Raw genomic sequence first — 115343 nt, forward strand, 5'->3', positions numbered from 1 at the left:
GCCCGGCAGCGTCCTACTCTCACAGGGGGACAGCCCCCAACTACCATCGGCGCTGAGAAGCTTAACTTCCGTGTTCGGTATGGGAACGGGTGTGACCTTCTCGCTATCGCCACCAGACTATTTTTTCAAAGACAAGTATTATTATACCGTCTTTTTATGATTTTTCAAGAGGAAATTTTAAATTTTCGTTCCCTCAAAACTAGATAATGAATGAAGAAGAATTGCCGAGTTTCACCAATAACTTGGTTAAGTCCTCGATCGATTAGTATCAGTCAGCTCCACATGTCGCCACGCTTCCACCTCTGACCTATCAACCTGATCATCTTTCAGGGATCTTACTAGCTTGACGCTATGGGAAATCTCATCTCGAGGGGGGCTTCATGCTTAGATGCTTTCAGCACTTATCCCTTCCGCACATAGCTACCCAGCGATGCCTTTGGCAAGACAACTGGTACACCAGCGGTGCGTCCATCCCGGTCCTCTCGTACTAAGGACAGCTCCTCTCAAATTTCCTGCGCCCACGACGGATAGGGACCGAACTGTCTCACGACGTTCTGAACCCAGCTCGCGTACCGCTTTAATGGGCGAACAGCCCAACCCTTGGGACCGACTACAGCCCCAGGATGCGATGAGCCGACATCGAGGTGCCAAACCTCCCCGTCGATGTGGACTCTTGGGGGAGATAAGCCTGTTATCCCCGGGGTAGCTTTTATCCGTTGAGCGATGGCCCTTCCATGCGGAACCACCGGATCACTAAGCCCGACTTTCGTCCCTGCTCGACTTGTAGGTCTCGCAGTCAAGCTCCCTTGTGCCTTTACACTCTGCGAATGATTTCCAACCATTCTGAGGGAACCTTTGGGCGCCTCCGTTACTTTTTAGGAGGCGACCGCCCCAGTCAAACTGCCCACCTGACACTGTCTCCCGCCCCGATAAGGGGCGCGGGTTAGAATTTCAATACAGCCAGGGTAGTATCCCACCGACGCCTCCACCGAAGCTGGCGCTCCGGTTTCTACGGCTCCTACCTATCCTGTACAAGCTGTACCAAAATTCAATATCAGGCTACAGTAAAGCTCCACGGGGTCTTTCCGTCCTGTCGCGGGTAACCTGCATCTTCACAGGTACTATAATTTCACCGAGTCTCTCGTTGAGACAGTGCCCAGATCGTTACGCCTTTCGTGCGGGTCGGAACTTACCCGACAAGGAATTTCGCTACCTTAGGACCGTTATAGTTACGGCCGCCGTTTACTGGGGCTTCGATTCAAAGCTTCGCTTGCGCTAACCTCTCCTCTTAACCTTCCAGCACCGGGCAGGCGTCAGCCCCTATACTTCGCCTTGCGGCTTCGCAGAGACCTGTGTTTTTGCTAAACAGTCGCCTGGGCCTATTCACTGCGGCTCATCAGGGCTATTCACCCTAATGAGCACCCCTTCTCCCGAAGTTACGGGGTCATTTTGCCGAGTTCCTTAACGAGAGTTCTCTCGCTCACCTTAGGATTCTCTCCTCGCCTACCTGTGTCGGTTTGCGGTACGGGCACCTTTTCCCTCGCTAGAGGCTTTTCTTGGCAGTGTGGAATCAGGAACTTCGGTACTAAATTTCCCTCGCCGTCACAGCTCAGCCTGTGTGGTAACGGGATTTGCCTCGTTACCAGCCTAACTGCTTGGACGCGCATATCCAACAGCGCGCTTACCCTATCCTCCTGCGTCCCCCCATTGCTCAAACGGTAAAGAGGTGGTACAGGAATATCAACCTGTTGTCCATCGCCTACGCTTTTCAGCCTCGGCTTAGGTCCCGACTAACCCTGAGCGGACGAGCCTTCCTCAGGAAACCTTAGGCATTCGGTGGATGGGATTCTCACCCATCTTTCGCTACTCATACCGGCATTCTCACTTCTAAGCGCTCCACCAGTCCTTGCGGTCTAGCTTCAACGCCCTTAGAACGCTCTCCTACCACGGACACCTAATGGTGTCCATCCACAGCTTCGGTGATACGTTTAGCCCCGGTACATTTTCGGCGCGGAGTCACTCGACCAGTGAGCTATTACGCACTCTTTAAATGGTGGCTGCTTCTAAGCCAACATCCTGGTTGTCTAAGCAACTCCACATCCTTTTCCACTTAACGTATACTTTGGGACCTTAGCTGGTGGTCTGGGCTGTTTCCCTCTTGACTACGGATCTATCACTCGCAGTCTGACTCCCATGGATAAGTCTTTGGCATTCGGAGTTTGTCTGAATTCGGTAACCCGATGAGGGCCCCTAGTCCAAACAGTGCTCTACCTCCAAGACTCTTACTACATGAGGCTAGCCCTAAAGCTATTTCGGAGAGAACCAGCTATCTCCAAGTTCGATTGGAATTTCTCCGCTACCCACACCTCATCCCCGCACTTTTCAACGTGCGTGGGTTCGGGCCTCCATCCAGTGTTACCTGGACTTCACCCTGGACATGGGTACATCACCTGGTTTCGGGTCTACGACCACATACTCATTCGCCCTATTCAGACTCGCTTTCGCTGCGGCTCCGTCTTGTCAACTTAACCTCGCATGTAATCGTAACTCGCCGGTTCATTCTACAAAAGGCACGCTATCACCCATTAACGGGCTCTAACTACTTGTAGGCACACGGTTTCAGGTTCTCTTTCACTCCCCTTCCGGGGTGCTTTTCACCTTTCCCTCACGGTACTGGTTCACTATCGGTCACTAGGGAGTATTTAGCCTTGGGAGATGGTCCTCCCTGCTTCCGACGGGATTTCTCGTGTCCCGCCGTACTCAGGATCCACTCTGGAGGGAACGAAGTTTCAACTACAGGGCTTTTACCTTCTCTGGCCGGCCTTTCCAGACCTGTTCATTTACCTCGTTCCTTTGTAACTCCGTGTAGAGTGTCCTACAACCCCAAGAGGCAAGCCTCTTGGTTTGGGCTAATCCCGTTTCGCTCGCCGCTACTCAGGGAATCGCGTTTGCTTTCTCTTCCTCCGGGTACTTAGATGTTTCAGTTCCCCGGGTCTGCCTTCCATACCCTATGAATTCAGATATGGATCCTATCCCATTACGGATAGGGGGTTTCCCCATTCGGAAATCTCCGGATCAAAGCTTACTTACAGCTCCCCGAAGCATATCGGAGTTAGTCCCGTCCTTCATCGGCTCCTAGTGCCAAGGCATTCACCGTGCGCCCTTTCTAACTTAACCTACTTCGGCCGCTGATCGACTGCGAATCTCTGCGTCAGCTTCGTCACTGTGCTCCTCACGTACTCTCGTACGCTCCGGTGCTCGTTCGGTCGCTTTCTTGAGCTTCTTGCCGCTCATCGTCCTCATGGTTTGTACTCTTACTTGGTTTCAAAAAACTTACATAAGAGAAAAAAACTAAGATGGCGATTACTCGGTTATTGCTTCTTCATTAACATTATCTAGTTTTCAAAGAACGAATAATTCAATGAGAGATTGGTCTCTCAAAACTAAACGAACAAAACACGTCACGTCTCAAGTAAATATCCTTAGAAAGGAGGTGATCCAGCCGCACCTTCCGATACGGCTACCTTGTTACGACTTCACCCCAATCATCTGTCCCACCTTAGGCGGCTGGCTCCAAAAGGTTACCCCACCGACTTCGGGTGTTACAAACTCTCGTGGTGTGACGGGCGGTGTGTACAAGGCCCGGGAACGTATTCACCGCGGCATGCTGATCCGCGATTACTAGCGATTCCGGCTTCATGCAGGCGAGTTGCAGCCTGCAATCCGAACTGAGAATGGTTTTATGGGATTCGCTTAACCTCGCGGTCTCGCAGCCCTTTGTACCATCCATTGTAGCACGTGTGTAGCCCAGGTCATAAGGGGCATGATGATTTGACGTCATCCCCACCTTCCTCCGGTTTGTCACCGGCAGTCACCTTAGAGTGCCCAACTGAATGCTGGCAACTAAGATCAAGGGTTGCGCTCGTTGCGGGACTTAACCCAACATCTCACGACACGAGCTGACGACAACCATGCACCACCTGTCATCCTGTCCCCCGAAGGGGAACGCCCTATCTCTAGGGTTGTCAGGAGATGTCAAGACCTGGTAAGGTTCTTCGCGTTGCTTCGAATTAAACCACATGCTCCACCGCTTGTGCGGGCCCCCGTCAATTCCTTTGAGTTTCAGCCTTGCGGCCGTACTCCCCAGGCGGAGTGCTTAATGCGTTTGCTGCAGCACTAAAGGGCGGAAACCCTCTAACACTTAGCACTCATCGTTTACGGCGTGGACTACCAGGGTATCTAATCCTGTTTGCTCCCCACGCTTTCGCGCCTCAGCGTCAGTTACAGACCAAAGAGTCGCCTTCGCCACTGGTGTTCCTCCACATCTCTACGCATTTCACCGCTACACGTGGAATTCCACTCTTCTCTTCTGCACTCAAGTTCCCCAGTTTCCAATGACCCTCCCCGGTTGAGCCGGGGGCTTTCACATCAGACTTAAGGAACCGCCTGCGCGCGCTTTACGCCCAATAATTCCGGACAACGCTTGCCACCTACGTATTACCGCGGCTGCTGGCACGTAGTTAGCCGTGGCTTTCTGGTTAGGTACCGTCAAGGTACCGGCAGTTACTCCGGTACTTGTTCTTCCCTAACAACAGAGTTTTACGATCCGAAAACCTTCATCACTCACGCGGCGTTGCTCCGTCAGACTTTCGTCCATTGCGGAAGATTCCCTACTGCTGCCTCCCGTAGGAGTCTGGGCCGTGTCTCAGTCCCAGTGTGGCCGATCACCCTCTCAGGTCGGCTACGCATCGTTGCCTTGGTGAGCCGTTACCTCACCAACTAACTAATGCGCCGCGGGCCCATCTGTAAGTGATAGCCGAAACCATCTTTCAGCTTTCCCTCATGTGAAGGAAAGAGTTATCCGGTATTAGCTCCGGTTTCCCGAAGTTATCCCAGTCTTACAGGCAGGTTGCCCACGTGTTACTCACCCGTCCGCCGCTGACTTCTGGGAGCAAGCTCCCAGAAGTCCGCTCGACTTGCATGTATTAGGCACGCCGCCAGCGTTCGTCCTGAGCCAGGATCAAACTCTCCATATAAGAGTTGATTAAGCTCATAAGTTGTCTTTTCAAAAAAGACTAAAGAATTAACGTTGACGTTTTTGTTCGTTCAGTTTTCAAAGATCAATTTCCCTTTGTTATATTTTGCCTTATCGCTCAGAAGCGACTTTATTAATATAACATGTGTTGAATTCAACTGTCAACACTTTTTTAAAACAAATCCGTCAGCTGTGAAAATGTTTTTTGTTCATATCGCAGCGACGGATATAAATATAACAAGGATTTAAATAAAGGTCAATAGCTTTTAATGTTTTTTTACGATAATTTTTTTCCTAGTTTATAATGCCTGTGATAAATCCCTTGTCCCTTCGTATCTATATTCACTACTTCTATAATATGTTTATCTATTAGATATTCAAGAAGCATACTTAAGTCAACTGAATATAGATGAAGTTCTTCATGATTCATAATGTCATGGATAGACCATTCTTCTTTTTCACCAAGAATATCTGCAAGATGGCTTATTCCTTGTTTTGTCCTTGAATGGATCAAGAACTCACTGGCCAAAAATAACAGTTCCAGTCTTTTTTCCAGTGGCTCATGGCTATTTACAAGCTCTTCATATAACTTCATAATTTCTGGTTCAATTTGTTTAACCTGATTCCATACAGTTACCTCGGGATGAAAACCATTTTCGATTACTGCAAGCCTTGCCAGGTGATGGAGAGAATGAACAATATGGTTATAGGCGTCAAAATAATGGCGGTTCTCAAAAAATGCTTTTCCATCCATGTACCGGCGGATCAGCTTCGCAAACTCCAGCCCCATCTTTAATTTCCGCCCATAGAACGGAAATTCCCTTAATTCCACCTTCAAATTATGAATATACTCATTTCGATCAAAAAGAACTTTTCCATTATAGAGCCAATCAAATATCTTGCGGTTTGATCCTAATAGTATCCATTCACGCAGCTGCTTATCTGTCACTATATGAAGAGCTGCTTTTTTATCCTTATATGTGTAATGCTTAACAAACACAGGTTCATCTGCTTCCTTTACAAGAATCAGGAGCACAGCATCAAAGGTATCTGTTGCAGGAATTGCTTTTTGAATCTTCTCGGTCATGATCACTCCGAGCGTATTTGTCTGGCTTGCCCGTTCTTGGTAAATAGGACGGAGAATATCTTCCATCATAATTCCTCCAGTTTATTGATAGCGTATATCTTCGACAATTATAAATGAAATCCTCCCTAAATGTGAGACATTTTTCGACATCATCCTATATTAATATTTATTTAGGTAAAGAGGTTATGGTATAGTTAGCTTTTAGGAGGGAACAGAATGGCTAAGTACTCAAGTAAAATCAATAAAATTCGTACATTTGCCCTTAGTTTAATTTTTATCGGATTTATCGTTATGTACGTTGGAATCTTCTTTAGAAATTCCCCTCTTCTCATGACAATATTTATGCTGCTAGGAATGCTATTCATCCTCGCAAGCACCGGTGTATATTTTTGGATCGGCATGCTTTCAACTAAAACCGTACAGGTGGTTTGCCCGAATTGCGGCAAGCATACTAAAATGCTGGGCCGTGTTGATATGTGCATGTATTGCAAAGAGCCTTTAACGCTTGATCCAAAACTTGAGGGCGTTGAATTTAATGAAAAATTCAACAAAAAAAATACGAAGCAGAGCTAATAACCTCACCGCTTCATATTCGCGATCCAAAATGGCCGGCTAGCTAATAGCCGGTTTTTTATTATAAATTGTACATTATATACTTAAGAAAAGGCTCTGTTAAATTTGCCTGTTGATTTCAGCACGAGGCACTCCCTTTCCGCGGGTGGAGTTCGACGCTCCTCGTTGCTTCGCTCCTGCGGGGTCTCCCTTTGATCCGCACTCCCGCAGGACTTTGAATAAGCATCACTGAGTAAACACCTCACGAAGAAAATGCGAATGCATTTTCGCGGGATTAGTGCCTTCCGCTCCAATCAACAGGGTGCTAAAACCTAAGTAAAAAGAAAAAGCTGTCAGCATCCAGCCGGCAGCTTTGTACTATTTGGTTAGTGAGCTTCTTTGCTTGCACATTCAGGGCAGGTTCCATAGATCTCCATTCTATGATGGCTGATTTTAAAACCTGTTACATGTGAGGCAAGATGTTCTACTTCATCAAGGCCAGGATAGTGGAAGTCTACAATCTTGCCGCAGCTCTCACAAATGACATGGTAATGATGAGTAGTTACAAAATCGAAGCGGCTCGATGCGTCTCCGTATGTTAGTTCCTTCACCAGGCCAACCTCACGGAATACTCGTAAATTATTGTAAACTGTAGCCACACTCATATTAGGGAATTTACCTTCTAATGCTTTGTATATATCGTCTGCAGTCGGGTGTGACATGGAGTTTATTAAATATTCAAGTATCGCATGACGCTGCGGAGTGATACGGACTCCTGTCTCTTTCAAAGTATCCAGCGCCTCTTTTAATTCCATTTGCGCCACCGCCATGCACCTCTTTTCCAACAAATATTATTACTTTATAATCTTTATAAATAGTGTACTAATTTTTTACCACATTTGTCAATATTACAAACACCTTAATAGAGGGAAGTCAGCTTTTATCAGCATGCAATGTATGTTCACTGGATCCCAAGTGATGATTTACAAAGCGAGCTGAGACAAACAGCAAATCTGATAAACGATTTAAATAGGCCAGAACCAGCGGGTTTACATCTTCCCCCAGGGAGACCGCACACCGCTCAGCCCTTCTTACAATTGTTCTTGCCACATGGAAGGCAGCTCCTGATGGATGACCGCCTGGAAGAATAAAGTTAGTTAGGGCAGCAAGTTCTGCTTCCCATTCATCGATTTGCTTTTCCATGAAAGCGATATCCTCTTCTGATATAACCCATTTAACTTCCCTGCCTTTGGGCGTAGCCAGCTCTGCACCAGCGTGAAACAAGTCAGTCTGTACTTTGTGAAAAACTTTTTCTATCATTTCTTTATCTGTAAAAAATTCGGCTGTTAAGTGGCTTAATGCCATCCCAATCATGGAGTTAGCTTCATCACAAGTACCGTAAGCCTCTACACGAATATCATCTTTATTGACTCTCTGCCCGTATATTAAAGAGGTGGTTCCCTTGTCTCCAGTTTTTGTATAAATTTTCACCTTAATACCCTCTTTCTAGATCAATCACATTAATGTAATCTTTGTTATTTTATATATATATGTATGAAGGTTATTCTTAAAAATTTCAAAAGATCGCGGTAAATAATTTTTAGTACTGTTTGAGAGATGAGGCATGGCTGTTTACATTCTCCATTTTCCAGAAAGAATGACCCTTTGGAAGCGGCTTGTTTTTCGAAAACATCCAGATAAGCGTGGTAAATCCGGTCTGCTTCTAATGCTGTTATAAGAACCATTTCCTCTACAAGATAGCCTCACCTATATTTTTAAAAAATGCGGAATCCTACATGGCTGCAAAATGCTCTTTCTTTAGCACTTAATTTATTTCAATTGTACTTAGCAAAACAGAGAAATTTCTTTTGTACTTCCTCACGGAGGCTTTCAGAGGCAAATCGGAAGAAACAATCCTCATAGAAATCGCCCCAATTTTGTTTTTTATCATCATATCACCGATGTCTGAATTGTAGAAACTATACGTTGCTTCTTTTGGCTGCTTTCTCAACCTTTATTGCTTTTTAAACATTGATTTCCTGATTTTCGCTCCAGGATGCTCAGCGGACTGCGGAGGTAGGCGGTAGCCTCCTCGGCTCACATGGCCTGCGAGGGCCTCCCTTTGACTCTCTCTCCCGCTGGAGTCTCGCTCCTATCATTCAGATCAACAAAGTGCAAATATCAACATGACCTTTTAACAGGGCCTAAAAAAAACGGACCAGATAAGGTCCGTTTCGAAAAAAGTATCTGAGGAGGTATGCCCTAATAAAATGATATGCAAAACTTGTTTTTAGGAATGGACAAAAGCCTTGATCCCCTAAAAATAGGCCACCCATTTGCATATATATCTCTTTGCATCAGCCCTAGGCCAGGTTTTCTTTAATATATTCAAGAGCTTCTTCTACATGCCCTTTTACTTTCACTTTCCGCCACTCTTTAACGAGTTTGCCTTCCGGATCAATAATAAAAGTGGAACGTTCAATTCCCATATATTCTTTCCCAAAATTCTTCTTCAGCTTCCATACATCATATGCTTCTGCGGTTTTATGATCTTCATCAGCAAGCAGCAAAAATGGCAAGCCGTGTTTTTCGATAAATTTTTCATGTCTTGTAAGCGGATCGGGGCTTACACCTAATATAACTGCATTCACGCCTGCAAAGTTTTCATGCTGGTCCCTGAAATCACATGCCTGTGTTGTACAGCCTGGCGTCATGTCTTTCGGATAAAAATAGAGAACCACATTTTTACCTCGGTAATCTGAAAGCTTTATTTTCTTGCCATTGCTGGCCTCCAGCTCAAAATCCGGAGCAAGGTCTCCAATTGCAACTGCCATACTTTATCACTCCCGTTAGATAAGTTTTCTTGCTTTAAGCCTATCCAACTTTTCACTTAAAAACAACCATTAGGCAGGCAGTTATGTCTGCTTTTCCGCATCAAAAACAACTCTCGCCACAAAGGCTGCAGGTATGACGTAGCCAATCAGAGCTTCCAAAACAGCAATCATTCTGCCAATTCCAATCGGGCTAATATCTCCATATCCAACGGAAAACAGAGTTACTGCACTAAAGTAAAATCCCGTCTCAAGCCGTTCCAGAAACCCTGCTTCTATATAGTTTGTACCATCTATTAAAACAACAAGTCCATGCAAATCAAGTAAAATATAAATTAGTCCGAAACCAATCATGATTGTAGCATACAAACTTATCAGATAAAGGAAATTCTCCATAGATACCCATCTGCCTTTTATCTTCGTAGATGAAAAAAGAGTTTGCAGACTCATAATCATGCATAAAACAATCAGAATTAACGACAAATAAAATGCCATAATGCAACCTCATTTCGAAATGGCTTCAACTAACTTATTTATACGCTTCTATACCATACTGTATGACTGCCTGTCTGCACACAAGAAAAGCGAGGGCGCCGCAGCTAGACTGTTTTCGAAGCGGAAAGTTTCACATGCACAAAAAGAGCCAGGGATATACCCCGGCTCTGGTTTCAATTACCTGCACCTCTATACCGCTTTACACCTGAATTCCAAATCAAAATTGAGATTCCAAAGAATACGGTCCCGATTACCGGAGTTAAGAATGAGTAGAGAAACCACTCTTCCTTCCCCAAAAAGTAAGCGGCAGGATAAACACCGACAAAGGCGAATGGCAGCACCCAAGTTAATACAAAGCGAATAACGCTATTATAAATATCTACTGGATACCTTCCATAATTTCCGATGTTATACATCATAGGCATGATCGAAGTTCGGGCATCAGCCCAAAAACTGATGCACGCAATCATGATAAAAATGCCGCCATACACTAGCATTCCTCCTAATACAAAAAGAAGGAATAAGAACGGGTCTGCCCAGGATAGCTCCAGACCAAGGCTGTTTCCTGCATAAAACATTACAGCGATTCCTGTAACGGCTCCGAAAAGGGATTCAAGCTCCATCCGTTCCAAAACAATTTGAAACAGGCTATGGATCGGACGGGTCAATATCCTATCAAGCTCACCTTTGACAATATACCTTTCGTTAAAATCCCAGATATTAAAGAAAGAAGAAAACAGAGCATATGGGACAAGGAAAAATCCGTAAATGAAAATAATCTCATCCCTCGTCCAGCCTCCAAGAAGATTGGTATGGCCGAAAACGACTAATATAAAAATTAAATTGACTGCCTGAAATAATAGGTCTGAGATTATCTCCACAAATAAATCTGCTCGGTACTGCATCCTCGTTTTCATATATTGGGCGACATATTGGAAGAAAATTTTTAAATAAAACATCCGTCACCCTCCCTGAATAATAAGTTGTTTTTTCGCAATCACCCATAGAATCTGAATGGGGATCACCAGAATAATCACCCATACACCCTGAAGAATAATTGCTTGAATGGCTTCATTATTTGAAAAGCTATTTGTAAAGATCATACTTGGTACATAACTGATTCCCTGAAAGGGAAGATACTTCAATAAATCCTGAGCCCATATCGGAAAAAAGCTGATGGGAATAAGAAGGCCTGAAAAGAGATCAATCACAACCCTTTTCGCCCGTATAAGACCTGTATTATTAAATAGGAAGAAAGTGGTAATCCCTGTCAGCAAATTAATTTGGGTATTAATAAAGAAACTTAATAAAATCGACATCGCAAAAAAGAGCCAAGTGGTTAAATCTGCAGAAAACTGGAGCGGGAAAATGAACGAAACAATCACCATACCCGGAACCGAGAAGAAGAACAGGCGGAATATCCCCTCGCCAAGCCCCTGCATTGTTTTCATGCCAAGGTAATTGTACGGGCGTATCAGTTCCACCGCTACCTTCCCTTCTTTAATTTCCGCAGCCATTTCACGGTCAATATTATTAAAATAAAATGCCCTTGCCATCCACGCTACTGCTACATACGTAGACATTTGGATAACAGACATGCCTTCAATTGCATCCTTTTCGCCATATATTGCCGACCATAAAAAATAATAGGCCCCGATATTAATGCTGTAAATCAAAATACCTGTATAATAATTAGTTCTGTAAGCAAGCATCATTAGGAAACGGATCCGGATCATTTCAAGATATTTATCCATGAACACACCCCCAGTTATGGAGCGGACGGAACCATTCCATTACGATATCCCCCGGTCATAAATATTTCGGATGATTTCCTCAGTAGAAGTTTCTTTAATGTTGATATCTTTTATTTTTAAAGCGGCAACCACCTTTGCAATTAATAATGATATGAGCTCATCATCATCATCCACCACTGCCGTAAAAATGGCTTTCTTCTCATCCTTCTCCCATTTCACTTCAGACGATGCTGTTATTTTATTTAGATCAGCCAGTTCGACTTCTTCGAGAAATTGAAATTCAATTTCTTTTCCTTCTCCCCATTTTTCCTTCAGGCTTTTTAATGCACCATCGTAAATGATTTTGCCATCATCAAGCATAACCACCCGTTCACACAAGGCCTCGATATCTGTTAAATCATGCGTGGTCAGCAGAATGGTTGTATTATACTTTTCATTAATCTCTTTAAGGAACTCCCTGATTCTTAGTTTAACCAGAACATCAAGCCCAATGGTAGGTTCATCCAGAAACAGAAGCGGCGGGTTATGGATCAGTGCGGCAGCGAGTTCGCATCTCATTCTTTGTCCAAGGGAAAGCTTCCGGACCGGCTTATCCAGGAGTGGCTCAATATCCAATGTTTTGATGACATGTGCCATATGGCTTTCATATTGTTCATCAGATACTTTGTAAACCTTCTTCAGCAGCCTGAAAGACTCCTGAACAGCAATGTCCCACCACAGCTGCGATCTTTGTCCAAAAACCACACCAATAGTGCTGACGAACTTTTCACGGTCTTTATGCGGGTTCATACCATTTACAATGACTTCACCGCTGGTTGGGGTTAAAATCCCAGTTAGCATCTTAATGGTCGTTGACTTACCTGCTCCATTTTCGCCAATATAGCCGACCATTTCTCCTTGCTTCACATTAAAGCTGATGTCGTTAACAGCTGGTACAATCTTGTAGTTTCTTGTTAAAAGGTCCCGAAAAGCACCTTTTAATCCGGAGCGGCTTGAATAGGCTATAAACTCTTTCTTTAAGTTCCGGACTGTTATTGCATCTTTCATGATTACTCCTCCTGCCAATTAATGCCCTAATGAAATAGTTTAGACAAACACGCAAAGCAACACAAATAGAATGCACCTAATCTTTATGTAGAAATCTATAGGTCATTAACACATTCGGTTCATCCGGGTCCCTTCATTAAGTTACAGAATACTCTGCCTTCCCTTTTAGATTGGACTTATTGCCTTTCAATCATGTTAAAATAATAACTGTACTAATTTCGATTCTTGTCAGGAGGAAAATAATGCAATTTACTAATTCTGAACGATTACATAAAAAAGCTCTTGAACATATTGTCGGGGGAGTCAATAGCCCTTCCCGCTCTTATAAAGCAGTTGGCGGAGGTTCCCCGGTCGCGATGGAAAGGGCACAGGGCGCATATTTTTGGGATGTTGACGGCAACCAGTATATCGATTACTTAGCCGCCTATGGACCGATTATTACCGGACATGCCCACCCTCATATTACTGAGGCGATTAAAACTGCCGCAGAGCGCGGAGTGTTATACGGTACTCCAACCCCTCATGAAGTGAAATTTGCGGAAATGCTTAAAGAAGCAATGCCTAATTTGGACAAAGTCCGTTTTGTAAACTCAGGAACAGAAGCAGTTATGACAACCATCCGTGTAGCACGGGCATATACAGGGAGAGACAAAATCATTAAGTTCGCTGGCTGCTACCATGGACATTCAGACCTTGTACTTGTTGCAGCAGGCTCCGGTCCTTCAACATTGGGGACTCCCGACTCTGCTGGAGTACCAAAGAGCATCGCCCAGGAAGTTATAACGGTTCCTTTTAATGAAATAGAGCCCTATAAGGAAGCTTTGGAAAAGTGGGGAGACCAGATTGCAGCTGTTCTCGTTGAACCAATTGTCGGCAATTTTGGGATTGTAGAACCTAAACCGGGATTTTTGGAACAGGTAAATGAATTAACCCATGCAGCAGGAGCGCTGGTTATCTACGATGAAGTTATTACGGCTTTCCGTTTCATGTATGGCGGAGCACAGGATTTGCTGGGCGTTAAACCAGATTTGACTGCTATGGGTAAAATCATTGGAGGAGGCCTGCCTATAGGTGCTTATGGGGGCAAAAAGGAAATCATGGAAACCGTTGCTCCTCTCGGACCTGCATATCAAGCCGGGACTATGGCAGGCAATCCTGCTTCCATTCTGTCCGGCATCGCCTGCCTTGAAGTACTTAAACAGCCGGGAGTCTATGAATATATGGACCGCCTTGGCGAAAAGCTTGAAGAAGGCATCGGCGCCGCTGCAGCAGAATTTAACATTCCGATCACCATTAACCGCTTAAAAGGCGCTCTCACCATTTATTTTACAGATGAAAAAGTTGTAAATTATGAGCAGGCAGAAAACACGGATGGCGAGATGTTTGCAAAGTTTTTTAAGTTAATGCTCAATCAGGGAATCAACCTGGCACCATCCAAATATGAAGCATGGTTTGTAACGATCGCCCATACAGAGGAAGATATTAACGCAACTATCCACGCAGTCCAAAATGCATTTCAGCAATTAAGCGCCGAATAAATATTCACTATTTTATACATTAACGGGAACATTAAAGTTCCCGTTTTCTTTATTAACAGCTATGAAAACGTTTACAATATTAGTGTTTTTTTATACACTATCAGTTTTGTCCCGCTAAACTCTATCCAACTTTTTGTATAAATAATTGATTTCTGAAAATTCATATGATATGATAGGAGAAATCTTTTCTGTAAGTGCGGAGTACGCCAGCAAAAAGATGGGTATAAAGGCAAAAACCTTTCCCAAATAATCAAACTATTCATTTAATAAATGCTTATGCATTTATCCTTTCAAAAACATGACTTTTTGAACAACCTCATTTAAAACCCGTAAACAACTAATTTTTAATAGATTACTAATCAGGAGGTGAACGGCTTTAAGGCAAAGCCTTATTTTCAGCCGAATACTATGACATTACAACAATGGAGTCCTTCACTTTTTAAAGAGTTTAACCGTCAGGAACATGATGCGTGCGGCATCGTTTCTGCTATGGAAAAAAAGAAAGTACCTACACGGGAGAATATTTTCAGCTGTATCAATGCCCTTGTCACCATGAATCACCGTGCCGGCTTTATTAACGGAGAAGGAGACGGTGTTGGCATTCATATTGATATCCCGAGGGCACTTTGGAAAGAAAAGTTAAAGGAAGCAGGAGCCGATCCGGCAGCTGCAACCAGTGAGGGGTTTGTCGTTGGACATGTATTTATGTCCAGAAGCAAGGACACTGAATCTTTTAAAAAGCATTTAATGCAAAAGCTTGCCGATTCTCAGCTTGAAGTCATCTTTGAATCTGAAGAGGTAACCGAATCCTCTGCCCTTGGTCCAATTGCCATTCAGGAAAATCCTGTATTTTGGCAGTTTGCCTGTTTATCAGAACAAACTGGGGGAGAGCTTTCCAAAAAGCTTTTTGAATTGATTGTCGATTTTGAAGAAAATGAGCATGTGCATGTCGCTTCACTAAGCCAGCATCATGCCGTTTATAAGGTAATGGGCGCTGGAGATATTTTGCCTAAATATTATCATGATTTAGCAAGCCCGCTTGTTGCTTCAACCATGACACTTGGACATAACCGCTATTCAACTAATACATTATCAAGCTTCTTTCGCGTGCAGCCATTCAGCATCCTTGGCCACAACGGCGAGATCAACACGATTGCAAAGCTAAGAGATGAAGCGAAAATGGTTGGCGTTCCGCTTGTAAAAGACGGAAGTGATTCCCAGGATTTAAGCAGAACGCTTGAAACGTTTATTTGCCGTGATGGTTATTCACTATTCGAAGCGATGGATGTTATGTTCCCGCCAATCGTGAATGAAATCAAGTCTTACCCAGAACACCTTCAGGATATGTATTCATATATTCGTGAAGCATGGGGCCATTTTGCTCAAGGACCGGCAGGAATTATCTCCCGCTTTGCTGACGAAGCTGTGTTTAGCGTAGATGCTTTGGGCCTTCGTCCGCTGTGGATGCTTGAAACAGAAAGCTCTTATCTGTTCTCATCTGAGCCAGGAATTATTCCATCAAGTGAATATGTCAACGAACCTAAGCCGCTTTCACCTGGTGAAAAAGTCGGACTTAAATGGGATGGCGATACTCTTGCTGTTTATGAACACAGCGATTATCAGGCTGAAGTTTTCGAAAGATTCTCAGTGCGCGTTAGTGCTGATAACTTCCGTATTCGCCTGCAGGAGCCAAAGTTAGAAAAAACAATTTCCGTAAATTATCCGGATAAAGTCCATAATGGACAATATAAAGCGTTCGGCTGGGAAAGAGACCATGTCCAGCTTGTCGAACAAATGGCTGAAAAAGGAGCAGAGCCAATCCGTTCACTCGGACACGACTCTCCTTTGGCTGCACTAAATCCGCAGCGCAAAAATATTTCAGATTTTATTAAGGAAAGCGTTGCAGTCGTTACAAACCCTGCCATTGACCGTGACCGTGAAACCGAGCATTTCTCTACACGCACCATTATAGGAAAGCGTCCGTCATTATTCGAAAAACAACAGCCTGGTGCTGTAATTGAATTACAGACTCCTATTTTAATAGAAGGAAAAGCAGGTTTTGAATGTTCCGAAGCTCTAAAACAGCCTAGCTACGATCAGGTCACCAGCTTCTATCAGGAACAAAAGCTTATTTCTTATCTGTCTACCACATTTAAGAAAGATGAAACCGTAAAAGAAGCTTTGGACCGATTATCTGCAGAAGCAGTTGAAGCTGTACACAGCGGAAAGACCCTGCTTGTCCTCGACGATGCAAACGCACACCAGGAGGATGCTTATTGGATTGATCCGCATTTAGCCGTGTCTGCTATTGACCAGGCCCTAGTAAAAGAAGCCATACGCCGTGAATGTTCCCTTTTGGTGCGTTCTGCTTCCATCAGGTCTTTGCATGATATCATCACTGCATTTGGCTTAGGTGCAGATTTGATCAGCCCTTACTATATGTTTATGACAGTGCTTGGCGATTCTGTAACGCCATTAACCAATTTATATTCAGCCCTTACTAAGGGTCTTGAAAAGGTTATCTCAACGATCGGCATCCATGAGTTAAGAGGCTATGGCCGGCTGTTCTCTGCAATCGGTCTGCATGAAGACTTGGCCGAGTATCTAAATATCGTAAACTTCTTCGGTTCAAAGGATCTTGCATTTAATTTCGACGCAATGAAAGAAGATGCTTTTGCGAGAGCAGAAGATTATCAAAATGAAAAAGAGAGGATTGGAAAGACGTTCAGCCTTTTCCCTCGTATCTGGAAAGCTATTGGCGAAGTTGCATCAACAGGCGACTATAGTGCATACAAGGAAAAAATCTCTGAGCAGGAGGATCAAAATCCTACGACAATCCGCCATTTAACAGGATTTAAAGAGACAGCCTCAAACCTAAAGCCGGAGGATATCAGCTTAAATGTAGGAGAGCATGACCTGCCGTTCGTAATCTCCTCCATGTCCTTTGGTTCTCAGAATGAGACAGCCTTCAGGGCCTATGCAGAAGGTGCAGATCGTTTGAACATGGTCAGCCTGAATGGTGAAGGCGGGGAAATTAAGGATATGCTCGGAAAGTATCCAAAAACCCGCGGACAGCAAGTGGCATCCGGACGCTTTGGTGTTAATGCCGAGCTGCTCAATTCATCCAACTTGCTTGAAATTAAAATCGGGCAAGGTGCAAAGCCTGGCGAAGGCGGACACCTTCCTGGCTCAAAGGTTACAGCAAAAATTGCTGAAGCTCGTAATGCAACAATTGGTTCAGATTTGATTTCACCTTCAAACAACCATGATATCTATTCAATTGAAGATTTGGCACAAATGATTCATGAGCTTAAAACAGCCAACGACAAAGCAAAAGTAGCTGTTAAGGTACCGGTAGTACCGAACATCGGAACAATCGCAGTTGGTATTGCAAAAGCCGGTGCAGATATTATCACACTAAGCGGTTTTGACGGCGGTACTGGTGCTGCCAGGATCCACGCGCTCCAGCACGTAGGCCTCCCTGTTGAAATCGGCGTAAAAGCCGCTCATAATGCCCTATTGGAAGCAGGTATACGCGATAATGTAGAACTTTGGGCTGATGGTGGAATCAAGAGTGCTGCAGACGTATTAAAAGTAATGCTTCTTGGAGCTAATCGAGTTGGCTTTGGTACGTTATCCATGCTTGCCATTGGCTGTACAACCTGCCGCGGCTGTCACCTTGACACTTGCCACGTGGGGATTGCTACCCAAATTGATTCTGAAGCACAGGCAAAGGAGCATGGGTTAAGAAGATTCGTTCCGCGCCAATTTGACCTTGCTGTCCAAGGCATTATGAATCTATTTACAGCATTTGGCCAAGAGCTTAAAGCACTTGCAGCGTCAATTGGAGTAAAAAATCTTCAGGATGCTGTTGGACGTTCTGACCTTCTTGTCCAAACAAAAGGTGCAAATCAGCTTAATTTGACTCACCTTTTAAAAACACTTGAAATCGGCCAATTTTCTCCGCAGGAAGCTCCTGCTGCACTGCAAGAAGCACAGCTGCAGGTTGCTGTTGGAGCAGAATATCTAGATGCAAGTGTTGAAGAATTACATCAATCACGTGAATTCGAAAGCATAACTTCCGAGCAGCGTGTGCTGGGCAGCCGTGTTTCCTGCCACCGTGTAAGAGGCCGTTTGGATGGTTCCTATAAAGGGCTTCCGCCGGTTGACTTAAAATATAAAGGCGGATCCATTCCTGGAAATGGCCTGGGAGCTTACAACAGCTTCGGCATTAATATTGAAGTTGCCGGAGGAGCGCAGGATGGAATCGGTAAGACGTCATTTGGCGGCCAAATCAAAATCTTCAAGGCAAAAGGAAAGAACGGCAAGTTCTATAACGGTTCTGTCGGAAAAGGCTTTGGCTATGGAGCACAGCACGGCTTGCTTGTAGCCCAGGGAAATGCTGATGCACGTGCAGGAATCAGATTATCCGGTGCAGACATGATTATTGGCGGCCAAATGAAAAAGCCGCTTCCTGAAAAGGAATACGGCAATATCGGAACAAACGCCAATATTAAGGGCTTTGCCTTCGAATATATGACAAATGGAAGAGGCCTCGTCCTTGGTGATCCTGGTCCATGGATTTGCGCAGGTATGACCGGCGGTGTTGTATACTTAAGACACCAGCCGGAAATGGGCTTAACAAAAGAAGCCATCCAGCGCAGAATTGCAAAAGGAGCAAAAGTTTCTGTCTCTTCTCTTTCAGAAAAAGGAACAGAAGATGTAAGAGAACTTCTTGGCCAATACATTGCAATGCTTAAGGATCAAGGCCAAGCTGATGAAGCATCCCAGCTTGCAGCCCTCCTTGATCATCCGGCAGACCACTTCGTACAGGTCATTCCGGTTAAAGAACAAGCTGACCCATCTGTTTCTACAGAGTGATTGTTTAGCAGCCTAATGAAGAACCGTCCGTGCCTGCGGACGGTTCTTTTTATATTTATTAGTCGAGATCAAAAATGAATACGGGTTATTTATTTTTATTTACCAAGCCTGGCTGTATTCCCAGTTCATAGGCACTATTCCCCGGCTTAAGGTCACTCCTATGCTACTATGCTTCATTCAACGGCACTATTCCCCACTTTAAGTCCCTCATGGCTCTGTTACTCCATCCAGCGGCACTATTCCCCCGCTTTAGATCCCTTCATGGCTACTTATCTCTTTTTTGGCATTATTTCTCCTCCAAAAAAAGTGCATTTAAGCTATCAAATACAAATACTCGCCTATTTACTTTTTCTTAATAAAATTTCATTAAAATGCCCCTTGAACTTCTTTCCATATCCCTGTATAGTACAATATTGTTTAATAATGAGCAAAAGAGTTTAAAGTAGTTATAGTTAGTACTTTAAACGGACCTATCGGTAAGACTATTAATCAACCAGAAGAAAAATTCTTCTGGAGGAAAGGACATATATTGTATGAAGCTTGGCGCCCGCATACTTAAGACGGGAATCGCAATTATTTTATCTTTATTTTTATCGGAAGTGTTTAATCTCCCTTCACCTATCTTTGCAGGGATAGCGGCTATTTTCGCCGTTCAGCCGACTATTTACAGATCTTATCTTTCCATTATTGAGCAGATCCAAGGGAATGCCATCGGCGCATTAATTGCAGTTATTTTCGTGCTTTTGTTTGGAAATGATGTCTTTATTATCGGGCTTGCAGCTATTATGGTTATTACGATCAATTTGAAGCTGAAAATTGAAAATACGATTGGTTTATCACTGGTAACCTTAATTGCTATTATGGAAACACCAGGAGACACCTTTCTGCAGTTTGCACTTATACGCTTTTCCACTATCATGCTAGGGGTTTTATCTGCATTCATCGTTAATCTTGTTTTTTTGCCTCCTAAATACGAAAACAAGCTTTACAACAGAATTTCCAATAACACAGAAGAGATTACAAAATGGATCCGGCTTAACATCCGGCATGCATCCGAGCACAAACTGCTGAAAAACGATATCGACAAAATGAAAGAAAGCAATGTAAAGCTTGAACAATTATATTTAATGTACAAGGAAGAACGGAATTATTTTAAGCGAAATGATTTGGTTAAGTCACGTAAGCTTGTGATTTACAGACAGATGATCTCAACCGTAAAGCGTTCATTAGAAACCTTAAAAAAATTGCATCGCTTTGAAAATGACTTGCAGCAGATGCCTGAAGACTTTCAGCATGCAGTCCAACAGCAGCTGGATATTCTGATTCATTACCATGAGCATGTAATGCTCAAATTTATTGGGAGAGTCCGGCCTAATGTAGTATTTGAGGAAGGGGACTTCAGCTTAAGCAGAAAAGAACTCGTAAATTTGTTTCTATCACAGCAAAAGGAGCTCAACCTTGAAGATGAATCGATACTCCCTCATACTATGCAAATCATCTCTGCTATTGTGGATTACGATGAGCATGTAGAGCATCTTGATAAGCTAATAACAAGTTTTCAGGCTTATCACAAGGACGAAAATGAGGTTACTATACAGGAGAATATTGAATAAAAAAACTCCAGGCATCTGGAGCAGTATAAAGAAAAAGCAGCTGGGCCTCAGCTGCTTTTTTAGTTAATTCTTCATGCGCGGATCGAGAGCATCTCTTAATCCGTCACCCATTAAGTTAAATCCTAGAACAGTAAGCATAATCGCCAGCCCTGGGAAAATCATCGTCCATGGAGCCTGAACGAGAAATGCTTTTGCATCAGCCAGCATCTTTCCCCACTCAGGATTCGGAGCCTCAGCACCCAGCCCCAGGAATCCTAATGCGGCTGCTTCAATAATGGCAGTCGCAATCGCAAGGGTTCCCTGCACAATGATCGGTGCCATACTGTTAGGCAGCACATGTTTGAAGAGAATACGGCTATTGCTCATTCCAACCGCTTTTGCAGCCATAATATACTCCTCCTGTTTTACACTAAGCACCCGCGAACGGATAAGCCTTCCGAAGTTAGGAATATTAATGACTGCAATCGCAATCAGGGCATTTCGCAATGATGGCCCCAATACAGCCACAATCGCAATCGCAAGCAAAATACTTGGAAAAGCAAGCATGATATCAAAAACACGTGAGATAATCGCATCAACCCATTTACCATAATAGCCTGCGACTACACCCAGGAGGCACCCGACAACAATGGATCCCATTACTGCCAGGAATCCGACCCATAAAGAGATTCTCGCTCCATAAATTACCCTCGAGAAAATATCCCTTCCAAAGTCATCCGTTCCAAACCAATGCTCACTCGATGGGGCTTGAAGCCTTTTTGAAAGCATTTGTTCATTAATCCCCTGCGGTGCAATGAGCGGTGCAAAAACAGCCAGAAGAATAAAGAATAAGACGATGATTGATCCAATCAAAGCCAATTTGTTTTTTCTAAAGCTCCTCCATGCTTCCGTCCAGGGGGAAACCACTTTTTCATCAGCTGGCAAAATCGGCGGCTGAATATCTTTTTGAGTTGAAAGTTCCAAGCTTATCTCCCCCTCCCTAGTTATATTTAATGCGCGGATCTATTGCTGCATACAGCAAATCCACCACTAAATTAATCATGACAAAGATAAAAGCGATCACAAGAATTCCTGATTGAATAACAGGATAATCCCGGTAGTTAATGGCTTCATAAATATATCGGCCGATTCCAGGCCAGCTGAAAATCGTTTCCGTTAATATTGCTCCCCCGAGCAATAAGCCCATTTGCAGCCCGATAATCGTTATAACCGGAATAATTGCATTTTTTAATGAATGTTTATAAACAACCCAGAACATTCTTAAGCCTTTTGCCCTGGCTGTTCTGATAAAATCAGATCTCATAACCTCAAGCATTGTCGAGCGCGTAATTCGCGCAATAATAGCCATAGGTATGGTGGCTAATGCAAATGCAGGCAAAATCAAATGCTTGACGACATCCCAGAATTGATCCATCCTCCCTTGCAGAAGGGTATCAATCATATAAATATGTGTAATGGCCATAATCGGGTTCCTTACCTCTTCCCTTCCCGATGTAGGCAGCCAATCCAGCTTTATGGCAAACGCCCATTGCTCCATCAAGCCAAGCCAGAAGATCGGCATGGATACCCCAATAAGCGCAAGCACCATGGCCACATAATCAAACCATGAATTTTGGTACCAGGCACTGATAATTCCTGCATTTACACCTATAAAAACAGCAATTAACATCGCTACAAATGTTAGCTCCATAGTGGCAGCCAAATATGGCCAGATTTCCTGGCTAATTTCAGACTTTGTTCTAATTGATTCTCCAAGATCACCAGTCAATAGTCCGCCAAGATATGTAAAATATTGAAGGTACCACGGCTGATCCAGCCCCAGCTGCTTCGTTAATGCCTCCACAGCCTCTTTTGTTGCCAATTGTCCCAGAATAATTTGTGCCGGGTCTCCCGGGATGGCCCGAATCATAAAAAAGACGATTAGGGAAAGTCCAAGTAATACCGGTATAAGTGAAAAAATTCGTTTGATCGTATAGGACATCATTACAGGTTTCACCTCTCTTGAAGGTTGGTACAATATTTTGGAATAGAAAAGGGAGATACAAAACTGTACTCCCCTTTCCTTGGATTATAAGAAGTGTAACTCTCTTGCAATTTTCATTGTCATGACTGAGAGTCCGTAAATCTCCTCAGACTATAATCTTATTTAAATTCAACAGTTGATAATAAATCAGAACCTGTTGGATGCGGCTTGAAGCCTGAGATATCTGCTTTACCCGCAAGGATTGGCCTTGAGTGTACAAGCGGAATCCATGGAGCATCTTCTTTGATAAGAAGCTGAGCTTGTTTGTATAGCTCTTCACGCTCTGCCTGGTCTGCACTTGCTTGTGCTTTCACCAATAATTCATGCACTTCAGGGTTTTGGTAATAAGAGTAGTTATTGGAACCAATGCTGTCCTGGTCAAGAAGTACGTATAAGAAGTTATCCGCATCTCCATTGTCGCCTGTCCAGCCCAGCAAGAATGTATCTGCTTCACCATTCTTGGCTTTATCCAGGTAAGTACCCCATTCGTAGGAAACAATTTTAGCTTTTACGCCAATCGCATCAAAGTTGGCTTGTAGAGCTTCTGCCACTTTCTGTCCATCCGGCATGTATGGTCTAGGAACAGGCATAGCCCATAGTTCCATTTCAAATCCGTCTTCATAACCTGCTTCTTTTAAAAGTTCTTTCGCCTTCTCAGGGTTGTACTCATAATCTTGAACATCATCGTTATATCCTGCTACAACCGGAGGCATTGGGTTTTTCGCAGGTTCAGCAGCGCCAGCATAGAATGCATCGATTAATGCTTGCTTATCAACTGCATAGTTAAGTGCCTGGCGTACCAGTTTTTCTTTCAATGGTCCGCGAGTGCTTGTTAATCCAAGATATGCAACGTTTAGTGTTGGACGCTCAAACACCTGTAGATCAGGATTTCCTTCGATTTGTCCTACATCACTGAAGTTAACGCCATCAATCAGGTCAACCTCGCCTGTAGCTAATGCATTCAAACGTGCAGAGTTTTCAGGAATAACACGGAAGATTACTTGATCTAACTTAGGCAGTCCTTCTTGCCAGTAATCCTCATTTTTTACAAGAGTGATACGGTCATTGGGCTTCAATTCCTGGAATTTAAAAGGACCTGTTCCTACAGGGTTTTGAAGGAACTTATCCCCGTGCTGTTCAACAGCAGCCGGACTGGCAATGCCAAATGGAGACATAGCCAGGTTCTTTAGGAATGGAGCAATTGGTTTGTTTAAAATAAACTCTACTGTATAATCGTCAACTGCTTTAACTTCAGAGATCTTATCTCCAAATTGAGAGTTGTAATAGTAGAATTGCTCAGCGCTTCCTGCTTTCCATCTTTCAAAGTTGAAGACAACTGCTTCAGCATTGAAATCTGTTCCATCGTGGAACTTAACGCCTTCGCGAAGCTTTAATGTGTGCTTCAGGCCATCTTCGCTTGTTTCCCATTCAGTAGCAAGGCCCGCTTCGATTTCAGTATCCTGCTCACCGAAGTTAATAAGTGTTTCATAAATGTTTTTTGTAACTTTAAAAGATTCACCTTCTGTTGTAATTGCCGGATCAAGTGAAGTAGAATCACCGCCACGTCCAAAAACAAGCGTACCTCCTGAAGATGTTTCTTCTGTATCTGTGCCTTTCTCATTATCCTCTTCCTTTGTTCCGCTGCTTGAGTTGCTGCTGCAGCCGGCTAGTGCCAGTGACAGAAGCATAGCTGCAACAAGGAACCAAATACCATTGCGCTTCTTCATTGTTTTCCCCCTTTTCTTTCGCCTGCTTTGCAGGCATTTTTACATATTTATCATCCATGCAGCGCTGCCATTTTTGCCAGCTCATCAAGAACTGTATAAATGACATGCTGCAAAGTGACCAGGTTCAATTTCCTCTAATTGAGGTCTTTCTGTTTTACAGATATCCATGCATTCTTTGCATCTCGTGTGGAAAGCACATCCTGCTGGAGGATTCTGCGGGCTTGGAATATCCCCGGTTAAAAGCTCCCTGTCTTTCTTTAAAGTCGGATCTGGAACTGGAACTGCACCAAGCAAAGCTCGCGTATACGGATGCAGCGGTTTATCGTAAAGCTGATCCGCTGTTGTGATTTCTACCAGCCTTCCAAGATACATAACTCCAACTCTATCACTGATATGTTTAACCACCCCTAGGTCATGGGCAATGAATATATAAGTAAGCTGAAATTCCTTCTGCAAATCTTCAAGCAGGTTTAATACCTGTGATTGAATCGAAACATCGAGGGCTGAAACTGGTTCATCAGCAATAATCAGCTTAGGCTTTGTCATAAGTGCCCTCGCAATTCCGATTCTCTGCCTTTGGCCACCGCTGAACTGATGAGGGTAGCGTTTTGCATGGTAGCTGCTAAGGCCGACAACTTCAAGCATTTCCCTTACCCTTCGTTTTCGTTCCTCTTTGTCGCCAATGCCATGGACGATAAGCGGCTCTTCCAAAATCTGTTCTACGGTATGGCGGGGATTCAAAGAAGCAAACGGATCCTGAAAGACCATCTGCATTTCCTTTCTCATTTTGCGCATTTCCCCTGAGCTTAAGCTTGTCAGGTCTTTGCCCTCGAAAACCACTTTTCCTTCTGTTGGTTCAATCAGGCGCATCAGCATTCTCCCTGTTGTGGATTTGCCGCAACCCGACTCACCTACAAGACCAAGCGTTTCACCTTTATTTACAAAGAAACTAATGTCATCAACTGCTTTAACATCACCTGTTTTTCTGCCAAAAAGCCCGCCCGTCACCGGAAAGTACTTTTTTAATTGATTAACTTCCAACAGCACTTCTGTCATTCACTACACCTCCTGACTCGTGCAGGAAACAGCGCACAGTGTGCTGTTCTGCCTCTTCAACATGGTAAAGCGGAGGACTTTCAGCCATGCAGCGGTCATGGACAAACTCGCAGCGTGCTGCAAAGCGGCAGCCTGTCTTGATTGACCCCGGCTTTGGCACATTTCCTGGAATAGAATATAGACGATCTTTCTTTTCCCGGACATCCGGTACAGATTGAAGCAGCCCCTGTGTATAAGGGTGCTTCGGATTTTTAAAAATTTCCTCTACCGGCGCTTCTTCCACGATTTTTCCGGCATACATGACAATGACCCGCTCGCAGACTTCCGCGACCACGCCTAAATCATGGGTGATCATAATAATAGCTGTATCGAGTTTCTCATTAAGGTCCTTCATCAGGGAAAGGATTTGAGCCTGTATCGTTACGTCGAGCGCGGTTGTCGGCTCATCGGCAATCAGGAGACGCGGATGGCAGGACAAAGCCATGGCGATCATCACCCTCTGCCTCATCCCTCCGGATAGCTGATGAGGATATTCCTTCATAATTTGCTCTGCTCTCGGCAGGCCGACAAGCTTCAGCATCTCAACTGCCTGCTGGAAAGCAGCCTTCTTGTTTACTTTTTTATGTATTTTGATGCCTTCTATCAGCTGATCGCCAATCGTAAATAAAGGATTCAATGATGTCATCGGCTCCTGGAAAATCATCGCCACTTCATTGCCTCTTATTTCCCGCATTCTTTTTTCTGAAGCGTTCACTAGATTTTCGCCGTCTAAAAGAATTTCTCCGCCAACAATTTTCCCTGGCGGCTGTGGAATCAGCTTCATTATGGATAGAGAAGTAACACTCTTTCCGCAGCCGGACTCGCCGACTATTCCAAGGACCTCTCCTTTATTAACTGAGAAGCTTATATCATCGACGGCAGGTACTTCACCATCCGAAGAGAAAAAGGAAGTCCTTAGATGCTTTACATCTAAAACTGGAGCTTGAGTCACACGGATACTCCTTTCTTGATCGTCCCCTTCCTATGAAATAGGACATTTTTAACAATTTGGACCTTAGGTCACTCTTTTTTTCATTCTATAAAAAAAGATTGTCGAAGTCTACTCATTTTTCTAAATTATTTAAATATAGTAAACATTATATATATTTTGATGTTATTCTATATCTTTCCGACTAGATATTTAATCGTTTTCTACTAATATCTATGAAAAGGCTGGACCTTAATGACAGTTTTTTACTACTTAAAATATTGTTACACTATAGCAATTTAACGCACTACCATAAAAGAGTACAAAAAAAGCAGGCTCTCTTTAGAGCCAGCTTTTAGTCCTAATGTTCAAGCTGCTGAACTTGGAATAGCTTATAATAATTTCCATGTTTTTTCATTAATTCTTCATGGCTTCCCGCTTCCGAAATTTCTCCATGCTCTATTAGGATAATTCGATCAGCATGGGTGATCGTGGAAAGACGATGTGCCACGATAAAGGTCGTACGATCCTTTGCCAATTTTTCCAAAGCTTCCTGTATCAGATGCTCACTCTCAAGGTCTAAAGCAGAAGTCGCTTCATCCAAAACTAGGATAGGCGGATTCTTCAAAAAGATTCTCGCAATGGCAATCCGCTGCTTCTGTCCCCCCGATAGTTTGACACCGCGTTCTCCGACCTTTGTTTCATACCCATCAGTCAAATTCATAATAAACTCGTGTGCATTGGCAGCTTTGGCAGCTTCGACCACTTCTTCATCTGTTGCTTCTGGCTTGCCAAGGAGAATATTTGTTTTTACTGATTCACTAAACAAGATATTATCCTGGAGCACCATACCGATTTTATCGCGCAGGCTTCTAACTTTAAAGGAACGAATGTCCGTGCCATCAAGCAGAACTCTTCCTTCGGTTACATCATAAAACCTCGGGATCAGGCCGACCAATGAAGACTTTCCGCCGCCGCTCATTCCAACAAGCGCAATCGTTTCCCCTTCCTTTACATCAAGTGATATACCTTTTAATACAGAAGCTTCATTCTCATTGTATGAAAAGCTTACATTTTCGAACTGAATATGGCCTTTCACATCCCGGCATTCAATGGCATCAGGCGCGTCATCTATATCGTATTCCTCATCTATCAATTCGAAAACCCGGTCCATGGAGGCGATCGATTGGGTTAAAGTTGTCGATGAATTTACAAGCCTTCTGAGAGGGCTGTATAACCTGTCGATATAGGCAATAAACGCCATCATCACACCAAGTGAGATTTCACCCTGAATTACCTGATAACCTGAATAGCCAATAACAAGAAGCGGTGAAACATCAGTAATCGTATTAACTACAGCGAATGCCTTTGCATTCCATTTTGTATGGTCAATCGCTTTCGTCAGAAAGTTTTTATTTTGTGCATCAAATTGGGTTTGTTCATAATCTTCAATGGCAAAGCTTTTCACCACAGCCATCCCCTGGACCCGTTCATGCAAATATCCCTGGACTTCCGCCAAAGCCTGTGAGCGGGCTCTCGTCAGCTTTCTGAGATTTCCGAAAAAGTATTTAACTGAAAAAGCATAAAACGGAAATAAAAGCAGCGACACAATCGTCAAGGTAACATCCATATTTAGCATGATCACAACAGCGATTAAGATAGTCGCCACATCAAGCCAAAGATTCATTAGCCCGGTTACAACAAAGGTCTTGGTCTGCTCTACATCATTAATAACCCTTGAGATAACTTCCCCCGTTCGGTTATTAGCGTAAAACTTAAAGCTCAGCTTTTGAATATGCGTAAAAAGCTTATCACGGATATCAAATAAAATTTTGCTTGCCACCCACTGGGCAAAATATTGCCGGTAATACTCAATCGGCGGCCGTGCAACGACAAACACCGCGATCATGATGCCCATAACGATTAAAAGTGTATTTGTTTTGTCGCTCTGGCTTAATGCCTCATTGCCGATAATATCATCAATTACATACTTGATCAGAAGCGGAATCAAAAGCGGAATAGCAAACTTAATAATGCCAATTATGATGGTTCCGATAATCTGAAGGCGATACGGCTTTACAAATTTTAAATATCTTTTTATACTGTCCAACCTGCTCGCTCCCCCTCTCTATCTAATACAGCTTTAATATTATCGTTAAAATAAAAGCTGATTCATTGATATCTACTTGTTTTCGTTGAAAAATGGAGCAAATCTCCCCAAATGGACAGTTATTTTCTTAAAATTACCCCTAATCCCAGCAAACATGCAAAAATAAGGCCAAAAATAAAAACCTGCTGACCCGAGGTCCAACAGGCGTTATTTTGGCAATTTTACCACTTTTTTTAGCGTCTGTAAGTTAAGTATCGTTCATACCATATATCAATAAAATCCGGTGCAAAAGGGCCCTTTCTCTGGCGATCCAATGGATGAGGTTGTCCACATTGGATTTTAGGATGCTGTCAATTACATCGGGATAATTCATTTCCTGACGGTGCCGTTCATACTCATCTTCGTCCAATAGATTAAACGTCATATCCGGAAAAACCTTAATGTCCAGATCATAGTCAATATACTTTAACGCTTCTCCGTCAAAAATAAATGGCGAGCTTATGTTACAGTAGTAATAAACTCCGTCTTCCCGAATCATTCCTATCACATTAAACCAGTGCTGGGAATGAAAATAACAAATGGCTGGCTCTCTTGTAACCCACGTTCTTCCGTCAGATTCTGTTACAATCGTCCGGTCATTACCGCCAATCACTAAATTTTGTGTCCCCTTTAATACGGTTGTTTCCTCCCAGACGCGGTGGATATGCCCATTATGTTTATAGCTGTGAATTTGCATTGGTTCGCCTTCTATGGGTACCGCCATTTTTTTCCCCTACTTTCCTATTCCGGAAGCTTTGCAACCTGTAAAAAAATTTCTGCGCATTTTTAAGCGCCATCTCCTCCATGCCGAAGCTTAACATATACAGCATGTTTTCAATAATATACATAGACAAAAGGCAACAAAGTACGATTCCTGTTTTCTACTATTATAACGGTAAAAGGAAAATTTTAAAACAAAAGAGCCATTGAAATGTATCAACGGCTGCCAAAAAAGGATATAATAGCTGAATTTAAACGTTTTTAAATCACTTAATTGTTTATCATATGATGCCGAATTATAGTCAAATAGAGCTTAGAGCTTCTCATTTAAACGGTTACATTTACCTCCTGGTAGGAGCGGATCACCTCTTCGGTCTGTTCCTCAAAAATACTGTGAATCTCTTTCAGCTCAGTTTTCATCCTTGCAATTTCGTACTGGACACTTTCCAGTTCCGTTTCCTGCTGGATAGCTTTAAGTTCTTCCTCAATCTCCTGGCATCTTTCCAATTCACTTTGCAGATAAAGAAGCTTTTCCATCGTTTTCATTTGCTCTGACACCAAACTGTTAAAGTTTTTCATGATCGTTTCACCGTCCCATTTATTTTTCCTAGTATGTACTATTCGCTGCCCCTTCTTACAACCCTTTGACTACTTATGTTGACTTTATGGAAGTTTTGTCGATTCCTCTTTTTCTTTGGAAAACTGGAATCGTTTGATTACCAGTATTGATTATACGAGGAGTGATTATGATGAATTTTTATTGGACGTTGATATGTTTACTATTATTCTTATGGCTCATGGTTTCCACTTTTTATTTAGAACCTGTTTGGTGGTCTATTTATTCATCAGACCGCTCAACGCATACTCCCTTAATTGAGCAAATTTCATTGAATAATGTTACTCTATTTGTGCTTATTTCTTTAGCATTTCATTACGCTTTGCGCAAAATGGGCGTATAGCTCTAATGCCCCCTATTAAACCAAACTACCAAGTGTTCCGGTTTAAGGATAAAATAGAATCGTTTTACAAAAAAAGAAACCGCCCATTCCAAATGAAGGGCGGTTTCAATTAAGTACAGCTAATTTTAATTAGCGGCTTTGACGGCCAGCGTTTTGGCCTTTTTTAGCTTCAGCTTGCTGGTTTTGCTGTCTTACTTCAGCAGCGTTAGTTTCGCTGGCAAATTCAGTACCGAATTGTCCTTGGCCAGCTTGCCCTGCAGATTGAGCGTTTTGTTGTCTTACTTCTTGAACGTTAGTTCCAGCTTGAGTTTGGTTTGGTTGTTTAGCCATTGTAATCACCTCCACGCTCATTAATTTAACCCGGCGAGGAGGAAACTATCCTACTTTTTTAAAAACCAAAAATATCCAATTATTATTTTAAACCAGCAGTGAAATACCTCCATCCACAATAATAGTTTGGCCGCGGATCATGCTTGATTCTTCGCCAATTAGGAACATTACTGTATTTACCATGTCTTCAATTTCAACCATACGTCCCGCGGGAGTTTTGGTCTTTGCTTCTTCAAGCAGCTCTGCACGATTAGGAAAATGCTTTAATGCTTCTGTATCAACCGCACCGCCTGAAACAGCATTAACAATAATATTTTTAGGTGCTAATTCAACTGCCAAATAGCGTGTGAGTGCTTCTAAAGCTGCTTTAGAAACACCGACTGTCGTGTAATTTTCAAGATAGCGGATCGATCCCAATGAGCTGATGCTTACTATTCTTCCGCCTTCGTTTTTCTCCATTAGCTTTGCTGCTTCCTGCGCACAAAATAATAAAGCTTTACTGTTAATATTCATGGTCCAATCCCAATGGGTTTCTTCCAATTCCATCGCTGGACGCAAAACACCTGAAGCTGCGTTATTCACAAAAACATCCAGCCTTCCAAATTCGCGTTCAATTTCCTGAAAAAGCCCTTTAATTTTTTCCACATCGCCAACATTTGCTTTTACCACCAGCACCTTTCTTCCCAGTGCTTCTATTTCGGCGGCAGTCTCATTGGCAGCCGATTTGCTGCGTGCATAATTGATGACAATATTATAGCCTTCCTTTGCAAGCCTGATGGCTGTTGCTTTTCCAATTCCTCGGCTGCTTCCTGTTATAAGCGCTACTTTTTGTTTCATGATTCATTTCCTTTCTTTTATGTATTCCTTTATCTAATCTGTTTAAGGATTGATATTCCGGGAATTTTAAAATACATCCCCTGTTTCGCTTATCATTTTAGCTTTTTCCATGTATAGATGGCAATTCGGATTAAAACACTATCATTAATTAAATCGAGATGAAAGGAAGATAGTATATGTATGTTGGCCGTGATATGACCGAGCTTTCCATGATGCCAAAAACTGACTGGAAGGATAGCGAACTTGCTTTTTACCATCATTCATTTCAGCAAATCATGCCCTATTTGAATTCAGAAGGACAAACCATTCACAGAGAAATAGTCGAAGAAATTGAGAGCCGTGGCGGGCTTAAAAGGCAGGAAGCCGATTATACCCATGGAACACGTGTAAGCTACGATTGAGCGAAATTTTTTTTAAGGGGGATATCCCCCCTTTTTTCTATGCCTCACTATTCAAAAACTGCTGGAACATCTTCTGGTGTGAAACCGGAAAAGGGAATTCTCTAATTTCATCAAGGGTAACCAATTTTAAATCGGCTTCTTCTTTTACAAGTGAAATAATTTTCCCTTTGTAAACATTAATGTTCCATGTTAAGTGGGAAAAAACATGCTCGATCTGGCCTGTCATTTCATCAATCTCGATTTCAGCACTATATTGCGTGTGAAAGGCATCCTTCATTTGCTCTTTTTCACTTACATATGCAAGATTTATCTCAACCATCGGAAACTCCCAAAGATTTGCAAGGAGGCCCTTTTCCGGCCGTTTATGAATTAAGATTCTCCCCTGATCATCTGCGAGGACCGCCGCTGCCAATTGTACATTACGCTGCTTCTTGGTTTTCGTTTTCACAGGCAGCTCATGCTGAGTCCCTTCATGAAAGGCGGTACAATGATCCCTGACAGGACATAATAAGCAGGAAGGTGACGTCGGTGTGCAGATTAAAGCTCCAAGCTCCATCAGCGCCTGATTGAAATGGGATGGATTTTCGTGTGAAATCAGTTTTCGGACCGCAGCTTCAAAAACCTTTCTTGTCGATGGCTTTGCGATATCGTCCCAAATGGAAAGAATACGGGAAAGGACACGCATAACATTTCCATCTACTGCTGGTTCGGGAATACCGTAAGCGATACTTAAAATAGCTCCTGCTGTATAGGGTCCCACTCCTTTTAATGAGGAGATTTCTTTGGGGGTGTCCGGGACTTTTCCGCCATATTTTCCATGTACTTCCCGGACAGCGGACTGCAGGTTTCTTGCCCTTGAATAATAGCCCAAACCTTCCCAGGCCTTTAATACCTTCTCTTCTTCCGCTTCAGATAGATCTTTTATCGTGGGAAACTGCTCAATAAAACGGTTGAAATAAGGAATGACGGTATCGACTCTGGTTTGCTGCAGCATAATTTCTGAAACCCAAACCTTGTAAGGATCCTGATCCTTTCTCCATGGAAGGTCCCTTTGTTCTGCTTGAAACCAGCTTAACAAATCATCCTGAAAACCTTTTATATCAATTGAATCAATATTGTTTTTGCTTATTTCTTTCAATTTTTGCTCCTCCTGATGTTAAACAATCGGAAATATGGGAATATATTAGTACAGTTGCTTTTTTAGAGCCCAGCAATCCATTTTGGCTAATCCGCCACAAATAAATGGATCCAAACTGCCAAATACAATGTGCTTTTTGGATTTGCGAAGTTTTTTCAAAGCAAAGTAATGGGACTCAGTTGGAACAATAAAGGATTCAATAATCATGTACGAATCCTCATCATAGTGAGAGATATTAATTTCTGCCGCATCATAGGCAGGCAGCATATCAATCACATTTGACATCACTTTCTGATACTGGGAAAACGAGGAGTTTTTCACTTCATATTGCACAATCATTTGAACATTTTGTTTCATTTTAAGCAACTCCTTTAAAGGTACCCATAATTAGCTGTTAATACAAGAATTTTGTTGATACACTTTAGAAAAGAGAGAGCGCCTTGGTTCAACGGAACGCAGACTTAAACAGCCGCGCCCTCCCAAAACTAACGCCTTCAGTCGTTCGATGTATTTTGCTGCGGAGGGACTTCCCAAGACCTCAAGGGTTACACTCTGCAGATAGACAGTTAACAAAATTCAAATTCACACATTCTTACTTAAATCATGTTCCCAAGGAAGGAGGTACTTTCCTCTTGGATACTGGCACACATGTAGTAATGGGGCTGGCGATTGGCGGCATTGCCACTCTGGATCCAGTTGTTGCACAAAGTTCTGTTACAGCAACCAGCGTTATGATTGGAGCCATCGTCGGTTCACAAATACCAGATATAGATACAGTATTAAAGCTTAGAAATAACGCCGTTTATATACGCAACCACAGGGGAATTACCCATTCCATCCCAGCTGTACTGCTATGGCCGCTGGTGATATTAGCGGTTATTTATCCGTTTTTTCCGGAAGCAAATTTGCTTCATCTTTGGATTTGGACATTTCTGGCCGTTTTCCTGCATGTATTTGTCGACATTTTTAATGCATATGGAACACAGGCGTTAAGGCCCTTTTCGTCGAAATGGGTCGCATTGGGTGTCATTAACACGTTTGACCCGTTTATTTTCGGGGTTCATGTTGTCGGTTTATTTATTTGGGCATTTGGTGCCCATCCCGGATATATATTTTTAGTCATATACGGAATAATAGTGGTGTACTATCTGCTGCGTTTTGCAGCCCAAAGAAGCGTCGTGGAAGCTGTAAAGGCCATCATTCCAGATGCAACTGAAATCATTATTGCCCCCACCATGAGATTTAGCCACTGGCGGGTTGCGGTAATGAGCAAGCAGCAGTTTTTCGTAGGACGCGCTGTTAAAAATCACGTCCGGATTCTCGATCAATTCAATCGGGTTCCCGTTCCTGAAACCCCGGTGCTTGAAGCAGCAAAGAAAGATAAGAACCTCTCTGCATTCTTATCCTTCTCTCCTGTTTACCGCTGGGAAGTGGATGAATATGATGATTATTATGAAGTGCGTTTCATTGATCTGCGTTATCGAAGCAATGGCCATTACCCATTCGTAGCTGTTGTCCAGCTGGATCGGGAATTAACCATCCAATCTTCCTACACAGGCTGGATTTTCAGTGAAGAAAAACTGCGTAAAAAACTGGATATTATTCCTGGTTAATCAGGAAATGCGCTGGAACTAAATTTAAACCGGCTGCCCTCAGAAAGGCAGCCGGTTTTTTAATTAAGTTTATTTATATCCTGCTCGAGCAGATGTTTATATTTTGGATTATTAGCCACAAATTCATGGAGCCTGCTGCCGTAATTTTCTACCCATTGCCTTACAATCCGCTCCGTCATTTCTTTGCCTTTATATTCTCTGCCGGCTTTGGCATAGGTTGCTTCAAAATCCTCCCAAAGAAGTTCAATCCATGTTTGGGCCTGGCTTGCTGACAGCTTATCATTTTTTTCCAATAAAAGTTCATAAAGCTTTTGCTGGTATTCATTCATAAATATCACCTCATTACCATTTATTAAAGGCCGTTAATTATCATAGCCTGTCAAACAAAAACAAATAATAGTACTACGTGATTAGCACCAAAGCTGGTCACGCTCTTATTCCGGTTTAGGAGGCTGCTTATGCGCAATAAAGCGAGAAATTTTCCAAATCAAAATAACAATAAATTGGAGGGTGAGCCGCGGGCTAAAGCGGAGTACGCTTCACGCCGGGCTGATGGCACCATCAATACACACCCTCAGGAACGGATGAGAGCTTCATCAAACCGTGAGAGTGATACACCTGAATTTTAAAATTCGAGGAGGCTTGGTTATGGGAAACAGCAAAAACTTTTTTGGCGACAATCCGTATTCCAGTCCATTTACTTCACCGCATTTTAGGCCAAAGCGTGCGCATTCTCAAGTAAATGGCGAAACCCAGCAAACTCAAGACCTCATCATTTTAAAACGACAGATTCGTAAAAATTCTTAAAAACCAGAAAGAGGATGTTTATCATCCTCTTTCTTCTAATTTTTTAAGCATAGATATCGGCAAAGCCTCTTCCCCCTTGCTTCCATTCAACCTAAATCCCCAAGCAAATACTCCATTCATATATTCAATCTTAAAATAAACTCCTGGATCCCCTTCAATTTGATATAATTCCCTTGGCTTAAAATCATCCGGATTGAGCAGATAGGACTTAGCCATTATCACTTTTCGCTCCAGTACCGCAAACTCATTCACCATACCCATTTGTTCTGCTTTCCTGGCTTTTTCATTCAGGCTGGCGATTTCCTGCTGCAATTCATATGTCGTCATTGTGCTATATCTTTTCTCCTGCATAACGATCCCTCTTACTTTCTTTAGATAATTAAATCCTGTTTGGAACACTCTAACCTATAGAGGATTTATTATTTATAAAACTTTTCTACATAGTTAAGTATATGGGAAAAAACATGGTTAGAAAAGACTGTAGCTATCATACCTAAAGCCTCCGATAAGAATTACACTGCCAATTTTGCTAAAATGATTTTTATAGAATAGTTCTCAAAAGGAGTGATACAAATATGAAATCCCTTATAGTTACGGGTGCTGGTTCAGGATTAGGAAGGGAGCTTGCATTATTATACGCCAAACAAGGCTTCCATATCATTTTGACGGGACGGACACTCGAGAAACTGAAGAAAGTGGAAAGGGAAATACAAGATGCCGGCGGAAGCGCCCAACCCTTTACTGTTGATGTAACGAAGCTGGTGGAAGTCCGCCAATTTATAAAGGATGCAGCCGGAAGCATTCCACTCTTCGGCTTGATTAATAATGCCGGTGTTGGCCACTTCGGACCATTTGAAGAAATGAAAGAAAAAGAAATAAGTGAAATGCTTGATACAAATGTGCTCGGCACCATTTATATGTCACAGGCAATTTTGCCTTATTTAAAAGATAGAAACGAAGGATTGCTGATGAATATTATATCCACGGCCGGGTTAAAAGGAAAGGTGAATGAAGCTGGATATGTCGCAAGTAAATTTGCAGTACGAGGGCTCACGGAGAGCCTGCAGAAAGAGCTTGAGGAGACAAATATCAAGGTGAAAGCCGTATATATGGGCGGCATGGACACACCTTTCTGGGATGAAAGCGAGCATATCAAGGATAAATCAAAGCTGCGCTCTCCTAAGGAAGTAGCACAGATGATTATAGAAAGCAATGAGGAAGATGCAATTGTGATTGAATCTAACAGAAAATAACACATGGCTTTATGCCATGTGTTTCTTATATTTCCTCGTCTTCCCTTAGGTACTGCTCAATTAAATCAAATGAAAATCCTTTGCGGAATAAGGTTTGTTTCATTTTTTGCCTATATTCAAATTCAGGCAGCTTTGTATATTTTCTCTTGGCTTTTTCTGCCTGGAATTTTAAAGCTGCCATCTCTTCGTCTTCTTCTTTTTCAAGCTCTGTTTCCGCGATGGCTGCTTGAATAATTCCAAAGTTAAACCCTTTGCGCATCAGCATTTGTTCCAATTTTTGCTTGATTATCTTTGATGAATCACGGGAGAGTTTTTGTGCCTGTTTACCACAAAGCTTTATTGCTGTATTGAGCTCAGTTTCCCAAGGATACTCCTCCAATGCTTCTTCAATTAATTTTGAAGAAATTCCTTTTTCTCTGAGTTCGTTGCGGATTAATCCTTTACCTTTATCTGAAGTATTCATTTGTGTACGCACGAAAGCCTTTGCGAATTCTTCATCGTTTAAAAATTTATAGTCATATAATTTGTGTATAACTTCCTGTATGACAAGTTCTTCAACTTCTTTTTCAGCTAAATGTTTGCGGACTTCTGTTTCTGAGCGCATCCTTCTGGATAAATACTGAATAGCAGTATTATAGGCTTTGCGTATATCATCCTTATAGCCAATTTCGCTTAGTGCGAACTCATCGAGCTCCAGCCCTTTTTTCAGCTGGTGTTTTATTAAAACATCTTCATCCACACTAAACGCGTATTCTTCACCGTTGCCATAATCCATATATATATTGTAGCGGTCTGTTTTCTTTTTCTGAACAGTGATTTTTGTAATAATCGGCATTTTCTCCACCTCTTTTTTACTGTAACACATTTAAAAAAGGTTTTAGAAAGAAAACGTCGTAAGATGTAAGAAAGTATTGCCACTTGAAAGGGGAATTTCCCATGAGAATAGCCATAACAGGAGGCACCGGTTTTGTTGGAAGCGCCTTGGTAAAAAAATTATTGCAGAATGGACACGAACTTTTGATTTTAACAAGAAATGCTGTTAATAAACAAAATTCCAAAAACCTTCAATATGTACAGTGGCTGAATAAAGATGATTCACCGGAAGATGAGCTTGAAGGAATAGATGTGTTTATAAACCTGGCAGGGGAGTCTATTAACAGCGGCAGGTGGACAGAGGAACGCAAGAAGCGTATCTTCAACAGCCGGATTACAGCAACTAAGGAAGTACTGCGAATCATAAGCCGTTTGGCAGAAAAGCCCTATACATTAATTAACGCAAGTGCAGTCGGATATTACGGGACTTCAGAAAATGAAACTTTTACTGAAGCATCAAAAAAATCAGGCTCTGACTTCTTATCTGAGACAGTAAGGCGCTGGGAAATCGAAGCCTCCAAAGCTGAAGAATGGGATGTCCGTACAATTTTCTGCCGCTTTGGCATTATTCTCGATAGAAATGAAGGTGCCCTTCCGCGAATGGCCCTCCCCTATAAATTATTTTCGGGGGGTACAGTCGGATCTGGCAGTCAATGGGTTTCATGGATCCATTTGAATGATGTTGTCAGCGGGATTCTATTTTGCATAGAGAAAGAACAGCTCCAAGGGGCGGTTAATTTCACTTCGCCCAATCCAGTTACAATGAAGGAATTTGGCAAGATTCTTGGAGAGGTTCTTCATCGTCCGCACTGGCTTCCTGCTCCAGACTTCGCTTTAAAAATAGTCCTGGGTGAAATGAGCACCCTTGTATTAGAGGGGCAAAATGTGCTGCCGGAGAAACTGACAGCATACGGATATGAATTTTTATTTAAGAGCCTAAAGCCAGCATTAGCTGATATATACTCATAATTGGATTGTTGGAAATTTTGATTAAGCAGCAAAATCCATTTTCCGCATAATCTCCGGTATCAATTCTTTCAAATAAGGGAAAAATAAGGAAAGTCGGAAAGCATATTTGAAAGGATGAGCAAAATGGACAAAAAGAAAAAAGACAAATCAAAAAGTACATTATCCAGCATGCAGGAAGTAACCTATTCCAGAGAATTCAAAAGAGCGGACAAAGCCGGCGGATTTGCCGGAAGGCAGCCAAAACATTAATTACCATCTATACAGCTCTTAAAATGGCACAAGATAAAAGTACGGGAGCAATCAGTTTCCGTACTTTTATTGTTGAAAGGGGTTTTCATAATGGGCCGTGCACATGGACATAAAACTCGTGACCGAAACAAAGCATCACTTCCACAAGTACCAAAGAACATGAAATCGGATGGTTTAGACGTCGAATTCGACCGCGATCTAGCCGATCACGATGATCTCGAGGCAATGGCACGTTCCAAGGCTGCTGACCAGCGTGCTAAAAGCAAACAAAAACGCTAAGCGGCCATTCATAAGCTTCCCTCATGGAAGAAGCTCTTTTTCAGCTATAAAAAAGAAGCAGGGCAATGTGTCCCTGCTTCTTCTCTTTAGATTCAGTGATTATGGGCTTCTCTTTTACCGATGCCGTGTCCGCCTTTTTTCATCATCATCTTGATATATGGGATTGCAAATCTATCAACGCCCCAGAAATACGCGCCGCTTCCTGTAAAGAGAAGGATGATTGCTGCAGTATATAATATTGGATTTGTGCTTGTAGTTCCTGCCATTAAGAAGTTAAGGTTCATAAATGCTCCTGCGATTAAAGCCGGGATGGTTGCTGCGCCAAGGATAAGTCCAATACCAACAAGCATTTCGCCCCATGCGACTAAAAAGCTGAATAAATCTGCGTTAGGCACTGCTACACTTTCAAGGAATCCTGCATACCAGGCCTGAACTGCAGGATGGTCTCCGCCTGCTTTTGCAATTGCACCCTGCATAAATCCGCCTGCATCAAATCCATCTGCTACTTTATGCCACCCTGCTTCAAGCCACTGTATGCCAAGCCAAATTCTTAATATCGTCCACGCTGCTGCCGCTTGCGGAGTTTTCCACCATTTCATGATAATCATCTCCATATTTTATATTGTGAAGTTATTCACATGTTTAATAAAAAATTTTTAACCCATATTGGGTTTTTAAAAGCCGGCCAGCTCTTTGGAAGAAAGGATATAAGCGAACCATTTTGTGAAATGCTTCACTATCTTTCTTCACTTTTAATATACTCCTTCTAACGTCATTCTGCAATGCACTTCACCAATTCTTCACAAATATTGGGCTAAGTTTGATCAAGTTGTGAACAGGCCATTATCCAAAAAGATGTGGATAATGTTAATAAGTTGTATAACTGCTTTCACCGCGGTATATTACACATCCATATGGGTGTTAATAAAATTCTGTGGATAATCTCGCTGATTTCTGTGAATAGTGTTGATAAGTTCGTGGATCTCTTTTAAATCAGTCTTTAATATGTTGATAAATACGTGAATAAGTAAAAGATTAAGGAACCGAGCTTTGGTTCCTTTTTTAGTATTAAAATTTATTTCTTAGAATTTAGATAACTATCGCCTTGAAGGGAAGTTCTTCTTCTAAAAGTAATTTTTAAAAGTACGATTTCTTCTGCCCAAAGCCGGGAATAGGAATGATATCTATGCAAAACTTATTCAGATACAAGGAGGACCTTTTAAAATATGCTGGAGAATGTATTGAAGGATCTCATTTCAATTAACAGCTCAACCAAGGAGGGGGCAAACCGGGCAATCGAATATTGCCATCAATGGCTGTCAGGCCAAGACCTCCCTTCTGAATTGATTGAAAACAACGGATATAAAATGGCTGTCTGCGAAATTGGAAGCGGCGATCAAACCGTTATCTTTAATGGCCATGTCGATGTTGTTTCGGGAAAGGATGAGCAATTTATTCCTGTGGAAGTTAGAGATAAAATTTATGGACGCGGCGCAGCAGATATGAAAGCAGGTGTTGCTGCAATGATGGGTGCGGTTAAAGAACTTCATAAGAAGCCAATAGGCGTGAAAATACAGCTTCAAATTGTATCAGATGAAGAAATTGGCGGGTTTAATTGTTCCGGCTATCTTGCAGAGCAGGGTTATCGCGGAGATTTTGTCATTTGTTCCGAGCCTACACAGCTGGGAATCGCGCTGGAAGCAAAAGGGGTTATCAGGCTGGATATTGAAATTGAAGGTGATCCTGCACATGGAAGCCGTCCTTGGGAAGGAGTCAATGCAATTGAAAGAGCCTTTAAAGTTCATCAAAAACTGCTGAAATTGCCTTTTGCAAAAGAATCATCCGAGTTTTATCCATATCCATCTATTAACCTGGCTAAAATAAATGGCGGTGATGTATATAATAAAGTTCCCGAAAAATGTGTGATATCCTATGATATCCGCTACCTGCCAACACAGAATCATGAAGACGTCATCAAACAAATTGAAGGTATTACAGATGGCGAAGTAATCGTTAATATGTTCAGTAAACCGCTTATTACTGAAAGGAACAACCCTTTCATCTTAATGCTCGAACCGATCGTCGAAAAACATACCGAAACTAAAGCGGTGTTCTTTGGTCAGCATGGTTCTGCGGATACGGTCTTTTTCGCCAATTACGGGATACCAGCAATCGAGTTTGGCCCTTCCGGCCTAAACTGGCACGGTGATAAAGAATACGTTCTTCCCCATTCTATTCATTTATATGAAAAGATGCTTATTGACTTCGCAATGAGGTTTTCAAACTAAGAAACATCTTGGAAGCTTTTAATTTCTCATTATGGTAAATTTTAGATACGAATATTTACTTGAGGAGAGATATTATGGGGTCTATAAGTTTATTAAAAAAGTCTGCTGGAGTCATACTGGAGAAAAAGAATTTAAACAATGTAACTGCCAGAGTCGGCCTTGTTCTGGATATTTCCGGCTCTATGCGGCGGCTATATAAAAACGGTACAGTACAAAAGGTTGTCGAAAGAATCTTGGCTGTTGCCAGCCAATTTGACGATGACGGCGCATTAGATATTTGGGTTTATGATCATGAGTTTTCCCGGCTGAAGCCTGTAACAGAAAATGACTTTGAGGATTATGTGGATCAATACATTTTAAATAATGATCTAATTCATAAATTCGGCAGAAATGATGAACCTCCTGTTATGGAGGATGTCATTCATAAATACACGGTCGAAGACCCTAGCAGAGACCCTGCCTTTATTGTTTTTATCAACGATGGAGGCTGCAAAAGAACCATAAAAAAACCAGTTGTTTCATCTTCGGATAAACCGCTATTTTGGCAATTTGTCGGGATAGGAGATTCCAACTTTGAAGTATTGGAAAAGCTTGACGAAATGGATGGCCGTTACATTGATAATGCAAACTTTTTCCATATTAAAGATATTGAAACCATATCAGATAACGAGATTTATGACCTATTACTGGCTGAATTCCCGGACTGGCTAAAAGAGGCAAAGGAAAAAAAGGTCATTTTATAGAGACGCAAAAGCGGATTTGATTCTTACTCAAATCCGCTTTTTATTGGGGTATACCGTGCTTCCTGTCTGGCATCCACCGCAGCCGCTGGATCCGAACGCCATTCAGGCATGCGCCTCCGCTGCAGCTTTACCATGCAGCTGATAGTAAAAGCCCTCCTGCTTGAGAAGCGATTCATGCGTACCTTCTTCAAGAATACACCCCTCTTCAAGTACAAAAATCTTATCTGCATTTTGAATGGTATTTAAGCGATGGGCAATGACGAAGCTGGTCCGGCCCTTCATCAACTCCTGCAGGGCGTCCTGGATTTTTAGTTCTGTCACAGTATCAATGCTGCTTGTTGCCTCATCCAAAATCAAAATGCCAGGATTAGCGAGGAATGCCCTAGCAATAGATAAAAGCTGTTTTTGCCCCTGGCTGATACCGCTTCCGTCCTGGCTTAAAACGGTGTCGTATTGCTGGGGGAGCTTCATGATGAATGAATGGGCGTTGGCGAGCTTTGCAGCTTTCACCACTTCTTCATCTGACGCCTCCAGCCTTCCGTAGCGGATATTTTCACAGACCGTACCCTTGAATAAAAAGGAGTCCTGCAAGACAAAGCCCATATTCTTCCGCAGACTTTCTTTTTTCACAAGGGAGATATCCTGGCCGTCTATTAAAATGCTTCCTGTGTCCAGCTCGTAAAAACGCGAAAGTAAATTGATCATAGTTGTTTTCCCCGCACCGGTCGGACCTACGAAAGCAGCCGTCTGTCCAGCTTTCACATGGAGGTTAACATTCCTAACCGTATTGCCATCCTCTTCATATGAAAATGATACATTGCAGAACTCGACATCTCCTTTAATATGCGAGAGCTCTTTAAGATTCTCTTCATTCTTAAACTCTTCCTCTTCGTCCAAAATATCAAATACCCTCTCAGCTCCGGCAATCGCAGACAGCAGCGTGTTAAATTGGTTTGCCAGGTCATTCAACGGACGGGTAAATTGGCGGGAATACTCGGTAAATATGACAATGACACCAATCGAAATCATACCGTTTAGAGCAAAAACGCCCCCTATCCCCGCAATGATGGCAAAGCTAAGGTTATTTAGGACATTCATTAGCTTCGGAATAAACCCTGAATAGGTCTGCGCCCAAAATCCCGCTCTCCTAAGCTTTTCCCCTTTTTCTTGGAATTCGACAATGACTTTCTTTTCCTGTGAAAACGTTTTAATGATTCTTTGTCCTGATATCGTTTCTTCAATAAAACCATTCAGCTCACCCAAATTTTTTTGCTGTTCCTTGAATAGTTTTCCTGTTCTTTTTGTAATCCATTTCATACCAAGAAACATTAAAGGAACAATAATGAGGGTGATCAGCGTCAACAGCGGACTCAGCCACAGCATCACTGAAATTGTGCCAATTAGGGTAAGCAAACTGGAGAACACCTGGATAACCGAGCTATTCAAGGTAGAGCTGACATTCTCGATATCATTGGTAACCCTGCTCATTAATTCTCCTTGCTGCCGTTTATCAAAGAATGGAATCGGCAGCTTATGCAAATGCCTGAAAAGCTTTGTTCTCATCGTAAAAACAGTCTCTTGAGCAATGCCGATCATCCAATAGTTCTGAAACCAGAGGGAAAGCGAGTGAAACACATAGATCACTGCCAGCCCTGCCAGCAAGGAGATAAATCCATCGCTATTTCGTGTGACAATATATTCATCAATGGCCACCCCTACTAAAAAAGGGCCTAACAAAGCCAATGCGGAACTGATGAGCACCATGAGAAGAACAAGGAACAACAAGCTCTTTTTATATGAAAGAAAGGTCCAAATCCGCTTTAGAGTCTCACCCATATTTTTTGATTTTGATTTTGCCTTTTTATCTGGTGAAATCTTTTTGTCAAGCTGGAGAGGGATTTTTTTATATTGGAATGGTCTTTTCAGCTGTTTAAGCATAGTTTCTATTCTCCTCTCCTGATTGGGATTGGAAAATCCTTTTGTATAATCCAGATGTTTTAAGCAGGCTGTCATGATCGCCTTCAGCCAGCAGCTTTCCATCCTCCAGAAGAAAAATCCGGTCCGCTTCAATTGCGGTGCTGATTTTCTGCGTGATAATCAATGTCGTGCAAGTATACTCATTTAAAGCACCCAGCAGCTTTGCTTCTGTTTTCATATCCAACGCGCTCGTGCTGTCATCGAGCAGCAAAATTTTCGGCTTTCTCACAAGAGCCCGCGCAATCGACAATCTTTGTTTTTGCCCGCCGGATAGGTTAACACCCTTTTGCCCCACTTTTGTATCATATTGCTGGGGAAGCTTCATAATGGTTTCGTGAATTTGTGCATTTACAGCCGCTGCAGTAATTTCCACCATAGCCGCATCTTCCTTGCCCCATGAAATGTTTTCTTTCACACTTCCTGTAAAAAGCAAGGATTCCTGCGGCACGAATCCTACCTTCCTGCGAAGGTTCTCCATTTTCATCTCGCGGACATCATGCCCATCAATTTTAACTTCCCCCCCTGTTACATCATAAAGTCGGGGAATGAGCTGAAATAAAGAAGTCTTGCCCGCTCCTGTAGCCCCTAGGATGGCAACCGTTTCGCCCGGATTGATTTTAAAGCTGATATCTTCGAGAACCTTTTCAGCCGTTCCCGGATATTGAAATGAGACATTTGTGAATTCTATTTTTCCTGCATTGACTGTTAAATCTTTACGGGAGTCCGAAAGATCGGCCAAATCAACCTTTGTTTCCATTACCTCAGTTACACGATTTGCAGAGGCACGTGCTCTCGAAAAGGCCATAATAATCCAGGAGAAGATTGAAAAAGCAGCCGTTATCCTGGTCGCATAGTTGACAATTGCGACAACCTCTCCCACCTTCACATCAGCTGTATTGACCTGGATGCTCCCAAACCATAGTACACCCAGAATGGAAAGGTTCATGATCAAAAGCAGCACCGGCATAGTTACTTCCATAAGCCGCAATGCTTTGACTGTTCCATCTCTGGAGATCCTCATTGGTTCCTGTAAAACGTTTCACCTCATGCTTTCTGCGCACAAAAGCTTTTATTAAACGAATGCCTGATAAATTTTCCTGCATAACACTATTTACAGCATCCAGTTTTTCCTGAACCCCTTTAAACATTGCTCCGCCTTTACCCATCACCCAAAACAGGAAAAGAAACAGAAAAGGGGCCACTACCGATAAAATGAGCGCCAGTTTTACATTCACAACAAATGCCATCCCAAGACCGCCAATAATTAATAGCGGCGCTCTCATCATAATTCTAAGACTCATGAAGACTGTATTTTGCAGTTGTGTAATATCATTGGTCATCCTTGTAATTAGAGAAGAAGTAGGAAAGCGATTAAAATTGGCAAAAGAGAAGGATTGCACTTTTTCATATAAGCTTTTTCTAACATCAAAACCGAAGCTTTGGCTAACATGGGCAGCATAAAAGGAATTGATTACGCCTGCAGCAAAAGCGGCAAAAGAAGCTCCGACCATGATTCCTCCCCATTTCACAACCTCTTGAAGATCATTTTTCATAATACCGTTATCTATTATCTTTGCCATTAACAATGGCTGTATAAGCTCAACCACGAGCTCTGTCAGCATTAATAATAGAGCAACCGTCACCGCGACCCTGTACGGCTTTAAGTATGATAAAATCCTCACCATTCGTAGTCCCCCAAGCTGTAATTGCAAATTTTAATATATGTATAAAAAGTCATCTGAAATCCTTCGGTAAACTAAATAAAAGAATGCTATAAATATAATATCCCTTTTTACAAAATTTTTAAATAACTTAACTGTAAATAAATTAGAAAAGGGCAGTCTCCCTTAAACTCCTGTGTGAAGATGCCCAAGTTAACAGTCTATAAAAACAGAAAGCTTGGATTACTCCAAGCGTCAATTTCCCATATAGAGGGGTGCGATTAGATCAATCCGGTTTGTCCATATCCCACCGGAATAGCCAGCAGGAAGCCGTCCCAGATCTGCTGGTTTATCAAACCCTTCAGACCAGCCGCCATCGCCTGCAACCACGATGACATTTGTACCTGCTTTATCCATACGGTTTAAAAACTTATTAGGCCAGCCCCACATCCATTTTGAATAAGCTTCAGGGATATGCAGCTGCGTGTCTTTACAGGAATTAGGAATATATCCTGTCCAGCCAGCTGCGAGATAGGGCAAGAGACAGCTCTTCAGGGTTGCCTTTGACATCACGCGCATACCAGGCATTTTCTCCTGAAGCGCAGCAATAGGCTCATCTCCCCCATATACCGTTATTTCCTGCAGCCGGCTTTCCGGGAAATTCGAAAGATAGTCAGCAAGCTGCTTTCCTTCATTGGGATCATTGCTTTTAATATGGATTAAAAACTTGCCTTCCGGAAAATGCTTCATTACTTCATCAAGCGAAGGCATAAGCCCGGTTCCTTTTCCGCGAAACGGAAAAGTTTTTCCCTTATCGGCTGTATAGCTATATCCAATGTCGAGCTGTTTCAGTTCATTCATTGTATGTTGCCTGGTAACCCCCTGGCCATCTGTCCGGCATTCCAGTGTCCAATCATGAAAAACAGCAAACTGGCCATCTTTTGTTGGCTGAATGTCCAATTCTACTACATCAGCTCCGGCTTCAAATGCTGCTTCCATGGATGGAATTGTGTTTTCAATAAAAGGATGTTCAGGTTCATAAATTCGCTCTGCCGTACACGTATCCCCGGTTATACCTTCCATATAAAAGGTCTGTGCCATTCCTCTATGCGCCAGCAGCAAGGGCTTTTCTTGTCTTTCCTTAGTAAACAAGGAGCTGTTATTGGCAAACATAAACACAGCAAGAATTATAAGAAACAGGAACATTCGTTGAAAAAACATTTTAATCCTTTTCATCTGTCCTCCAAAATGGTTTCCTTAATATAAAATGATTCACGAATCGATTTTAACATAATCTTACCTTCCTAAATACAAAAGACCAAATCCGTAGATTTGGCCATTAATAAATAGATTAACTTGATTTCCGTCCCAGATAGGCTTCCATGATTCTTGGATCATTCAACAGCTCCTGGGAACTTCCTTCTGCTACGATTTTTCCGGTTTCCAGCACATATCCATAATCGGATATGCGCAGAGCTTGCCTTGCATTCTGCTCTACCAGGAGGACTGTTGTCCCAGCTTCATTAATTTCTTTTATAATTTTAAAAATATCAGCCACGATCAGCGGCGCCAATCCCATAGATGGTTCGTCAAGGAGAAGTAGCTTTGGCTTGCTGAGAATGGCTCTGGCAATAGCGAGCATTTGCTGCTGTCCGCCTGATAAAGTCCCCCCAAGCTGTTTCTGTCTTTCTTCAAGAATCGGGAACCTTTCCATTACACTTTTAATATCCCGGTCAATCTCATTGTCCTTTCGGTGGTATGCCCCCATTTCAAGGTTTTCGAGCACTGTCATCCCTGAGAGGATCTGCCGGCCCTCCGGAACAAGAGCAATTCCTTTTCTCAGCAGCTGATCAGGCCGTAGCCCCTTTACTTCCTCACCTTGAAATTCAATGCTGCCCTGCTGCGGTTTCAGAAGTCCAGATATGGTCTTCATGGTCGTTGTTTTGCCGGCTCCGTTTGCTCCAAGAATGGTGACAATGCTTCCTTCTTCCACCTCCAGACCAACGTTCTTAAGCACCTGGATTTTACCATAAAAGGCGGAAATGCCGTTTACTTTAAGCATACAGATCTTCCTCCTCGCTGCCGAGATAGGCTTCGATGACATCAGGGTTATTCTGAATGTCGGCCGGTGTTCCTTCTGCAATCTTCTTGCCGAAGTTAAGTACCGCAATGCGGTCACATAATTTCATCACAAGAGGCATATCATGCTCGATTAACAGCACAGTAATCCCCTGCTCCTGAATTTTTTTAATAAGTTGAAATAGTTCACTAGTTTCTGTTTCGTTCATTCCAGCTGCAGGCTCATCGAGAAGTAGAAGCTTGGGGCTGCTGGCCAATGCTCTGGCTATTTCCAATCTTCTTTGCTGGCCGTATGCCAGGCTGTCCGAGATTACATCTGCATATCCTCCCAAACCAACAAATTCAAGCAATTCATTTGCTTTGCGGCGGATTCTCTCCTCTTCCTGACGCTGGTTTTTTGTCCGAAAGACACTGCTTAAAACCCCTGATTTGCTCCTGCAATGCTCCCCTACCATTACGTTTTCCTCAGCTGTCATTTGCGGAAATAGACGAATGTTCTGGAATGTCCTGCAAATGCCTTTTTTCGTGATTAGATGCGGCTTCAGGCCATTTATGTTATCTCCGTTAAAAATAATTTCACCGGAAGTGGGTGAGAACATCGATGTAATCAAATTGAACATCGTCGTTTTGCCTGCGCCATTAGGTCCGATCAGTCCAAAGATCTCTCCCTTATTTATTGAGAATGAGACATCAGAAAGGGCTCTCAGCCCGCCAAAGTTTTTACATGCTTTTTTGACTTGAATTACCATGCTTTTGCCCCCTCTTTGACGTTTTCAGCTTGATCCAGTTTAAGATATTTACATCAATGAGCCCCTGAGGACGGACAGCCATCATGATAATGATGATTAATCCATAAATCATATAGCGGTATTCGCTTATAAAACGGAGCACTTCCGGCATGACGGTCAAGAATAGCGCCCCAAATACCGGTCCCCAAATAACTTCACTGCCCCCAAAGACTGCAAAAATTAAAATTTCGACTGCACGGTGATAAGCAAAATCAGCAGGGCTTATGTAAGCAAGCACATGCGCAAACAATGTGCCGGCAAATCCTGCTACTAATGCGCCTTGTGCAAACGCAAGAACTTTGTAATAAGTAATATTGATCCCCATTGACTCCGCTGCTTTTTCATCCAGCTTAATCGCTGCAAAAGCCCGTCCCACGCGAGATCGATTTTGTCTTCTGAAAAACATGACAATGCTGATCGTAATGAGTAATAACAGCAGGAAGATTGTAAGGAAAACGAATTGGTTGTTTTGCAGGCCGATCACCTTTGGATCGAAGCCAAAGCCTTTTAGTGTATTCAGGATTTCACGCCCCATATGCGGAATCCCTGATAAGCCAACTGCCCCCTTTGTCAGCGACTCCCAGTTAACAAAAATAACACGAATTACTTCTCCAAAGCCAAGAGTAACAATCGCCAGATAAACTCCCTGTAGCCTTAAAGTTGGAATTCCGATCATAATGCCGAACAAACCTGCCATTAAGGTTCCTGCCAATATCCCCACAATAATCGGTAGATCAAAATTCAGCGTCAAAAGTGCGGAAGTATATGCGCCGATCCCCATAAAACCTGCATTGGCAAGGGACAGCTGACCAGTTGATAGCGTAATATAAATGCTTACCCCTAAAATAATATTGATTAATATAAAGGAAGCAACCTGTAAATGATATGGATTGATTAATTCTGCTAGCATGGATTCACCTTCTTACGCTGAAATTTTTTGGCCGAACAACCCTTGTGGCCTAATGAGAAGTATGACGATAATGGCCACAAATGCGATTGCGTCCTTGTAGCCGGAATTGCCGTAGACCACAACAAAGGTTTCTGCTAATCCTAGGATCAGCCCCCCTGCCATTGCACCTTTGACATTTCCCATACCGCCTAGAATGATGATGGCAAGTCCTTTCAGCCCTATGGACAATCCCATTTGCGGCGTAACAGAGTTAAAAGCCATCCCGACCAGGATGCCTGCAATTCCTCCCATAGCCGATGCTATGATAACAGTCATCGTAATCGTTCTTTTTACATCGACGCCAAGAAGGCTTGCTGTTTCAAGGTTTTCAGCAGTAGCCCTTAACGCCTTGCCTGCCTTTGTTTTGCCAAGCCAAAAAGAAAGTGCGTACATAAGAATGACAGATATGATAAAGATGACAATCTGCACAAGGTATACGGTTATCGATCCGATCTGGAAGCTTATTTCTGCGAATGAAGCCCGGAATGGATGATTGCCTGGACCAAAGAGATGATGAGACAGGTTTTCCAGTAATATTGAAACACCGATTGTACTGATTAATGGCGCTAAATGTGAAACACCTTGTTTGCTTCGCAGCGGCCTTAGAGCAAAACGTTCAAGCATATACCCCATTGCAGCTGTAACCAATATAGCTGCAAGGAAAGCGAGCCAAAGCGGCCCTTTGAAGGTAGCAGTCACCACAACACCGATAAAGGCGCCAAACATAAAGATTTCTCCGTGTGCCATATTAATAATGCCAAGCACTCCAAAGACTAATGTGAACCCAAGTGCAACGATTGCATAAATGCTGCCCAGGGTTATTCCGTTTATTAATTGTTCCACTAACAAGGCTATCCACCTACTATCATTTTTTATATAAAGCTTGGAATCTCATTTTTAAAAGTAAAGCTCTGGCACTTTTTGGCGCCGGAGCTTTACTTGGAAACCTTTATTATTCAAAAACCTTGAAAGCTCCATCTTCAATCACCAAGACAGTTGGATCCATTACGACATCCCCTTCTTCATCAAAAGAGAACTCACCAAGGATTCCATTAAAGCCCTGGATTTCAGCCAATGCGTCCCGGAGAGCATCACGGTCATCTTCACCGGCATTTTTCAATGCTTCTGCCATAATGTAAAGCGCATCATAGGCCTGAGCTGCGAATTGGTCTGGCTTTTTGCTGTATTCTTCTTCATATTTGCTTACAAAATCCTGAACCTTATCATCTTCTTTTTCACCGTACCAAGGTGTTGCCACAATTAGCCCATTTGCTGCATCACCTGCGATATTGATTACTTCAGGTGAGTTAAAGCCGTTTCCACCTACAAAAGGAACATCAATCCCCATTTTGCGGGCCTGGTCCATAATGACTGCCCCTTCGTTATATAGAGCAGAAGCCAAAATCAGATCCGGATTTAAACCTTTAATTTTTGTTAACTGTGCATTATAGTCGGATTGTCCTTTCTGGAAAGTTTCAATCGTTAATATTTCGAGGCCCTTTTCTTCTGCAGCCTTTTTCATCGTATCAAAGCCCGATTTTGTAAACACATCATCATTTCCATATAGGATTGCAACTTTTTTAGCATCATATTTTTCAATCGCTTTGTCGATTGCAGCCGGAATGGCCAATGCTTCAGGAAGCGAGTTGCGGAATACATATTCCCCGATTTGCGGGATGCCTTCTGCTGTAGTCGATGTTCCCATGATTGGCACTCCGTTTAAATCTGCTTCAGGGCCGACTACATTCATTTCTGTACTTAATGTAGGCCCGATAATGCCTGTCACATTCTCTGAATTCATCAATTTTTGAGCTGCTGTCAAAGCTTGGTCCTGCTTGCCGGCTGAATCTTCAATAACAAGGTTTATCTCTACCTCACCTTTGCTGTTAATCTCTTCCTGCGCTAGTTTTAAGCCGTTTGTGATCGCTTCCCCATAAGCTGCTCCAGGTCCGCTGATATAGGAAATGACTCCAATATCCGCTTGGACTGCTCCTCCGCTGCTTTGCCCCTCTTTATCCCCTGCAGTCTGGTTGCCGCCGCATGCAGATAGGACCAGCAAACTGGACAATGCTGTAAATTGGGCAAATTTCTTAAATTGTTTCTTCATTTGTTAACCCCCGTTTTTCAGAAATAAATAAATATTCAAAACTATATTACTATTTAAATACAAAAGCTTGGCAATGTAAATAATAATATTGAAACTTTTCTTACATATTATTTTTAAATCTATATCGGCATCTCGGCAGTTTGGAAAATCTCACCTTCTATTGTCTTCTATCAACAAAAGTTAGCCAAAATCTTTGTTTTTCCGGAACATTGCCGGTACTTGTCACAGAATTGTAAGATTAATCTAAAGATATAACCTAATGGAGGTGCCTGATAAAATGGAAGCGATTACAAGAGACTTCTTTCTATTTTTATCTAAAAATAGCTTTTTAAATAAACTTGCCCAAAACAGAGGCGGAAGTTTTGCGGCAGGTAAACTAATAGGCGGTGTGGATTTTAAAAGCAGTGTCCGCTTTATAAGGGACTTGAACACTCAAGGACTTTTGGTAACTGTTGACCATTTGGGGGAATTCGTTGATTCTGTTGAGGTGGCGAATGAACGGACAGAGGAATGTATCTCTACTATTGAAATGATTAGCAGAGAAGGTTTGGATTCGCAGGTATCCCTTAAAATGACCTCCCTCGGTCTGGATATTGATCATGATCTCGTTGTTAAAAATATGACTAGAATCCTAGACACAGCTGAAAAGCACAATATTATGGTTACGATTGATATGGAGGATGTTCCCCGCTGTCAGGCAACGATAGATTTGTTTAAGCAATTTAAAGAAAAATACAGTTGCGTGAGCACGGTTTTGCAGGCTTACTTATACAGAACTGAAAAGGACTTGCAGGATCTAGGCAAGTATCAGCCTTTTTTACGGCTTGTAAAGGGAGCATACAAGGAGTCACCTGAACATGCCTTCCCTGAAAAGAAGGATGTGGACGAGAACTATAAGAAGCTGATTGAACAAAGCCTGCTAAATGGAAATTATACGGCAATAGCTTCTCACGATGGCCAAATCATAGAGTATACAAAATATCTGGCGAAAAAGCATAACATTCCAACTGACCGTTTTGAATTCCAGATGCTTTATGGCATGAGAAATAAAACCCAGCTGGAATTGGCCAAGCAAGGCTATAGAATGCGCGTTTATGTGCCATACGGCATGGACTGGTACGGCTATTTCATGAGACGGATGGCTGAACGCCCAGCGAATATCGCCTTCGCTTTCAAAGGTATTTTTAAAGGATAATTCTCTGGAATTATTTTTTCTTTCAAAATATTAAAATCCGGATAAAAACAAAAAACTATTTTAGACAATACAATTGCAAGATTTCCTAAGTAATGAGAAAGCAAAGCCAAACGCTTTCTCATAGCTTGTTTTATCTAAATATTTACAAAATTGAAGTACAGAATTATTAAAGGGGGATTATATATGGATTATGCATTGCTTATATCCATTACCGTCTATATGATTGGAATGCTTTGGATCGGCTATTACGCCTATAAACGAACTTCCAATCTATCAGACTATATGCTTGGCGGACGAACTCTTGGTCCTGCCGTTACAGCATTAAGTGCCGGTGCATCCGATATGAGCGGCTGGCTGCTGATGGGGCTTCCAGGTGCCATGTATGCCACAGGTTTAAGTGCATCCTGGATTGTTATCGGCTTAACGCTTGGAGCATGGGCTAACTGGCTGTATGTTGCACCAAGACTGCGTACCTATACTGAAGTTGCCAATGACTCCATCACCATTCCTGGATATTTGGAAAACCGTTTCGGCGATACATCCAAAATCCTTCGCCTGATTTCAGGATTAGTTATCATGATATTCTTTACTTTTTACGTTTCATCAGGTATGGTTTCCGGTGGAGTTTTATTCCAAAGTACTTTTGGGCTGGATTATCACACAGGCTTGTGGATTATCACAGGTGTTGTTGTAGCCTACACACTTTTTGGCGGTTTTCTTGCCGTTAGCTGGACAGACTTTGTCCAAGGTTTGATCATGTTTATTGCACTGATTCTCGTACCATTAGTAACATTGTTCCATATAGGCGGGTTCGGCCCAGCTATCGATACAGCAAGATCCATTGATCCGGCACTGCTTGATATCTTCACAGGGACAAGCCTGCTTGGCATCATCTCCCTGTTTGCCTGGGGACTTGGCTACTTCGGGCAGCCGCATATAATTGTCCGCTTTATGGCAATCAGTTCGGTAAAGGAAATCAAAAAAGCCACCCGCATCGGAATGGGCTGGATGATTTTCTCAAGCATTGGCGCAATGCTGACAGGCTTTCTTGGTATTGCTTATGTTGCTGATACAGGCATTAGCCTTGAGGATTCAGAGACCATTTTCATCTTATTGGGAGAAGTACTGTTCCACCCGATTATAACTGGATTCTTAATTGCAGCGATCCTTGCTGCCATCATGAGCACGATTTCTTCCCAGCTGCTGGTGACTTCCAGTTCACTGACAGAGGACTTATATAAAACGTTCTTCCGCCGTTCAGCATCTGATAAAGAGCTAGTTACAATTGGAAGATTATCTGTATTACTTGTTTCAATTGTTGGATTGATTATTTCATGGGAGAAAAATGAAACGATTCTTAACCTTGTTGGCTATGCATGGGCAGGTTTCGGAGCATCATTCGGACCGCTAATTCTCCTTAGCCTTTACTGGAAGCGTATGACTAGATGGGGCGCCTTAGCCGGAATGGTTATCGGGGCAAGCACCGTTATAGTTTGGTCAAGCGCTGGCTTATCCGGAATCCTCTATGAAATGATTCCAGGCTTTGCTGCCAGCTTCATTGCCATCATAGTCGTAAGCCTTCTAACAGAAAAACCTTCAACAGAAATAGAAAAACAATTTGAAGACTTTGAGAAATCATTTAAATAACTTTTATAGCAGGACTGGGCCAGAACGGCCTAGTCCTTTTGTTTTCGACAAAATTCGGGTGGTACCTGGTACCGATTTTCTCTATAATAAAAAAAAGCAATACTTAGGAGGTAGCCGTATGAGCCAGCCGCTGGAGAAGATCCTTAATATATCAGATATAGATGAAATAACGGAAATGGTGAGTACTTTTTTGAAGAAGCCGGTTGTCATCGAGGATGAGCAGTTTTCGCTGCTGGCTTACAGTTCATACTATATCGAGCATTTTGATCAGGCCAATCAGCAGACTATTTTCTCTAAAAGATGGCCTATTCCCATCTTAGAAAAGTTTATGGATGAAGGTATTGTTGAGCAGCTGAAAACCATTCCAGAGCCTTTTCGCATAAAGCGGATGGAAGATATCGGACTTAACCAGCGTGTGGTGGTCAGCGCTAAATACAAGGATCAGATTTTAGGTTATATTTGGGTTCAGGAAACGGATGGCTTGCTATCGGAGAATGAAATGAAATTTTTGCTTGAAATCTCTTTTCATATTGGCAAGCTTCTTTATCAGAAAAACTTACTAAAGCTGCGCAAAGATGAGGAGAAACATCAATTTTACAGAAAGATCATTGACCGGACATACCACACGGAAGACCAAATCAAATGGGAAGCAGCCAATGTGAAAATCATCCTTCCGGAGGCATTTCTTATAAATGTATTTACCGTTGCCCAGGCAGACGAAGAAATTTTTGCCGAGCTGACAGAAACAGTGCGCTTGTTTGCGAACGCACTCAGCCATCCGGCTCATATTTTTACAAATCAACTGGAGATTATCGTTTTGATTGGCAGCAGTTCTCCGGCTCCTGGAAGCCTCTCAGAAGATGCACATGAATTGACAAACACCGTCCTCAGCCAATTCAAGCTTCAAGCAGTATATGCAGGAATCGGCGGTGAATATACGTCCATCCTTAAACTGCGGAAAAGCTATGCAGAGGCACAGGAGGTCATAAAAGCAGCAAAATTTATCGGGTCGCCTGAAGAATTGCCATATGAATATAAGAAATTATGGGTATTTCGCTATTTGGAGCCTATTGCACAGCATAACAGCAAGACGAATTACGTGAATGAAGACCTTTTGAAGCTGCAGAAAAAAGACCTGGAAAGCCAGACGAATTTACTCAAAACTCTTGAGGTATATTTATTAAACAACTGCCGTCTCAAGCCCACTGCAGAACAGCTCTTCATTCACGCAAATACGTTAAAATATCGAATGAAGCAAATTACAGACCTTACTGCAATCGATTTTGACGACTTTAACACAAGATGCCAGCTGTATATCGATTTACAGCTCCTAAAACGGAAAAAATAAGGCTGATTCCTTGAATGGAGTCAGCTTTTGACTTATCTTCCTCTAAATTTCCCCGGATTTTCCACCCTGACAGATATGATTTCTCCGCAGTTTAAGCAAAACTGATATATTTTGAGAGACCCTGTTGAAAACTTACTATTTAAAGGTTTAATCGGCATAAAATCAGTGCCTTCAGCGAAATCTGTATTTTTACATTTTGGACATTCATCTTTGTTTGACATCATCTCAACTCCTCACCCTTTAGATACGATCCCCTGTCAAAAAAGTTCCCAAAAAAAGCCTGTCCCCCATACAGAGGAACAGGCTTTTTAGCTTTCATCTTTTTCAGGCTTGAACAGAAAATACGAAATAACACCCGATAAGAGCGCTGCACCGGCTGCTATTAACATTCTGATTGATAGGTCTATTTGCTGATAATCCTTGTTAAGCATCCACATAGCCGCAGCTGCTACCAGGACCATGATCGGAATCACGATGAGCTTTCTATTTTTCAAGATTTCTTACTTCCTTTCATTGCATTTCAATATGGCAGGTTTGCCTACATTCTATTATATAAAAAGTGAAATCAAATGGATAATTAGACACCTTTATTGCAAACCCTTCCAATTGTCATAATTATTAAACCTTAATTATTTGTCCGCATTCCCTTTACAAAGGGTGTTTATGGGCTATATAATCCCGTTGTTCCACTTTTTACGGAAAGCGAAAAAAATGTTAGAAAAGGAGGTTGCGGCGATGCGACAAAAAATACTTTCCTTTTTATTGATAAATCTAGGAGCATTCCTTGTTTCAATAAATGTCCACTTTTTCTTGTCTCCCAATAATTTAGCAACAGGAGGAGTCAGTGGATTGTCGATTATTATGAATGACTTGTTTCCAGGGCTCTCAATTGGAACTTTCATGATTCTTGTCAATATTGTACTGTTTTTGGTAGGATTTATTTTTCTCGGCTCGGGCTTCGGTGCCAAGACCATTTATGCAAGCTTCGCCCTTTCGTTTTATGTATGGGTGCTTGAAAATTACGCACCAATCAGCCAGCCGCTAAGCGATGATATTCTCATACAGCTGATTATCGGCCAGTGCATCGCCGCAACTGGGATGGCAATTGTCTTTAACCAACAGGCATCCACCGGCGGAACGGACATTATCGCAATGATTTTTAATAAATACTTAAACATTGAAGTAGGCCGAGGCGTGCTTCTGGCGGATTTATCGATTGCTCTATCCTCCACCATTCTATTCGGTCCGCAAGTCGGCATGTATGCATTCTTTGGTGTCATTATAAATGGATTTGTTATTGATTATGCACTTCAGCAATTTAATTCAAATAAAGAAATCGTCATTATCAGCCGTCACAGCGATGAAATTAAAACATATATTGTTCATGAGTTAGGTAAAGGAGCAACCATCCATACTGCTACTGGAGCCTTTACCTCAGACCAAAAAGAAGTAATTACAACCATCCTTGGCCGCAAAGATTTTACAAGGCTGAAAGGTTATATCACTCAGGTTGATAATAAAGCATTCATCACCGTCCATACCATGAACGAAATTCTCGGACAAAACTTCAAACGATTAGCTTAAATATAAATAAGCCTCATCCGCCATGGATGAGGCTTATTTATATTTTACCATTTACATAATCATTACTCCCCTCCAGGAGTAAATGTCCTTTTCGCCAGCTCATTTTCAAGCATAAAGAATGCATTGCTGTCATCATCAATCCGTTTTAGCTTCTGAATCAAGCTATCAAATAAAGCTTCTTCCTCGACCTGCTCCTCAATGAACCATTTTAAAAAGGTCATGGTCGCATGCTCCCGCTCATCAAGGGCGATATCGGATAATTTGTAAATCCGGCTGGTAACTTCCTTTTCATGGGTCAGTCCTTTTTCAAACACATCCAGAACAGAGCTAAAGTTGTTGTTAACAGGCGGAAACCCTTCAACAGTCACCCTTGCCCCGATATCATTTAAAAAATTGTAAAACTTCATGGCATGGAAACGTTCTTCCTCTGCCTGGACTAAGAAAAAGTTTGCAAACCCATCCAGGTTTTCAGCGGAACAATATGCTGCCATAGCTAAATAAGCATGCGCTGAATAATACTCATAATTCATTTGGCTGTTCAATTCTTTGATTAGTTTATCGCTCAACACCGCAATTCCTCCTATAATTCTTTCTTCTATTACCATTCCCTATGAGGACTGAATCAAGCGTAAAATCTCTTCAAAAACCAAATAATTAATAGCTTTTATCCGTTCTTTTCTCAGGATCAAAAATTGTGGAGTTATTTAAAAAAATACTTATGTTATCAGCAAGTATAGGGATGCGTTTGAACAAGTTGAATCTTCTGCTGATCAATTAACCATGCTAAAAATGAGAGAAAAGAGGTATAGCGCAGCTCCAATGGGGCTGCATTTTTTTGTTTTAGCTCCTTTTGGTTTTAAAATAGCCCCTTGTGGAAAAAGGGTAAAAAAGGAGGCGTTTATATGAAAGTAATCGTAATAGGTGCCAACGGCGATGTTGGGGAGCATGTAGTCAGGAAGCTGTCTGAGAAAGACATAGAATCTCTTGCAGTGGTCGCCAATGAGAATCAAATAGAAGATCTAAAAAAGCTGGGTGCGTCTAATGCAGTGGTATATGACGAGCAGAATCTTTTATCACACCTTCAATCATCAGATGCTGTTATTTACTTAACAGGTGTCAATCCGAAAAAGCATACAAGCAAAACCGTCATGGTAGACCATCAATCTGTTTCAGATACAATCCAATTGGCGCAAGAATCAGGTGTAAAGCGATTTGTGATGATGAGCGCAGTTAAAGCCGAAGAGAGTGAGAACGACCAATCCCGGACGATTGCTGCCAAAGATTTGCCTGAGGACATGCTGAAGGATGCCAATTTTATTTATACAGTCGTACGACCTGGCCAATTAACAGATAAACCAGGTACCGAAATGGTACAGGCAACAAATAAAATACATGATAGGTCAGCAGAAATCCCCCGTGAGGATGCAGCAGCAGTTCTTGTTGAATCTTTGGAAAGTGAAGCAGTTTTTAATAAAACAATAGAAGTATCCTCAGGAGATACCCCTATCCATGACGCACTAAACTTAATTTAATTGAAGGAGGATCATATGAGCTTAACAGATTATCTAGTCATTGCACTATTTATATTTATTGCACTTGTCATTTTAATACCAGTCTTCCTTTTTATCTATTGGTATATAAAAGATGACAGGCAAAAACAGCATTCCATACTCAGAAACTTTCCGGTTATCGGTAAGGTACGGTATATTACAGAAAAAGTCGGTCCTGAATTAAGGCAATATTTGTTTAACAACGATACAGAAGGCAAGCCTTTCTCCAGAAAAGAGTATCAGGACGTTGTGAAAGCCGGAAAGTATAAAGAAAGACTAATAGGATTTGGATCAATAAGGGACTTTGATAATGAAGGCTTTTATATCCGAAATACACTGTTTCCAAAGCTCGTCGATGAAATGAAGGTTGATAATACCAATAAAATTAAAACACGTGTATATAAAGTTGATGGTGACAATTTGTTTTCAAGAAAGGAACATAGTGAAGAAAAACTGGCAGATCCCTTTTATCTGCGTGATGAAGACGCTGTCATCCTGGGTGAAACCACCTGCCGGCATCCATTCAGAGTTAAGGGACTTGTCGGACAATCAGCCATGAGCTATGGTTCTCTTGGAGAAAAAGCCATCACCGCCTTGTCAAAAGGTCTTGGCCTGGCTGGCGGCACTTGGATGAATACCGGTGAAGGCGGTCTTTCACAATATCATTTAGCAGGAAGTCCGGATATCATTATGCAAATTGGGCCGGACATGTTTGGCGTCCGAAAACCAAACGGAGAATTTTCATGGGAGGAATTTAAAAAGAAAAGCGAAATCCCTGAGGTAAAAGCTTTTGAATTAAAGCTCGCCCAGGGTGCAAAAACTCGCGGGGGACATGTTGAAGGCGAAAAGGTTACAGAAGAGATTGCCAGTATTCGCCTTGTTGAAGTGGGAAAAACGATTAACAGTCCAAACCGTTTCTATGAATTTGATGATGCCCCTTCCATGTTTGATTTTATTGAAGAACTGCGTAGTGTTGGCGGCAAGCCGGTTGGAATGAAGATCGTAGTCGGTGACCTTGATGCACTCGAAAAAATGATTTCATATATGAAGGAAAGCGGGAAAGGCCCTGATTTTATTACAGTCGATGGAGGTGAAGGCGGTACAGGAGCAACCTATCAGGAGCTTGCTGACAGTGTTGGTCTTCCTATCCAATCCGCTCTGACTGTGGTAGACGAAATGTTAAGACAGTATGAAGTTCGAGACCGTGTGAAAATCATCGCCTCCGGAAAACTAATTACACCTGATAAAATTGCGATTGCTCTTGCAATGGGTGCAGACCTCGTCAATATTGCCCGAGGCTTTATGATCAGCGTTGGCTGCATCATGGCACAGGTTTGCCATACAAATCACTGTCCTGCAGGAGTGGCTACAACCGATAAAAAGCTACAGGACGGATTAATTGTCGAGGAAAAACATTATCGAGTCTGCAACTACGTTATCTCTCTAAGGGAAGGACTTTACAATCTTGCCGCTGCTGCCGGAATTGAGAACCCCACCTTATTCGAAAGGAAGCATATTGTCCATAAAGATAAATTTGGCAGAGTCTCTCCACTCGAAGAAATTCTGCAGGCAGCAAAAAGAACTCAAATGCAAAAGGAAGGATAAAGAAGAAAAAACCTGGTCCCAACTTGGGATTAGGTTTTTTCTTCTTTATTTAATATTTTTCCACTCAAAGGGGATAACTGCAAATAAAGTTTCAGATTTTAGGCTGCCTTTTTAGATTTTGTAATCAAAACCGCAACCCTCTGTGAAATGGCCCCTCTATTGTATCTTGCTCATCCCCCCACTGTTTTTTTAGATTCTTTTCTAAAAGATTGTTGCTTTTAGATAGAGTCCATAAATAAAAACATTGTTAAGTAAGTTTGGTTGATTGGAGCGCAAGGTGCGAGACTCCTGCGGGAGGAGTGGACAGGTGAGACCCCACAGGCGCTGCGCGCCGAGGAGGCTCACCGCCCGCCCCGCGGAAAGCGAGCATCCTGGAGCGGAAATCAACCACTCCTCATTACTTGTTTAAAAGCAACAAAGTTTGCGAAAACAGCCTTTTTTAAAAATTACCTTTTCACTTCCAAATAAACTCTCTTTATTGATCTTTATAGGTAAGTATTTCCATATGTGAATAAGTCTATAGATTCCCTTGTATTTAAAGGTGAACTCTGTATAATAAAAGACGAACGATTATGTAATTTATTTTGTTATAGTTCGTATTTAGATCAAGGAAAGTCTATTAAATTATCCAAGGAGTGACATGATGAAGTTTTTTACAAAAGCAACCTTTTTTATCGCACTTATCTCCCTTTTATCCCTATCGTTATTGGGATGCGCCAGCCAGGAAGTTATGACATCAGATGGGACAGCCCAGGCGGCTAAAAATGAAAAGCCAGCTGTTGGCATTATTGGCCCAATGGCCGAAGAAATTGAAATACTGCACAGCCACATGGAAGTAAAAGAAACCACTGAACTTGCAGGAATGACCTTTTACCAAGGGACCCTCAAAGGGCAAAATATCGTACTTGTTCAATCAGGAATCGGCAAAGTAAACGCTACAATGGCAGCTCAGCTTTTAATCAATGAGTTTAAAGTAGAAAAGCTTATCAATTCAGGAATAGCAGGTGCTATCCACCCGGATGTCAATATGGGTGATATCGTTATTTCGACAGACACCGTACAGCATGACATGGATGAAACGGCAAAGGGCTATGAACCTGGGATTATCCCAAGGATGGACATCGGTTATTTTGAAGCAGATAAAGAACTTGTTCGCCTTGCAGAAAAGGCAGCTAAAAACCTGCCTAAAGAGATTAATGTTTTTACAGGCCGCATCGCAACAGGTGACCAATTTATTGCCAGCAAAGAAAAAAGCGAATGGATTCTTAACACATTTGAGGCTTACGTTGTAGAAATGGAAGGTGGAGCAGTTGGACAGGTTGCCCACTTAAATGAAATCCCATATGTCGTCATCCGCTCAGCATCAGACGATGCCGGTGAAGAAGCGGTTATGAAGTGGGAGGATTTTAAACAGCTTGCAGTAACAAATTCCTCATCGATCATTGAAACCATGCTGGAGAATATGGAATAAAGCAAAAAACAGATCAGCTAAAAAGTTGATCTGTTTTTTTGTATGTATATGAATTTCATTTTAATTCCTATTGTGAACAATTTGTGAACGCTTCCCGATTGTACCTTTACTTTCCTTTTTTGCGGTAAGACTAAGCTTACAAAAAGGAGGATCATGCTGTGGAAATATCCTGGATCACTTTTATTATGATTATATTAGCAAGCTACCGCTTAACTCATTTAATTGTTTTCGATAAAATAACTGAGCCCATTAGGAACCATTTTTTAGTGAAAAGAGAGACACCCTCCCACCAATTTAAGAAAGTACCAAAGTCGATGTTCGGATATTTGCTGACATGCTATTGGTGCACGGGTATGTGGTCAGCTATCCTGCTCGGATCGTTATACATCCTTCTCCCGTCATTTGGATGGTATCTAATTTTCATTCTTGCTATAGCCGGCGGGCAAGCCATACTTGAATCATTTGTAGGTGTTAACATTAAAAAGACAGAATTATATGCTGATAAACTCATGAAGGAGACTTCTAAAACCAATTAGCAAGCAAAATGCCCCAGAGGCTTTGTTAATGTACTAAGGTACTTTTTAATAAGGAATAAGTTTACCATCTACACCTTTTTCTTACATATAAACAGGACTATTGTGGGATTTTGTCGTTTTAAATCGAATTCCCTCTACAATCAAGGTATAATTTAGATTGGAAAAAATAGATACATAGTAAACGCTTTATATAGGGGAGGATTTATATGATGGGATGGGTAATAGCCATTTTGTTTGGTTCAGCAGTTGTGCTGCTCATTTTATCGTTTTTTAAAACGACGAAATCAAAATCAAATCTTGAGCAACAAATTGATCAGGTAACTTTTTCATTAAAAAATGAAATCCACGAGCTGCAGCAGCAGATCAGAAATATTGAATTAGATGCAGAGATTACTGCACACCAGTCAGGCTCCATGGGAGGAACATCGGAAGAACGCTTATTGCTGCGTGAGATTCTTGATCTTCATAAGCGCGGGTATTCCTTTGAGAGCATTGCCTTGAAAAAACAGCTTTCACCTAATGAGGTAGAGCGGATGCTCTTACCTTATTTATCAAAAAGGGCTGAAAGGAGCATGGTTGCACAATGACAGCTAATTCCTTGCGCAGTTTTGCAGCCGGACTTTTAGTGGCTGCGGTTTTGACTGGCAGCGCCTACTTTTTTGGACCTTCTGAAGCAAAGAGCACTGAGAAACCGGCAGATAAAACCGAAAAAGCAGTTAAACAGGAAAAGCTGACTGACAAAGAAATGATCGGTCTGCTATCCTCTAAAGGCTATGTAATAAATACAGAAGATGAGTGGAGCGATCAGCTGGCTGCCGCTGCAAAAGTCAATAAAAAACCGGAAGAAAAAACGGAAGAGAAATCAAATAAGGAAACCGGCGAAAAGGTTGTCTATCGTACCATCCTGACAGTCTCGATGGGCATGACAAGCATCGATGTTGGCAATGCACTTGAGCGAGCGAATATAATCGATAGCGGAATCCAGTTTTACAAAGATGTTGAAAAACGCGGCTTGGCGAACGAACTGCGACCTGGAACATTCGAAGTGGAAAGCGGAATGACAACAGATGAAATCATTTCGGTTATTTTTAAGTAGTTTTAATAGGAAAAGCTCCTTTTAGGCAATAAAAAGGAGCTTTTTTCTTTGGTTGAATCATCCTGAAAATTGAACGAGAGCTATTTATTCGGGCATTATAAACTTTAATTCCGCGGTTAAAAAGAATTTATGTGAACATAGCCCCGATTTATGCAGATAAAAAATTTTATGTGCGAATAGATCAGATTTATGTGCGCATAAAAATCTGATGACTCTTCACGTTTAAAGTTTTTATCTTATGGTTCTGCTTTAAGCCTCCAAAAATCCGCGAATCACTTCAATAAGCTCCGCAGGGGCTTCATACATGCTCATATGCCCTGCACCTTTAATGGTCACCTGTTGGATATTCAGTCCCGTGACGGTAAAAGACTTTTCAGGCGGAACAACCTGATCTTTTTCACCAGCGATCATTAATACCGGCAGTTTCGAATTTTTTAGTACATGATTACGGTCCGGCCTCTGTTTCATCGCTTTCAAAGACGCTTTTGCACCTTCCGGATTAGTGCCATAACCAATCTCTTTTGCCTGTTGTTGTTCTTTAGGGTGCTTTTCTCCTGGTGCAAAAAGATTGGGAACGAGTCCATCAACAAAGGATTTAATTCCTTCTGCATCGATTTTCGCGGCAGCCACTTCCCTGCCCTTCTTCCCTTCTTCGGAATCCGGATTGGCTGTGGAATGGACAAGTGAGAACTGTTTCAGCCTATTCTCATAAGCTTCAGCAAAAGCAAGTGTTACATAGCCGCCAAGCGAGTGGCCAATGAGAGACACTTTCTCCAATCCCAGTTCCTCAACAGCACCTTTAATCATTTCTGCCATTGCTTCAACTGATATTTCTCCTGCAGGCAGATCAGAGCCTCCGTGTCCGGGGAGGTCAACCGCAATTACTCGGTAACTCTCAGCTAAAGCTGGTATCACATTCTGCCAATAGTCCTTACTGCCGCAGAATCCGTGAATCAGTACAACTGGTTCTCCCTGGCCTGCATCATAGTAAGATATTGCTGCACCATTAACTTCTGCTCGTTTAGCATCCATTCTAAACACCCGCCTTATTTTGCTAGTACATCCTGGTATTCACTTTTTCGATCAAAGACAGCTTTAGCATATGAGCATAGAGGTACAATTTTCAATCCCTTCCCACGCGCCTCCTGTACGACACTATCTACTAGCTTTCCTGCAATTCCCTGACCACGGAGCGAATCACTCACATACGTATGGTCAATCGTTACCTGAGATTCACCGCTTGGTACAAAGGTAATTTCAGCGGCCATATTTCCTTCCTCATCATTTACAAAAAAACGGTTCTCTTCTTTTTGAATTTCTGCACTCATTTAATTCCCTCCCTATGGGTTTCCAAAACTCATTGCTAATTCTAATATGTCCTTATGCTTGTATGTTAACATACTAATTGGAAAAATTATCTTACCCGCACTTTAATACTCTAAATTTCCCTCCTTTCTGACGCCCTTAAACACGATCACTCAAATTTTCTTTTCCTCTATACTTTTATCAGAATATTCATTATAATAGTTCGAATAGCGTAATAATTTCATTTCCCTTTAGGGCACTAATAGGACATAGCGGGGTGAAAAAGTGTTTCCTGTAAAAATAAATAAAAATACAGTTTTAATACTGGGCATCATCTTTGTTGCTTTCAATCTTAGACCTGGCATAACTGCAGTAGGACCGCTGATTAGTTCAATCAGATATGATATTGGAATCTCAAATGGGCTGGCTGGCCTGCTCACTACCCTTCCTTTGCTGGCTTTTGCCTTTCTTTCTCCTTTTGCACCAAGAATCGCCCGAAGATTTGGCAATGAAAAAAGTATTTTGGGCGGACTCGCTGTACTGGGGGCGGGAATAATCATCCGCTCTACCATCTCTTTATTTTTGGGTACGGCTTTAGTGGGCATGGGAATCGCGGTATGTAATGTCCTTCTCCCTGGAATAGTAAAGGAACGCTTCGGTAAAGTGGGTTTGCTGACAGGTGTTTACACATTTTCTATGGGACTTTGGGCAGGCCTGGCCCCTGGACTAAGTGTGCCTCTGGCAGAAACATGGGAGATCGGCTGGTCGTGGTCACTCGGTGTTTGGATTATTTTAGTGGTAATCGCAATTCTGATCTGGCTGCCACAGCTTAAAGCAAGAAAGGAGAACACCGACATAAAAAGGATTGTCTCCTCCAGCTCTTCTCTCTGGCAGTCCGGTGTTGCCTGGCAGGTGACCCTTTTTATGGGCTTGCAATCACTCGTTTATTTCTCCTTTATCACCTGGCTGCCTGAGATTCTTAATGATCGGGGATTTAATATCGAAACAGCAGGCTGGCTGGTCACACTGATGCAATTTTCCGGACTGCCCGCTAATTTTATTATCCCTGTTCTCGCAGACCGGCTTCCAAACCAAAAAGCAATAGCTGTTGGAATTGGCGTCTTTTGCACTGCTGGTATAACAGGGCTTCTTCTTAATATAAATTCTTATATAATCATAGTGAGCATTATACTAATCGGCATTGCTTTGGGTGCGGCCATCAGCCATTCATTAACATTGATCGGTTTGCGTGCGGCCAATGCGAAACAGGCTGCTGAATTATCAGGCATGGCTCAATCGGTAGGTTATTTGCTTGCTGCCCTTGGCCCGTTTTTGATCGGTTTTATTTACGACTTTTTTCATGCTTGGACACTTCCGTTAATCCTGCTAGTGATTGTTACAGTTGTTTTCACATTGGCCGGAGTCGGTGCAGGGAGAAATCAATATGTATTGGAAACAACCTTTATAGATAGAAAGAAATCCCCTTCTACCATTGCATAGTAAGGGGATTTCACTTTATTTTTCGAATCAGTTCCTCACATAAAACACGGGCATGATTATGGATCTGGTCTTTCGCGGCATATAGTAAGGTGACCTTATTCACTTTAGACATACTGGCCAACTCTTCGATCTTGCGGATCTTATCTTCATGCGTACGCAGCTCAATAAGATACTTTTCACGAAATTCATTAAAAAGTTCAGGTTTGTGATTAAACGCTTTTCTTAGCTCGCTGCTTGGTGCAATATCCTTTTCCCAAGCTGATAGGCGTACAGCCTCTTTCTTTATTCCCCGCGGCCAAAGGCGGTCGACTAATACACGGTAGCCATCATCTTCATCAAGTGGATCGTAAATTCTCTTTATAAAAATTGCTGCCATCTGCAAGCACCCCTTCAAGAAAGGTTCCTTTTTAGTATTTTTTCGTTTCAATATCTATTGTGATTTGCTATTATTTTACTATAAACACATTATACAAATTTTTCTAATTACATGAAACGTGAGGTGTAAGGAATTTGACAGGTACAATTGCAGTCATTATGATTTTCTCAATTCCCATTATCGGCATCCTGACTTTTCATACACAAAGACTGGCAAAAATTAAACATAACATGATTAAAGATGAAATCACCCTGGAGAAACTTAAACAGGAAAACTTTCTGCTTGAAACGGAAAAAATGAAACTTGAACTTGAGCATATTAAGATTGAAAACACCCATGATAAAACGAATATTATATAACTTTTTTAGGGCTTTCTCTTCGGGCCCTCTTTTTCTGCCTCCAAAGGAACAGTAAATATAATATCCTGCTGAATCTATCAAAGTATCTTCCTTCCAATCCTTAATAAAACACATATTTTGATAAAGCGGTGGATAATAAAATAAAAATTGAGTGTGAGTTTGCTTAAAAACAAAGGCGCATAATAAAATCCCCTTCTTTTCATGAGGGGACTTTATTATTATATTTTCTCGATAATTTTCCTGGCAGTGCTTGCCCCATTTTCAATGCAATCCGGTATGCCGACCCCGTAATAGGAGCAGCCGGCAAGCCATACTCCCGGGTAATCCTCAGTCAGCATGTATTCAAGTGCTGCCACTGTCTTTGGATGGGTGATTAGGTAATTGGGCATTTTTTCAGTCCAATTGGTCACCTCGCTTGCTGCAGGTTCAGCCGTAATGCCTAGGCTTTTTTCTATATCGGCTAAAGCCACCTGCAGAAGCTCCTCTTTATTCATTTCCTTTAGAGATGCATATGCCGGATGGCTGCTTTTATAAAATAATCTTAAAAGCAAATTGCCGCTTTCTGAAGTATGCTTCCATTTGCGGCTTGTCCAGGTGCAGGCATTGCATGTTAATTCATTGGTATTTGCAGCGATAAAACCTGTACCGTCTGCAGGAAGCTCGCTGTCCGGTATATTAAAAGCAACATATATGGAAATAAGCGAACTATTTTTAAGACCGCTAAACCCCTTTTCAATCCCTTGGTCATCGAACAGCTTTTCTGCCGCATTATGCGGGATGCTGAGCACGATATGATCTGCTTCCAGACTTTCCCCATTGGTAAAAGTCACCCTGTATCTGCCATCTGCTTTTTCAATTTTGGCTGCCTGGGTATTTTTCAAAATTTCTTCACCATTCAATTTTTCTTCATAAGCATGTATCAGTGCCTCAAGGCCGCCTTTAAATGATAGAAACTTTTTTCCGCCGCCGCTCTGGAACACATTTCGGTTTTCTTCAAAGCCTTTAATGATACTCCCGTACTTTTCTTTATAATCGAACACTTGCGGAAGAGTTGAAGCAATCGTCAAGTCGTTTAGATCACCTGAATAAACACCGGAAAGCACAGGCCCAATTTGTTTTTCGACCAATTCTTTACCGAAAAAGTGCTCCAAAAATTCGCCGATGGAATCATTCTTCGTAAAACCTTCATTTTTCGTATAAAGATCCTTTAGCGCTGCAACTTTACCTTCTGCAGACACAAGGGTCGTTTTTGCCAGAGATTCAACGCTGGCTGGAATCCCGAATACAGAATCTGCAGGAATCAGTTTTAGCTTCCCATCGCTGTATATAAACGACCGCCCCGACGCGTTATAAACGAGTTCTTCTTCCAGGCCAAGCTCCTGGATAAAATTCATCTCATTGGCTTTACGGGCAACAATCGAATCTGCGCCCGCTTCCATCACAAAGCCGCCTTCCCGGACAGTGCGAATTTTGCCGCCCAGCTGTGCTGATGATTCTGCCAGCACAAGCCTTATATCGTAATGATTTTCTTTTTTCCATTTATTTAATTCATACATAGCGGACAGCCCTGTAACCCCGCCGCCAATGACCAACACTGTTTTCACCTGTACACACCTCTATTTACGTCCAATTCATATATAAAGTGTACCACATAATATCTGGATCAAAGAATGTGATGGTTTGTCCAAATGATGAATATATATTAATAAAGGGGGCAGTGAACATGAAGCATTCAGTTCTTACGATTAACCTGCTTCGATATTCAGTATCATACGTTTTTATAGTATCCGGTTTTATGAAGCTGATCAGCGCGGAAATAGGCAATTCTTTTGTAAATCTGGGGCTTCCCTATCCCGAACTTCTCATGCATGTAGTCGCTTTTCTTGAAATCGTATGCGGTGTATTAATTCTTTTTAATAAAAGTACTAAAAACGCAGTCATTCCACTGATCAGCATTATGATTGCGGCCATTATCCTGACAAAAATACCAGCTCTTAATTCAGGTTTTATGCCTTTTGCCTTCGACGCCAGGCTGGATGTCATCATGCTTGTATTGCTCTTTATTTTATATAGGCAATCTAGGTAAGCTGAACTGATTGTATTAAAGAATGCTGATAGGACGGGAAGTGACGGATATATTGGAAAATTGACCGAAAAATCAAAATCTGATATCGAAAAATTGACCGATATCATTAAAATCTGGCCGATAACCTTGGGAAAGTGACCGATATATCCGAAACACCCTATAAATTTCATGAGAGAAGCCCTTCCAAATAGAATAAAAAGGTTAGATTTGGAACGAATTATAGAAAAACGGAGAGCTCAGCCTCTCCGCTTTTTCATTTCCGAAACCAATTCGCATGCTCATCCATATGCAAAAAAGGAATGTCCGTATTAACTTCTCCATTTATCCGATCGAACTCGACATCCTGCCCGCTAAGCCACTTGGAAAAATCAAATACAATCGGTTCCCGGTCTCCCCCTAACGAAAACCAGGCCTTCATCTCTTTAGGCAAGTAAGCAGATGTATGGATCGTTCCCGCCCAGCTGCCATATAGATCGGAAAAAACGCCTTTGTCCGTATCATTTAAAAGACGGAAAGCCTCATGGGCACTTAATGGCTGCTCCTGCCGGTTTTTCATTACATCCAGCCTGCGCATGCTATCCACCAGATGGTTCCGGTTCTCATGCTTCATCATTTCAAAATGGTTCGTGCAGGCAGTTGTCTGGCGGATTTCCACTCCCCGAGGGGAGGCTTCCACTGCATAAGTCTCACCGCTTCGATCGTATACCACATAAGTAAAAGAGTGGCGATGGGGAATTTCCTTTAGCATATCGACCGCTTCACTGACATTGGCACATGACTCCAGTATAAGCCTGCCAATCATACAGCATATAAAGCCATCCCCCGGATTTTTCCGGTTCATAAAGTTATAGCCAATCACGAGCCCTTTTTCATTCATGCCATCCATCCGGCCCGTCACCCGCTGGCTGGGTCCTATGATCGCATAGCCCCGATCTGTTGGCTGATAAAAGGTATAACGCCCCTCATATGTTTTTGGATGATAATCATAATTTCGGATCAGGTAGTCTTCACCAGTTATAATTGAACAGCCTGAACGGACATAATCCAATCGATAGCCTCCAAACTCTTTTAGTACTCTTTCTATGGGCCATCCAAGTGCTTCCTGCAATCCAAGCAGCTCATCCCAAATGCCAGGCGCAAACCTGGTAATTGCATTTCTCGCTTCACCTTCATTAATGGAGAATCGCGGCTTTCTCACCTTCCATTGATCCTCGCGGTTTTTTACAGAAAGTGAGTCCCTTAATTTCTCTCCTTGCATATACCCAAAATCAAAGTGGGTACCCCGAAACTGTATAATATCACTGTAAATCTTCTTCAAAACAAATCCCTCTTCTTTTATTTTCTTTTGTTAAGGATATATGAAGAGTAACTGAAAATCTAGCAGACGGACTTGCAATAAAAAAGACTGATCCGCCGCCATCTGCGAATCAGCCAAAGCCATTTTATTTATCATCTACAATTATATAAGTAGCCCTTACTGGTCCGTGTACTCCAACAATTAAATTCATTTCAATATCGGCACTGTTGCTTGGACCTGATATGAAATTCACACAAGATGGAACTAGTTCCCCGTTTTCCACTTTATTATGGATTTCTTTTGCAACCTGGGTCATTCTGGGAACGATCGTGCTTTTAGGAATGATTGCTAAATAGATGACAGGCAGAAGGCTAACCGCACGGCCTTTTCCTTTATCACTGAATAAAACGACGGTCCCTGACTCGGCCAGTGTGGCATCACTGAAGGTAATCCCGATGTCAGCAGTCGCCGAGAAGGAAAGATTCTCTTCGCCGCCCTCTCGATCCCATACCCGTACAGCAATATCTTCATCATATAAATCTTTCGAAAGGCCGGATAATCCAAATTCTTCGAAACGAGGATCATCCCAAGTAACTACAGATTTTCCGCCATACTCCTTAATCAAGTGAGTGATTAGTGAAGAAAGCTCTGAAGAGACCGTTTCATGCACATCTGTATGGATAAGCAAGCATTGTTTTTTCAGTACCTCTACAAGCTCATCCTGGGATGCTCCTTTTAGGACTTCCCATTGGGGATTATGATTCCATGCAGGCTTCTCGACCTGATGGCGCCGCTCCCTCCCCAAATTTTTCGCAAGGTTATCCAGGAAAGAATTTCGGTTAAAAACTTGTCCAGCTGCCATCATTCTCCCCTCTCTTTCTTTCTCTTTTTATATAAATCTCTAAATCGGTCTTTCTTAGGTGCCGGGAACTCGCGGATCTCCGTCCAGTTTTTCAACGGACCTGGCCCATCAGAAATCTTATCATCTTTGGCAAACGCTCCCAGTGCTTTCGGAGCAAGCTTTGAACCGATATTATACATGGAAGGGGAAGCCGTTCCCATGCTGAAAGCCAGCATCGATAAGTTTTCAAACACAGGAGCTTTTCCCTCTTTCTCAACAATCTCCTGACGGTGGCGAAGCAAATGCTCGTGCAGTGGGATTTTCACCGGGCAGGCTTCCGTACAGGCTGCACATAAAGTAGAGGCATATGGCAGTTCTTTATATTCGTCATATCCTCCCAATAGCGGAGTCAATACTGCTCCCACTGGTCCTGGATAAATTGATCCGTATGAATGGCCGCCTACATGGCGATATACCGGGCACACATTAATGCAGGCTGCACAACGGATGCAGTGCAGGATAGACTGGAATGCAGTTCCCAGAATTTTAGACCGTCCGTTATCTACAATAACTAGATGGAATTCCTCCGGTCCATCCACTTCTCCTTCTTGCTTTGGTCCTGTTAAGGCTGTGATGTAGCTTGTCAGTTTCTGTCCAACTGCCGCTCGGGTCAGCAGGCTAACAAGAACCTCCATCTCTTCCCATGTCGGAACAATCCGTTCCATGCCCATAACGGTGATCTGCGTTTTTGGAATAGTCGTAACCATCCTTGCATTTCCTTCATTTGTCACAAGGGAAACCGTACCTGACTCAGCGATGGCGAAGTTACATCCTGTAACTCCGATATCCGCCTGCAAAAACTCTTCACGCAGCTTTTCCCTCGCAAATAAAGCAAGCTCTTCGGGTTTTTCTGTTTTGCCATAGCCTAATTTATCCCTAAAAACATCGCGGATCTGCTCTTTGTTTTTATGAAGGGCCGGTGCAACAATATGGGATGGAGGATCATGATCATCCACTTGCAGAATCCATTCTCCAAGATCGCTTTCGATCACTTCGCAGCCTGCTTTTTCAAGCGCATCATTCATATTAATTTCTTCTGTGACCATGGACTTGGATTTTACCACTTTTTTGCCGTTTTTCTTTTTAACCACATTTGTGATATACTCATTTGCTTCTTCTGCAGTCTCAGCGAAAAAAACATGCCCGCCGCGTTTTGTAACATTCTCGCTTAGAAGCTCCAGATAATAATCAAGATTTTCAATTGTATGTGCCCGGATTTCTTCGCCAAGCTTGCGCCATTCTTCCCAATTGCCCAACTCTTCTGCAGCATTCAGCCGTCCGCTGCGTAAACGCCCCTGAGCAGAGGAAACAGCTCCGCGCATGAACGAATTGCCTATTCCATCCGATATACGTTCTTTAAAGGGTTTATCCCCTATTTTCATAGCCATTTACGCTTCCCCCTTCTCTACCTGCTGTTTAGTACAGAGGCTATATGCATTACCTTAATCGGTTTCCCTTTTCGATCAATGCGTCCACCGATATTCATTAAGCAGCCGCAATCGGCTCCGACTAAAATTTCTGCACCGGAATCTTCAACACTCTGAACCTTTTCATCTACCATTTGCTCTGAGATTTCAGACATTTTCACTGAGAAAGTTCCGCCAAAACCACAGCAATTATAATTATGTGGGAGCGGTTTCATTTCCAGGCCTTCCACATTGTTTAATAGTTTCATTGGCGCTTCCTTTACGCCCAATAATCTCGTCATATGGCATGATGTATGATAAGTTGCTTTTCTATTGAGCTTTGCTCCTACATCCTCTACTCCTAAAACATCTACAATAAATTGTGTCAGTTCATACGTTTTATCCGCTAATTTCCGGGCACGCGGTTCCCACACGGGATCTCCTTTAAAAACGTGCGGATACTCTCTAAACATCGTTCCGCAAGATCCTGAAGGGGTTACAACATACTCGGAATGTTCGAAAACATTAATCATATGCTTCATCGATTCTTTAGCTTTATCAACATAGCCGCTGTTATAAGCCGGCTGTCCGCAGCAAGTCTGTTTCTCCGGAAAATCGACTTCACAGCCCAGTCTTTCCAGCAATTCCACTGTATCCATTCCAACATCTGTCTGAAAAATATCTATTAAACAGGTTACAAATAATGATACTTTCATAGGTCTCACCTTTTCTTTCTTCAGGTAAATTCAAGCTTTTCCATTCATTTAACTCACTATTTACAGTGTAAGCCTTTACTTCGGCCTAGTCAACAGGTCATCTGATGACTTTATCGAAATAGAACAAGCTCCCTCAATGGGAGCTTGCCAAATTTCATTACGCTGTTTTCCTTAACTGCTTGACTTCCATTCTATTTTGCTTCTGTCCTTTGGCAATAAGGGTTACAATGAAACCAGCCACAACAGCAAGTATGATGGTTCCAATATTCAAGCCAATTCCGTTAATGGCCACATAGCCAATTCCGCCTGCAAAAATAACATAGAAGGTCATTGGAATCAGCGTTTTTCTTATCAGATTCCCTTCCTTGCCTATTAATCCGGCAGAAGAAGAAGCTGCGACAACATTATGCACACAAATCATATTTCCGGCTGCACCGCCGACAGCCTGCAAAGCAACAATAGTTGCTGGCGCTGCAAGGATATTATCTGCTACACCAAATTGGAATAAAGAGAACATCATGTTACTAACTGTATTGCTTCCTGCTGCGAACGCCCCGATTGCACCAATTGTTGGTGCCGCAAGCGGCCAATAGCTTCCAAATATATTTGATATTCCCTCTGCCAGCGCAAGAGGCATGCTTGTATAATCAGCAGCATTGATACCAGAGTTTATAAACACCTGCACCATTGGAACTGCGAAAATCAGAGCAGCCATTGCACTAACAATCGTTTTAAAAGAGTCCTTTACTGCACGTCCATACTCTTTCATATTCATCTTAAATATAAAGATTGATAGCAGTGAAACAACAATAAATATGAAACCTGGAAGATTCAATGGTTTCGATTCGACTGTAATCGCTGTTCCAAATAAACTTTCAAACCTGATGACCAAGGCTTGAAGCCATGCCGAGAACGGTAAATATTTCAATCGTGTTAGGACTAATAAAACAGCTACTAATAGGTATGGCAGCCACGCAGCCATGAACGATACTTGCTTCTTTGGTTTTTCCGATTCGTCTACCTGTAGGGAACCAGTCCATGACGGATCCCAATTGCTTTTTTCTTCAAAATCCCATGCTTTTTCTGGGATAAACAGTCCTTTTTTAGCAGCAGGCACGACAATGGCTAAGCCTATTAAACCGCCAATAAGGGATGGAAACTCCGGTCCAAGGAGATTTGCTACTAAAGCATACGGAACTGTAAATGCCAATCCTGCAAAAATAGCAAACTTCCAAATTGCCAATCCTTCTGCAATCGATTTATTTCTTCCGAAGAAGTAAGTCAGCATTGTCACCATAAATAGAGGAATAAATATGCCTATAACTCCATGAATAAGAGCAACTTGTCCGCCAATTCCATTTATGTAAGCATCAAACGTCGTACCTTGTTCAGCAATATAGCTTTGAACTAATGGTGAATCCTTTAATCCGGAATTAACACCTATTAGAATCGGCGTACCCACAGCACCGTATGAAACTGGCGTTGATTGCAGGATAAGCGCAACCATAACGGCTCCCATCGCAGGAAAACCAATAGCGACCAAAAGAGGTCCAACAATTGTAGCAGGTGCCCCCCAGCCTGCTGCTCCTTCAAGGAAGGATCCAAACAGCCAGCAGACAATTATGGTCTGAACACGGCGGTCCGGCGAAATGCTCATAAACCCTTTACGGATTGTAAAAATGGCACCGCTTTCTTTTAAGGTGTTTAAAAGAAGAATTGCACCAAATACGATAACGCCCACTTCCAGCGCTGTCACAACCCCTTTTACCCCGGCTGCAGCAACCTGATTTCCTGGAACTTCCCAAATGAACATGGCCATAATAATCGTTAAAGCCAACGATACTGGCATAGCCCTCTTAGCCGGCCATCTTAAAATAACTAAAAATAGAAAGACTGAAACAATGGGCAATGTTGCGATTAAAGCCAATGTACCAATACTCAAATACCTCTTCCCCTTTCATGATGAAAAATTTCTTCTCCCTTTGAAGTAATCACATTAACAGGTCATCTGATGACTTTAGTATAATAAACAGTATAAATAAAACGCTTTCATATAACAATACTATTTTTTAAAAATTTAAAAATAAAGCCCAATCGTTGGCTCCGATTGGGCTTTATTTCAAACTTCTATTTCCTGAAAATATTTCATTAAAACTTCTTCGACACTTTGAAGATGCTCGAGCAATAACTTTTGGGCTGCAGCTCCGTCCCTTTGTTCGATTGCCTCGTAGATGCTTGAGTGCTCATGTGTTAAACGTCCCAAGGTGGATTTTTTGGAATAAAGCCATAGCCTTCGTGTTTCCCGCATCGTTGTAACCATCATTTCCGATACATTATTCATAAGGCTGATCAGCAAATCGTTTTGTGATGCTTTGGCAATGGCCATATGGAAACGGAAATCTGCTTCTTCCCCTAATTCTTCATCATTGGCATTTTTCATTTGTTCCAGCGCCTCTTTAATTTCATAAAGCTGCTCTTCAGTCCACCTTAATGCTGCAGCTTCAACGGCCCCGACCTCCAAAATCCGGCGGACCTCCAGAAGATTTTTTACATCATCCTTTTTCATTAAAACAGCTATTTGCACAGGCAGCTTGAGCATATTGGAATTAAATTCGCGGACATAAGTCCCTTCTCCCTGATGCATTTCCACCAGCCCCATAGCCCGCAGGGCACTCAACGCCTCCCGCACCGCTGAGCGGCCAACCTGGAAATTTTCCGCAAGCTGCTGCACGGAATCAAGCTTGTCCCCCGGCTTCAGCTCACCGGATTTAATCATATCCATAATGGCCTCAGCCACTTCTTCATATATTTTACGCGGTTTTATTCTTTTATAATTCAACTGTGTCACCTCATTATGTATCTACCTATGATTCTATAGTAATATTAGTGAAGCGACAACGCTAATTTGTAAGCGGTTCCTTTTATAAATGTCAAAATCCATGTTTTTGAACCTGCTCTTGGGGAAGTTATTTCAAATCCATTTCATTCAGGATCCTGACCAGACCAGGATGAATCTCTCGATTTGAACTGCACTCTCCGGGATTTTTTCATTTCCCTGGATACAAGAACTGTTCAGCCCTTTCCAGCAGCTTCTCTATTGCACTTTTGCTATAAAGAAATTTATCTACAGTATAAGACACTTTATCTGTATTATAGAGAAATTAATCTGTCTTTTAGCCATATAGACACTTCTTCTATACAGACCACATAACCATTAGTTTCAGAAAAAAGCTTATTTGTTGCATGTGCATTTTAAATCGCCTAAGGTTAAATCGTACACGATTTAAAATTTTAATATTCAGGAGGAATTCTCATGACAACTGTTTATGATTTTCAGGTGAAAAGGCCAAACGGAGAGATTAAATCTTTAAAAGATTACGAGGGGCAGCCGCTAATTATCGTTAATACTGCAAGCAAATGCGGATTGACTCCTCAATTCAAGGGGCTGCAGGAGCTTTTTGAAAATTACAAGGACAATGGCTTGGAGATCCTTGGCTTTCCTTGCGATCAGTTCAATAACCAGGAATTTGAAAATATTGAAGAAACCACTGAATTCTGCCAAGTTAACTATGGAGTCTCCTTTCCGATTTTCGCAAAAATCGATGTAAATGGAGATAATGCCGATCCTCTGTTTGTTTATCTAAAAGAGCAGAAAAAAGGACTTTTATCAAAGAACATAAAATGGAATTTCACGAAATTTCTTGTGGACCGCAATGGAAACATTGTTGAACGCTATGCCCCAACAACAGATCCTGGGAAAATCGAGGATGATTTGAAGAAATTACTGTAACACTATATTATTAATAACAATTTAGGTGATCACGTGGAAGACTTTTTTACACTGGAAAAACAGCTTTGCTTTACTATTTACGAAACAGCTGGAGAATTTACAAAATTGTATACAAGCGCTCTCCAGCCATTCGGCTTAACATATCCCCAGTACCTGGTCCTATTAGCACTTTGGGAAAAGGACGGTATAACCGCAAAGGAGCTTGGAGAAAGACTAAATCTGGGTACCGGAACCCTCACGCCAATGATTGCAAGGATGGCATCTAACGGCTGGCTCCAGAAAGAACGCTCCAAATCCGATGAAAGAAAGGTAAATATTTATCTGCAGGAAAAAGCACATAAACAGAAACAGCACATCATCCACGAAGTCAGCGAAACCATTCAAACCTGCAGAATTGAGGTTGATGAATATGGAAAGTTAATGATGCAGCTGGAAAGTTTGCGCAGGAAATTAAAGAGCCGGGAGCAATAGCTGTTCTTTTCCTATACTTAACAAATTTCAGTCATCTATCCTATGTTCGGGTTCATAGAGAAATGGCATTCTTTCATTTTCTTTGTCTACAAATTTTTGTAAGCAGGTGTACGAATAACATGGATATCAAACATTTACAATACTTTATAGAAGTTGCTGAGTCCAACAGTTTTTCCCGGGCCGCAAACCAGTTATTTATTACACAGCCAACCATTAGTAAAATGATTAAAAACCTTGAAACTGAGCTTGGAGTTTCTCTTTTTCAAAGGTCCAGAAAGCAATTAATTTTAACTGATGCAGGAAGAGTTATTTTAGAACAGGCGAAATTAATTGATAAAGCTTTCAAGAACTTGGAAATAGAATTGGATAACCTTACAGGATTAAAAAAAGGACATATTCGCATTGGTTTACCGCCAATATTTAACGCTCATAAATTCCTCGAAATTGTTGGGAGTTTTCACGATAAATATCCCGGTATTACTTTTCAATTAGTCGAAGACGGTTCAAAGAAAATAGAAGAAGAGGTAAGCAACAATCTTCTTGATGTAGGTGTGATTGTTCTTCCTACCAAGAATGAAGCCTTTGAACATTTCGCTTTTATGGAAGAAGACCTAAAATTGATCCTCCACCCCGCTCATCCTTTGGCAAAAAGAGAAGAAGTCAATCTGGCTGAATTGGCTGGAGAATCGTTTATTCTTTTTAATAAGGATTTTGTCCTGAATGACCGAATTATTTCTTTATGTAACAGTGCAGGTTTTAGCCCGCATATTATTTCTGAAAGTTCTCAGCGGCCCTTTATTGAAGAAATGGTTGCAAGCAAATTGGGCGTTTCCCTATTGCCTGAGAGCGTTTGTATGAATCTGAATAATAATATAAAGGCAATAAAAATAGTAAACCCATCAATCAGCTGGAAACTGGCGATCATTTGGAGCAAAAATCAATACCTCTCATTTGCTGCAAAAGAATGGCTGCATTTTACTATCAAACAGCTTTCAAAAAGCGAAATAAAGTAAAAAAATACTGATTCATAACCCAAACGGTTCTTTTAAAGAGCCGTTTTTTATCTATACTGACTACGCATATGAATAAGCGTTTACATAGACAAAGGCTATATTAAAGATAAAAATTAACCATTTTACTAAGAGAACTTTTGGGCGTACACTTGGGTCATGTAAGAAAAACCTTTTAAAAACGTGGATATAGTATTTACTTTCTATAATCCGATCCATGAAAGGAAGCAGTTAAAATGAAGGCAAAAAAAGCAAAAGAAAGCCGCATTATTAATACAGCGCAAGTATTATCTTGCGATTTAAATAACTATAATACATTGTTTGGCGGGGTATTAATGAAAAAGCTGGATGATGCCGCAACTTTATCAGCCCGCAGACATTCCAGGGTTAAAGAGTGCGTAACTGCCTCTACTGATTCAATAGACTTCTTATGCCCTATTCACCAAACTGACTCAGTTTGCGTTGAATCGTTCGTAACTTATACAGGGAAAACATCTATGGAAATCTTTTGCAAGGTTATTGCTGAAGATATGATTAATGGTGAGCGCCGAATGGCAGCTACAGCATTTTTGACCTTTGTAGCTCTGGACGAAAACAAACGACCTGTTGATGTTCCAAGTATAATTCCTGAGACAGAAGAAGAAAAATTCCTCTACAAAACAGCTAAAGAAAGAGCTGAAATACGCAAATTGAGAAGACAAAAAAGTAAAGAATTAGCTGCATATATTTCACTCGAAAAACCATGGGACAAATAAAAGGAGGAACATGTTATGATCACTTTATCAAGTATCGATGAATTAAAGGCTGCAGAAAAAAATATTGAGAAATTAAAAACAAACTACCCAGACCTTTTTGAAAAATTATTGGATATGATTAATCTTACACGTGCACTCCAATTTAAATATCATTTCATGGGATGTTTAATAATGGATGAGGTCCCTGGCCAATATGCTCCAAACTTTGTATATGGGTCTGTTTTGCGATTATACAAGAAAGAATTGCAAAATTTAAAAAATGATTTGAATTCACAAGTATTGAAACAATTTTTTTCTGACTTTAAAAATATCGGATATTCGAATATCTGTCTTTTAGTGCTAGGCAGGACACCAGAATCATTATTAGGGGCATCCAGCATACGGTAGACTCTCTAAGAACGATTGGAAAAAGCAGGAATCAATTACATGGTTCCTGCTTTTTTTGTAGCATTTTAATTTTAATTAGGAAAGAAAGTGTTAATAGCTCCTTAAATAGCCATATTAAGTATAGGTTAATTCGGAAGGAGCATAAACGATGGATTTTTTACCACGAGAACAGATAATCAATGCATTACAAGAACCGTTACAATCCTACATATCCAAATATGGGATTGACGACATTGGGATTTTTGAGGAAGAAGGCCAGGATAACCAATACTATATGGGATACACAGTGAAAAAAGCAGGAAAAACCTATCATATACATAGCCCATATAGCAAGAATGATCATGGCGGCTTAGCCCCTGTAAAGAATGAGTGGACGCTTGAAACCGATGAGCCCCAAAAAGACGACCGAAGGGGATTTAACGATTTAGATCAAGCTTTCCGTGAGATTTAAATTTTAGTAATAAAGGTGTAGGAACCCTTTTGGACTATATTTAATTTCGAATTTTTCGTCTATAATGAAATTAGATTTATAAAAAGGAGTGAAAAGAATGGCCGTTAATGCCTACCTTAATTTTAATGGGAATACCCGGGAAGCTGTCGAGTTTTACGCGGATGTTTTCGAAACAGAAAAGCCTGAGATTATGACTTTTGGGGACTCCCCTCCCAACCCTGAATATCCATTGCCTGAGGAAGCTAAGAATTTGGTTATGCATACACGCCTTAACATTTGCGGAAGCAACGTGATGTTTTCTGATACATTCCCTGGTATGCCTTTTACGGTTGGAAACAACATCAACCTTGCTATTGTGATTAAAGATCAGGATGATCTAAAAAAGTACTTTAGCAAACTGAAAGTAGGCGGTACTGTAGGCATGGAGCTGCAGGAAACGTTCTGGAGCAAATGTTATGGCCAATTAACAGATAAGTTTGGGGTAACCTGGCTGTTCAATTATGAAAGTGAATAAAATATACATATGGAATGCTAAAATGGAGGCTCAACTAGAAGTCTCCATTTTTTTATTCATTTAACAAATGATGAATCATTCTTTTCTTATCATCAAAAAACTGCTTCATAATTCTGTAATGATTTGTGTCTTCCAGTTTTTTTTCTATAATGCCTTCATCGCTGAATTCATAAATTATGGCATTTGGATACGACATGATGATCGGCGAGTGGGTTGCAATGATAAACTGTGAGTGTTCATTAACCAAATCATGGATTCTAGTCAGCATAGACATTTGTCTTAACGGAGAAAGAGCAGCCTCCGGTTCATCCAGAATGTAAATGCCATTGCCTCGAAAGCGATGAAGAAACGTAGAAAAGAATGCTTCACCATGTGACTGCTCGTGCAGCGAACGTCCTCCAAAAGAATCAATCACCCGAGGTCCGCCCCCTTCACGATCCATTTCTTCAATATTGGAAGCAACATTATAAAAACTCTCTGCCCTCAGGAAAAAGCCATCCCTTGGTTTATCAAAACCCTTTATTACTCTAAGGTAACTCCCAAGCTCTGAATGGGAATCAAAGGTTGAGAAGTTAAAATTGAAAGAGCCTCCTTCAGCATTAAATCCCAAAGCTACCGCTACCGCTTCTAGTAAAGTGGACTTGCCCATCCCATTCTCACCAATCAGAAAGGTAACCTTTGGATGAAAAGACAGCTCGTCCAGCGTCTTTAAACTAGGAAGACTAAAGGGATAGTGGTTAAAAGAAGGTACATTATCTCTTTTAAGGCTAACACTTCTAACATATTGCGAGCTCAGTATATCCATATAAATACCTCTAGTTTTTTTATATTTTAGATCTGTTAATGTAAATCAAATAATAGCTTTATTATAATAGTCTTTTAAAAACACAATAGAACATATGTTCCTGAATTAATAATAACTCTTTAACTTATTGTCGTCAATCGATTGATTTCCTAAGCAATTTTGAAAAAGGCAATGAAATAACGCATCCTCTTCCTCACCTGCCCAAAAAACCTTGCATATAGTGACTTAAACTACTTTTATTTCGGAGGTCTCCCTCATGAATTATACAGTACAGCCTGGTGATTCCCTTTTTAGCATTGCACGGAGACTTGGTTTAAGCATCAATTCCATTCTGAACCGTAATCCACAAATAACAAATCCTAACTCCATCTACCCGGGACAGGTGATCTTAATCCCTCTGCAATGCACGATTTTACGTCAGGGCGACACAGGATCAAATGTACGGAGAATTCAGTTCCTGCTTCAAATGGTTAATATTTATCCAGGGCCAATCGATGGCATTTATGGCCCAAAGACTCAGGCAGCCCTAATCAGCTGGCAGCAAGCTATTAAAGAGCTTGAGGTTACCGGCATTGTAGATATGGATACTTGGATCTCCCTGGGCTTTCAATGTGATCCAAGGCCTGCTGGGATAACCCAATATATTGTCCGTCCAGGCAGTTCTTTGTTCCTTATTGCAACATGGTTCGGCATTACAGTTGATAGCATCTTGCGGGTAAATCCACTGATAACGAATCCAAACCTGATCTATTCCGGCCAGGTTATAAACATACCTTAATAATTTAGCCCTCAGTTCAAATAACTGAGGGCTCGGTTCTAACGACAAACCTCACATTTCATAATACTGCTGTACCGGATGCTCTTTAAGTTCTTTCATATTTATTACTCCTAAATATTCAAGAATTCCACAATCTCTATTTGATTTCCCGATGGATCTTCAATAACAAAGTAACGCCCTGGAGGACAAGGCTGAGGCTCATCAAAATGCACCTTCACACCAGCTTCCTTCATTCTGCTAAAATCACGTTCAATATCCTTTGATAATATACCAGGCAATACATTGGAGCCCTGCTTTTCTTCAGCGATCTCTTCCAGAACAACTGGTACCTCACTATGTACAAGACTAACAATTTTTTCCCCATAATATTTAGACACTTTGAAGTCCAATACTTCTGTATAAAACTTTAAAGCAGTCTGCAAATTATTTACTTTCACGGTTAGTACGCATAGCCTATTCAACATGGAAATTCCTCCCTTTCGAATCAGTCCTAGAGTATTTCTCGCAATGAGTTTCCAAATCCTTCTAGATAAACGAATTTCTCTATAAAAAAAACCCCTGGCAATCCCGGGGTGAGCAGAAATCATTTTTAAAAGTGCCTGCCTAATCTAAGCGAAAACTCTTTTGTATAAAGTAATACACCATTTCCCGGTAGTTCCTTCTACCGCTCCTTGCTGTCCAAATGTCTGCACAATAAAGACTTCTGGATTATTAAAAGATACAGCTATACTGTTTCCTGCTGGAACAGTAGTAACATCACCGTTAACTGAAAAATCGATTGTTCCCGGTCCAGCGTTATACACCTCAAAGGTCCCTTGAAAATAGTCATTCACCTCAGGTGCTGTCCACACTTCCTGATCAATGGGGTCTCTAATATTACCGCAAAGTTTTTCAGTAAGAATGACTGCACTTGGGCAGCAGCAACAACCATTTCCTGGTGTTTCGCACATATTTTTCACTCCTCTAATAAGTTATAGTCAATAGTTGCTCTTCTATATTTAATGCGGCTTGTCTAATATCTGTACATGTTAAACGTTTAGTTATTGCAATATTCCTATTCATTTTTTATAAAAAGGCTCTTCTAAAAAAACGTTGTTAATAAAACTTGGATTTAAATAAGGTTTTTCGATTGGGGTGTAAGGTGCGAGATTCTCGAAAAGGCATTTGCATTCCTTTGTGCGGTTATGAGTCGTGTAGTTTTTCAAAGTCCAGCTGGAGGAGTGGTCCTTTATACAAAAGAGGTCTGCCCCCATTGCTTTAATCATAAAGCGCTGAGGACAAACCCCTTGGTTGTTTGTATTGAAGGTACTATTATTCATGTACCGCAAAAGGTTCGATAAGGACGTGCTGATGGTTCGGGCAATTTGCAGTATTCATCCTGTTCAGGGGAATATGCATAAGGGCTTGAAAGTACATCAAGAAGTTTTTTCATCACCTTGAAGTCTCCTTGATTTACTGCAGCTTCCAATGCCTCTTCAACCTTGTGGTTTCGGGGGATAACAGCAGGATTGCTGTTCCGCATTAACTGCATTGCAGTGTCTTTCGATTCCTGCCTGCTTAGTCTCGATTGCCACTTCTCATGCCACTGAATAAATTCAGGGTCTCCATTTAGACCCGCTTCCTCCAAGTGATTCAAAGTTAATGCTCGGAAGGTGTTGGTATAATCCGCTCCAGCCTTCTGCATGATCTTGAGGAGGTCTGTAATTAGTGTTTCATCTTCTTTTTCTTCGTTTACGATCCCCAACTTTGCTCTCATCCCATTAAGCCAATGACTTTGATAAATCTTATTGAAATCGGAAATAGCATCCTGGGCTATTTTCACAGCCTCATCCTGATCGTCATGAAGGAGAGGCAAAAGAGTTTCTGCAAACCTCGCCAGATTCCATCCGCCAATATAGGGCTGGTTTCCATAAGCATAACGGCCTTCCCTATCAATTGAGCTGAATACGGTTGCCAGATCGTAGGCATCCATAAAGGCGCATGGTCCATAATCGATGGTTTCTCCACTAATAGCCATGTTATCAGTATTCATAACTCCGTGTATGAAACCAACTAATTGCCATTGGGTTATCAGCGCAGCCTGGCGCTTGATTACTTCCTGGAGCAGGGAAAGGTATCGGTTCTCATCTCCCTCAATTTCTGGATAATGACGCTTTATTGTATAGTCAGCCAGTGCACGGAGTTCTTCAACCGGCCTCCAATTTGCAACATATTGAAAGGTGCCAACACGCAGATGGCTTTCTGCTATTCGGGTAAGAATAGCACCAGGCAGATCGGTTTCGCGAATGATTGACTCGCCGGTTGTCACCACTGCCAGACTGCGGGTCGTCGGAATGCCAAGCGCATGCATGGCTTCACTAATAATGTATTCCCGCAGCATTGGCCCGAGTGCTGCGCGGCCATCGCCTCCGCGGGAGTAGGGAGTTCTGCCTGAACCCTTAAGCTGAATATCAACCCGCTCACCCTTCGGAGTGATTTGCTCGCCAATCAGCATTGCACGGCCATCACCTAACATATTAAAATGCCCAAATTGGTGCCCAGCGTAAGCTTGCGCCAGAGGCGAAGCTCCTTCAGGAACCTGGTTGCCAGCAAGTACCGCTAAGCCATCCTCGCTTTGCAGCGCTTCCGTATCCAACCCCAATGATGCTGCCAGTGAACCATTGAGTATCACCATTTGCGGTGAGCTTACAGGATTGGGATTTATCCTGGAAAAGAATGATTTCGGCAAACGGGCATAGCTATTATCAAAGTTCCACCCTGTTTCTTTCTTATTTGTCATCGTATCCCCTTTTCTTATTTGACTTTTTATCCGGTTATTCTTTAGTATGCTTTAGTTTTCAGTTTACACCTTAACATTCACAGCTTATTATAATGTCATCTTCTTCCACTTCATTATACCTTTTACTGTTGGATGTCTCCAATAAAAAAGGTGCCTGCCCCCTAGTACGTTAACATCCTAAAGTACTAGCGGCCAGGCACCTATCCTTTTTACTGTTCACTGTGCTCAAACGTTTTGCAAGCTGTTTCCTCAACATCTTCAGCCTCTCTGCCATTTTGGCCGATGACATAAATTGAGTCGGCTACGCATTTATCGCCTTGTTCCCAGTATTTGCAGTTTTCCACGTTACATAAAACCTCGACTTCCATTGATGGCCACCTCCTTAATGGTTTGGTATTCTATACCCAATTTATAAATTGAATAACCATAATTTCGTTTAGCCTGACCATATGTATCTCCTTGAGGGGTATTAATTTTTTTGCAGTATTTACGGAATTGCCTGGTTGATGATTGGCTATAATGATGGGAGGCATTGAATGCAGACGTCCATCCCTATAGTTAAAAAATTGGCTCTGTTAAATTTGGCTGTTGATTTCCGTTGCAGGCACTCGCTTTCCGCGGGGCTACCGGGAGCCTCCTCGACGCTCTGCGTCTGTGGGGTCTCCCTTGGTGAGCTACTCCCGCAGGAGTCTCGTGCCTTCCACTCCAATCAACAGGGCTTCTAAAAACAACAATGAGCTTTAACAGAGCCAAAAAATTAAAAATAAACAAGGTAACCCCTCAATATATTAGAGAAACTACCTTGTTTTTGTTAGGTTTAACATTTAACGATTTTTTTGGGAATTCATTAATAACTCTAAGTTTTTATCCTAGCTGACCAACACATATGCAAAACTCTCCTGACACAGTTGGACCAGAACCTGGTGCTTTTGAAATAGTAAGTCTGTTTATCGCTGGAAAAGTTTCGGCATATGAATTACCTGGTGTAATCGGGGGAACGGGAAAGGTTACTGGACCACCAGGCGTCTGTACAGTTCCCTGTATAATCGCATTATTACTGGAGCCATCTTGAAACAGTTTTATTATAACAGTACCGGGAACAAAAGCTCCATTGCTAGTAGACCACACTTCTCTCATCATCTCTTGTGATCCGAGTTGGAAAGGTCCACAAACTGTACAAAATCCCTGACCGCCTGCACCATTACCATTATCTTCAGAAGGGCAGCAAGGATTACAATTACAGTCACAAGACATACGAATCATTCCTTTCTAAAAATAAAAAAGTCTTTTTAGGTTAATCAGCTCTTCGCTCACAAATATAATAATTATTTTCTCACTCTCATTCTATTCAATATTTTGGAAATGGATTGGACAAGTGTTGACATAATATTAGAGTTCTCGGTTATTTTTCAATTTTAGAAGGATAACAAAAGGGCGATGGATTCGTGGTTAACCCACATATCCATCGCCCTGCATAATATGAGTCCAAGCCAGGACTCCAATGTTTTGTCTCGTAAAAAGAATATAATAAGTTACTTAAACAAGTCTAAGAATAGTTCCCAAAACCCTTTTTCTTTTTCAGGCTTTTCTTTCTTTCCTTCTTGTTCTTCTTTATTAATGCTTTCTGTTTTTATTACAAATTGCACGGAAGATACTTTTTCATTTTTAGAGGAAACAAAGGATACTGGCTTAAAGTCAGATTTATCATACTCCTGAATCATCTCATTAATTTCCTCTTGCATTTGAGCTGGCAAGTCTTTGGTTTCCTGATATAATTCATCAGTACCATTGTGGAGCTGACCCACTCCTTTTTCTAATTGACTTGTTCCACCTGATATTTCTGCTATACCCGAGTGCAGCTTATTATAGGAAGCAGATAATTGGCTTACCCCTTCTGTATAGCTTACTAATCCGGATTGGAACTTACCGTAATTGGAGGCCAAAGCTGCAAGGCCTTTCTGCAGCTCTCCCAGGGCACTAACATCCATCTCCTTCATAGAACCAGAAAGTTCATTTGCCATCGACGTCATTGTTCCACTCATTTCTCCCACAGACCCGCTAACTTGGTTTAATGATGGTTTGACAGCTTCAAAGGCTTCTTTTACAGATGAATATGTCCCTTTCACTTTTTGTGAAGCTGAATATGACTCAACCAATTGATCAAGTACATTGGCATCCGCACCGCTCTTATACAATCCAGCAATCTCTTCCTCTGTAAGCTGATGAGCGGGAATTTCCTTAATAGCACCATCTAAGGCATTATAAGCAAGCGAGTAATTCTCTTGCAAGGCTGATAGGCCATTTGCTGTTTCCGAAAGGCCATTCGCTAATTGTGTGAGGCCATTTGGCAGTTCGCTCAAGCTCGATAGATCCATTTTTGCTGAATCTCCGGAAAGGGAGCCGCTGATTGTCCCAAGTGCATTTCCAATAGAACGGGATGCATTCACGATTTCAGAGGACGAGCCATCCATCTGACTCATTCCATTTTTATATTTCTGCGAACCATCACGCAGTGCTGCTGCACCGTTATTTAATTGAGAAACACCCTTCTTCAAGTCAGCAACACCGTTATTTAACTCTCCAATAGCTGTTGACAATACCGACATGTCATCTGTCATATTTCCCATTTCCGAGGTATCAATTGGCAGAGTTGATGGGACAGCAGCGATCTCAATTCCTTGAAATTCAAAATCCTCAACATCTGCCTCTACGCTTAGCTTTTCCTCTTGGCCAGGCATAACGGTAAAAGTAATCTGCTTATTTTTTCCGGCGTTTGCAATCATTCCGCCCGGAGCTTCAATGTTTTCATACTTATTGGACAGCATGAAAGAAACTTGCAATAAATAGTTTTCATAAAATACTGTATCAACGTTCTCATTAGCAGCCGTATCAATATTGATTTCAACATGCCCTCTTTTTCCTGCAAGATCGGATGGTTTAACTTTCTGTCCATCCAACAAATAAGAAATCTTTATATCCCATGGTAATTCAGAGTCGTCCTTCATGTTTCCCTGATAATAAAATTTGCCTTCTGGAGCATTGACACGAACGGTTTGCCCCTCTTGATCCAATTCCGTTAAATCAGTTAAATTCTTGATACTGCTATATTCGCCATAATCAAGGATCTCTCCAGCCCTTGCCACCTCAAGCGTATTCACGACATAGATGTCACCTGGGTCACCATTGGATTTCAATGTCGCATACACCACTTCGTCCTTTGATGTGACTTTACCTGCTGCTGTTTCAGCTTCTGCCTCAGCAGGAAAACTAAGAAATGAAGGCAAGAAGATCATAAAAGCGAGTGCAGCATACAGTATTTGTTTTTTTCTCATCATCATTTCTCCTCATAAAAATTTGCTTTATAGGTCGTTTTTTTAATCAGTTTATCGAATACCAAAAGCATCGCCGGCAAGACCAGTACGACCATTACAAACGCAAGCATAGCTCCTCTGCCCAGCAATAGACCGATGGATGAAACAACCGGATTTGAAGATGTGAGCCATAAAATAAAACCAACACTGGATAAAATCGCTGCAGATATTGAAATAGAAAATGTTTTTTCATCCAATGTTTTCTTTATAGCTTTTACAGCTGGCATTTCCATACGATGATGATTATAAGCCTCTGTCAGTAAGATGGCATAGTCGACCGTTGCCGCAAGCTGTACAGTACTGATGATTAAATATCCTACAAACACCAGCGAGGTATTCGTAAAATATGGTATCGATAAATTTATCCAGACAGCTGATTGAATGGTAATGAGCAGGACTAGCGGAATGGAAAGCGATTTAAAGCTGACCAGCAGTACAATCGCAATCGTAACGACCGTCAAAACATTCACAACGATATTGTCCTTTGTTACGGTATTTTTAATATCATACAAAGTAACGCTTTCCCCTAGGCTGAGTGCCTGATCTCCATAATATTTCGAAGCGGTTTTTTCTATGTTTTCTACAATCGAAAAAGGAATATCCCCTTCCGTTCCCTGATTCGTATTGATTATAATACGGCTGTAGTTTTCAGAGTAAAATTCATTCGTAATCGATTCATCTAAATACTCTGGCGGGATTTCAGAACCAACCCTATTTACATAAGAAATGACACTTGTTACATAATCGGCCTCTTCTAAATCCTGAACGAGTTCCGACTCTTTTGCCACATCTCCTTTAGGTACTAAAAGAACAATTGGCGTGGTTTCACCAAATGCCTCTTCGATCATTTTCAAATCACTGCCGGCACGCGTCTCTTCCGGCTGTTCACCAATACCATACACAAATGAGGTATTGCTCTGTGCCAAATAGGCAGGAATAAGAATGGCAAACACTAGAAGCAAGCTTGGAACTTTTAGTTTTACAAGCCTCTTGCCAATGCCAGTGAAGCTCGGAACAAAGCTTCTATGCTTTGTTTTATCCATCCACTTATAAAAATAAAGAGTTAGAGCAGGCAAAAATACCATAACACTGATAAAACTCAGGATAATTCCCTTTACCAGGTTCATTCCAAGATCAGAGCCAATTTCAAAATTCATGAATGTAAGGGCGATAAATCCGAAAAACGTTGTTGCTGCACTTGCCGTGATTGCCGGGAATGACTTTTTCATTGCAAGCTGCATAGCTTCTTCCGGATTATTGGCCGTTTTCCGATAATCAGAGAAACTATGAAGCAGGAACACTGCATAATCAAGAGAAACCGCCAGCTGCAAGATCGGAGCAACGGACTGGGTGACGAAGGAAACCTCACCTATAAAGATGTTTGTTCCTAAGTTAATCAGTACCGATACACCGATGGCTGTGAGGAAAAACAGCGGTTCTATCCACGAAGTAGTAGAAATGACCAGAATAAAAATAATGATCGGCACTAATAATAGACCGGCATTTAACGATTCCTTCCCGGCCATTTTTTGTGAGCTTGCTGTATTGATGGCTTCTCCTGCAATCGCACCATTTTCCCCAATCAGTTCATAAATGGCATCGGTTATTTTAACCTCATCCCCTGAACGGACACTGATCGAAAACAGCGCATTTCCATCCTTGTAGTAATTCTCTACCATCTCTTCGTCTGCCACTTCCAAAGGGGTCTTCAAATCTACTACATCATCCAGCCACATCACATCTGAAACTCCGTCGATGGCTGACAGATCTTCTTTATATTCGAGTGCTTCCTGTAAGGATACATTGGTTATCATGACTCTAGTATCCGGAACAGAACCTGTAAATTCCTTTTCCATGATGTCCATTGCCTTTGTCGACTGGGCATCATCTGGCAGATAATCAACCATATTGTAATTGACCGATACAAAGAACTGTGCCACCGTTGATATTAACGTAAAGAAAACAAACGCAATCAAAACAGCTTTCTTATGTTTTACGATCCGTGATGCAATATTTATCATTTTTCATCCTCTCTTGTATCCTTCACAATTTCACTTTATCATTATATAAAACACAGTGTTGGCTATTCAACAAACAGTTCACTAGATTACGTTGTGTTCACAACAGATGATGATTATTTGTTGTTTTTCTATTGGATTACAGAATTAGGAAGGAAGGGTCAGGAATTTGGGTTCCAAATTAGATAGACGCAAAAAATATACAAGAATGGTTTTAAAAGAAGCTCTGATAAAATTATTGGAAGAAAAACAAATTTCAAGTATTACAATAAAAGAGATCTGTGAGCAGGCTGACATTAACCGTTCAACATTTTACTCCCATTTTTCGAGTCAATACGACCTGCTCAATTCTATAGAAGAAGAGTTTATCGAGGATATGGTAGCAACACTTAGCCTGTACAATTTTTCAAAAGAAGATGAAGCCTTGCAAATGACAGAAAAGATTTTAGAATATATAGCGGAAAACAATGACATTTGCCGAACACTGTTAAGCGAGAATAGCGATATTCACTTTCAAAAAAAAGGCATGATGATCACGAAGGAATTTATATTTAAAAATTGGATTACTGACAAACACCTTGAACAAGAAACGTTAGAGTACATAAGTATGTTTGTTGTGAGTGGCAGTATTTATGTCATTAAGCATTGGCTAGAAAACGGGATGGACAAATCCCCTAGTGAGATGGCTGAAATTATTAATAACTTCGTTAATAAGGGATTATTAAATATACGGTGAAGAATCATTTTAGAAAAGGCTGTTTTCGCAAAGTTTGATGCTTTTTAAACAATTGAGGAGAGGTTGATTTCCGCTCCAGGATGCTCAGCGAACCGAGTATCCTCGGCGCGCAGCTAAATCAACGGGCAGTATTTATTTGTAAAAAACAATTTTTAAGGGAAAGAGCCTTTGAAAAAAACGCCTGGCCCAAGTACGTTTTTTGCTAGTACTAGAGCCAGGCGATTTTTATGCCTGCTTCAAAATTAATTCTGTAACGCTTTCTACATGCGCTGTCTGCGGGAACATATCTACAGGCTGTATACCGTTCACCTTATACTTAGAGCCAAGTATAGATATATCCTTGGCTAATGTAGATGGGTTACAGGATACATAGACCACTTTCTTTGGCTGTACTTTTACTATTGTCTTAAGCAGCTGCAGATCGAGCCCTGTTCTTGGCGGGTCGACGATAATCACGTCTGGTTTCCATCCTTCTTTGGTCCATCTCGGAAGCCACTCTTCTGCTTTGCCAACCACATATTTGGCATGCTTGATGCCGTGGCGGGCTGCGTTTTTCTTGGCGTCTTCAATGGACTCGCGGATGATGTCCATACCCCGGATTTCTGCGGCTTGGTCTGCTACCCATAAGCCAATTGTTCCTACTCCACAGTAGGCATCCGCCACTTTTTCTTGCCCTGTGAGGGCGGCAGCTCTTTTTACTTCGTTATATAGCTTAACTGTCTGTTCCGGATTAAGCTGAAAGAATGTGCGGGCAGATAGTTCAAATTGCAGATCTCCAAGTGTTTCCTGAATAAAGTCGCTTCCTTCAAGATTCATGGTTTCTTGCCCAAAAATCAGAGAGGTTTTTTCACCATTCACATTTTGGATGATTGATTTTACTTCAGGCAGCTCACTCTTAATTCTATCGATAATAATATCTCTCTTGGGTAAATCTTTCTGTGTAGTTATGAGAACAATTTGAAGCTCGCCAGTCTGGATCCCAACTCTGGCAACGATGGTTCTAACTAGCCCTTTTCGGGTTCTTTCATTATAAATCGGAATTTTTAAGTCCTGAAGAATTCTTTTGACCGTTTCAGTTGCCTTTGTTGTTTGAGGGTGCTGGACCTTGCAATGTTCGATATTAATAAGGCGATGTGAATTCATGCCATATAACCCTGCAAGCACCTTCCCATCTTTTTGGCCAACTTGGAACTGGCTCTTATTGCGGTAGTTCCAAGGATCTTCCATTCCGATCGTTTCTTTTATATTTAGTTTTTCAGGATTCAATTTTGTATGCCGTTCCAGCGCTTGTATAATGATATCCCGCTTCTCCTTAAGCTGCTGGTCATAGCGAAGATGCTGAAGCTGGCAGCCGCCGCATTCGTGATATACCGGACATGGCGGCTGGACACGGTACTCCGACTTTTTGCGGATCTTTTTTATCTTTGCCTCAGAAAATTTCGGGTTTACTTTGGTTGCCTCTGCCACAATTTCCTCGCCAGGCAGCGCTCCCGGGACAAAGACGACCTGCCTTTTAAAATAGCCAACACCCTCCCCGTTTATGCCAAGTCTTTTAATGGTAAGCGGAAATGTCTGATTTAATTTTAATTTAGCTGTTTGTTCTTGTTTCATGGTGCTTCATCACTCCAAATTACTCGATGCTCCTCCATAAATAGAGGGAGGCATAGCTTAAATAAGGACCCCAGCTCTTTGAAAAAGTCTCCATTTCCTCTCGAGTTGGTTTCTCTTCTAATTTATACAGTTTTTTTAATGCATTCTGAATGCCAATGTCTGCGACTGGAAAAAGGTTTTGCCTGCCGAGCCCGAACATCAGGAAATTTTGAACTGTCCAGGGGCCGACACCGCGCAATTTGATTAGTTTATCATAAATTTCTTCATCTGAAAGGTTTTTTAGCTCTTCGAAGTTTAAGTCTCCGGAGGCTGTTTCCTTTGCAATTCCGATTACATACTCTGCTTTCCGTCCGCTGAATTGCAGTTCGCGAAGATTTTCCACAGTCAGTTTCGCCACTTTTTCAGGCAGTGGATAAAACCAAGCTCCATCTTTCTCAAAGCCAAACGTTTTAACAAATCGTTCTGTTAAAGTATGGGCAAATGAAAGATTAAGCTGCTGGTGGATGATGCATTTCAAGAGGCATCCATACGGATCAAAATCGAGCACAACTGGTGTCCCATAATGCTCATCGAAAATAGGCTTTAATTCGGTATTTTGAAAATGCTCATGGATCCTCTCCAGCGGGAGATGCCATTGAAAGATTTCAGATAGGCGTTCAGCCGCTTTTTCTTTTAGCGGTCCCTCTGTTCCTTCTATTATAAATTCCGGTGTTTCTGTTGTTCCGCTGGCTTTAACTTGTGCAACAACCGGTGTATTTTCCAGAAGCATCGGCACCTTTACTGACCTGTTCTCAAGATCAACCTGATTTAGAGGGTCAATGGACAGCCTGTCCAATACGAGATCAAAATTATAAGGTCCTTCTACTTGTATCTTTTCCAAGAAGAATCCGTCCTTTATCATTTTCCCCGATTATAGCATTTTTTGTTGGGATTTTACTAAAAATGTACGTCCAATAAAGAAATAGACCCTAAATTTGGGTCCATTTCTTGCCTTTATATAATTTAGGTGCTGTTCAAATCGTTTACCGGCCAAAATTATGGATTTACCGGCTGATTCAGGTAAAATACCGGCCGAATCTCTTATTTTACCGGCTAATTCATTTGATTTACAGGCCATTCTTAATTGTTGGACAGAATAACTAAAATTTACCGGCCAAAAATAGGTCTTTATCGGCCAATTTCATTAGCCGAAACTATTGATTTATCGGCCAAACCAAATCAGTAAAGCATCCGTTCTCCAATTGCCTGCTCCCAGGTCAAGTCATCTAGGCTCTTAAACGTATAGCCGCGCTTTTTCAAATCCTGAATGGCTTTTTCCAGTGCATCGGCATTGTCCTTTGATACGGTGTGCAAAAGCAGGATACAGCCGGGATGAATTTGCCGCATAATGTTGTCATAAGAGTATTGCCAGCCTTTTTGCCGATCTGTGTTCCAATCAACAAAGGCCAATGACCAAAATACGTGGGTATAGCCCTCTTTTTTTGCAAGAGCTAAAGTCCGTTCGCTAAATATCCCGCGGGGCGGGCGCAAATACCCCATCTGCTTAACTCCCGTCAAATTTTCAGTTTCAGCCCGGACCATTTCAAGCTCTTTCACAAATTTCTCATCGCTGACTCTGGTCATATCGGGATGGTGCCAGGAATGGTTGCCAATGATATGGCCTTCTGCTGCCATCCTTTTAACAAGATCAGGTGCACTTTTTAAATAGTGCCCTGTAACAAAAAAGGCTGCAGGAACGTTTTCCTTTTTCAAAACATCAAGAATTTGGCCTGTATATCCGTTTTCATACCCATTATCAAAAGTTAAGTAAATATCCTTTTTGTTTGTGTCGCCTTTGTAATATGACCCATGCCTTTCAAGCAATGAATCCAGCGGTTTCCCTGCTTCCGCAGGCACCTCATCCTTTGCTTTTTTAAATCCCCAGTGGATTGGGGAGTTTCCATAGTTCGCGTATGCTGTTCCAGAAAAAAACAGGAAAAAAGCACTCAGAACAATGCTTAGTTTTTTCATCTGAGTTCCTCCAATATTTTTTTCTTAGTGTTTGTGAAAGGGATAAAAACATTCGCAGGCGCTGTTGGCAATAAAATGCACGAAAAAGAGAGACCACTTACAGTCTCTCTCGCTAACTTTATTAGAATACACGCTCTTTAAACTGAGCCAATTTTTCAAGTGAAGATTTATCAACATCCTCATGGAGGCTGTTTCCGTGTGAGTCCATGGTAACAACGGCTGTAAAGCCTTCAACCTTTAGGTGCCACATGGCTTCAGGTATTCCGAATTCCATTAGGTCAACACCTTCAACAGACTTGATGCAGTCGGCATAGTATTGAGCGGCTCCGCCAATTGCATTTAAGTAAACACCGCCATGCTCTTCAAGAGCTGACAATGTTTTCGGACCCATTCCGCCTTTTCCGATTACAGCGCGAATGCCAAATTTTTTCATGATATCACCCTGGTAAGGCTCCTCACGAATACTTGTTGTCGGGCCAGCCGCCTTTACATGCCACTTGCCTTCCTCGTCATTCATCATAACCGGGCCACAGTGGTATATAACCTGCCCGTTAAGATCAACTGGAGCATCATGGTCCATTAAATGGTGGTGGATGGCGTCACGGCCCGTATACATCATGCCGTTGATCTGTACCACATCCCCAACCTTTAAGCTGCGAATCTGTTCTTCCGTAATTGGAGCCTGCAGTGTAACAATATTAGTTCGTTCTTCCGTTTCCACTGCAGCAGCTGTTTCAAGCTCAGCTTCAGTTGCACCGAAGTCGATTTTCTCGCCTTCCTGGTACATCCACTCATTAATTTCTCCAGTTTCCATGCTTACGGCAACGCCAAGGCGGCGGAATGCCCAGCAATTATAGGCCACAGATACGAAGAAACTTGCAGGGATACGGTTCATTACGCCTACTTTACAGCCTAGAAGTGTTGTTTCCCCTCCGAAGCCCATGGTCCCAATTCCTAGTTCATTGGCATTTTCCATCACGTAGTCTTCCAGCTTGCGAGATCTTCATTTGGATTTACATCATCTACAGAACGGAAAAGCTGTTCTTTCGCAAGGTCATAGCCTGAAGAACGGTCTCCGCCGATGCCCACGCCAATAAAGCCTGCACTGCAGCCTTGTCCTTGTGCCTGGTAAACAGAGTGCATGATGCATTTGCGAATGCCGTCAAGGTCGCGGCCGGCACGGCCCAGCCCTTCAAGCTCGCATGGAAGGCTGTATTGGATGTTTTTATTTTCACACCCGCCGCCTTTTAAAATCAGGCGAGCATCGATGTAGTCTTTTTCCCATTGCTCAAATTTAATAACAGGTGTTCCAAATCCAAGGTTGTCCCCGCTATTTGCGCCAGTCAAGGAATCTACAGAGTTCGGGCGAAGCTTTCCGTCCTTTGTAGCCTGGGCAATCGCATTTTTAATTGCCTCCTTCATCACTAGCTGGTTGGCGCCAACAGGCGTTTTAATTTTGAACGTTGGCAAACCTGTATCCTGGCAGATTGGTGAGACATTATCATCAGCCATTTTAATATTATTTGTAATCGTTGCTAAGCTCATTGCAGCTCTTGTGCCGGCGCTTTCTCTTTCCTTCGCCGCTTTGATTGCACGGCGGACATCGCGCGGAAGATTAGTGGATGTTTCTACAATCAGCTGATACATGCTTTCCTGAAACTTGTCGATATTCATTGCTCTAGTCCCCTTCCCTTTGCTCTCTATATACCTCTTATCTATTATGAAAATTACAATTATTTATCGTCTACCATTATACTCCTAAAAGAAACGTATTTAAAGACCCACCTTGCAATCGTTTACAGGATTAAAGAGGGAATTTCGGTTTACTCAGTAAAATTATGGCCTATATTTAAAGGTAAGAGTTTTGCATCTCTTTGATGCAGCTTCTCTCTGCGCTAGCCGGAAATGGGGTACCAATATGGTCCTTTATTTGAGACAAAGTATCAATAGGCTCTTTGCGCAGTTTTAACCAGAAAAGTATTCCGTTGCCACAGTCGGAAGGACCGTAACCCAATTAAAAAAGAGCCTATTGGCTCTTTTACATATCGCGGTTATTGAATTCACGGCATTTGGATTCGAGGTCATCAATCATTTCGATTAAACGATCGATATCTTCGAGTTCCGTGTCTTCTGGCTCAATTGCTTCCAATACATCCAGGAACATATTTAAGCGCTGTTTTAAAAAGGTTACTTGTGTATTTTTATCATGAATCGGACTGCCCAAAACGTTCTCTCCTTTCGTCTCGTTTACATCCTACATGAAATTCAGACTTTCGGCAAATGGGTTTATAATTAATATACCCACCCTTCCCTCGCTCAATATTCAATTCAAAAAATACTGTGCTGTTTACCTGATAGCCTTTAAAGGAATAGGTATGATAGGAAGAGGAGGAATTTACATGTTCTTTTCAAGCTGGCAGGACATTTGGAGAGTCCTTTTAATCGGTTTGCTGAGTTATGCATTATTAGTCCTGTTTCTCAGAATTTCAGGTAAACGGACTTTATCAAAAATGAACGCTTTCGATCTGGTCGTCACCGTTGCGCTGGGTTCAACCCTCGCGACCATACTTCTTAACAAAAAAGTATCCCTTGCTGAAGGGATGACAGCATTCACTCTTCTTATTGGCCTTCAATATATTGTTGCTTGGCTTTCAGTCCGGTCATCCAAGTTCAGTGAGTTAATAAAATCTAACCCTGACTTGCTTTATTATCAGGGAAGTTTTTTAAGCTCTTCATTAAGAAAGAACCGTGTTTTGGAAGTCGAAATATTGCAGGCAGCACGTGCACAAGGCATCTCTTCTTTAAATGATGTGGAGGCAGTAGTGCTTGAAACCGATGGGAATATATCCGTCATTAAAAAGAGCAGCTCAAGCAGCCATTCCACCCTTTCAAATGTAAGCCAAGAGAAAAGCTGATGCCAAAAAGGCATCAGCTTTTTATTTGATCTTCTGTTATTCCGGCTGCTTTTCCTTCACGACTGGAGTCGGCTGCCCCATATAGCCGGCCTTCACGATGATCTATCTGAATGGCCTGTACATTGCCAATTCGGCTTGGTTCATCACCGAACTCGAAGCCTTTTGATTCCATTTCTCCTTTTGCCTCCATGCTAATGCCAGGCTCCCATTCAATTAGCGGACCTGAGCTCGCAAATATCCGGGGCTCCTCTATCGCTTCTTTTAAATTCATCTTATGGTCAATCACATTAACAATCGTTTGAAAAACCGAGCCGATAATAGTCGGCCCTCCAGGTGAACCAAGTGTTAGGACCGGTTTATCATCCTTAAACAAAATGGTTGGGCTTTTGCAGCTGACAGGCCTTTTATCAGGCTGCGCCTCATTAATTCCGCCTGGGTTTGCATCAAAATCGGTTAACTCATTATTTAGCAAGAATCCGTATCCTTTTACCATAATGCCAGAGCCAAATGGATGCTCTACCGTAGACGTACATGCGGCTATATTGCCCCATTGGTCGACAACAGTATAGTGGGTGGTTTCACTCTTTTCCATATCATCAGGCTGGCGGATGACTTGTTTAGGCTCCCCCTCTTGGTATTTCCACGGATTCCCATAATCAATAGCATCATTTCGCCGTTCAAAGCTAACAGCTTTTGCCCTCTCACCAATATAATCATCATGAAGCAGCCCTTTAATCGGCAGATCCGAAAATTCCGGATCACCTGAATAGGCAATTTTGTCAGCAAATGCTAATCGCATAGCTTCCGTTATCAGATAGTACTTTTCCCATGACTTAGCATCATACTGGCTTAAATCAAACTTCTCAAGGATTTTTAAGATCTGGATTACTGTCAGGCCTCCCGCGCTCGGAGGAGCAGATGAAGCTATTTTGTAGCCTTTGTATTCTCCCCAAATTGGCTCGTCAACCGTCAGACGGTAATTTTTAAGATCTTCAAGGGTCATAAATCCTCCCTCTTCCTTCAGGTTTGCAACAATTGCCTTTGCAATCTCGCCTTCGTAAAAAGCGGAGATCCCTTTATTTTGCAAAATCCGGAATGTTTTAGCCAGGTGTTCTTTGACAAGGCTATCTCCTTCTTTAAGCGGTTTACCCTCAGGAAAATAAAAAGCTTTCGCTTCTTTGCCCAGTCTGTAATGGAAATTCTGCAGTGCTTCTTCGAGTACCCAATTTACTTGAACGCCGCTCTCAGCAGCGTCTATCGCCGGCTGAATCAAGTCTGCTAGCGATTTAGTTCCATGTTCCTCCAAGGCTGTATCCATGGCTTTAAGAATTCCCGGGATGCCAACAGCTGTACCATGGGTAGACCGCTTTCGGAAGTCTATTACTTCCCTGTTATCATCCAAAAACATTTCCGGGTGTACACCCTTTGGTGCCCTGGTGTGCCCATCATATATTTTTACATCTTTCTTTTTATTATCATAAACCATTAGAAATCCGCTTCCGCCAATGCCTGTCATCATAGGCTCAACTACATTCAAGGCGAATTGGATGGCAACTGCTGCATCTACTGCATTGCCGCCTTCTCTTAATATTTTTTCGCCAATATCGGTTGCGACTGAATGCGGACTTACGACCATACCAGCCGTCCCAACTGCTGTTTCTCTTTCATGGGACTGCTTTTCCATATCATTTGATAATGATTTCCCTCGTCTATAACCCATACTTTAACCTCCAAAGATTGTCCTTTATCTATAGTTAAGGGTTACCCCCTCCTTCAAAATATGAAACAACCATCATAAGGAAGAGGAACCAAGACAATATTATCCTTTCCCTTAAGCATAAAAAATCCTCTGCCATATATAGCAGAGGATCTTTTTAGTTAAATTATAGGTTATTGCTGTTCTTTTGAACATCCGGGCTATAGCTTACAGCACTTTCATCACGCTCAACAGGGTAAGCTGAATCTGTGCTGTTCAATGAGCCTGTTGTTTGAAAGCCGGATGTTGAGCCTGAATTTGAGCCAGAGCTTGTATTTGAATTTCCGCTGTTTTCAACTGGATTTTCCATTAGCTCAGAGCCGGCTTCCTTTACTTTTGAGCCGATATCTGCAAGTTCACTTTTTGCTTCCTTGGCTGTTGACATAGCTTCGTTTGAAACTTCTTTCACCATATCCATATTGCCAAATACATCTTCATTTACACGCTGATATAAGTTCTGGGCGTCTTTAATTGCATCTTTCAATGTATTTGACGCATTTTTAAACTGGTTCATCATGCTTTCCTTCACATCGCCAGGATTTTCTTTCACTTCAGAAATAAGGTTTGCTGAAGTATCTTTCAAATCCATAGCTTTCGTCTTCACTTTTGTTCTTGTTTGAGTATCAAGCATTGCCAGCGCTCCGCCAATAATTCCGCCTAGAACAATCCCTTTCATTAGCTTGCTGTTCTGTCCATTGGCTGAGCCCATTGTATTCATATCTTGTCCATAAGCCGAGCTCATTGTATTCATGTCTTGTCCATAAACTGAATCCATAGTAGTTGTTGTGTTTGTTGTATTATAAGTATTTTTCTGATCCATGTTGAATCCTCCTCTTAATTTTAATAATTTAATATCGATTGTTATTGGATTAATTCCCGCACGAGAGAAAAATAAACTTTTTTAAATGTATTTTTAGTTCCATCTATCGATTGACAAGGGCTAATAAAGCTTCAATAATGTCAAAGTACTTCGTTTAAAAGGAGATTTTTATGAATACTGAACTTTTACCCATAACAACTAAACATGATCCGTGGGAAGCTTATATGGACATAGACCAGCATGGGGGATTACGATTATCAAATATTGAATTTACGACTACAGTTTTATGCAACATGCGCTGTGAGCATTGTGCAGTGGGCTATACACTGCAGCCTAAGGATCCTGACGCTTTGCCAATTGAACTATTGCTGCATAGGCTTGAAGAGATTCCACGATTAAGATCATTGAGCATAACAGGCGGCGAACCAATGCTTTCAAAAAAATCAGTGGAAAACTATGTAGTGCCTTTGCTCCGCTACGCACGTGAACGGGGTGTCAGAACCCAGATAAATTCTAATCTAACATTGGAATTAAATCGTTACGAAGAGGTCATCCCGTATTTGGATGTCCTGCATATTTCACATAACTGGGGAACAGAAGAGGACTTTATAGAAGGCGGATTTGCCATGATGAAGCGAAAGCCCAAAATCGAACAGCGCCAAAAGCTTTTTAACAGAATGATCAAAAACAGCCGGGAACTCGTTAAAGCTGGTGTCATGGTATCTGCTGAAACAATGCTGAACAAACGGACACTGCCCCACCTTGAAACAATTCATAAACAAATTACCGAAGAAATGAAATGCCAGCGCCATGAAGTTCATCCGATGTATCCCTCGGATTTCGCTTCTTCATTGGAAACACTATCTCTCGAAGATTTAAGATTAGCTATCCACCATCTTTTGGATTTGCGGAATGAGGAGACGTGGATGCTTTTTGGCACCCTGCCCTTCTATGCTTGCAGCAGCAATGAAGAAGATTTACAGTTATTAAAAAGATTGCATTCATCTAAAAATGTAACAGTTAGAAATGACCCGGATGGCCGGTCACGTTTAAATGTAAATATTTTCACAGGTGATGTTATCGTCACTGACTTTGGTGACACACCTCCACTAGGGAATGTAAGGTATGACCGGCTAGAGGATGTTTATCAAAAATGGGACAAAACGGAGCTTGCCGATTCTCTTAACTGCCATTGTCCTGAGGTAAGATGTCTTGGACCTAACGTGCTTGTGAAAAATAGCTATTATAATGAAACCGAATTTAAGAACCTCCGTTCCAATATTTAATAAGAAAAGCCAGCCTTAAAACGGCTGGCTCCTTTCTTATCTTGGACGCTCTGAAACAACAAATCCAAATGTGACGTGATCCTGAATCGGAATCCAAGCACCTATTCCCTGAGAAGTCACATTTTTAATGACAATCATTCTTTTGTTCCCTTTTAACATTAAGTAAACTTCTCCATACGTTACTTTGCCTTTTTCATTAATCGCAGGCCCATAGCCGTATAGATAGCCTAAGCGTTTGGGAGGAATGTTATAAATATGGTCTTTTTTTGTACCGGCCCCGACAATCGTCTCAAAGGCAAGTGGCAGCCCTGACTTTTCCATCGCCTTCAGGAGCATCATCTTCTTCACATCTTCAGCATTGGGAACCTTTGCTGTTAATCCCCCGCGGACAACCTTTTGAGCTTCCTGCACGTAATGGATTTGGTAGGGGGCTTTTCCTCCGCGATTATCAAAGTAGTTCGTGTTAATCTTTTGGTACTCCCAGTTCGGAGAGGTCTCCGATGACTCATAATTAAGCGGCCATTGTCCGAGATAAACGATTGCCCGGTATCCGATTGCAAACGGAGTACTGCTGACCGATGTTTCATTCAGCATACGGATGAGATCCGGATTTTCAATTTTAACCTTGGAGGAGTCGATTAGCTGCTGGGCTAATTCGCTCGGCTGTAGGGTTGGCATATCCTGCGCCGGATTTGGATAGGTATTTTCTTTTGTCACATTCAACACTGAATTTGGAACAGTGATGGATTTATGGGACTTTTTCGCAGGGGTCTCAGCCCCTTTCTGAGCCTCGGCGGCCGGATGGGATAACAGCATTAATATAAGACCTAAAAAAAGAATGCTAACATATTTTTTCATGATGTCTTACTCCTTTCAACTCACAATCTTTTTAGGTTTGATTATAGTTTTTTCGGAGGACTGGGATATTATCCGTACCAAGAAAAATAAGCCTGACTAAAAGAGCTATTATTTCAGCCATATTTTCATTTGTAATGATTTTGTAAAAATCAGAATATTTACAAATATCAAATAACGTTGTATAATTAACTTACTCCCAACAAAAGGAGGGCAGATGAAGTCAACCCCACTTTTATTATAAAAGGAGGATGAATCCGTTTTTTGTTAAGTCATCAGCAAGTTAGGTTACGTGATCAAATCTCAACATGAAGGTTGGTGATCAATGCCTGAAAGCGAACAGAATACAGATCCTCTAAAAACATATACCTTTATGAAAAATGTACTTAAATACCAAATATAAAACCGACTCTGAGACTTCATTCAGAGTCGGTTTGTTTATGTTGGCTGATTTCGTATTCGTCCGATTTTAAAGCTAAGTTTTGATGTTTACAACAGATAAAAACCGATTCCCATGATTATATACGCAGCCAGTAAAGTGGCTCCTTCAAACCAGTTCGTTTCACCATCGTTGCCGATGACTATCATGAGAAGCACGGATGTAACCATTGCGATTAACTCAGGCAATGTAAAAACAAGCGGCATGGCTGTCGGGAACATTAAGGAGAGCAGCACGAGGACCGGCGCCACGAACATGGCAATCTGCAGGGTGGAGCCAACAGCAATTTCGACCGCAATATCCATTTTATTTTTATAAGCCATAATGATTGCAGATGCATGTTCTGCCGCATTACCAACAATAGCAACGATCACGACACCAATAAATAGCTCTGTCCAGCCAAACGCTGCTCCCACTTCTTCAAACGTATGAACCAGATTTTCTGATACATAAGCAACTGCCACTGTAGCGATCGCAAGGACGGCAATCGCCTTTCCTTTGCTCCACTCCGGTTCTTCTTCCTCATGATGGCTGCCCTTTTCCTCATTATGCTGATAGACTCCCCGATGGGTTACAAGCTTAAAGAATAAGGCCGCTAAATAAAGGGCTATTAAAATAACGGAGATGCCGATACTGAAGGTGATGGTTTTCGCTTCATCCATCGTCATCGCAAAGACTTCAGGGATGACAAAGGCAACGATCACGCCGAACATCAGCAAGCCCGAGTTATGCCTGGCATCATATACATTAAATGTCTGGGTTTTAAACTTTACTCCGCCAACAAAAAAGGATAAGCCTGCAACCAAGAGCAAATTCCCTAATACAGATCCTGTCAGTGATGCTAGAACGACGCTAACAAGCCCTGCTTTTAACGCAAAAATCGATATAATAAGCTCGACGGCGTTCCCGAAGGTGGCATTAAGCAAGCCACCGATCCGTGGGCCTGTTACAATGGCAAGACTTTCCGTTGCTCTTCCCATATAGCTGGCCAGCGCAATAATGGTTATGCAGTAGATGATAAACAGCAGAATATTGGACCAATGCATCAGTGTTCCGATTACCGAAAGCGGTACGCCGGCAAAGGCCAGCACCATAAAAATTTTATTTGTCATATGTCTGTCTCCTTTTTCTCATAATGTTCTTTTATTATTGCCTTCTCATCCTTTTTTTTGGCATATGTGATTAAATGAAACCAAAATAGGATGAATTTAATACTCCATATTAAATATGTAGAAACTATCCTTCTTTATTAACCTTTTTCAAAAAAAATCAAACCTATACATCTAAAACCTATACATCTAAAAGGGTTCTTCACTTTTTTCCTGTAGCTTTAACATGCAAAAAGCTGCCGTCATAAGACAGCAGCTTTTTAATCATCATTGATTGCATGTTTAGCCAGTATTTGAATAGTCATGTCATCCATTGGCGGGTTATGAAGGCCTGCCCGGACATCACGGTAATAGCGCTGAAGGGGATTTTTTTCAGACAGGCTTCGAGCACCAACTACCCGCATCGCCAAATCCACTACAGTAATCGCCGCGTTTGTTACAGCAAGCTTAACTGCTCCCAATTCCGGCCCCATATTGCTTCGAACTTCTTCATCTTCTTCATCCCACTGCTTCGCAACTGAATAAAGAAAATGACGGGCTCTCATCAGTTCAAACTCCATCTCACCGACTTTTTGCTTGACGTTTGGCAGATCGATGATTGAACCTTTAATGCTATTTGGTGAATAGTCTTTTGCAAAATCAATCGCATAAGTTTGAGCCGCCTGGGCGATGCCTATATAACATGCAGGAATATGAAGCAGCCACCCCGCCGCCCCTTTCTTGCCTGGATGAAAAAGCTCGACATGTGCCTCTTCTTTCACACTAACATCTTTTAAAATAAGGTCGTGGCTCCCTGTCCCTCTCATTGCGATGCTATCCCATGTTTCCTCAAGTGATACACCGTCTGCAGTCCGGGGAATCAGAAAATTTCCCGTTTCGCCACTTTCTGCAATCGTAGCGCTCACATTAAAGTAATCTAGTACAGGTGCCATCGTCGTAAAGCTTTTTCGGCCATTGATAACCCATTTATCACCATCTCGAACAGCAGTCGTAACAGGTTTCCCTCCCCTTGTCGGACTGCCGGTCTGCGGTTCCGTTGCACAATTGTTCATTAATGCACCATTCTGCACTTCTTCACATAACGCCTTAAACGTTGATTCTTTCCAGCTTTTTTTCTCGCCAAGACTTTTTATAATTCCCATATGCCATCCAATTGATAAAGCCGTAGAACCATCGCCTTCCGCTATTTTTTCCTGCAGCCGCAGAAAATCATAAAGAGAGATTTCCTCGCCGCCATAGCGTTTGGGAACGGTTAAAGACGTATATCCGGATTCTTTCAGCTCAATGATATTTTCAAAAGGGAACCGGGCCTCTTGATCATTTTTAGCTGCTCTTGATAAAAACCTCCGGGAAAGCTCTTCCATTAACTGGATTCGTTCTTCAATGGTATTCTGTTCCTGGAATTTCATATGTTTGAGCACCCCTTTCTGTTATTAAATATCAATTCTTATTATTTTTGTCGGGATTATTATACTAAATTTTTATAAAATGGTTCTAGCAGGACGCCTTATTTGTCATAAAACAGACAGGAACGTGCAGATTAAGATGGAGGAAATGAAAGGAGAATTATGTATGAGTGAACAATTAAAAAGGAAAATGATAGACATGCTTGATGAGTCTGGAGTTGGAACCCTTGCCACCATCCGGAGCAACAAGCCCTTCAGCCGGTTTATGTTATTTTTTCATGAGAACCTGACGATTTATACTGCCACAAATAAAAATACTCATAAAGTGGAGGACATTGAAGCGAATCCAAATGTCCACATCCTGCTTGGCCTTGACGTAAAAAATGCAAACGGAGAATATTTCGAAATCGAGGCCAAAGCAAGCATTGATTCCTCTCCGGAAATCCGCCGAAAATTCTGGGATGAAAAGCTGAAGGATTGGCTCTCAGGCCCGGACGATCCCAACTATATACTATTAAAATTGGAGCCTGAACATATTCGGTATTTTTCAAAAGCCGGTGAAGGTCCGGAAGAGCTCACTTTATAAAAAACAAGGAAGAGGGAGCTCTTCCTTGTTTTTTATCTCAAATTAACGTGCAGTTAAACTTCAAATGCTGGAGTTTAACCTTTAAACAATCTCGAATGTTTCGACAACCTCAATGCTATCTTCCACAGAGCGAACCATTGAACAATTCTTTCTTGTTAATTCCATGGCTTTATGAAGCTTTGCTTCGTTTAAATCAGTTCCTTTAATAAGAAAGTGAATATGTACCTTCTCAACCCGGTCAGCAATATCAGGATTCCTTTCCACACTCGTTTTAATTTGGATATCCTCAAAACTCATGCGCATTTTTTTCATGATTTTTCTTAGAACCCCGCCGCTGCATACTGCCAAAGATGCAACAAGCAGCTGAAATGGTCTGAAGCCATATTCATCATCCCCTGCTATATCCAGGCGGCCATAAGGCAGCTCTGCATAAAAACCTACTTCTTCTTTCATTTTAAAATCCATGGTATTCGCCCCTTTTTACTTTATATTTATATAGAGATTACACTATTTCTTCTGTAAACAAAACTAATATGGCCAGTTCATTCGTGTATTGCCTGATTCACCTTTATATTTCTCTTGCCAAGATTCCTTATTCCCGATACCATCATTTAGGAGACATTTTTAAGTCACGTTCAGAAAAAGAGGTTTTAATATGAATAAAGAAACAATGCGTTTTTGGATACTCATTAGCATTGTTGCTATTTCAGGCTTCAGCCAGGGAATGCTCCTTCCGTTAATCGCCATTATTTTTGAAAATGACGGCATTTCCTCTAGCTTGAATGGCTTGAATGCTACTGGGTTATATATTGGGATACTCCTAATCTCTCCTTTTATGGAATATCCATTGAGGAAGTACGGTTATAAGCCGGTAATCATACTGGGAGGGCTCCTGGTCGTTCTCTCTCTTATTCTTTTTCCGGTTTGGAAGTCTTTTTGGTTTTGGTTCATTTTGCGGCTGTTGATTGGAATTGGCGACCATGCCCTTCATTTCGGAACACAAACCTGGATTACGTCCTTTTCACCGGAGAATAGACGCGGCCGAAATATTTCACTGTATGGATTACTTTTTGGAGTTGGATTTGCTGTTGGTCCTTTAATGGCACCACTTGTAAGAATCAATGAAACACTGCCGTTTATCATCTCTTCTATTCTATGCCTGATTGCCTGGCTGTTTTTATTTACTTTGAAAAACGATTATCCGGAACAATCCATTGAAATCAATTCGTTTAAAGAAACGATGAAGCGTTTTTCAAAGGCCAGCAAGTATGGCTGGGTCGCCTTTTTACCAGCTTTGGGTTACGGGTTTCTCGAGGCATCATTGAATGGAAGCTTTCCTATTTATGGCATAAGAATTGGGCTGGAGATTTCCAGTGTGTCACTGCTGCTGACTTCGTTTGCAATAGGAGGAATTGCATTCCAGCTTCCACTTGGAATTATGAGCGATAAATATGGCAGACGCAATATCTTGATGGGAGTACTGTTTATTGGTTTTCTCAGTTTTGTAGCTGCAAGCTTGCTGGAAGAATCGGTGCTGGCACTTACCGTGTGCCTTTTTATCGCCGGAATGGTGGTTGGCTCCACCTTTTCACTCGGTATCACCTATATGACAGACTTAATGCCAAAAAATTTGCTGCCAACGGGTAATCTGCTTTGCGGGGTTGCTTTTAGTGTTGGAAGCCTGATTGGCCCTTATATCGGCGGTCTATTTATTCAATTCTTTAAATCAGTCAGCTTTTTTAACATCATTAGCGTAATGCTTTTGCTTATCTTCCTGGCAGTCACTTTATTCGGAGATAAACAGCCGGTTTATAAAAAAAGCCAGTCATTTTAAGGGGATATCGCAGCGGGATCCTCTTTATTTAATTTTAAAATAGTACGTATGCAAGCTTCCATTTTAATCTCAACAACCTATTGGGAAATCACCTTTTTTATCGTCAGCTCTTTACTTTTGTAACATTTTTCCTCCCATAACGTCTAATTAACCGAGGTGAATGGGATGAAATATATTGCTGTACTTCTTTTCTCTGCTATTTTGATTGCTGGCTGCTCAAAGACCAATAGTGTTAATCCACCCGCAGACAAATATGATCCAAAGCCAAAAGATGTTATTCATTCACATGGAAGCATTGAACATTTAGATGAACTTGATCGATTTATTGAACAATTTAACAAGCAGAAAAGGGCTAAAGTACGGATTGTCCAATATACAATTGAAGGAGATCCCATTCTGACAGACTTGGATTATGATGGGGAAATCATTCATTATCAACACGACACGACCAGAGACCAATACGGATCCGGCAGCCTAACTGAAAAAAATTGCCAGAATATCACAAAAACAGAAACCAATACAGAAACATACTATAATCTCAACTGCAGTGGGACCCAGGAGGAAATCATTTATATCGAGCATGACACTTCCGCTCAGGATCGCTTTGAGTTTCATTTAAAGTATGGGGTTGGCAAAAGGAACGAAATCAATACAAAGGATCAGCAGCTTATAAAGGATTTGCAAAATGGGGAAATGGTGACTGTCAGCGATTTTCAATTCTCTGAAGAAGAGTTAAACAGAATATACAGAGCTATGATTTTGGCAAACTATCTCCATGAAAGAAATTTATCGAACGCCTGTAATCAAAAGCCTTATGAAAGCTATGAACTAACTGTCTGGATTAATGGCGGAGAACGCCATTTTGAATGGACGGAATGCGACCAAAGCCCGGACGGCCAAAAAATGTCAGCTATGAAAAATCAAATCCTTGAAATCCTTAAGGAAAATGAACTCTACAAAGCGCTTCCCTCTTCTAAAGGACACAATGAATAAAAGTCGAGTTTTTGTCACAATTCTAATGGACTGTTTACCTTTTCAATTCATAGGTTATATAGTAAGATAAAGATAATAGAATACAATATTTGCATAATGCTAATTGCGTTATCTCATATGACCGGTTTTAATGCTGTCACCTTTATGGTGGCAGCTTTCGTTGTTTTTTAGGGGTATTGAATGTGATTATTCTTCTCAATAAGAATATGAAGAATTGTAAATAATCAATTGCAACCAGACAACAGGAGATAAATTGGAATTCATATAAACACAACTATTTTCCAGGAGGAGAAACCATGACTACAGAGGCAAAAGCTTTACTAAAAAGCAGCAATACAAATGATGAAAACTTATGGGTAAAAATCAAACCGCATGCCGAATTGATTGCAGCTCTTCTCAGCGGCGTACTAATCCTGGCCGGATGGCTTTTGGACCACAGCGACCTGACAACGGCCTCCATTGTCACTTATTTACTGGCCTTTATCATTGGAGGTTTTGCCAAGGCAAAAGAAGGCATTGAGGAAACAATTGAGAATAAAGAGCTGAATGTTGAAATGCTGATGATATTCGCAGCGATTGGATCAGCGATTATCGGCTACTGGACAGAAGGAGCCATTTTAATTTTCATCTTTGCGGTCAGTGGCGCTTTGGAAACATACACAATGAATAAAAGCCATAAGGAAATTTCTTCTCTAATGGAATTGCAGCCGGAAGAGGCATTAAGAGTTTTTGACGGAACCGAGGAACGCGTCCATGTTTCAGAGCTGGCAATTGGGGATATGATTTTGGTAAAGCCCGGTGAAAGGGTTCCGTCAGATGGAACAATTGTAAAAGGATATTCTTCCTTGGACGAGGCTGCGATAACCGGAGAATCGCTCCCAGTTTCCAAGACTGCAGATGATCCGGTTTTTGCGGGCACAGTTAACTTAAACGGCTCCATTACAGTTGAAATAACAAAGCCAAATAATGAAACGCTTTTTCAAAAAATCATCGAACTTGTGCAATCCGCCCAGAGTGAGAAGTCTCCATCCCAGCTTTTTATTGAAAGATTTGAAGGCACATACGTAAAAATCGTTTTGGCCGTTGTTGTCCTAATGATGTTCGTACCTCATTTCCTTTTGGGATGGAGCTGGACAGAAACTTTTTACAGGGCGATGATCCTGCTCGTAGTAGCTTCACCATGTGCCCTTGTAGCATCCATTATGCCGGCAACTTTATCTGCGATTTCAAATGGTGCCAGGCACGGAATCCTTTTTAAGGGCGGCGTGCATCTCGAAAACTTAAGCCACCTAAGAGCAATTGCTTTTGATAAAACAGGAACTTTAACAAAAGGCAAGCCTGAAGTAACAGACTTCCTTGTGAAACAAGGCCTTACGAAAGAGGATGTGCTGCTGAAGGCAGCTTCCATTGAGAGCCACTCCAACCACCCTCTGGCAAATGCAATTGTCAAATATGCCAAGGAAAATATTTCTGAACCGCTTGTCCACCCGGAAAGTATTGAAGATGTAACCGGCTTCGGCGTCAAGGCCGCCGTCGGCCATGATGAATGGAAAATCGGCAAGGCAGCCTTTGTCGGAAAAGAGCAAGCAAAGGCATTTGCAGATGGTGCTGCAGACCGAATGGCTAGCCAGGGGAAAACAGTCGTTTTTATTCAAAAAAATGATGAAGTTGTTGGCCTTATCACATTAAAGGATGTGGTCCGTGAAGAAACAAAGCAGGCCATTGACCAGCTAAAAAAACAGGGTATTTACACCATTATGCTGACTGGAGACAGCCAAACAACTGCTACAGCCATTGCAAGCGAAAGCCATGTAAATGACCATATTGCAGAATGCCTTCCTGAAAATAAGGTCGAGCATCTAAAGAAATTGAAAGAAACGTATGGCAATGTCGCAATGGTTGGCGATGGAATTAACGATGCCCCTGCCCTGGCGACTGCAAATGTGGGGATTGCCATGGGTGAAGGAACCGACGTTGCATTGGAAACTGCTGATGTTGTTCTAATGAAAAATGATCTTCCTAAAATTTCTGAAGCCATTGACCTATCAAGAAAAATGAATCGGATTATTAAACAAAATGTTGTCTTTTCCATTACGGTTATTATGTTTTTAATCGCATCCAATTTCCTGCAGATTCTTGATTTGCCTTATGGTGTTATCGGACACGAAGGATCCACTATTTTGGTTATTTTAAACAGCTTAAGACTTTTAAGGTAATAAGAAAAGCCTGGGTACTCCCCAGGCTTTTCCTTTTATTGGTTTCTCTATCTTAATGATATCCGTTTTGCCCGTTAGCAGAACCGGATGTTTTTTGTTTTGGTTTATTTTTGCCTTTTTGTTTTGTGCCGCCGTCTTTTTTCGTATGCTTTGTCATGATAAGCCCTCCTTAAAAGATGAATTCCCCCATCTATTATTGTGTAACTATGGACGCTATTTTAAGAAGGAAACTGCAGGAATTTTTTCAACAATCTTCTTTTTTGAATTTGGTATTGATGGCATTGATTTCCCCGCCGAGAATGATGATGATTCCCGATATGTAAAACCAGATCATCAGTACGATAATGGCTCCGATGCTTCCATAAGTAGCTGAAAAATTACCAAAGCTGCTGACATAGTAAGAGAAAGCGAGCGAGGACAGCACCCAGCCGACGGTGGCAAAAAGCGCACCTGGGACTGCACTTATACAGGTTAATTTTTTATTGGGCGCAATCCAATACAACCCTGTAAACACAATAAACAGAATAATAGGACTGACAAGCCAGCGCAGCATATTCCATACCGCCAGAAATTGACCGGACAAACCGAACTCGGAAAACAAAAACAGTCCGATTTGCTTTCCGAATACAGGCAGAAGCAAAGCCAGTACAAACACAAAAATCATGGCAAAGGTCAGCAATATGGCCATTCCTCTTGCAATAAGGAACGGGCGGCTTTCTTTTACGTCATATGCCTTATTAAAAGCCCTTACAACTGCATTTATGCCGTTTGAAGCAGACCAGATGGTGGCGATTATACCAAAGGAAAGCAGTTTTCCATTTTTCTGTGTAATTTGGTAAATATTTGTTTCGATCAGCTTCATCGTTTCACCTGGGGCAAAATCACGAATCACATTCAGAATATCCTCCTGTGTAATCGGCAGATACGGAAGTAAAGTCACTAAAAAAATTAATAAAGGAAAAAGAGAGAGAAGGAAAAAATACGCCAATTGGGCAGCAAGACCCAGTACATCATCTTCCTCTATTCTTCTCCATAAGTTTGGAATCAGAGTCGAAAAAGCTCGTCCCATTCCAACACCTCACTTGAGTTTAATGCGGAGCCCTTACCGTCTCACCTGCCTATTCCTGTGGCGTTCCGCTTGATCCCTTCGGCTTTATATCGGAAAATGCCTGTTTTGTATTTTGGACAATTTCTGTTACTTCTGGAGCCATCTCCTTTAACTCCTCAACAGTCCCAGTAATAAAAGCCACATCCTCACTTACTTGCTCAATTGCCGTCTTAACCTTATTTGATACTTCCTTAACCTGGTTAACAGCTTCGCCCGGATGCTCTAAATAATAACCTACATCACCAGACGTTTTTTTGCAGTTTGAGACAACGGTTTCTCGTGTTGTCTTGTCCAGCATGCTCAATGCTCCCCCTGCAAGCGCTCCATATAAAACACCTTTCCAAAACAATGATTTCCCCATATTTTATTCTCCTTTTACTAAAATATTATATTAAAATTTGATTCAATTTTTCCCATTTTTTTAAATAACGAAACCTTTCAGTCCGTGTAATAAGCTTCGTCTGTATTATGTACAATCTGTCTCTCCTATATTTTCTACTAATTTCCATTGCAGATGCAACCCTTAATTCAGTTGACATTTTTTAAAGAACGTGGAAAGATGAAAAGAAAAGCGGAAGGCGCCCGTAGCTAGACAATTGAAAAGCGGAGGCCTGTGACCTAACCGTTACTGCTTCTTCAAATACATAACCATGAGAGGATGTCCGGCATGAATAATTTATCGGAAAAATCGGTTGAAAATGTTGAGTTCATGATCGAAGCAATTAAAGAAAAGTTAAAGGTTTTAAACCTTGGGGCAATCAAGCCATCTCATTTTGATGAAGAAATGTATGAAGAGCTAAAAGACATCTACGATCTTGTTATGAAAAAAGATTCCTTCAGCCCAAATGAAATGCAGGCATTGGTAGAAGAGCTCGGCAATCTTAGAAAAAATAAGTAAGTGAATAAAGAAAATATGTTACTAAACCAACAAAAACCCTCTGACACTTCCGGCAGAGGGCTTTTTCACTTCAATTTATAATAATTTAAGCGCTTCGCTGGTAAAGGCTGGGATATCATCCGGCTGGCGGCTTGTGACCAGCTGGTTCTGGCACACGACTACTTCTGTGTCCTGATAGTTTGCACCAGCGTATTCCATATCGACTTTAATGGACTTGTAACCTGTAGCATCTCGGCCTTCCAGTGTCTTCGCTGTGAGTAAGAGCTGAGGCCCGTGGCAGATTGCGAAAACCGGCTTCTTTTCGTCCATAAACGATTTAGCAAACTGTACGAAACGGTCATCTGCACGAAGCTGGTCCGGAGAGAACCCGCCTGGCAGGAATAATGCATCAAAGTCCTGTGGGCTTACGTTATCGATGCTCTCATCGATTTCGATAGCAGCATCTCCCTGCTTCCCTTTTACAGTTTTTCCTTTTTCCTTCTCAATCGTTACCACTTTATGGCCTGCTTCTTTAAATGATTGCGCAGGATCTGTATATTCTACATCCTCAAACATATTTGTAATTAAGCACGCAATTTTTTTACTCATAGGTAATCCTCTCCTTTGAAAAAATCTTCACATAATGGAGATTTCCCTTATTGGACGTGCTTAAAACGTTAGATTTCACATTTCAGGAGAAGTTTTAAAACACCTGGCTGTCCATCCTTCTGGCAAAATCAACAAACCTGAATTTGTCCGGCCTATGCCTGGATTCCGTGTATTGGAAGAGTGTTGCGTCATCAAAATAAATATAATTTTTCACAACGACAATCGCATGGAAGCCTTCCATATCCAGGAGTTTCCGATCTTCTGCATTCGGTTCCTCCACTGTAAATTCCTTTTTCGCAAAACTGATTTTTTTCCTTAGCTCTCCTTCAATATAGGAAAAAATAGAGCTTTGGCATATTTCCTCAGTTAAGCCGGGTACATATTTTTCGATTAAAAAATCTTTGTCCAATATGATTCTTTCATCTTCAATTTTTCTGATACGGAAGACTTTCCAGACTTTTTCATTTTTTTCAACATGAAGATGCTTCATCGTCTCAGAATCTGGCTGAGTTAAGGAAAAACTATCTACAATCGTATCTGCCCGCTGGCCCATTTTCCCAGCCAGCTCTTTAAAGCTTACCAAGCCTGAAATGGGAAATTGAAGTTTTTTCAAATCAAGGACTATCGAGCCCTTGCCGCGGATTTTCTGGATAAACCCGTTTTGCGCAAGCAAATTCAAGGCCTTTCGAATAGTTTCCCTTGAAGTTGAATACATCTCAGTCAATTCATTTTCTGATGGCAGAATTGATCTGGCAGGATACTTGCCATTTTGAATTTGCTGGGCAAGCTCCTCATATATTAATAAGTATTTATTTCTCATTTTCATCACCGTTTAGTCCTGTTTTATCCCCATTCTACCATTTTTTTAAGAGCTGTATCCTGCAGACCGGTATTTACTTGTTAGTCAGCTGTATAAAATACCAGCCGCCTTCTGTTACAACAGGCTTAAAGGTTTTTATTTTTAAATTTAATTCTTTCGCCATATGGCCGATATCCTCCTCTGTCGGGGTCGGATATAGATTTTCAAAAGCGGAGAAGAAGCTATTAAAAACACTTGAAAAGGCTTCTCCTTTTTTGGGGTGGAGTATGGGAGTAATGATTGTTATTGAACCATTTCGGCTGAGCCAGCTTTTCAAACGGGATAAAAGCTGCTTGCGATCCTGAGGCTCGATATAGTGAAGCAAATTGTTAATCATAATCAAATCTGCCTCATATTCAGGCGTATAATCATAGAAATCGGAAGCGATGATGTTAATATTTTGGTAGTCCCGGCAATTATTTTGGGCCGATTCGGC

General features: G+C 41.7%; 109 protein-coding genes, 3 rRNA genes and 3 pseudogenes (1 of these 115 running past the window's edge). 43 read left to right on the plus strand and 72 right to left on the minus strand.

The features are described from left to right. The 4 genes from rrf to AC3ZVC_RS00020 all read right to left on the minus strand — a co-directional run bounded on the left by rrf (position 1) and on the right by AC3ZVC_RS00020 (position 6188). Positions 1 to 117 (minus strand): 5S ribosomal RNA (rrf, locus tag AC3ZVC_RS00005). 125 nt (positions 118 to 242) lie between these two features. Next, a 23S ribosomal RNA gene (locus AC3ZVC_RS00010) occupies positions 243 to 3177 on the minus strand. A gap of 309 nt (positions 3178 to 3486) precedes the next feature. After that, a 16S ribosomal RNA gene (locus AC3ZVC_RS00015) occupies positions 3487 to 5036 on the minus strand. Together the 16S, 23S and 5S rRNA genes form the textbook arrangement of a ribosomal RNA operon. 276 nt (positions 5037 to 5312) lie before the next feature. Further along, a complete protein-coding gene (locus AC3ZVC_RS00020; protein WP_490068763.1) occupies positions 5313 to 6188 on the minus strand; it encodes a nucleotidyltransferase-like protein in 876 nt (291 codons plus the stop codon). Between the two features lie 150 nt (positions 6189 to 6338). Between AC3ZVC_RS00020 and AC3ZVC_RS00025 the strand changes: the two genes are divergently transcribed. After that, positions 6339 to 6695 (plus strand): YgzB family protein, encoded by a 357-nt coding sequence (locus AC3ZVC_RS00025; RefSeq protein WP_490065707.1) that lies wholly within the window; start codon positions 6339 to 6341, stop codon positions 6693 to 6695. A 365-nt stretch (positions 6696 to 7060) separates the two neighbouring features. Here the strand turns inward: AC3ZVC_RS00025 and perR are convergent, their stop codons facing one another. The 7 genes from perR to AC3ZVC_RS00060 all read right to left on the minus strand — a co-directional run bounded on the left by perR (position 7061) and on the right by AC3ZVC_RS00060 (position 12801). Then, on the minus strand, positions 7061 to 7498 hold the full coding sequence (perR, locus tag AC3ZVC_RS00030; RefSeq protein WP_198029704.1) for a peroxide-responsive transcriptional repressor PerR: 438 nt from the start codon (positions 7496 to 7498) through the stop codon (positions 7061 to 7063). A 109-nt stretch (positions 7499 to 7607) separates the two neighbouring features. Beyond that, positions 7608 to 8165, minus strand: coding sequence for a cob(I)yrinic acid a,c-diamide adenosyltransferase (locus AC3ZVC_RS00035; RefSeq protein WP_490065708.1), 558 nt, complete (start codon positions 8163 to 8165; stop codon positions 7608 to 7610). 872 nt (positions 8166 to 9037) lie between these two features. Then, positions 9038 to 9508, minus strand: a complete 471-nt coding sequence (gene bcp, locus AC3ZVC_RS00040) for a thioredoxin-dependent thiol peroxidase (protein WP_490065709.1) — start codon at positions 9506 to 9508, stop codon at positions 9038 to 9040. An 81-nt stretch (positions 9509 to 9589) separates the two neighbouring features. Beyond that, positions 9590 to 10000 carry an ion channel gene (locus tag AC3ZVC_RS00045; RefSeq protein ID WP_490065710.1) on the minus strand — a complete coding sequence of 137 codons (411 nt, stop codon included), beginning with the start codon at positions 9998 to 10000 and terminating at the stop codon, positions 9590 to 9592. A gap of 173 nt (positions 10001 to 10173) precedes the next feature. Continuing rightward, positions 10174 to 10959 (minus strand): ABC transporter permease, encoded by a 786-nt coding sequence (locus AC3ZVC_RS00050; RefSeq protein ID WP_490065711.1) that lies wholly within the window; start codon positions 10957 to 10959, stop codon positions 10174 to 10176. A gap of 3 nt (positions 10960 to 10962) precedes the next feature. Next, positions 10963 to 11754: an ABC transporter permease gene (locus AC3ZVC_RS00055; RefSeq protein ID WP_490065712.1), complete on the minus strand. Its 792-nt coding sequence runs from the start codon at positions 11752 to 11754 to the stop codon at positions 10963 to 10965. Positions 11755 to 11793: 39 nt separating this feature from the next. Next, positions 11794 to 12801, minus strand: coding sequence for an ABC transporter ATP-binding protein (locus tag AC3ZVC_RS00060; RefSeq protein WP_490065713.1), 1008 nt, complete (start codon positions 12799 to 12801; stop codon positions 11794 to 11796). A gap of 242 nt (positions 12802 to 13043) precedes the next feature. Here AC3ZVC_RS00060 and AC3ZVC_RS00065 point away from each other — a divergent pair, with 242 nt between their 5' ends. The 3 genes from AC3ZVC_RS00065 to AC3ZVC_RS00075 all read left to right on the plus strand — a co-directional run bounded on the left by AC3ZVC_RS00065 (position 13044) and on the right by AC3ZVC_RS00075 (position 20833). After that, entirely contained in the window at positions 13044 to 14339 is a 1296-nt protein-coding gene (locus AC3ZVC_RS00065; RefSeq protein WP_490065714.1) for a glutamate-1-semialdehyde 2,1-aminomutase, read from the plus strand. Positions 14340 to 14747: 408 nt separating this feature from the next. Further along, positions 14748 to 19220, plus strand: a complete 4473-nt coding sequence (locus AC3ZVC_RS00070; RefSeq protein ID WP_490065715.1) for a glutamate synthase-related protein — start codon at positions 14748 to 14750, stop codon at positions 19218 to 19220. A gap of 533 nt (positions 19221 to 19753) precedes the next feature. Then, complete coding sequence (locus AC3ZVC_RS00075; protein ID WP_490065716.1) at positions 19754 to 20833, plus strand: FUSC family protein; 1080 nt, start codon at positions 19754 to 19756, stop codon at positions 20831 to 20833. 63 nt (positions 20834 to 20896) lie between these two features. Here the strand turns inward: AC3ZVC_RS00075 and nikC are convergent, their stop codons facing one another. From nikC to fabL, 10 genes and pseudogenes are all read right to left on the minus strand, one after another. Then, a complete protein-coding gene (gene nikC, locus AC3ZVC_RS00080; protein WP_490065717.1) occupies positions 20897 to 21796 on the minus strand; it encodes a nickel transporter permease in 900 nt (299 codons plus the stop codon). Positions 21797 to 21812: 16 nt separating this feature from the next. Next, a complete protein-coding gene (locus AC3ZVC_RS00085; protein ID WP_490065718.1) occupies positions 21813 to 22817 on the minus strand; it encodes an ABC transporter permease in 1005 nt (334 codons plus the stop codon). A 158-nt stretch (positions 22818 to 22975) separates the two neighbouring features. After that, positions 22976 to 24583 carry an ABC transporter substrate-binding protein gene (locus AC3ZVC_RS00090; protein WP_214726029.1) on the minus strand — a complete coding sequence of 536 codons (1608 nt, stop codon included), beginning with the start codon at positions 24581 to 24583 and terminating at the stop codon, positions 22976 to 22978. Between the two features lie 84 nt (positions 24584 to 24667). Further along, positions 24668 to 25639: an ABC transporter ATP-binding protein gene (locus AC3ZVC_RS00095; RefSeq protein WP_490065719.1), complete on the minus strand. Its 972-nt coding sequence runs from the start codon at positions 25637 to 25639 to the stop codon at positions 24668 to 24670. Beyond that, on the minus strand, positions 25614 to 26630 hold the full coding sequence (locus tag AC3ZVC_RS00100; RefSeq protein ID WP_490065720.1) for an ABC transporter ATP-binding protein: 1017 nt from the start codon (positions 26628 to 26630) through the stop codon (positions 25614 to 25616). The genes AC3ZVC_RS00095 and AC3ZVC_RS00100 overlap by 26 nt, the downstream gene beginning before the upstream one ends. A gap of 337 nt (positions 26631 to 26967) precedes the next feature. Further along, on the minus strand, positions 26968 to 28716 hold the full coding sequence (locus AC3ZVC_RS00105; RefSeq protein WP_490065721.1) for an ABC transporter ATP-binding protein: 1749 nt from the start codon (positions 28714 to 28716) through the stop codon (positions 26968 to 26970). 233 nt (positions 28717 to 28949) lie between these two features. Then, a pseudogene (gene ntdP / locus AC3ZVC_RS00110) lies at positions 28950 to 29479 on the minus strand (nucleoside tri-diphosphate phosphatase). Between the two features lie 323 nt (positions 29480 to 29802). Then, the gene (locus AC3ZVC_RS00115) at positions 29803 to 30054 is read right to left on the minus strand and encodes a YgaB family protein (protein ID WP_490065722.1); all 252 of its coding nucleotides are present in this window, start codon (positions 30052 to 30054) and stop codon (positions 29803 to 29805) included. Between the two features lie 509 nt (positions 30055 to 30563). Continuing rightward, positions 30564 to 30764 carry a gamma-type small acid-soluble spore protein gene (locus AC3ZVC_RS00120; RefSeq protein ID WP_144542318.1) on the minus strand — a complete coding sequence of 67 codons (201 nt, stop codon included), beginning with the start codon at positions 30762 to 30764 and terminating at the stop codon, positions 30564 to 30566. A gap of 87 nt (positions 30765 to 30851) precedes the next feature. After that, positions 30852 to 31601 carry an enoyl-[acyl-carrier-protein] reductase FabL gene (gene fabL / locus AC3ZVC_RS00125; RefSeq protein WP_490065723.1) on the minus strand — a complete coding sequence of 250 codons (750 nt, stop codon included), beginning with the start codon at positions 31599 to 31601 and terminating at the stop codon, positions 30852 to 30854. A 176-nt stretch (positions 31602 to 31777) separates the two neighbouring features. Here fabL and AC3ZVC_RS00130 point away from each other — a divergent pair, with 176 nt between their 5' ends. Continuing rightward, the gene (locus tag AC3ZVC_RS00130; protein WP_214726024.1) at positions 31778 to 32002 is read left to right on the plus strand and encodes a hypothetical protein; all 225 of its coding nucleotides are present in this window, start codon (positions 31778 to 31780) and stop codon (positions 32000 to 32002) included. 37 nt (positions 32003 to 32039) lie between these two features. Here the strand turns inward: AC3ZVC_RS00130 and mutY are convergent, their stop codons facing one another. Beyond that, positions 32040 to 33131 carry an A/G-specific adenine glycosylase gene (gene mutY, locus AC3ZVC_RS00135; protein WP_490068764.1) on the minus strand — a complete coding sequence of 364 codons (1092 nt, stop codon included), beginning with the start codon at positions 33129 to 33131 and terminating at the stop codon, positions 32040 to 32042. A 54-nt stretch (positions 33132 to 33185) separates the two neighbouring features. Beyond that, entirely contained in the window at positions 33186 to 33497 is a 312-nt protein-coding gene (locus tag AC3ZVC_RS00140) for a hypothetical protein (RefSeq protein ID WP_490065724.1), read from the minus strand. Positions 33498 to 33772: 275 nt separating this feature from the next. On the opposite strand from AC3ZVC_RS00140, the gene AC3ZVC_RS00145 reads away from it, so the two are divergent. Continuing rightward, positions 33773 to 34753, plus strand: coding sequence for a metal-dependent hydrolase (locus AC3ZVC_RS00145; protein WP_490065725.1), 981 nt, complete (start codon positions 33773 to 33775; stop codon positions 34751 to 34753). A gap of 59 nt (positions 34754 to 34812) precedes the next feature. Here the strand turns inward: AC3ZVC_RS00145 and AC3ZVC_RS00150 are convergent, their stop codons facing one another. After that, complete coding sequence (locus tag AC3ZVC_RS00150) at positions 34813 to 35082, minus strand: YfhJ family protein (RefSeq protein ID WP_490065726.1); 270 nt, start codon at positions 35080 to 35082, stop codon at positions 34813 to 34815. A 129-nt stretch (positions 35083 to 35211) separates the two neighbouring features. Here AC3ZVC_RS00150 and AC3ZVC_RS00155 point away from each other — a divergent pair, with 129 nt between their 5' ends. Together AC3ZVC_RS00155 and AC3ZVC_RS00160 are read left to right on the plus strand one after the other, a co-directional pair. Next, a complete protein-coding gene (locus AC3ZVC_RS00155; protein ID WP_490065727.1) occupies positions 35212 to 35382 on the plus strand; it encodes a small, acid-soluble spore protein K in 171 nt (56 codons plus the stop codon). A 19-nt stretch (positions 35383 to 35401) separates the two neighbouring features. Then, positions 35402 to 35560: a YpzG family protein gene (locus AC3ZVC_RS00160; RefSeq protein WP_009335831.1), complete on the plus strand. Its 159-nt coding sequence runs from the start codon at positions 35402 to 35404 to the stop codon at positions 35558 to 35560. A 21-nt stretch (positions 35561 to 35581) separates the two neighbouring features. On the opposite strand, the gene AC3ZVC_RS00165 is transcribed toward AC3ZVC_RS00160, so the two are convergent. After that, positions 35582 to 35911, minus strand: a complete 330-nt coding sequence (locus tag AC3ZVC_RS00165) for a YfhH family protein (RefSeq protein ID WP_490065728.1) — start codon at positions 35909 to 35911, stop codon at positions 35582 to 35584. Positions 35912 to 36135: 224 nt separating this feature from the next. On the opposite strand from AC3ZVC_RS00165, the gene AC3ZVC_RS00170 reads away from it, so the two are divergent. Further along, positions 36136 to 36813, plus strand: coding sequence for an SDR family NAD(P)-dependent oxidoreductase (locus AC3ZVC_RS00170; RefSeq protein WP_490065729.1), 678 nt, complete (start codon positions 36136 to 36138; stop codon positions 36811 to 36813). 25 nt (positions 36814 to 36838) lie between these two features. Here AC3ZVC_RS00170 and recX read toward each other — a convergent pair whose 3' ends face one another. Further along, entirely contained in the window at positions 36839 to 37648 is an 810-nt protein-coding gene (recX, locus tag AC3ZVC_RS00175; protein ID WP_490065730.1) for a recombination regulator RecX, read from the minus strand. Positions 37649 to 37749: 101 nt separating this feature from the next. On the opposite strand from recX, the gene AC3ZVC_RS00180 reads away from it, so the two are divergent. From AC3ZVC_RS00180 to AC3ZVC_RS00190, 3 genes are all read left to right on the plus strand, one after another. Then, entirely contained in the window at positions 37750 to 38655 is a 906-nt protein-coding gene (locus tag AC3ZVC_RS00180) for a TIGR01777 family oxidoreductase (protein ID WP_490065731.1), read from the plus strand. Positions 38656 to 38778: 123 nt separating this feature from the next. Beyond that, the gene (locus tag AC3ZVC_RS00185) at positions 38779 to 38904 is read left to right on the plus strand and encodes a YfhE family protein (RefSeq protein WP_144542305.1); all 126 of its coding nucleotides are present in this window, start codon (positions 38779 to 38781) and stop codon (positions 38902 to 38904) included. A 90-nt stretch (positions 38905 to 38994) separates the two neighbouring features. Next, on the plus strand, positions 38995 to 39183 hold the full coding sequence (locus AC3ZVC_RS00190; RefSeq protein WP_490065732.1) for a YfhD family protein: 189 nt from the start codon (positions 38995 to 38997) through the stop codon (positions 39181 to 39183). Between the two features lie 92 nt (positions 39184 to 39275). Here the strand turns inward: AC3ZVC_RS00190 and AC3ZVC_RS00195 are convergent, their stop codons facing one another. Further along, a complete protein-coding gene (locus AC3ZVC_RS00195; protein ID WP_490065733.1) occupies positions 39276 to 39782 on the minus strand; it encodes a DoxX family protein in 507 nt (168 codons plus the stop codon). Positions 39783 to 40409: 627 nt separating this feature from the next. Between AC3ZVC_RS00195 and AC3ZVC_RS00200 the strand changes: the two genes are divergently transcribed. Together AC3ZVC_RS00200 and AC3ZVC_RS00205 are read left to right on the plus strand one after the other, a co-directional pair. Continuing rightward, positions 40410 to 41471, plus strand: coding sequence for a M20 family metallopeptidase (locus AC3ZVC_RS00200; RefSeq protein ID WP_490065734.1), 1062 nt, complete (start codon positions 40410 to 40412; stop codon positions 41469 to 41471). Positions 41472 to 41545: 74 nt separating this feature from the next. Further along, positions 41546 to 42214, plus strand: a complete 669-nt coding sequence (locus AC3ZVC_RS00205; RefSeq protein WP_490065735.1) for a vWA domain-containing protein — start codon at positions 41546 to 41548, stop codon at positions 42212 to 42214. A 102-nt stretch (positions 42215 to 42316) separates the two neighbouring features. Here the strand turns inward: AC3ZVC_RS00205 and AC3ZVC_RS00210 are convergent, their stop codons facing one another. The 8 genes and pseudogenes from AC3ZVC_RS00210 to AC3ZVC_RS00245 form a co-directional block, all read right to left on the minus strand. Continuing rightward, a complete protein-coding gene (locus AC3ZVC_RS00210) occupies positions 42317 to 44152 on the minus strand; it encodes an ABC transporter ATP-binding protein (RefSeq protein WP_490065736.1) in 1836 nt (611 codons plus the stop codon). Then, a pseudogene (locus AC3ZVC_RS00215) lies at positions 44145 to 45876 on the minus strand (ABC transporter ATP-binding protein). Before AC3ZVC_RS00215 ends, AC3ZVC_RS00210 begins: the two are co-directional and overlap by 8 nt. Before the next feature lie 231 nt (positions 45877 to 46107). Then, complete coding sequence (locus tag AC3ZVC_RS00220) at positions 46108 to 47088, minus strand: glycerophosphodiester phosphodiesterase family protein (protein WP_490065737.1); 981 nt, start codon at positions 47086 to 47088, stop codon at positions 46108 to 46110. 115 nt (positions 47089 to 47203) lie between these two features. After that, positions 47204 to 47914, minus strand: a complete 711-nt coding sequence (locus AC3ZVC_RS00225) for an ABC transporter ATP-binding protein (protein WP_490065738.1) — start codon at positions 47912 to 47914, stop codon at positions 47204 to 47206. Continuing rightward, the gene (locus AC3ZVC_RS00230; protein WP_490065739.1) at positions 47907 to 48680 is read right to left on the minus strand and encodes an ABC transporter ATP-binding protein; all 774 of its coding nucleotides are present in this window, start codon (positions 48678 to 48680) and stop codon (positions 47907 to 47909) included. The genes AC3ZVC_RS00225 and AC3ZVC_RS00230 overlap by 8 nt, the downstream gene beginning before the upstream one ends. Next, on the minus strand, positions 48652 to 49629 hold the full coding sequence (locus AC3ZVC_RS00235; RefSeq protein ID WP_490065740.1) for a branched-chain amino acid ABC transporter permease: 978 nt from the start codon (positions 49627 to 49629) through the stop codon (positions 48652 to 48654). Before AC3ZVC_RS00235 ends, AC3ZVC_RS00230 begins: the two co-directional genes overlap by 29 nt. Positions 49630 to 49641: 12 nt before the next feature. Continuing rightward, complete coding sequence (locus tag AC3ZVC_RS00240) at positions 49642 to 50517, minus strand: branched-chain amino acid ABC transporter permease (RefSeq protein ID WP_490065741.1); 876 nt, start codon at positions 50515 to 50517, stop codon at positions 49642 to 49644. Positions 50518 to 50620: 103 nt separating this feature from the next. Continuing rightward, entirely contained in the window at positions 50621 to 51775 is a 1155-nt protein-coding gene (locus AC3ZVC_RS00245) for an ABC transporter substrate-binding protein (protein WP_490065742.1), read from the minus strand. Between the two features lie 277 nt (positions 51776 to 52052). Here AC3ZVC_RS00245 and AC3ZVC_RS00250 point away from each other — a divergent pair, with 277 nt between their 5' ends. The 3 genes from AC3ZVC_RS00250 (at position 52053) to AC3ZVC_RS00260 (ending at position 55965) form a co-directional block, all read left to right on the plus strand. After that, entirely contained in the window at positions 52053 to 52970 is a 918-nt protein-coding gene (locus AC3ZVC_RS00250) for a proline dehydrogenase family protein (protein ID WP_490068766.1), read from the plus strand. Positions 52971 to 53153: 183 nt separating this feature from the next. Beyond that, positions 53154 to 54617, plus strand: coding sequence for a sodium/proline symporter PutP (gene putP / locus AC3ZVC_RS00255; RefSeq protein WP_490065743.1), 1464 nt, complete (start codon positions 53154 to 53156; stop codon positions 54615 to 54617). Positions 54618 to 54735: 118 nt separating this feature from the next. Then, positions 54736 to 55965, plus strand: coding sequence for a PucR family transcriptional regulator (locus tag AC3ZVC_RS00260; protein ID WP_490065744.1), 1230 nt, complete (start codon positions 54736 to 54738; stop codon positions 55963 to 55965). A gap of 32 nt (positions 55966 to 55997) precedes the next feature. On the opposite strand, the gene AC3ZVC_RS00265 is transcribed toward AC3ZVC_RS00260, so the two are convergent. Together AC3ZVC_RS00265 and AC3ZVC_RS00270 are read right to left on the minus strand one after the other, a co-directional pair. Then, complete coding sequence (locus tag AC3ZVC_RS00265; RefSeq protein ID WP_490065745.1) at positions 55998 to 56186, minus strand: hypothetical protein; 189 nt, start codon at positions 56184 to 56186, stop codon at positions 55998 to 56000. A gap of 87 nt (positions 56187 to 56273) precedes the next feature. Next, positions 56274 to 56459 carry a histidine kinase gene (locus AC3ZVC_RS00270; protein WP_490065746.1) on the minus strand — a complete coding sequence of 62 codons (186 nt, stop codon included), beginning with the start codon at positions 56457 to 56459 and terminating at the stop codon, positions 56274 to 56276. 241 nt (positions 56460 to 56700) lie between these two features. Here AC3ZVC_RS00270 and AC3ZVC_RS00275 point away from each other — a divergent pair, with 241 nt between their 5' ends. Next, positions 56701 to 57549, plus strand: coding sequence for a YitT family protein (locus AC3ZVC_RS00275; protein ID WP_214725998.1), 849 nt, complete (start codon positions 56701 to 56703; stop codon positions 57547 to 57549). A 62-nt stretch (positions 57550 to 57611) separates the two neighbouring features. Here AC3ZVC_RS00275 and AC3ZVC_RS00280 read toward each other — a convergent pair whose 3' ends face one another. Beyond that, positions 57612 to 58118: a ferritin gene (locus AC3ZVC_RS00280; protein WP_490065747.1), complete on the minus strand. Its 507-nt coding sequence runs from the start codon at positions 58116 to 58118 to the stop codon at positions 57612 to 57614. Between the two features lie 333 nt (positions 58119 to 58451). On the opposite strand from AC3ZVC_RS00280, the gene AC3ZVC_RS00285 reads away from it, so the two are divergent. The 6 genes from AC3ZVC_RS00285 to AC3ZVC_RS00310 all read left to right on the plus strand — a co-directional run bounded on the left by AC3ZVC_RS00285 (position 58452) and on the right by AC3ZVC_RS00310 (position 63807). Continuing rightward, on the plus strand, positions 58452 to 59081 hold the full coding sequence (locus AC3ZVC_RS00285; RefSeq protein WP_490065748.1) for an NAD(P)H-binding protein: 630 nt from the start codon (positions 58452 to 58454) through the stop codon (positions 59079 to 59081). A gap of 15 nt (positions 59082 to 59096) precedes the next feature. Continuing rightward, positions 59097 to 60704, plus strand: a complete 1608-nt coding sequence (locus AC3ZVC_RS00290) for an FMN-binding glutamate synthase family protein (protein ID WP_490065749.1) — start codon at positions 59097 to 59099, stop codon at positions 60702 to 60704. A 640-nt stretch (positions 60705 to 61344) separates the two neighbouring features. Then, the gene (locus AC3ZVC_RS00295; protein ID WP_490065750.1) at positions 61345 to 62175 is read left to right on the plus strand and encodes a 5'-methylthioadenosine/adenosylhomocysteine nucleosidase; all 831 of its coding nucleotides are present in this window, start codon (positions 61345 to 61347) and stop codon (positions 62173 to 62175) included. Positions 62176 to 62360: 185 nt separating this feature from the next. Further along, positions 62361 to 62711: a DUF1360 domain-containing protein gene (locus AC3ZVC_RS00300; protein ID WP_490068767.1), complete on the plus strand. Its 351-nt coding sequence runs from the start codon at positions 62361 to 62363 to the stop codon at positions 62709 to 62711. Positions 62712 to 62917: 206 nt separating this feature from the next. Further along, the gene (locus AC3ZVC_RS00305) at positions 62918 to 63298 is read left to right on the plus strand and encodes a hypothetical protein (protein WP_490065751.1); all 381 of its coding nucleotides are present in this window, start codon (positions 62918 to 62920) and stop codon (positions 63296 to 63298) included. After that, positions 63295 to 63807 (plus strand): hypothetical protein, encoded by a 513-nt coding sequence (locus AC3ZVC_RS00310; protein WP_490065752.1) that lies wholly within the window; start codon positions 63295 to 63297, stop codon positions 63805 to 63807. The genes AC3ZVC_RS00305 and AC3ZVC_RS00310 overlap by 4 nt, the downstream gene beginning before the upstream one ends. A gap of 249 nt (positions 63808 to 64056) precedes the next feature. Here AC3ZVC_RS00310 and AC3ZVC_RS00315 read toward each other — a convergent pair whose 3' ends face one another. Together AC3ZVC_RS00315 and AC3ZVC_RS00320 are read right to left on the minus strand one after the other, a co-directional pair. Next, complete coding sequence (locus AC3ZVC_RS00315) at positions 64057 to 64839, minus strand: alpha/beta fold hydrolase (protein ID WP_490065753.1); 783 nt, start codon at positions 64837 to 64839, stop codon at positions 64057 to 64059. Positions 64840 to 64853: 14 nt separating this feature from the next. Then, positions 64854 to 65135 (minus strand): GNAT family N-acetyltransferase, encoded by a 282-nt coding sequence (locus AC3ZVC_RS00320; RefSeq protein ID WP_490065754.1) that lies wholly within the window; start codon positions 65133 to 65135, stop codon positions 64854 to 64856. Between the two features lie 262 nt (positions 65136 to 65397). On the opposite strand from AC3ZVC_RS00320, the gene AC3ZVC_RS00325 reads away from it, so the two are divergent. Continuing rightward, positions 65398 to 66612 (plus strand): CynX/NimT family MFS transporter, encoded by a 1215-nt coding sequence (locus tag AC3ZVC_RS00325; protein ID WP_490065755.1) that lies wholly within the window; start codon positions 65398 to 65400, stop codon positions 66610 to 66612. A gap of 10 nt (positions 66613 to 66622) precedes the next feature. Here the strand turns inward: AC3ZVC_RS00325 and AC3ZVC_RS00330 are convergent, their stop codons facing one another. After that, positions 66623 to 66988, minus strand: coding sequence for a DUF488 domain-containing protein (locus AC3ZVC_RS00330; RefSeq protein ID WP_490065756.1), 366 nt, complete (start codon positions 66986 to 66988; stop codon positions 66623 to 66625). A 134-nt stretch (positions 66989 to 67122) separates the two neighbouring features. On the opposite strand from AC3ZVC_RS00330, the gene AC3ZVC_RS00335 reads away from it, so the two are divergent. Next, positions 67123 to 67347: a hypothetical protein gene (locus AC3ZVC_RS00335; protein WP_214725722.1), complete on the plus strand. Its 225-nt coding sequence runs from the start codon at positions 67123 to 67125 to the stop codon at positions 67345 to 67347. 218 nt (positions 67348 to 67565) lie between these two features. On the opposite strand, the gene hemG is transcribed toward AC3ZVC_RS00335, so the two are convergent. Then, positions 67566 to 68951: a protoporphyrinogen oxidase gene (gene hemG, locus AC3ZVC_RS00340; protein ID WP_490065757.1), complete on the minus strand. Its 1386-nt coding sequence runs from the start codon at positions 68949 to 68951 to the stop codon at positions 67566 to 67568. A 119-nt stretch (positions 68952 to 69070) separates the two neighbouring features. On the opposite strand from hemG, the gene AC3ZVC_RS00345 reads away from it, so the two are divergent. Then, positions 69071 to 69433, plus strand: a complete 363-nt coding sequence (locus tag AC3ZVC_RS00345; protein ID WP_490065758.1) for a DoxX family protein — start codon at positions 69071 to 69073, stop codon at positions 69431 to 69433. Between the two features lie 253 nt (positions 69434 to 69686). Here the strand turns inward: AC3ZVC_RS00345 and AC3ZVC_RS00350 are convergent, their stop codons facing one another. The 6 genes from AC3ZVC_RS00350 to AC3ZVC_RS00375 all read right to left on the minus strand — a co-directional run bounded on the left by AC3ZVC_RS00350 (position 69687) and on the right by AC3ZVC_RS00375 (position 76592). After that, the gene (locus tag AC3ZVC_RS00350) at positions 69687 to 70751 is read right to left on the minus strand and encodes a C45 family autoproteolytic acyltransferase/hydrolase (RefSeq protein ID WP_490065759.1); all 1065 of its coding nucleotides are present in this window, start codon (positions 70749 to 70751) and stop codon (positions 69687 to 69689) included. Between the two features lie 124 nt (positions 70752 to 70875). Next, on the minus strand, positions 70876 to 71592 hold the full coding sequence (locus AC3ZVC_RS00355; protein WP_490068768.1) for a LutC/YkgG family protein: 717 nt from the start codon (positions 71590 to 71592) through the stop codon (positions 70876 to 70878). Next, positions 71592 to 73019 carry a LutB/LldF family L-lactate oxidation iron-sulfur protein gene (locus AC3ZVC_RS00360; RefSeq protein WP_490065760.1) on the minus strand — a complete coding sequence of 476 codons (1428 nt, stop codon included), beginning with the start codon at positions 73017 to 73019 and terminating at the stop codon, positions 71592 to 71594. Before AC3ZVC_RS00360 ends, AC3ZVC_RS00355 begins: the two co-directional genes overlap by 1 nt. A gap of 17 nt (positions 73020 to 73036) precedes the next feature. Then, complete coding sequence (locus AC3ZVC_RS00365; protein ID WP_490065761.1) at positions 73037 to 73753, minus strand: (Fe-S)-binding protein; 717 nt, start codon at positions 73751 to 73753, stop codon at positions 73037 to 73039. Between the two features lie 157 nt (positions 73754 to 73910). Beyond that, positions 73911 to 75695 (minus strand): L-lactate permease, encoded by a 1785-nt coding sequence (locus AC3ZVC_RS00370; protein ID WP_490065762.1) that lies wholly within the window; start codon positions 75693 to 75695, stop codon positions 73911 to 73913. Between the two features lie 177 nt (positions 75696 to 75872). Further along, a complete protein-coding gene (locus AC3ZVC_RS00375; RefSeq protein ID WP_490065763.1) occupies positions 75873 to 76592 on the minus strand; it encodes a FadR/GntR family transcriptional regulator in 720 nt (239 codons plus the stop codon). A gap of 474 nt (positions 76593 to 77066) precedes the next feature. On the opposite strand from AC3ZVC_RS00375, the gene AC3ZVC_RS00380 reads away from it, so the two are divergent. The 7 genes from AC3ZVC_RS00380 to AC3ZVC_RS00410 all read left to right on the plus strand — a co-directional run bounded on the left by AC3ZVC_RS00380 (position 77067) and on the right by AC3ZVC_RS00410 (position 81131). Further along, positions 77067 to 77543 (plus strand): glutathione peroxidase, encoded by a 477-nt coding sequence (locus tag AC3ZVC_RS00380; protein WP_490065764.1) that lies wholly within the window; start codon positions 77067 to 77069, stop codon positions 77541 to 77543. 33 nt (positions 77544 to 77576) lie between these two features. Next, positions 77577 to 78014: a MarR family winged helix-turn-helix transcriptional regulator gene (locus AC3ZVC_RS00385; RefSeq protein ID WP_490065765.1), complete on the plus strand. Its 438-nt coding sequence runs from the start codon at positions 77577 to 77579 to the stop codon at positions 78012 to 78014. Positions 78015 to 78133: 119 nt separating this feature from the next. Continuing rightward, a complete protein-coding gene (gene cidR / locus AC3ZVC_RS00390) occupies positions 78134 to 79027 on the plus strand; it encodes a cidABC operon transcriptional activator CidR (RefSeq protein WP_490065766.1) in 894 nt (297 codons plus the stop codon). Positions 79028 to 79260: 233 nt separating this feature from the next. Beyond that, a complete protein-coding gene (locus AC3ZVC_RS00395) occupies positions 79261 to 79779 on the plus strand; it encodes an acyl-CoA thioesterase (RefSeq protein ID WP_490065767.1) in 519 nt (172 codons plus the stop codon). Positions 79780 to 79794: 15 nt separating this feature from the next. Further along, positions 79795 to 80166, plus strand: a complete 372-nt coding sequence (locus AC3ZVC_RS00400; protein WP_490065768.1) for a hypothetical protein — start codon at positions 79795 to 79797, stop codon at positions 80164 to 80166. A 148-nt stretch (positions 80167 to 80314) separates the two neighbouring features. Beyond that, the gene (locus tag AC3ZVC_RS00405) at positions 80315 to 80617 is read left to right on the plus strand and encodes a DUF5634 family protein (RefSeq protein WP_490065769.1); all 303 of its coding nucleotides are present in this window, start codon (positions 80315 to 80317) and stop codon (positions 80615 to 80617) included. Positions 80618 to 80714: 97 nt separating this feature from the next. Next, complete coding sequence (locus AC3ZVC_RS00410) at positions 80715 to 81131, plus strand: VOC family protein (protein WP_490065770.1); 417 nt, start codon at positions 80715 to 80717, stop codon at positions 81129 to 81131. Between the two features lie 52 nt (positions 81132 to 81183). Here the strand turns inward: AC3ZVC_RS00410 and AC3ZVC_RS00415 are convergent, their stop codons facing one another. Next, a complete protein-coding gene (locus AC3ZVC_RS00415; protein WP_490065771.1) occupies positions 81184 to 81936 on the minus strand; it encodes an AAA family ATPase in 753 nt (250 codons plus the stop codon). A 256-nt stretch (positions 81937 to 82192) separates the two neighbouring features. On the opposite strand from AC3ZVC_RS00415, the gene AC3ZVC_RS00420 reads away from it, so the two are divergent. Continuing rightward, positions 82193 to 82714: a LysM peptidoglycan-binding domain-containing protein gene (locus tag AC3ZVC_RS00420; RefSeq protein ID WP_490065772.1), complete on the plus strand. Its 522-nt coding sequence runs from the start codon at positions 82193 to 82195 to the stop codon at positions 82712 to 82714. Between the two features lie 110 nt (positions 82715 to 82824). Here AC3ZVC_RS00420 and AC3ZVC_RS00425 read toward each other — a convergent pair whose 3' ends face one another. From AC3ZVC_RS00425 to AC3ZVC_RS00455, 7 genes are all read right to left on the minus strand, one after another. Next, entirely contained in the window at positions 82825 to 83178 is a 354-nt protein-coding gene (locus AC3ZVC_RS00425) for a VOC family protein (RefSeq protein WP_490065773.1), read from the minus strand. Between the two features lie 144 nt (positions 83179 to 83322). Then, positions 83323 to 83664 (minus strand): S-Ena type endospore appendage, encoded by a 342-nt coding sequence (locus tag AC3ZVC_RS00430; RefSeq protein ID WP_490065774.1) that lies wholly within the window; start codon positions 83662 to 83664, stop codon positions 83323 to 83325. A 365-nt stretch (positions 83665 to 84029) separates the two neighbouring features. Further along, on the minus strand, positions 84030 to 85493 hold the full coding sequence (locus tag AC3ZVC_RS00435) for a protein adenylyltransferase SelO (protein ID WP_490065775.1): 1464 nt from the start codon (positions 85491 to 85493) through the stop codon (positions 84030 to 84032). Positions 85494 to 85702: 209 nt separating this feature from the next. Beyond that, the gene (locus AC3ZVC_RS00440) at positions 85703 to 85861 is read right to left on the minus strand and encodes a DUF1540 domain-containing protein (protein ID WP_490065776.1); all 159 of its coding nucleotides are present in this window, start codon (positions 85859 to 85861) and stop codon (positions 85703 to 85705) included. Between the two features lie 496 nt (positions 85862 to 86357). Beyond that, entirely contained in the window at positions 86358 to 86756 is a 399-nt protein-coding gene (locus AC3ZVC_RS00445) for an S-Ena type endospore appendage (protein ID WP_490065777.1), read from the minus strand. 269 nt (positions 86757 to 87025) lie between these two features. Then, a complete protein-coding gene (locus AC3ZVC_RS00450; protein WP_490065778.1) occupies positions 87026 to 88825 on the minus strand; it encodes a YhgE/Pip domain-containing protein in 1800 nt (599 codons plus the stop codon). A 2-nt stretch (positions 88826 to 88827) separates the two neighbouring features. After that, positions 88828 to 90885, minus strand: coding sequence for an efflux RND transporter permease subunit (locus AC3ZVC_RS00455; RefSeq protein ID WP_490065779.1), 2058 nt, complete (start codon positions 90883 to 90885; stop codon positions 88828 to 88830). A 166-nt stretch (positions 90886 to 91051) separates the two neighbouring features. Here AC3ZVC_RS00455 and AC3ZVC_RS00460 point away from each other — a divergent pair, with 166 nt between their 5' ends. Beyond that, a complete protein-coding gene (locus tag AC3ZVC_RS00460) occupies positions 91052 to 91618 on the plus strand; it encodes a TetR/AcrR family transcriptional regulator (RefSeq protein WP_490065780.1) in 567 nt (188 codons plus the stop codon). Positions 91619 to 91843: 225 nt separating this feature from the next. Here the strand turns inward: AC3ZVC_RS00460 and rlmD are convergent, their stop codons facing one another. From rlmD to AC3ZVC_RS00485, 5 genes and pseudogenes are all read right to left on the minus strand, one after another. Then, the gene (gene rlmD / locus AC3ZVC_RS00465; protein ID WP_490065781.1) at positions 91844 to 93229 is read right to left on the minus strand and encodes a 23S rRNA (uracil(1939)-C(5))-methyltransferase RlmD; all 1386 of its coding nucleotides are present in this window, start codon (positions 93227 to 93229) and stop codon (positions 91844 to 91846) included. A gap of 19 nt (positions 93230 to 93248) precedes the next feature. Continuing rightward, a complete protein-coding gene (locus AC3ZVC_RS00470) occupies positions 93249 to 94130 on the minus strand; it encodes a DNA-3-methyladenine glycosylase family protein (RefSeq protein WP_490065782.1) in 882 nt (293 codons plus the stop codon). Positions 94131 to 94447: 317 nt separating this feature from the next. Further along, complete coding sequence (gene pdaA / locus AC3ZVC_RS00475) at positions 94448 to 95239, minus strand: delta-lactam-biosynthetic de-N-acetylase (RefSeq protein WP_490065783.1); 792 nt, start codon at positions 95237 to 95239, stop codon at positions 94448 to 94450. 121 nt (positions 95240 to 95360) lie between these two features. After that, positions 95361 to 96913, minus strand: a pseudogene (locus AC3ZVC_RS00480) (fumarate hydratase). A gap of 364 nt (positions 96914 to 97277) precedes the next feature. Next, positions 97278 to 97463 (minus strand): SE1561 family protein, encoded by a 186-nt coding sequence (locus tag AC3ZVC_RS00485; protein ID WP_214725700.1) that lies wholly within the window; start codon positions 97461 to 97463, stop codon positions 97278 to 97280. Positions 97464 to 97638: 175 nt separating this feature from the next. Between AC3ZVC_RS00485 and AC3ZVC_RS00490 the strand changes: the two genes are divergently transcribed. Next, positions 97639 to 98154 (plus strand): DUF421 domain-containing protein, encoded by a 516-nt coding sequence (locus tag AC3ZVC_RS00490; protein ID WP_490065784.1) that lies wholly within the window; start codon positions 97639 to 97641, stop codon positions 98152 to 98154. Between the two features lie 13 nt (positions 98155 to 98167). Here the strand turns inward: AC3ZVC_RS00490 and ggt are convergent, their stop codons facing one another. After that, positions 98168 to 99874: a gamma-glutamyltransferase gene (gene ggt / locus AC3ZVC_RS00495; protein WP_490065785.1), complete on the minus strand. Its 1707-nt coding sequence runs from the start codon at positions 99872 to 99874 to the stop codon at positions 98168 to 98170. Positions 99875 to 100037: 163 nt separating this feature from the next. Further along, on the minus strand, positions 100038 to 100730 hold the full coding sequence (locus tag AC3ZVC_RS00500; protein WP_490065786.1) for a hypothetical protein: 693 nt from the start codon (positions 100728 to 100730) through the stop codon (positions 100038 to 100040). 170 nt (positions 100731 to 100900) lie between these two features. On the opposite strand from AC3ZVC_RS00500, the gene yfkAB reads away from it, so the two are divergent. Further along, complete coding sequence (gene yfkAB, locus AC3ZVC_RS00505) at positions 100901 to 102016, plus strand: radical SAM/CxCxxxxC motif protein YfkAB (RefSeq protein ID WP_490065787.1); 1116 nt, start codon at positions 100901 to 100903, stop codon at positions 102014 to 102016. Between the two features lie 36 nt (positions 102017 to 102052). On the opposite strand, the gene AC3ZVC_RS00510 is transcribed toward yfkAB, so the two are convergent. The 3 genes from AC3ZVC_RS00510 to AC3ZVC_RS00520 form a co-directional block, all read right to left on the minus strand. Then, positions 102053 to 102874, minus strand: coding sequence for a YfkD family protein (locus AC3ZVC_RS00510; RefSeq protein ID WP_490065788.1), 822 nt, complete (start codon positions 102872 to 102874; stop codon positions 102053 to 102055). Between the two features lie 486 nt (positions 102875 to 103360). Then, positions 103361 to 104422, minus strand: a complete 1062-nt coding sequence (cax, locus tag AC3ZVC_RS00515; RefSeq protein WP_490065789.1) for a calcium/proton exchanger — start codon at positions 104420 to 104422, stop codon at positions 103361 to 103363. A gap of 257 nt (positions 104423 to 104679) precedes the next feature. Next, entirely contained in the window at positions 104680 to 105828 is a 1149-nt protein-coding gene (locus tag AC3ZVC_RS00520; protein ID WP_490065790.1) for an acyl-CoA dehydrogenase family protein, read from the minus strand. 163 nt (positions 105829 to 105991) lie between these two features. On the opposite strand from AC3ZVC_RS00520, the gene AC3ZVC_RS00525 reads away from it, so the two are divergent. Further along, entirely contained in the window at positions 105992 to 106411 is a 420-nt protein-coding gene (locus AC3ZVC_RS00525) for a pyridoxamine 5'-phosphate oxidase family protein (protein WP_490065791.1), read from the plus strand. A gap of 81 nt (positions 106412 to 106492) precedes the next feature. On the opposite strand, the gene AC3ZVC_RS00530 is transcribed toward AC3ZVC_RS00525, so the two are convergent. Next, a complete protein-coding gene (locus tag AC3ZVC_RS00530) occupies positions 106493 to 106876 on the minus strand; it encodes an OsmC family protein (protein WP_490065792.1) in 384 nt (127 codons plus the stop codon). 190 nt (positions 106877 to 107066) lie between these two features. On the opposite strand from AC3ZVC_RS00530, the gene AC3ZVC_RS00535 reads away from it, so the two are divergent. From AC3ZVC_RS00535 to AC3ZVC_RS00545, 3 genes are all read left to right on the plus strand, one after another. After that, positions 107067 to 108245 (plus strand): MFS transporter, encoded by a 1179-nt coding sequence (locus AC3ZVC_RS00535; RefSeq protein ID WP_490065793.1) that lies wholly within the window; start codon positions 107067 to 107069, stop codon positions 108243 to 108245. A 165-nt stretch (positions 108246 to 108410) separates the two neighbouring features. Continuing rightward, positions 108411 to 109238 carry a DUF4362 domain-containing protein gene (locus AC3ZVC_RS00540; protein ID WP_490065794.1) on the plus strand — a complete coding sequence of 276 codons (828 nt, stop codon included), beginning with the start codon at positions 108411 to 108413 and terminating at the stop codon, positions 109236 to 109238. A gap of 296 nt (positions 109239 to 109534) precedes the next feature. Next, complete coding sequence (locus AC3ZVC_RS00545; RefSeq protein WP_490065795.1) at positions 109535 to 111454, plus strand: heavy metal translocating P-type ATPase; 1920 nt, start codon at positions 109535 to 109537, stop codon at positions 111452 to 111454. A 244-nt stretch (positions 111455 to 111698) separates the two neighbouring features. Here AC3ZVC_RS00545 and AC3ZVC_RS00550 read toward each other — a convergent pair whose 3' ends face one another. Further along, positions 111699 to 112523: a YihY/virulence factor BrkB family protein gene (locus AC3ZVC_RS00550; protein ID WP_490065796.1), complete on the minus strand. Its 825-nt coding sequence runs from the start codon at positions 112521 to 112523 to the stop codon at positions 111699 to 111701. A 49-nt stretch (positions 112524 to 112572) separates the two neighbouring features. Continuing rightward, positions 112573 to 112923 carry a YtxH domain-containing protein gene (locus AC3ZVC_RS00555; RefSeq protein WP_490065797.1) on the minus strand — a complete coding sequence of 117 codons (351 nt, stop codon included), beginning with the start codon at positions 112921 to 112923 and terminating at the stop codon, positions 112573 to 112575. 306 nt (positions 112924 to 113229) lie between these two features. On the opposite strand from AC3ZVC_RS00555, the gene AC3ZVC_RS00560 reads away from it, so the two are divergent. Further along, positions 113230 to 113460 (plus strand): DUF1128 domain-containing protein, encoded by a 231-nt coding sequence (locus AC3ZVC_RS00560; protein ID WP_035326433.1) that lies wholly within the window; start codon positions 113230 to 113232, stop codon positions 113458 to 113460. 75 nt (positions 113461 to 113535) lie between these two features. Here AC3ZVC_RS00560 and AC3ZVC_RS00565 read toward each other — a convergent pair whose 3' ends face one another. The 3 genes from AC3ZVC_RS00565 to AC3ZVC_RS00575 all read right to left on the minus strand — a co-directional run. Further along, positions 113536 to 114048: a type 1 glutamine amidotransferase domain-containing protein gene (locus tag AC3ZVC_RS00565; protein ID WP_490065798.1), complete on the minus strand. Its 513-nt coding sequence runs from the start codon at positions 114046 to 114048 to the stop codon at positions 113536 to 113538. A 94-nt stretch (positions 114049 to 114142) separates the two neighbouring features. Continuing rightward, positions 114143 to 114868 carry a trehalose operon repressor gene (treR, locus tag AC3ZVC_RS00570; protein ID WP_490068769.1) on the minus strand — a complete coding sequence of 242 codons (726 nt, stop codon included), beginning with the start codon at positions 114866 to 114868 and terminating at the stop codon, positions 114143 to 114145. A 73-nt stretch (positions 114869 to 114941) separates the two neighbouring features. Next, a protein-coding gene (locus tag AC3ZVC_RS00575; protein WP_490065799.1) for a class I SAM-dependent methyltransferase crosses the window boundary here: on the minus strand, positions 114942 to 115343 show its final stretch. Its footprint extends 546 nt past the window's final position; 402 of the gene's 948 nt are visible here — the last part of the coding sequence; its start codon lies off the right edge, out of view; it ends in the stop codon at positions 114942 to 114944.

The organism is Cytobacillus sp. C11.1, assembly GCF_058145115.1.

What these genes read in the sequence shown, in the direction of transcription:
- AC3ZVC_RS00020 (WP_490068763.1), bottom strand. Translation starts at nt 6,188, where the DNA reads ATGGAAGATATTCTCCGTCCTATTTACCAAGAACGGGCAAGCCAGACA.
- AC3ZVC_RS00025 (WP_490065707.1), top strand. Translation starts at nt 6,339, where the DNA reads ATGGCTAAGTACTCAAGTAAAATCAATAAAATTCGTACATTTGCCCTT.
- bcp (WP_490065709.1), bottom strand. Translation starts at nt 9,508, where the DNA reads ATGGCAGTTGCAATTGGAGACCTTGCTCCGGATTTTGAGCTGGAGGCC.
- AC3ZVC_RS00045 (WP_490065710.1), bottom strand. Translation starts at nt 10,000, where the DNA reads ATGGCATTTTATTTGTCGTTAATTCTGATTGTTTTATGCATGATTATG.
- AC3ZVC_RS00050 (WP_490065711.1), bottom strand. Translation starts at nt 10,959, where the DNA reads ATGTTTTATTTAAAAATTTTCTTCCAATATGTCGCCCAATATATGAAA.
- AC3ZVC_RS00055 (WP_490065712.1), bottom strand. Translation starts at nt 11,754, where the DNA reads ATGGATAAATATCTTGAAATGATCCGGATCCGTTTCCTAATGATGCTT.
- AC3ZVC_RS00060 (WP_490065713.1), bottom strand. Translation starts at nt 12,801, where the DNA reads ATGAAAGATGCAATAACAGTCCGGAACTTAAAGAAAGAGTTTATAGCC.
- AC3ZVC_RS00065 (WP_490065714.1), top strand. Translation starts at nt 13,044, where the DNA reads ATGCAATTTACTAATTCTGAACGATTACATAAAAAAGCTCTTGAACAT.
- AC3ZVC_RS00070 (WP_490065715.1), top strand. Translation starts at nt 14,748, where the DNA reads ATGACATTACAACAATGGAGTCCTTCACTTTTTAAAGAGTTTAACCGT.
- AC3ZVC_RS00075 (WP_490065716.1), top strand. Translation starts at nt 19,754, where the DNA reads ATGAAGCTTGGCGCCCGCATACTTAAGACGGGAATCGCAATTATTTTA.
- AC3ZVC_RS00085 (WP_490065718.1), bottom strand. Translation starts at nt 22,817, where the DNA reads ATGATGTCCTATACGATCAAACGAATTTTTTCACTTATACCGGTATTA.
- AC3ZVC_RS00090 (WP_214726029.1), bottom strand. Translation starts at nt 24,583, where the DNA reads ATGAAGAAGCGCAATGGTATTTGGTTCCTTGTTGCAGCTATGCTTCTG.
- AC3ZVC_RS00095 (WP_490065719.1), bottom strand. Translation starts at nt 25,639, where the DNA reads ATGACAGAAGTGCTGTTGGAAGTTAATCAATTAAAAAAGTACTTTCCG.
- AC3ZVC_RS00115 (WP_490065722.1), bottom strand. Translation starts at nt 30,054, where the DNA reads ATGAAAAACTTTAACAGTTTGGTGTCAGAGCAAATGAAAACGATGGAA.
- AC3ZVC_RS00120 (WP_144542318.1), bottom strand. Translation starts at nt 30,764, where the DNA reads ATGGCTAAACAACCAAACCAAACTCAAGCTGGAACTAACGTTCAAGAA.
- fabL (WP_490065723.1), bottom strand. Translation starts at nt 31,601, where the DNA reads ATGAAACAAAAAGTAGCGCTTATAACAGGAAGCAGCCGAGGAATTGGA.
- AC3ZVC_RS00130 (WP_214726024.1), top strand. Translation starts at nt 31,778, where the DNA reads ATGTATGTTGGCCGTGATATGACCGAGCTTTCCATGATGCCAAAAACT.
- AC3ZVC_RS00140 (WP_490065724.1), bottom strand. Translation starts at nt 33,497, where the DNA reads ATGAAACAAAATGTTCAAATGATTGTGCAATATGAAGTGAAAAACTCC.
- AC3ZVC_RS00150 (WP_490065726.1), bottom strand. Translation starts at nt 35,082, where the DNA reads ATGAATGAATACCAGCAAAAGCTTTATGAACTTTTATTGGAAAAAAAT.
- AC3ZVC_RS00155 (WP_490065727.1), top strand. Translation starts at nt 35,212, where the DNA reads ATGCGCAATAAAGCGAGAAATTTTCCAAATCAAAATAACAATAAATTG.
- AC3ZVC_RS00160 (WP_009335831.1), top strand. Translation starts at nt 35,402, where the DNA reads ATGGGAAACAGCAAAAACTTTTTTGGCGACAATCCGTATTCCAGTCCA.
- AC3ZVC_RS00165 (WP_490065728.1), bottom strand. Translation starts at nt 35,911, where the DNA reads ATGCAGGAGAAAAGATATAGCACAATGACGACATATGAATTGCAGCAG.
- AC3ZVC_RS00170 (WP_490065729.1), top strand. Translation starts at nt 36,136, where the DNA reads ATGAAATCCCTTATAGTTACGGGTGCTGGTTCAGGATTAGGAAGGGAG.
- recX (WP_490065730.1), bottom strand. Translation starts at nt 37,648, where the DNA reads ATGCCGATTATTACAAAAATCACTGTTCAGAAAAAGAAAACAGACCGC.
- AC3ZVC_RS00180 (WP_490065731.1), top strand. Translation starts at nt 37,750, where the DNA reads ATGAGAATAGCCATAACAGGAGGCACCGGTTTTGTTGGAAGCGCCTTG.
- AC3ZVC_RS00185 (WP_144542305.1), top strand. Translation starts at nt 38,779, where the DNA reads ATGGACAAAAAGAAAAAAGACAAATCAAAAAGTACATTATCCAGCATG.
- AC3ZVC_RS00190 (WP_490065732.1), top strand. Translation starts at nt 38,995, where the DNA reads ATGGGCCGTGCACATGGACATAAAACTCGTGACCGAAACAAAGCATCA.
- AC3ZVC_RS00195 (WP_490065733.1), bottom strand. Translation starts at nt 39,782, where the DNA reads ATGAAATGGTGGAAAACTCCGCAAGCGGCAGCAGCGTGGACGATATTA.
- AC3ZVC_RS00200 (WP_490065734.1), top strand. Translation starts at nt 40,410, where the DNA reads ATGCTGGAGAATGTATTGAAGGATCTCATTTCAATTAACAGCTCAACC.
- AC3ZVC_RS00205 (WP_490065735.1), top strand. Translation starts at nt 41,546, where the DNA reads ATGGGGTCTATAAGTTTATTAAAAAAGTCTGCTGGAGTCATACTGGAG.
- AC3ZVC_RS00210 (WP_490065736.1), bottom strand. Translation starts at nt 44,152, where the DNA reads ATGCTTAAACAGCTGAAAAGACCATTCCAATATAAAAAAATCCCTCTC.
- AC3ZVC_RS00220 (WP_490065737.1), bottom strand. Translation starts at nt 47,088, where the DNA reads ATGAAAAGGATTAAAATGTTTTTTCAACGAATGTTCCTGTTTCTTATA.
- AC3ZVC_RS00225 (WP_490065738.1), bottom strand. Translation starts at nt 47,914, where the DNA reads ATGCTTAAAGTAAACGGCATTTCCGCCTTTTATGGTAAAATCCAGGTG.
- AC3ZVC_RS00230 (WP_490065739.1), bottom strand. Translation starts at nt 48,680, where the DNA reads ATGGTAATTCAAGTCAAAAAAGCATGTAAAAACTTTGGCGGGCTGAGA.
- AC3ZVC_RS00235 (WP_490065740.1), bottom strand. Translation starts at nt 49,629, where the DNA reads ATGCTAGCAGAATTAATCAATCCATATCATTTACAGGTTGCTTCCTTT.
- AC3ZVC_RS00245 (WP_490065742.1), bottom strand. Translation starts at nt 51,775, where the DNA reads ATGAAGAAACAATTTAAGAAATTTGCCCAATTTACAGCATTGTCCAGT.
- AC3ZVC_RS00250 (WP_490068766.1), top strand. Translation starts at nt 52,053, where the DNA reads ATGGAAGCGATTACAAGAGACTTCTTTCTATTTTTATCTAAAAATAGC.
- putP (WP_490065743.1), top strand. Translation starts at nt 53,154, where the DNA reads ATGGATTATGCATTGCTTATATCCATTACCGTCTATATGATTGGAATG.
- AC3ZVC_RS00260 (WP_490065744.1), top strand. Translation starts at nt 54,736, where the DNA reads ATGAGCCAGCCGCTGGAGAAGATCCTTAATATATCAGATATAGATGAA.
- AC3ZVC_RS00265 (WP_490065745.1), bottom strand. Translation starts at nt 56,186, where the DNA reads ATGTCAAACAAAGATGAATGTCCAAAATGTAAAAATACAGATTTCGCT.
- AC3ZVC_RS00275 (WP_214725998.1), top strand. Translation starts at nt 56,701, where the DNA reads ATGCGACAAAAAATACTTTCCTTTTTATTGATAAATCTAGGAGCATTC.
- AC3ZVC_RS00285 (WP_490065748.1), top strand. Translation starts at nt 58,452, where the DNA reads ATGAAAGTAATCGTAATAGGTGCCAACGGCGATGTTGGGGAGCATGTA.
- AC3ZVC_RS00290 (WP_490065749.1), top strand. Translation starts at nt 59,097, where the DNA reads ATGAGCTTAACAGATTATCTAGTCATTGCACTATTTATATTTATTGCA.
- AC3ZVC_RS00295 (WP_490065750.1), top strand. Translation starts at nt 61,345, where the DNA reads ATGATGAAGTTTTTTACAAAAGCAACCTTTTTTATCGCACTTATCTCC.
- AC3ZVC_RS00300 (WP_490068767.1), top strand. Translation starts at nt 62,361, where the DNA reads ATGATTATATTAGCAAGCTACCGCTTAACTCATTTAATTGTTTTCGAT.
- AC3ZVC_RS00305 (WP_490065751.1), top strand. Translation starts at nt 62,918, where the DNA reads ATGATGGGATGGGTAATAGCCATTTTGTTTGGTTCAGCAGTTGTGCTG.
- AC3ZVC_RS00310 (WP_490065752.1), top strand. Translation starts at nt 63,295, where the DNA reads ATGACAGCTAATTCCTTGCGCAGTTTTGCAGCCGGACTTTTAGTGGCT.
- AC3ZVC_RS00315 (WP_490065753.1), bottom strand. Translation starts at nt 64,839, where the DNA reads ATGGATGCTAAACGAGCAGAAGTTAATGGTGCAGCAATATCTTACTAT.
- AC3ZVC_RS00320 (WP_490065754.1), bottom strand. Translation starts at nt 65,135, where the DNA reads ATGAGTGCAGAAATTCAAAAAGAAGAGAACCGTTTTTTTGTAAATGAT.
- AC3ZVC_RS00330 (WP_490065756.1), bottom strand. Translation starts at nt 66,988, where the DNA reads ATGGCAGCAATTTTTATAAAGAGAATTTACGATCCACTTGATGAAGAT.
- AC3ZVC_RS00345 (WP_490065758.1), top strand. Translation starts at nt 69,071, where the DNA reads ATGAAGCATTCAGTTCTTACGATTAACCTGCTTCGATATTCAGTATCA.
- AC3ZVC_RS00355 (WP_490068768.1), bottom strand. Translation starts at nt 71,592, where the DNA reads ATGGCAGCTGGACAAGTTTTTAACCGAAATTCTTTCCTGGATAACCTT.
- AC3ZVC_RS00360 (WP_490065760.1), bottom strand. Translation starts at nt 73,019, where the DNA reads ATGGCTATGAAAATAGGGGATAAACCCTTTAAAGAACGTATATCGGAT.
- AC3ZVC_RS00365 (WP_490065761.1), bottom strand. Translation starts at nt 73,753, where the DNA reads ATGAAAGTATCATTATTTGTAACCTGTTTAATAGATATTTTTCAGACA.
- AC3ZVC_RS00380 (WP_490065764.1), top strand. Translation starts at nt 77,067, where the DNA reads ATGACAACTGTTTATGATTTTCAGGTGAAAAGGCCAAACGGAGAGATT.
- cidR (WP_490065766.1), top strand. Translation starts at nt 78,134, where the DNA reads ATGGATATCAAACATTTACAATACTTTATAGAAGTTGCTGAGTCCAAC.
- AC3ZVC_RS00395 (WP_490065767.1), top strand. Translation starts at nt 79,261, where the DNA reads ATGAAGGCAAAAAAAGCAAAAGAAAGCCGCATTATTAATACAGCGCAA.
- AC3ZVC_RS00400 (WP_490065768.1), top strand. Translation starts at nt 79,795, where the DNA reads ATGATCACTTTATCAAGTATCGATGAATTAAAGGCTGCAGAAAAAAAT.
- AC3ZVC_RS00405 (WP_490065769.1), top strand. Translation starts at nt 80,315, where the DNA reads ATGGATTTTTTACCACGAGAACAGATAATCAATGCATTACAAGAACCG.
- AC3ZVC_RS00410 (WP_490065770.1), top strand. Translation starts at nt 80,715, where the DNA reads ATGGCCGTTAATGCCTACCTTAATTTTAATGGGAATACCCGGGAAGCT.
- AC3ZVC_RS00415 (WP_490065771.1), bottom strand. Translation starts at nt 81,936, where the DNA reads ATGGATATACTGAGCTCGCAATATGTTAGAAGTGTTAGCCTTAAAAGA.
- AC3ZVC_RS00420 (WP_490065772.1), top strand. Translation starts at nt 82,193, where the DNA reads ATGAATTATACAGTACAGCCTGGTGATTCCCTTTTTAGCATTGCACGG.
- AC3ZVC_RS00425 (WP_490065773.1), bottom strand. Translation starts at nt 83,178, where the DNA reads ATGTTGAATAGGCTATGCGTACTAACCGTGAAAGTAAATAATTTGCAG.
- AC3ZVC_RS00430 (WP_490065774.1), bottom strand. Translation starts at nt 83,664, where the DNA reads ATGTGCGAAACACCAGGAAATGGTTGTTGCTGCTGCCCAAGTGCAGTC.
- AC3ZVC_RS00435 (WP_490065775.1), bottom strand. Translation starts at nt 85,493, where the DNA reads ATGACAAATAAGAAAGAAACAGGGTGGAACTTTGATAATAGCTATGCC.
- AC3ZVC_RS00440 (WP_490065776.1), bottom strand. Translation starts at nt 85,861, where the DNA reads ATGGAAGTCGAGGTTTTATGTAACGTGGAAAACTGCAAATACTGGGAA.
- AC3ZVC_RS00445 (WP_490065777.1), bottom strand. Translation starts at nt 86,756, where the DNA reads ATGATTCGTATGTCTTGTGACTGTAATTGTAATCCTTGCTGCCCTTCT.
- AC3ZVC_RS00450 (WP_490065778.1), bottom strand. Translation starts at nt 88,825, where the DNA reads ATGAGAAAAAAACAAATACTGTATGCTGCACTCGCTTTTATGATCTTC.
- AC3ZVC_RS00455 (WP_490065779.1), bottom strand. Translation starts at nt 90,885, where the DNA reads ATGATAAATATTGCATCACGGATCGTAAAACATAAGAAAGCTGTTTTG.
- rlmD (WP_490065781.1), bottom strand. Translation starts at nt 93,229, where the DNA reads ATGAAACAAGAACAAACAGCTAAATTAAAATTAAATCAGACATTTCCG.
- AC3ZVC_RS00470 (WP_490065782.1), bottom strand. Translation starts at nt 94,130, where the DNA reads ATGATAAAGGACGGATTCTTCTTGGAAAAGATACAAGTAGAAGGACCT.
- pdaA (WP_490065783.1), bottom strand. Translation starts at nt 95,239, where the DNA reads ATGAAAAAACTAAGCATTGTTCTGAGTGCTTTTTTCCTGTTTTTTTCT.
- AC3ZVC_RS00490 (WP_490065784.1), top strand. Translation starts at nt 97,639, where the DNA reads ATGTTCTTTTCAAGCTGGCAGGACATTTGGAGAGTCCTTTTAATCGGT.
- ggt (WP_490065785.1), bottom strand. Translation starts at nt 99,874, where the DNA reads ATGGGTTATAGACGAGGGAAATCATTATCAAATGATATGGAAAAGCAG.
- AC3ZVC_RS00500 (WP_490065786.1), bottom strand. Translation starts at nt 100,730, where the DNA reads ATGGATCAGAAAAATACTTATAATACAACAAACACAACAACTACTATG.
- yfkAB (WP_490065787.1), top strand. Translation starts at nt 100,901, where the DNA reads ATGAATACTGAACTTTTACCCATAACAACTAAACATGATCCGTGGGAA.
- AC3ZVC_RS00510 (WP_490065788.1), bottom strand. Translation starts at nt 102,874, where the DNA reads ATGAAAAAATATGTTAGCATTCTTTTTTTAGGTCTTATATTAATGCTG.
- cax (WP_490065789.1), bottom strand. Translation starts at nt 104,422, where the DNA reads ATGACAAATAAAATTTTTATGGTGCTGGCCTTTGCCGGCGTACCGCTT.
- AC3ZVC_RS00520 (WP_490065790.1), bottom strand. Translation starts at nt 105,828, where the DNA reads ATGAAATTCCAGGAACAGAATACCATTGAAGAACGAATCCAGTTAATG.
- AC3ZVC_RS00525 (WP_490065791.1), top strand. Translation starts at nt 105,992, where the DNA reads ATGAGTGAACAATTAAAAAGGAAAATGATAGACATGCTTGATGAGTCT.
- AC3ZVC_RS00530 (WP_490065792.1), bottom strand. Translation starts at nt 106,876, where the DNA reads ATGGATTTTAAAATGAAAGAAGAAGTAGGTTTTTATGCAGAGCTGCCT.
- AC3ZVC_RS00535 (WP_490065793.1), top strand. Translation starts at nt 107,067, where the DNA reads ATGAATAAAGAAACAATGCGTTTTTGGATACTCATTAGCATTGTTGCT.
- AC3ZVC_RS00540 (WP_490065794.1), top strand. Translation starts at nt 108,411, where the DNA reads ATGAAATATATTGCTGTACTTCTTTTCTCTGCTATTTTGATTGCTGGC.
- AC3ZVC_RS00545 (WP_490065795.1), top strand. Translation starts at nt 109,535, where the DNA reads ATGACTACAGAGGCAAAAGCTTTACTAAAAAGCAGCAATACAAATGAT.
- AC3ZVC_RS00550 (WP_490065796.1), bottom strand. Translation starts at nt 112,523, where the DNA reads ATGGGACGAGCTTTTTCGACTCTGATTCCAAACTTATGGAGAAGAATA.
- AC3ZVC_RS00555 (WP_490065797.1), bottom strand. Translation starts at nt 112,923, where the DNA reads ATGGGGAAATCATTGTTTTGGAAAGGTGTTTTATATGGAGCGCTTGCA.
- AC3ZVC_RS00560 (WP_035326433.1), top strand. Translation starts at nt 113,230, where the DNA reads ATGAATAATTTATCGGAAAAATCGGTTGAAAATGTTGAGTTCATGATC.
- AC3ZVC_RS00565 (WP_490065798.1), bottom strand. Translation starts at nt 114,048, where the DNA reads ATGAGTAAAAAAATTGCGTGCTTAATTACAAATATGTTTGAGGATGTA.
- treR (WP_490068769.1), bottom strand. Translation starts at nt 114,868, where the DNA reads ATGAGAAATAAATACTTATTAATATATGAGGAGCTTGCCCAGCAAATT.